114 protein-coding genes and 1 pseudogene (2 of these 115 running past the window's edge) are annotated in these 112,922 nt (G+C 56.1%); 68 read left to right on the top strand and 47 right to left on the bottom strand.

What is annotated here, in order from left to right; translation table 11 throughout:
- From BLS30_RS09920 to BLS30_RS09790, 27 genes are all read left to right on the top strand, one after another.
- On the top strand, positions 1-64 hold the 3' portion of the coding sequence (locus BLS30_RS09920; RefSeq protein WP_139165326.1) for a hypothetical protein. 392 nt of this gene lie to the left of the window's left edge; 64 of the gene's 456 nt are visible here — the last part of the coding sequence; its start codon lies off the left edge, out of view; its stop codon occupies positions 62-64.
- A gap of 229 nt (positions 65-293) precedes the next feature.
- A complete protein-coding gene (flgB, locus tag BLS30_RS09915; protein ID WP_090228406.1) occupies positions 294-674 on the top strand; it encodes a flagellar basal body rod protein FlgB in 381 nt (126 codons plus the stop codon).
- Positions 675-678: 4 nt separating this feature from the next.
- Entirely contained in the window at positions 679-1,095 is a 417-nt protein-coding gene (flgC, locus tag BLS30_RS09910; RefSeq protein WP_046479316.1) for a flagellar basal body rod protein FlgC, read from the top strand.
- Complete coding sequence (gene fliE, locus BLS30_RS09905) at positions 1,095-1,457, top strand: flagellar hook-basal body complex protein FliE (protein WP_090228403.1); 363 nt, start codon at positions 1,095-1,097, stop codon at positions 1,455-1,457. The genes flgC and fliE overlap by 1 nt, the downstream gene beginning before the upstream one ends.
- A 12-nt stretch (positions 1,458-1,469) precedes the next feature.
- Entirely contained in the window at positions 1,470-2,258 is a 789-nt protein-coding gene (gene flgG / locus BLS30_RS09900; protein ID WP_046479318.1) for a flagellar basal-body rod protein FlgG, read from the top strand.
- A gap of 18 nt (positions 2,259-2,276) precedes the next feature.
- Positions 2,277-2,753 carry a flagellar basal body P-ring formation chaperone FlgA gene (flgA, locus tag BLS30_RS09895; RefSeq protein ID WP_090228401.1) on the top strand — a complete coding sequence of 159 codons (477 nt, stop codon included), beginning with the start codon at positions 2,277-2,279 and terminating at the stop codon, positions 2,751-2,753.
- A 35-nt stretch (positions 2,754-2,788) separates the two neighbouring features.
- Entirely contained in the window at positions 2,789-3,889 is a 1,101-nt protein-coding gene (locus BLS30_RS09890; RefSeq protein WP_244465081.1) for a flagellar basal body P-ring protein FlgI, read from the top strand.
- Between the two features lie 64 nt (positions 3,890-3,953).
- Positions 3,954-4,469, top strand: a complete 516-nt coding sequence (locus BLS30_RS09885) for a MotE family protein (protein ID WP_139165325.1) — start codon at positions 3,954-3,956, stop codon at positions 4,467-4,469.
- On the top strand, positions 4,466-5,194 hold the full coding sequence (gene flgH, locus BLS30_RS09880; protein WP_052744032.1) for a flagellar basal body L-ring protein FlgH: 729 nt from the start codon (positions 4,466-4,468) through the stop codon (positions 5,192-5,194). The genes BLS30_RS09885 and flgH overlap by 4 nt, the downstream gene beginning before the upstream one ends.
- Before the next feature lie 48 nt (positions 5,195-5,242).
- On the top strand, positions 5,243-5,797 hold the full coding sequence (locus BLS30_RS09875; protein WP_052744033.1) for a flagellar basal body-associated FliL family protein: 555 nt from the start codon (positions 5,243-5,245) through the stop codon (positions 5,795-5,797).
- Positions 5,794-6,540: a flagellar type III secretion system pore protein FliP gene (gene fliP / locus BLS30_RS09870; protein WP_090228394.1), complete on the top strand. Its 747-nt coding sequence runs from the start codon at positions 5,794-5,796 to the stop codon at positions 6,538-6,540. Before BLS30_RS09875 ends, fliP begins: the two co-directional genes overlap by 4 nt.
- A 171-nt stretch (positions 6,541-6,711) precedes the next feature.
- Positions 6,712-7,674 (top strand): flagellin N-terminal helical domain-containing protein, encoded by a 963-nt coding sequence (locus BLS30_RS09865; RefSeq protein WP_046479321.1) that lies wholly within the window; start codon positions 6,712-6,714, stop codon positions 7,672-7,674.
- A gap of 272 nt (positions 7,675-7,946) precedes the next feature.
- Positions 7,947-8,948: a flagellin N-terminal helical domain-containing protein gene (locus BLS30_RS09860; RefSeq protein WP_170832446.1), complete on the top strand. Its 1,002-nt coding sequence runs from the start codon at positions 7,947-7,949 to the stop codon at positions 8,946-8,948.
- Between the two features lie 147 nt (positions 8,949-9,095).
- Positions 9,096-10,703, top strand: a complete 1,608-nt coding sequence (gene fliF / locus BLS30_RS09855; RefSeq protein ID WP_244512407.1) for a flagellar basal-body MS-ring/collar protein FliF — start codon at positions 9,096-9,098, stop codon at positions 10,701-10,703.
- Positions 10,704-10,705: 2 nt separating this feature from the next.
- Positions 10,706-11,350, top strand: a complete 645-nt coding sequence (locus tag BLS30_RS09850) for a hypothetical protein (RefSeq protein ID WP_090228389.1) — start codon at positions 10,706-10,708, stop codon at positions 11,348-11,350.
- Positions 11,347-12,567, top strand: coding sequence for a MotB family protein (locus BLS30_RS09845; protein WP_090228386.1), 1,221 nt, complete (start codon positions 11,347-11,349; stop codon positions 12,565-12,567). The genes BLS30_RS09850 and BLS30_RS09845 overlap by 4 nt, the downstream gene beginning before the upstream one ends.
- Complete coding sequence (locus BLS30_RS09840; RefSeq protein WP_090228382.1) at positions 12,567-13,772, top strand: hypothetical protein; 1,206 nt, start codon at positions 12,567-12,569, stop codon at positions 13,770-13,772. Before BLS30_RS09845 ends, BLS30_RS09840 begins: the two co-directional genes overlap by 1 nt.
- Entirely contained in the window at positions 13,772-15,355 is a 1,584-nt protein-coding gene (locus tag BLS30_RS09835) for a flagellar hook-length control protein FliK (protein WP_090228380.1), read from the top strand. The genes BLS30_RS09840 and BLS30_RS09835 overlap by 1 nt, the downstream gene beginning before the upstream one ends.
- Positions 15,306-15,875: a lytic transglycosylase domain-containing protein gene (locus BLS30_RS09830; protein WP_076605350.1), complete on the top strand. Its 570-nt coding sequence runs from the start codon at positions 15,306-15,308 to the stop codon at positions 15,873-15,875. Before BLS30_RS09835 ends, BLS30_RS09830 begins: the two co-directional genes overlap by 50 nt.
- Before the next feature lie 281 nt (positions 15,876-16,156).
- Positions 16,157-16,543 carry a response regulator gene (locus BLS30_RS09825; protein WP_046479329.1) on the top strand — a complete coding sequence of 129 codons (387 nt, stop codon included), beginning with the start codon at positions 16,157-16,159 and terminating at the stop codon, positions 16,541-16,543.
- A gap of 146 nt (positions 16,544-16,689) precedes the next feature.
- Positions 16,690-17,682 carry a flagellar motor switch protein FliG gene (locus tag BLS30_RS09820; RefSeq protein ID WP_052744034.1) on the top strand — a complete coding sequence of 331 codons (993 nt, stop codon included), beginning with the start codon at positions 16,690-16,692 and terminating at the stop codon, positions 17,680-17,682.
- Positions 17,683-17,783: 101 nt separating this feature from the next.
- Positions 17,784-18,734, top strand: a complete 951-nt coding sequence (locus tag BLS30_RS09815; RefSeq protein WP_090228378.1) for a FliM/FliN family flagellar motor switch protein — start codon at positions 17,784-17,786, stop codon at positions 18,732-18,734.
- Between the two features lie 205 nt (positions 18,735-18,939).
- Positions 18,940-19,458 carry a hypothetical protein gene (locus tag BLS30_RS09810; RefSeq protein WP_046479332.1) on the top strand — a complete coding sequence of 173 codons (519 nt, stop codon included), beginning with the start codon at positions 18,940-18,942 and terminating at the stop codon, positions 19,456-19,458.
- A gap of 28 nt (positions 19,459-19,486) precedes the next feature.
- A complete protein-coding gene (locus BLS30_RS09805; RefSeq protein WP_090228375.1) occupies positions 19,487-22,087 on the top strand; it encodes a hybrid sensor histidine kinase/response regulator in 2,601 nt (866 codons plus the stop codon).
- 21 nt (positions 22,088-22,108) lie between these two features.
- A complete protein-coding gene (locus tag BLS30_RS09800) occupies positions 22,109-22,594 on the top strand; it encodes a chemotaxis protein CheW (RefSeq protein WP_082101186.1) in 486 nt (161 codons plus the stop codon).
- A gap of 61 nt (positions 22,595-22,655) precedes the next feature.
- Positions 22,656-23,060 carry a response regulator gene (locus BLS30_RS09795; RefSeq protein WP_046479334.1) on the top strand — a complete coding sequence of 135 codons (405 nt, stop codon included), beginning with the start codon at positions 22,656-22,658 and terminating at the stop codon, positions 23,058-23,060.
- A 96-nt stretch (positions 23,061-23,156) separates the two neighbouring features.
- On the top strand, positions 23,157-24,071 hold the full coding sequence (locus BLS30_RS09790) for a CheR family methyltransferase (RefSeq protein ID WP_046479335.1): 915 nt from the start codon (positions 23,157-23,159) through the stop codon (positions 24,069-24,071).
- Positions 24,072-24,198: 127 nt separating this feature from the next.
- On the opposite strand, the gene BLS30_RS09785 is transcribed toward BLS30_RS09790, so the two are convergent.
- From BLS30_RS09785 to BLS30_RS09775, 3 genes are all read right to left on the bottom strand, one after another.
- Positions 24,199-25,227, bottom strand: coding sequence for a protein-glutamate methylesterase/protein-glutamine glutaminase (locus BLS30_RS09785; protein WP_090228372.1), 1,029 nt, complete (start codon positions 25,225-25,227; stop codon positions 24,199-24,201).
- A gap of 269 nt (positions 25,228-25,496) precedes the next feature.
- Positions 25,497-26,042 carry a septal ring lytic transglycosylase RlpA family protein gene (locus BLS30_RS18430; protein ID WP_090228611.1) on the bottom strand — a complete coding sequence of 182 codons (546 nt, stop codon included), beginning with the start codon at positions 26,040-26,042 and terminating at the stop codon, positions 25,497-25,499.
- 353 nt (positions 26,043-26,395) lie between these two features.
- Complete coding sequence (locus BLS30_RS09775) at positions 26,396-27,316, bottom strand: glycosyltransferase family 2 protein (RefSeq protein WP_090228369.1); 921 nt, start codon at positions 27,314-27,316, stop codon at positions 26,396-26,398.
- Between the two features lie 356 nt (positions 27,317-27,672).
- Between BLS30_RS09775 and BLS30_RS09770 the strand changes: the two genes are divergently transcribed.
- Positions 27,673-28,566: a hypothetical protein gene (locus BLS30_RS09770; RefSeq protein WP_139165324.1), complete on the top strand. Its 894-nt coding sequence runs from the start codon at positions 27,673-27,675 to the stop codon at positions 28,564-28,566.
- 31 nt (positions 28,567-28,597) lie between these two features.
- Here BLS30_RS09770 and BLS30_RS09765 read toward each other — a convergent pair whose 3' ends face one another.
- The 6 genes and pseudogenes from BLS30_RS09765 to cysQ all read right to left on the bottom strand — a co-directional run bounded on the left by BLS30_RS09765 (position 28,598) and on the right by cysQ (position 34,571).
- Positions 28,598-30,028 carry a DUF2793 domain-containing protein gene (locus BLS30_RS09765; RefSeq protein WP_090228608.1) on the bottom strand — a complete coding sequence of 477 codons (1,431 nt, stop codon included), beginning with the start codon at positions 30,026-30,028 and terminating at the stop codon, positions 28,598-28,600.
- 79 nt (positions 30,029-30,107) lie between these two features.
- Entirely contained in the window at positions 30,108-31,262 is a 1,155-nt protein-coding gene (locus BLS30_RS09760; protein WP_090228364.1) for a glycosyltransferase family 9 protein, read from the bottom strand.
- Positions 31,259-32,275, bottom strand: a complete 1,017-nt coding sequence (locus BLS30_RS09755; RefSeq protein WP_170832445.1) for a GDP-mannose 4,6-dehydratase — start codon at positions 32,273-32,275, stop codon at positions 31,259-31,261. The genes BLS30_RS09760 and BLS30_RS09755 overlap by 4 nt, the downstream gene beginning before the upstream one ends.
- Positions 32,265-33,329 carry a class I SAM-dependent methyltransferase gene (locus BLS30_RS09750; protein WP_244464953.1) on the bottom strand — a complete coding sequence of 355 codons (1,065 nt, stop codon included), beginning with the start codon at positions 33,327-33,329 and terminating at the stop codon, positions 32,265-32,267. The genes BLS30_RS09755 and BLS30_RS09750 overlap by 11 nt, the downstream gene beginning before the upstream one ends.
- Positions 33,330-33,377: 48 nt before the next feature.
- Positions 33,378-33,593, bottom strand: a pseudogene (locus BLS30_RS18500) (class I SAM-dependent methyltransferase); the annotation flags it as partial.
- Positions 33,594-33,725: 132 nt separating this feature from the next.
- A complete protein-coding gene (cysQ, locus tag BLS30_RS09745) occupies positions 33,726-34,571 on the bottom strand; it encodes a 3'(2'),5'-bisphosphate nucleotidase CysQ (RefSeq protein WP_090228359.1) in 846 nt (281 codons plus the stop codon).
- 140 nt (positions 34,572-34,711) lie between these two features.
- On the opposite strand from cysQ, the gene BLS30_RS09740 reads away from it, so the two are divergent.
- On the top strand, positions 34,712-35,596 hold the full coding sequence (locus BLS30_RS09740) for a glycosyltransferase (RefSeq protein WP_090228356.1): 885 nt from the start codon (positions 34,712-34,714) through the stop codon (positions 35,594-35,596).
- A 72-nt stretch (positions 35,597-35,668) separates the two neighbouring features.
- On the opposite strand, the gene gmd is transcribed toward BLS30_RS09740, so the two are convergent.
- The 5 genes from gmd to BLS30_RS09715 all read right to left on the bottom strand — a co-directional run bounded on the left by gmd (position 35,669) and on the right by BLS30_RS09715 (position 42,150).
- Positions 35,669-36,742, bottom strand: coding sequence for a GDP-mannose 4,6-dehydratase (gmd, locus tag BLS30_RS09735; protein ID WP_090228353.1), 1,074 nt, complete (start codon positions 36,740-36,742; stop codon positions 35,669-35,671).
- Positions 36,743-36,882: 140 nt separating this feature from the next.
- Positions 36,883-40,029 (bottom strand): FkbM family methyltransferase, encoded by a 3,147-nt coding sequence (locus BLS30_RS09730; RefSeq protein WP_090228349.1) that lies wholly within the window; start codon positions 40,027-40,029, stop codon positions 36,883-36,885.
- 162 nt (positions 40,030-40,191) lie between these two features.
- A complete protein-coding gene (locus BLS30_RS09725; RefSeq protein WP_280136715.1) occupies positions 40,192-41,145 on the bottom strand; it encodes a GDP-L-fucose synthase family protein in 954 nt (317 codons plus the stop codon).
- Between the two features lie 156 nt (positions 41,146-41,301).
- Entirely contained in the window at positions 41,302-41,697 is a 396-nt protein-coding gene (locus BLS30_RS09720; protein WP_046479344.1) for a DUF6165 family protein, read from the bottom strand.
- 63 nt (positions 41,698-41,760) lie between these two features.
- The gene (locus tag BLS30_RS09715; protein WP_090228346.1) at positions 41,761-42,150 is read right to left on the bottom strand and encodes a RidA family protein; all 390 of its coding nucleotides are present in this window, start codon (positions 42,148-42,150) and stop codon (positions 41,761-41,763) included.
- Between the two features lie 186 nt (positions 42,151-42,336).
- Between BLS30_RS09715 and BLS30_RS09710 the strand changes: the two genes are divergently transcribed.
- Positions 42,337-43,314, top strand: a complete 978-nt coding sequence (locus BLS30_RS09710; RefSeq protein ID WP_052744039.1) for a hypothetical protein — start codon at positions 42,337-42,339, stop codon at positions 43,312-43,314.
- Positions 43,315-43,641: 327 nt separating this feature from the next.
- Here the strand turns inward: BLS30_RS09710 and BLS30_RS09705 are convergent, their stop codons facing one another.
- From BLS30_RS09705 to BLS30_RS09695, 3 genes are all read right to left on the bottom strand, one after another.
- The gene (locus tag BLS30_RS09705) at positions 43,642-45,216 is read right to left on the bottom strand and encodes a S8 family peptidase (protein ID WP_160298731.1); all 1,575 of its coding nucleotides are present in this window, start codon (positions 45,214-45,216) and stop codon (positions 43,642-43,644) included.
- 527 nt (positions 45,217-45,743) lie between these two features.
- On the bottom strand, positions 45,744-46,448 hold the full coding sequence (locus BLS30_RS09700) for an anti-sigma factor (protein ID WP_046479346.1): 705 nt from the start codon (positions 46,446-46,448) through the stop codon (positions 45,744-45,746).
- Positions 46,445-47,008 carry a sigma-70 family RNA polymerase sigma factor gene (locus tag BLS30_RS09695; protein WP_046479347.1) on the bottom strand — a complete coding sequence of 188 codons (564 nt, stop codon included), beginning with the start codon at positions 47,006-47,008 and terminating at the stop codon, positions 46,445-46,447. The genes BLS30_RS09700 and BLS30_RS09695 overlap by 4 nt, the downstream gene beginning before the upstream one ends.
- Before the next feature lie 268 nt (positions 47,009-47,276).
- On the opposite strand from BLS30_RS09695, the gene BLS30_RS09690 reads away from it, so the two are divergent.
- From BLS30_RS09690 to BLS30_RS09670, 5 genes are all read left to right on the top strand, one after another.
- Positions 47,277-47,774 (top strand): cupin domain-containing protein, encoded by a 498-nt coding sequence (locus BLS30_RS09690; RefSeq protein ID WP_090228344.1) that lies wholly within the window; start codon positions 47,277-47,279, stop codon positions 47,772-47,774.
- Positions 47,775-47,928: 154 nt separating this feature from the next.
- The gene (locus BLS30_RS18130) at positions 47,929-48,516 is read left to right on the top strand and encodes a hypothetical protein (RefSeq protein ID WP_170832444.1); all 588 of its coding nucleotides are present in this window, start codon (positions 47,929-47,931) and stop codon (positions 48,514-48,516) included.
- Between the two features lie 451 nt (positions 48,517-48,967).
- Positions 48,968-50,266 (top strand): NAD(P)/FAD-dependent oxidoreductase, encoded by a 1,299-nt coding sequence (locus tag BLS30_RS09680; RefSeq protein WP_046479349.1) that lies wholly within the window; start codon positions 48,968-48,970, stop codon positions 50,264-50,266.
- Between the two features lie 28 nt (positions 50,267-50,294).
- The gene (locus tag BLS30_RS09675; protein WP_090228341.1) at positions 50,295-52,076 is read left to right on the top strand and encodes a phosphate ABC transporter substrate-binding/OmpA family protein; all 1,782 of its coding nucleotides are present in this window, start codon (positions 50,295-50,297) and stop codon (positions 52,074-52,076) included.
- A 30-nt stretch (positions 52,077-52,106) separates the two neighbouring features.
- Positions 52,107-52,439 carry a c-type cytochrome gene (locus BLS30_RS09670; protein ID WP_052744041.1) on the top strand — a complete coding sequence of 111 codons (333 nt, stop codon included), beginning with the start codon at positions 52,107-52,109 and terminating at the stop codon, positions 52,437-52,439.
- Between the two features lie 44 nt (positions 52,440-52,483).
- Here BLS30_RS09670 and BLS30_RS09665 read toward each other — a convergent pair whose 3' ends face one another.
- Positions 52,484-53,158, bottom strand: a complete 675-nt coding sequence (locus tag BLS30_RS09665; protein ID WP_046479351.1) for a GntR family transcriptional regulator — start codon at positions 53,156-53,158, stop codon at positions 52,484-52,486.
- A gap of 13 nt (positions 53,159-53,171) precedes the next feature.
- Positions 53,172-56,117 carry an FAD-binding and (Fe-S)-binding domain-containing protein gene (locus tag BLS30_RS09660; RefSeq protein WP_090228605.1) on the bottom strand — a complete coding sequence of 982 codons (2,946 nt, stop codon included), beginning with the start codon at positions 56,115-56,117 and terminating at the stop codon, positions 53,172-53,174.
- Positions 56,118-56,282: 165 nt separating this feature from the next.
- Between BLS30_RS09660 and BLS30_RS09655 the strand changes: the two genes are divergently transcribed.
- The 7 genes from BLS30_RS09655 to BLS30_RS09625 all read left to right on the top strand — a co-directional run bounded on the left by BLS30_RS09655 (position 56,283) and on the right by BLS30_RS09625 (position 63,381).
- Positions 56,283-57,479, top strand: a complete 1,197-nt coding sequence (locus tag BLS30_RS09655; RefSeq protein ID WP_090228338.1) for a pyridoxal-phosphate-dependent aminotransferase family protein — start codon at positions 56,283-56,285, stop codon at positions 57,477-57,479.
- Positions 57,480-57,530: 51 nt separating this feature from the next.
- Positions 57,531-58,514: a TRAP transporter substrate-binding protein gene (locus tag BLS30_RS09650; RefSeq protein ID WP_046479354.1), complete on the top strand. Its 984-nt coding sequence runs from the start codon at positions 57,531-57,533 to the stop codon at positions 58,512-58,514.
- Between the two features lie 147 nt (positions 58,515-58,661).
- A complete protein-coding gene (locus BLS30_RS09645) occupies positions 58,662-59,204 on the top strand; it encodes a TRAP transporter small permease (RefSeq protein ID WP_046479355.1) in 543 nt (180 codons plus the stop codon).
- Between the two features lie 2 nt (positions 59,205-59,206).
- The gene (locus BLS30_RS09640) at positions 59,207-60,487 is read left to right on the top strand and encodes a TRAP transporter large permease (protein ID WP_046479356.1); all 1,281 of its coding nucleotides are present in this window, start codon (positions 59,207-59,209) and stop codon (positions 60,485-60,487) included.
- Between the two features lie 48 nt (positions 60,488-60,535).
- Positions 60,536-61,744 (top strand): CaiB/BaiF CoA transferase family protein, encoded by a 1,209-nt coding sequence (locus BLS30_RS09635; protein ID WP_090228336.1) that lies wholly within the window; start codon positions 60,536-60,538, stop codon positions 61,742-61,744.
- A complete protein-coding gene (locus BLS30_RS09630; RefSeq protein ID WP_046479358.1) occupies positions 61,741-62,175 on the top strand; it encodes a GlcG/HbpS family heme-binding protein in 435 nt (144 codons plus the stop codon). The genes BLS30_RS09635 and BLS30_RS09630 overlap by 4 nt, the downstream gene beginning before the upstream one ends.
- A 75-nt stretch (positions 62,176-62,250) precedes the next feature.
- A complete protein-coding gene (locus tag BLS30_RS09625) occupies positions 62,251-63,381 on the top strand; it encodes a DSD1 family PLP-dependent enzyme (RefSeq protein WP_046479359.1) in 1,131 nt (376 codons plus the stop codon).
- Between the two features lie 33 nt (positions 63,382-63,414).
- On the opposite strand, the gene BLS30_RS09620 is transcribed toward BLS30_RS09625, so the two are convergent.
- On the bottom strand, positions 63,415-64,380 hold the full coding sequence (locus BLS30_RS09620) for an MBL fold metallo-hydrolase (protein WP_090228333.1): 966 nt from the start codon (positions 64,378-64,380) through the stop codon (positions 63,415-63,417).
- Positions 64,381-64,586: 206 nt separating this feature from the next.
- Between BLS30_RS09620 and BLS30_RS09615 the strand changes: the two genes are divergently transcribed.
- Positions 64,587-66,095 (top strand): fused MFS/spermidine synthase, encoded by a 1,509-nt coding sequence (locus BLS30_RS09615; RefSeq protein ID WP_139165322.1) that lies wholly within the window; start codon positions 64,587-64,589, stop codon positions 66,093-66,095.
- 19 nt (positions 66,096-66,114) lie between these two features.
- On the opposite strand, the gene BLS30_RS09610 is transcribed toward BLS30_RS09615, so the two are convergent.
- The gene (locus BLS30_RS09610; RefSeq protein WP_046479361.1) at positions 66,115-66,459 is read right to left on the bottom strand and encodes an ArsR/SmtB family transcription factor; all 345 of its coding nucleotides are present in this window, start codon (positions 66,457-66,459) and stop codon (positions 66,115-66,117) included.
- Complete coding sequence (locus tag BLS30_RS09605; RefSeq protein WP_342027538.1) at positions 66,459-66,950, bottom strand: thioredoxin domain-containing protein; 492 nt, start codon at positions 66,948-66,950, stop codon at positions 66,459-66,461. Before BLS30_RS09605 ends, BLS30_RS09610 begins: the two co-directional genes overlap by 1 nt.
- 146 nt (positions 66,951-67,096) lie before the next feature.
- Here BLS30_RS09605 and soxY point away from each other — a divergent pair, with 146 nt between their 5' ends.
- The 7 genes from soxY to BLS30_RS09570 all read left to right on the top strand — a co-directional run bounded on the left by soxY (position 67,097) and on the right by BLS30_RS09570 (position 73,885).
- Entirely contained in the window at positions 67,097-67,552 is a 456-nt protein-coding gene (soxY, locus tag BLS30_RS09600) for a thiosulfate oxidation carrier protein SoxY (RefSeq protein WP_046479362.1), read from the top strand.
- Between the two features lie 51 nt (positions 67,553-67,603).
- The gene (gene soxZ, locus BLS30_RS09595; protein WP_046479363.1) at positions 67,604-67,936 is read left to right on the top strand and encodes a thiosulfate oxidation carrier complex protein SoxZ; all 333 of its coding nucleotides are present in this window, start codon (positions 67,604-67,606) and stop codon (positions 67,934-67,936) included.
- A gap of 160 nt (positions 67,937-68,096) precedes the next feature.
- Positions 68,097-69,791: a thiosulfohydrolase SoxB gene (gene soxB, locus BLS30_RS09590; RefSeq protein WP_046479364.1), complete on the top strand. Its 1,695-nt coding sequence runs from the start codon at positions 68,097-68,099 to the stop codon at positions 69,789-69,791.
- A 66-nt stretch (positions 69,792-69,857) separates the two neighbouring features.
- The gene (gene soxC / locus BLS30_RS09585) at positions 69,858-71,156 is read left to right on the top strand and encodes a sulfite dehydrogenase (protein WP_090228328.1); all 1,299 of its coding nucleotides are present in this window, start codon (positions 69,858-69,860) and stop codon (positions 71,154-71,156) included.
- On the top strand, positions 71,140-71,802 hold the full coding sequence (locus tag BLS30_RS09580; RefSeq protein ID WP_090228325.1) for a c-type cytochrome: 663 nt from the start codon (positions 71,140-71,142) through the stop codon (positions 71,800-71,802). Before soxC ends, BLS30_RS09580 begins: the two co-directional genes overlap by 17 nt.
- Before the next feature lie 339 nt (positions 71,803-72,141).
- The gene (locus BLS30_RS09575; protein WP_052744043.1) at positions 72,142-72,639 is read left to right on the top strand and encodes a hypothetical protein; all 498 of its coding nucleotides are present in this window, start codon (positions 72,142-72,144) and stop codon (positions 72,637-72,639) included.
- A gap of 124 nt (positions 72,640-72,763) precedes the next feature.
- Positions 72,764-73,885 carry an imelysin family protein gene (locus BLS30_RS09570; RefSeq protein WP_090228323.1) on the top strand — a complete coding sequence of 374 codons (1,122 nt, stop codon included), beginning with the start codon at positions 72,764-72,766 and terminating at the stop codon, positions 73,883-73,885.
- Positions 73,886-73,896: 11 nt separating this feature from the next.
- On the opposite strand, the gene BLS30_RS18300 is transcribed toward BLS30_RS09570, so the two are convergent.
- The 4 genes from BLS30_RS18300 to BLS30_RS09550 all read right to left on the bottom strand — a co-directional run bounded on the left by BLS30_RS18300 (position 73,897) and on the right by BLS30_RS09550 (position 76,308).
- A complete protein-coding gene (locus BLS30_RS18300) occupies positions 73,897-74,520 on the bottom strand; it encodes a hypothetical protein (protein WP_244512406.1) in 624 nt (207 codons plus the stop codon).
- 2 nt (positions 74,521-74,522) lie between these two features.
- Complete coding sequence (locus tag BLS30_RS09560) at positions 74,523-74,744, bottom strand: DUF2188 domain-containing protein (RefSeq protein ID WP_090228320.1); 222 nt, start codon at positions 74,742-74,744, stop codon at positions 74,523-74,525.
- A 196-nt stretch (positions 74,745-74,940) separates the two neighbouring features.
- Positions 74,941-75,429 (bottom strand): DUF6653 family protein, encoded by a 489-nt coding sequence (locus BLS30_RS09555; protein ID WP_046479370.1) that lies wholly within the window; start codon positions 75,427-75,429, stop codon positions 74,941-74,943.
- A 15-nt stretch (positions 75,430-75,444) separates the two neighbouring features.
- The gene (locus BLS30_RS09550) at positions 75,445-76,308 is read right to left on the bottom strand and encodes a lytic murein transglycosylase (protein ID WP_342027537.1); all 864 of its coding nucleotides are present in this window, start codon (positions 76,306-76,308) and stop codon (positions 75,445-75,447) included.
- A 232-nt stretch (positions 76,309-76,540) separates the two neighbouring features.
- Here BLS30_RS09550 and BLS30_RS09545 point away from each other — a divergent pair, with 232 nt between their 5' ends.
- Positions 76,541-77,746, top strand: coding sequence for a serine hydrolase domain-containing protein (locus tag BLS30_RS09545; RefSeq protein WP_090228318.1), 1,206 nt, complete (start codon positions 76,541-76,543; stop codon positions 77,744-77,746).
- Between the two features lie 96 nt (positions 77,747-77,842).
- Here the strand turns inward: BLS30_RS09545 and BLS30_RS09540 are convergent, their stop codons facing one another.
- Positions 77,843-78,751 (bottom strand): cation diffusion facilitator family transporter, encoded by a 909-nt coding sequence (locus tag BLS30_RS09540; RefSeq protein ID WP_090228315.1) that lies wholly within the window; start codon positions 78,749-78,751, stop codon positions 77,843-77,845.
- A 249-nt stretch (positions 78,752-79,000) separates the two neighbouring features.
- Between BLS30_RS09540 and BLS30_RS09535 the strand changes: the two genes are divergently transcribed.
- The gene (locus BLS30_RS09535; RefSeq protein WP_139165321.1) at positions 79,001-79,189 is read left to right on the top strand and encodes a hypothetical protein; all 189 of its coding nucleotides are present in this window, start codon (positions 79,001-79,003) and stop codon (positions 79,187-79,189) included.
- A gap of 118 nt (positions 79,190-79,307) precedes the next feature.
- On the opposite strand, the gene BLS30_RS09530 is transcribed toward BLS30_RS09535, so the two are convergent.
- Positions 79,308-79,718 (bottom strand): c-type cytochrome, encoded by a 411-nt coding sequence (locus BLS30_RS09530; RefSeq protein WP_090228312.1) that lies wholly within the window; start codon positions 79,716-79,718, stop codon positions 79,308-79,310.
- 313 nt (positions 79,719-80,031) lie between these two features.
- Between BLS30_RS09530 and BLS30_RS09525 the strand changes: the two genes are divergently transcribed.
- The 8 genes from BLS30_RS09525 (at position 80,032) to BLS30_RS18425 (ending at position 87,542) form a co-directional block, all read left to right on the top strand.
- Entirely contained in the window at positions 80,032-80,880 is an 849-nt protein-coding gene (locus BLS30_RS09525) for a CerR family C-terminal domain-containing protein (RefSeq protein ID WP_090228310.1), read from the top strand.
- Positions 80,877-81,899: a secretion protein HlyD gene (hlyD, locus tag BLS30_RS09520; RefSeq protein ID WP_090228307.1), complete on the top strand. Its 1,023-nt coding sequence runs from the start codon at positions 80,877-80,879 to the stop codon at positions 81,897-81,899. The genes BLS30_RS09525 and hlyD overlap by 4 nt, the downstream gene beginning before the upstream one ends.
- On the top strand, positions 81,896-83,644 hold the full coding sequence (locus BLS30_RS09515) for an ATP-binding cassette domain-containing protein (protein ID WP_046479375.1): 1,749 nt from the start codon (positions 81,896-81,898) through the stop codon (positions 83,642-83,644). The genes hlyD and BLS30_RS09515 overlap by 4 nt, the downstream gene beginning before the upstream one ends.
- Positions 83,641-84,804, top strand: coding sequence for an ABC transporter permease (locus tag BLS30_RS09510; RefSeq protein WP_090228304.1), 1,164 nt, complete (start codon positions 83,641-83,643; stop codon positions 84,802-84,804). The genes BLS30_RS09515 and BLS30_RS09510 overlap by 4 nt, the downstream gene beginning before the upstream one ends.
- Positions 84,805-84,806: 2 nt before the next feature.
- The gene (locus tag BLS30_RS09505) at positions 84,807-85,919 is read left to right on the top strand and encodes an ABC transporter permease (protein ID WP_046479377.1); all 1,113 of its coding nucleotides are present in this window, start codon (positions 84,807-84,809) and stop codon (positions 85,917-85,919) included.
- Between the two features lie 195 nt (positions 85,920-86,114).
- Complete coding sequence (locus tag BLS30_RS09500; protein WP_046479378.1) at positions 86,115-86,297, top strand: hypothetical protein; 183 nt, start codon at positions 86,115-86,117, stop codon at positions 86,295-86,297.
- A gap of 255 nt (positions 86,298-86,552) precedes the next feature.
- The gene (locus BLS30_RS09495; protein ID WP_139165319.1) at positions 86,553-86,939 is read left to right on the top strand and encodes a hypothetical protein; all 387 of its coding nucleotides are present in this window, start codon (positions 86,553-86,555) and stop codon (positions 86,937-86,939) included.
- A 480-nt stretch (positions 86,940-87,419) separates the two neighbouring features.
- Positions 87,420-87,542: a hypothetical protein gene (locus tag BLS30_RS18425; RefSeq protein WP_280140623.1), complete on the top strand. Its 123-nt coding sequence runs from the start codon at positions 87,420-87,422 to the stop codon at positions 87,540-87,542.
- A gap of 111 nt (positions 87,543-87,653) precedes the next feature.
- On the opposite strand, the gene BLS30_RS09490 is transcribed toward BLS30_RS18425, so the two are convergent.
- From BLS30_RS09490 to BLS30_RS09460, 7 genes are all read right to left on the bottom strand, one after another.
- Positions 87,654-88,796 carry a hypothetical protein gene (locus BLS30_RS09490; RefSeq protein WP_090228299.1) on the bottom strand — a complete coding sequence of 381 codons (1,143 nt, stop codon included), beginning with the start codon at positions 88,794-88,796 and terminating at the stop codon, positions 87,654-87,656.
- Positions 88,759-89,415: an ATP-binding protein gene (locus tag BLS30_RS09485; RefSeq protein ID WP_090228296.1), complete on the bottom strand. Its 657-nt coding sequence runs from the start codon at positions 89,413-89,415 to the stop codon at positions 88,759-88,761. The genes BLS30_RS09490 and BLS30_RS09485 overlap by 38 nt, the downstream gene beginning before the upstream one ends.
- Positions 89,416-89,623: 208 nt before the next feature.
- Positions 89,624-89,797, bottom strand: coding sequence for a hypothetical protein (locus BLS30_RS18125; protein ID WP_090228294.1), 174 nt, complete (start codon positions 89,795-89,797; stop codon positions 89,624-89,626).
- Between the two features lie 142 nt (positions 89,798-89,939).
- Positions 89,940-90,497 (bottom strand): lysozyme inhibitor LprI family protein, encoded by a 558-nt coding sequence (locus BLS30_RS09475; protein ID WP_090228291.1) that lies wholly within the window; start codon positions 90,495-90,497, stop codon positions 89,940-89,942.
- A 269-nt stretch (positions 90,498-90,766) separates the two neighbouring features.
- A complete protein-coding gene (locus BLS30_RS09470) occupies positions 90,767-91,330 on the bottom strand; it encodes a hypothetical protein (protein WP_090228288.1) in 564 nt (187 codons plus the stop codon).
- A gap of 141 nt (positions 91,331-91,471) precedes the next feature.
- The gene (locus tag BLS30_RS09465) at positions 91,472-92,335 is read right to left on the bottom strand and encodes a mechanosensitive ion channel family protein (RefSeq protein WP_052744048.1); all 864 of its coding nucleotides are present in this window, start codon (positions 92,333-92,335) and stop codon (positions 91,472-91,474) included.
- Between the two features lie 78 nt (positions 92,336-92,413).
- The gene (locus BLS30_RS09460) at positions 92,414-92,593 is read right to left on the bottom strand and encodes a hypothetical protein (protein ID WP_046479384.1); all 180 of its coding nucleotides are present in this window, start codon (positions 92,591-92,593) and stop codon (positions 92,414-92,416) included.
- A gap of 120 nt (positions 92,594-92,713) precedes the next feature.
- Here BLS30_RS09460 and BLS30_RS09455 point away from each other — a divergent pair, with 120 nt between their 5' ends.
- From BLS30_RS09455 to BLS30_RS09445, 3 genes are all read left to right on the top strand, one after another.
- Positions 92,714-93,070 (top strand): YbaN family protein, encoded by a 357-nt coding sequence (locus BLS30_RS09455; protein WP_090228285.1) that lies wholly within the window; start codon positions 92,714-92,716, stop codon positions 93,068-93,070.
- A gap of 219 nt (positions 93,071-93,289) precedes the next feature.
- On the top strand, positions 93,290-94,810 hold the full coding sequence (gene adh / locus BLS30_RS09450) for an aldehyde dehydrogenase (RefSeq protein ID WP_046479386.1): 1,521 nt from the start codon (positions 93,290-93,292) through the stop codon (positions 94,808-94,810).
- Positions 94,811-94,967: 157 nt separating this feature from the next.
- Complete coding sequence (locus tag BLS30_RS09445; RefSeq protein WP_046479387.1) at positions 94,968-95,342, top strand: DUF779 domain-containing protein; 375 nt, start codon at positions 94,968-94,970, stop codon at positions 95,340-95,342.
- 93 nt (positions 95,343-95,435) lie between these two features.
- On the opposite strand, the gene BLS30_RS09440 is transcribed toward BLS30_RS09445, so the two are convergent.
- Entirely contained in the window at positions 95,436-96,701 is a 1,266-nt protein-coding gene (locus tag BLS30_RS09440) for a multidrug effflux MFS transporter (RefSeq protein WP_052744049.1), read from the bottom strand.
- Between the two features lie 268 nt (positions 96,702-96,969).
- Positions 96,970-97,896, bottom strand: coding sequence for an alpha/beta hydrolase family protein (locus tag BLS30_RS09435; RefSeq protein WP_046479388.1), 927 nt, complete (start codon positions 97,894-97,896; stop codon positions 96,970-96,972).
- 90 nt (positions 97,897-97,986) lie between these two features.
- Between BLS30_RS09435 and BLS30_RS09430 the strand changes: the two genes are divergently transcribed.
- On the top strand, positions 97,987-98,580 hold the full coding sequence (locus tag BLS30_RS09430) for a TetR/AcrR family transcriptional regulator (RefSeq protein ID WP_090228283.1): 594 nt from the start codon (positions 97,987-97,989) through the stop codon (positions 98,578-98,580).
- 5 nt (positions 98,581-98,585) lie between these two features.
- Here the strand turns inward: BLS30_RS09430 and BLS30_RS09425 are convergent, their stop codons facing one another.
- The 4 genes from BLS30_RS09425 to BLS30_RS09410 all read right to left on the bottom strand — a co-directional run bounded on the left by BLS30_RS09425 (position 98,586) and on the right by BLS30_RS09410 (position 101,433).
- A complete protein-coding gene (locus tag BLS30_RS09425; protein WP_090228281.1) occupies positions 98,586-99,557 on the bottom strand; it encodes a DMT family transporter in 972 nt (323 codons plus the stop codon).
- A gap of 88 nt (positions 99,558-99,645) precedes the next feature.
- Positions 99,646-100,155, bottom strand: coding sequence for a hypothetical protein (locus BLS30_RS09420; RefSeq protein ID WP_046479390.1), 510 nt, complete (start codon positions 100,153-100,155; stop codon positions 99,646-99,648).
- A 53-nt stretch (positions 100,156-100,208) separates the two neighbouring features.
- Positions 100,209-100,688: a TspO/MBR family protein gene (locus BLS30_RS09415; protein ID WP_244512405.1), complete on the bottom strand. Its 480-nt coding sequence runs from the start codon at positions 100,686-100,688 to the stop codon at positions 100,209-100,211.
- 181 nt (positions 100,689-100,869) lie between these two features.
- Positions 100,870-101,433 carry an NADPH-dependent FMN reductase gene (locus BLS30_RS09410; RefSeq protein ID WP_090228279.1) on the bottom strand — a complete coding sequence of 188 codons (564 nt, stop codon included), beginning with the start codon at positions 101,431-101,433 and terminating at the stop codon, positions 100,870-100,872.
- A 128-nt stretch (positions 101,434-101,561) separates the two neighbouring features.
- On the opposite strand from BLS30_RS09410, the gene BLS30_RS09405 reads away from it, so the two are divergent.
- Positions 101,562-102,485, top strand: coding sequence for a LysR family transcriptional regulator (locus BLS30_RS09405; protein WP_244512404.1), 924 nt, complete (start codon positions 101,562-101,564; stop codon positions 102,483-102,485).
- 46 nt (positions 102,486-102,531) lie between these two features.
- Here BLS30_RS09405 and BLS30_RS09400 read toward each other — a convergent pair whose 3' ends face one another.
- The 6 genes from BLS30_RS09400 to BLS30_RS09375 all read right to left on the bottom strand — a co-directional run bounded on the left by BLS30_RS09400 (position 102,532) and on the right by BLS30_RS09375 (position 109,742).
- Complete coding sequence (locus BLS30_RS09400; RefSeq protein WP_046479393.1) at positions 102,532-103,083, bottom strand: BPSL1445 family SYLF domain-containing lipoprotein; 552 nt, start codon at positions 103,081-103,083, stop codon at positions 102,532-102,534.
- Between the two features lie 178 nt (positions 103,084-103,261).
- Positions 103,262-104,503, bottom strand: a complete 1,242-nt coding sequence (locus tag BLS30_RS09395; protein WP_090228275.1) for an AlbA family DNA-binding domain-containing protein — start codon at positions 104,501-104,503, stop codon at positions 103,262-103,264.
- Positions 104,504-104,832: 329 nt separating this feature from the next.
- Positions 104,833-105,459, bottom strand: a complete 627-nt coding sequence (locus tag BLS30_RS09390; protein ID WP_090228273.1) for a thioredoxin family protein — start codon at positions 105,457-105,459, stop codon at positions 104,833-104,835.
- A gap of 16 nt (positions 105,460-105,475) precedes the next feature.
- A complete protein-coding gene (locus BLS30_RS09385; protein WP_090228272.1) occupies positions 105,476-107,650 on the bottom strand; it encodes a protein-disulfide reductase DsbD family protein in 2,175 nt (724 codons plus the stop codon).
- Between the two features lie 529 nt (positions 107,651-108,179).
- On the bottom strand, positions 108,180-108,551 hold the full coding sequence (locus BLS30_RS09380) for a tRNA-binding protein (protein WP_046480749.1): 372 nt from the start codon (positions 108,549-108,551) through the stop codon (positions 108,180-108,182).
- Between the two features lie 99 nt (positions 108,552-108,650).
- Positions 108,651-109,742, bottom strand: coding sequence for an HPP family protein (locus BLS30_RS09375; protein ID WP_046479397.1), 1,092 nt, complete (start codon positions 109,740-109,742; stop codon positions 108,651-108,653).
- Between the two features lie 601 nt (positions 109,743-110,343).
- On the opposite strand from BLS30_RS09375, the gene BLS30_RS09370 reads away from it, so the two are divergent.
- The 3 genes from BLS30_RS09370 to BLS30_RS09360 form a co-directional block, all read left to right on the top strand.
- The gene (locus BLS30_RS09370) at positions 110,344-110,595 is read left to right on the top strand and encodes a hypothetical protein (protein ID WP_046479398.1); all 252 of its coding nucleotides are present in this window, start codon (positions 110,344-110,346) and stop codon (positions 110,593-110,595) included.
- A 230-nt stretch (positions 110,596-110,825) separates the two neighbouring features.
- On the top strand, positions 110,826-111,590 hold the full coding sequence (locus BLS30_RS09365) for a response regulator transcription factor (RefSeq protein ID WP_076605352.1): 765 nt from the start codon (positions 110,826-110,828) through the stop codon (positions 111,588-111,590).
- 686 nt (positions 111,591-112,276) lie between these two features.
- On the top strand, positions 112,277-112,922 hold the beginning of the coding sequence (locus BLS30_RS09360) for a DUF3300 domain-containing protein (RefSeq protein ID WP_244512403.1). Its footprint extends 731 nt past the window's final position; 646 of the gene's 1,377 nt are visible here — the first part of the coding sequence; the start codon lies at positions 112,277-112,279; the stop codon falls past the right edge of the window.

The following is a 112,922-nucleotide window of genomic DNA, read 5'->3' as shown; positions in this document are numbered from 1 at the left end:
GCTGCGATCAGCTTTGGCCTTTGCGAAGCTGCAGCCTGTCGCGCATCGCAGCATATTCAACTAGCATTTATTGAGCTTCCTTTCTTTTCCTGATGCCGCATTTATTTTTTTGAGCTCTTCTTAAAGAGCTGAACTTCTGCGTTTCAGGCGCTGCAAATGTAATCTAAGTGTGCCTGAGGCGCATCGAATAGACTTGATTTATATATTCTTTTGTTTCTCAAGCACGCTCCCATCAAGCCTCGGACAAGTTTGATCCGTTAGACGAAAAGGAGGTTGATAGGGACGAGGGGGCTATGGGGCCTGTACATCTATTCGAGCTTATCTCTCAGCGCAGTGAATGGCTTTCACTTAGGCAGTCGCTTGTTGCTGGTAATGTCGCGAACGCCAACACGCCGGGGTTTAAGTCGAAGGACGTGATTCCGTTTGAGGCGGTGCTAAATCGCGCGAATCTCGAGCAGACGATGACGCAGCAGGGCCATGTCAAAATCGGCATGGGCAATGTGGCCGATACGGAGGGCACCAAGAAGACGGACAGCATGGTGCTTCACTCCGGCAACAGTGTCAGCCTGGAAGGGGAGCTGCTGAAGGCGGGTGAAGCTTCTCGTGACCACCGGCTCGCGAGCACCGTCATGAAGTCATTCCATCGCATGCTTTTGTCGACGACGAGAGGGTAATTCCGTGGACGCACTGGCCGCAACTCTGAAGATCGCGTCGTCGGGCCTCACGGCCCAGTCGTCGCGTTTGCGCGTTGTTTCGCAGAACTTGGCGAACACGCAGTCAACGGGGAACACGGCAGGGGCCGACCCTTATCAGCGCAAGTTGATCAACTTTACGAGCCATCTCGACCGATCAGCGGGCGTGGATGTCGTTCAGGTCGACAAGGTAACGCGCGATGACGCGCCGTACCGCCTAGTCCATGAGCCTGGCCATCCGGCTGCTGACGAGAACGGCTACGTGAAGTATCCCAACGTCAATGTCCTGGTTGAGATGGCGGATCTGCGGGAGGCCAACCGCACGTATGAAGCCAACCTCCAGGTCATGAAGCAGGCCAATTCGATGATTGCCACAACGCTTGATCTGTTGAGGAGCAACTAATGTTTGAAGCTATTACGCCGACAGCTCCTGTATCTGCCGTATCGGGCAGCGAAGCTGCGACGATTGCGAGTCCTTCAGGAACTTCCGGTGTCAATGCGAGCGTGCTGGCTAAGGCTGGGAGCGCTGTTGTCGCAACGGGCGCCGAACAGGATTTTACGGCAGTGCTCGATAAGCTCATGACCGATGCGGTTGACACTCTGAAGACGGCCGAAGCGACGTCGTTGAAGGGCGTGAAGGGCGAAGCGTCAGTGCAAGAAGTCGTCGAGGCGGTGATGGCTGCGGAGCAGACATTGCAGGGCGGGATCGCGATCCGTGACAAGGTCGTGTCCGCCTATCTCGAAATCAGCCGCATGTCCATCTAAGGAACCGCACCTATGAGAGCTCTTGCGATTGCAGCGACCGGCATGGGGGCCCAGCAGCTCAATGTCGAAGTTATCGCCAACAATATCGCCAATATCAACACTACGGGCTTCAAGCGGGCCCGCGCCGAGTTTACCGACCTTCTCTATCAGGCTGAGCGGGCTGCCGGTGCTCCAGCGCGTGGCGGTGAAAATATTGTGCCGGAGGGCGCGCAGGTTGGCCTTGGCGTACGTACCGCAGCGATCCGAAATCTGCATATGCAGGGCGCTCTGGCCCATACGAACAATCGTCTCGACCTTGCATTGAATGGACATGGCTGGTTCCAGATCAACGGACCGGACAACGAGATCCTCTATACGCGCGCCGGCGCCTTCAACAAAAACGGTGACGGGCAGATCGTGACGATCGACGGCTACCTGGTGCAGCCGGAGATGACCGTTCCGGAGAATACCAGCGATATCATCGTGAACGCCGACGGCACAGTGTATGCGAAGATCGATGGCCAGGATGATCTGCAAGAGCTGGGACAGCTGACGCTTGCGAACTTCGTCAACGAAGTCGGGTTGGAACCGCTGGGCGGCAACCTGTATCGCGAGACTCCGGCGTCTGGCGCGCCGGTGGTCGGGATGCCAGGGGATGACGGGTTCGCCACTGTGCGGCAGGGCTACTTGGAAAGCTCCAACGTCGATCCGGTGAAAGAGATTACGGAGCTTATTTCCGCGCAGCGTTCTTATGAAATGAATTCCAAGGTGATTCAGGCTGCTGACGAAATGTTGGCGACGGTGGCCAAGGGTATACGCTGAACTTGAAAGGGTTGGCCAATGGGCAGGTTTTTGCTTGCGGCCATTTTATTGGCTTCATTCATGCTCGCGCTTCCGGTGGGGCCGTCTTCGGCCGCCGGCGGCGATGACGGAGTTTATCCCGTACCTCGCAAAACCCTCTACCCGGGTGATGTTATTACAAATGCGTCGCTTGAGCGGCGCAAATTCCGTTTTCGGAAGGGCGTCGTTATTCCTTACGTGCAGTCGGCCGACCAGTTGGTCGGGATGGTGGCGCGTCGCACCCTATTGCCGGGGCGTCCTATCGTTAAGAGTTCATTGCGTGAGCCTGAGCTCATTCAGCGTGGACAGACTGCAAGCATCGTCTTCCAATCCGGATCTCTGACGATCTCTGGATTTGCCAAGGCCCTGGAGCCGGGTGCCGTCGGCGACATCATAGCGCTCAGAAATGTCGACAGTGGGTCGATCGTTCGCGGGCAGATCCGCGCTGACGGCAGCGTTGTGCTAGGAGCAAACTAATGCGTTGCCTGTTGGCTGCCGTATTGTTCGTCCTGATGACTGCAAGCGCCATTGCTGATGGCGCTGTTGTGCATAGCGGGAGCCATGGGGTTCGCGTCAAGGATATCGTTTCCATACAGGGCGTACGGTCGAACCAACTTGTAGGCTACGGATTGGTCATCGGTCTTATGGGATCGGGTGACAGCTTGCGCAACTCGCCGTTCACGCAGCAATCCATCGCTGCGATGATGGAGCGTATGGGCGTAAATATCCGTAACGGTGACGCCCGAACGAAGAACGTTGCGGCTGTCATTGTTACGGCGGATCTTCCCGCCTTCTCCGGACATGGTTCGCGCATCGACGTCACGGTTTCGTCGTTAGGCGATGCGACGTCGCTTGCCGGTGGTTCGTTGATCCGTACGCCACTTTATGGTGCTGACAACCAGATCTATGCCGTTGCGCAGGGTTCGCTCGCTGTCGCCGGCTTTGATTCTCGGGGGCAGAATGAGTCGGTTACAAGGGGCGTGCCGACAACTGGCCGCATCGCCAACGGCGCGATCGTAGAACGCGAAGGGCCCGGACGATTTGTAGATCAGGAGGAGCTTCGCCTGGAGCTTAGAAACCCCGACTTCACCACGGCCGTGCGCGTAGCGGAGGCCATCAATGAATTTGGGAGCGAGCGCTTCGGAAAAATGGGAGTACGTATGGCTCTCGCGGAAGATCTGCGCATGGTGCGTGTATTTCGCCCACCGAATGTCCCATTAGCGATGTTCACCGCCATGATTGGTGAATTGTGGGTTCAGCCGGACTCGCCTGCGCGTGTCGTTATCGATGAGCGAACCGGTACGATTGTGATCGGTAGTGAGGTGCGCATTTCTACCGTGGCTGTGACGCACGGAAGTATCACCGTCCGGGTTACGGAGACGCCGGTTATCTCCCAACCGCTACCGTTCTCCGATGGCCGGACCGTTGTTGAATCGGACACGGAAGTGGATGTCATTGAGGAGCCCGGCAATTTCTCGATCGTAAACGGCAGCGATCTGCACACGTTGGTCAACGGATTGAACCGGATGGGGCTTAAGCCCCCAGGGATTATTGCCATTATTCAAGCTATGAAATCCGCGGGGGCGCTGCATGCTGAACTTATCGTTCAATAAATTTTCGCTGGCGGCCGTTGCAGTGGATGGATCCCATGCAACTGCAATGATGAGTGGCACCCGAGTGTCTCAGTTTGTCGCTTTGGGGCTGCTTGTTGCCGGATTGGCTGCTTTCCCGGCTCAGGCTGATGCGGAGCAGGTCGCGCGACCTGCTGATACCGTGACCGGGCGGACGATGGCCGAGCGGTATTGCGCCAATATCGGGGACGCGGCTCAGGATGCGCGCTTTGCCTGGCAGGCCAAGACGATTTCCGACATGGAGAAGGAGCTTGATAAGCGTATCGCGGCCATTGAGGAAAAAAGTGCTGAACTCAAGGACTGGGTCGAGAAGCGTGAAAAGTTTCTCGATATGGCCAATGATGGGCTTGTCGAGATCTATACCAAAATGCGCGCGGATGCGGCTGCGCTACAGCTCGCTGAAATGAATGAAGTGACTGCAGCTGCCATTGTGATGAAGTTGCCTCCGAAAATTGCCGGTGCCGTGTTGTCGGAAATGGAAGCGGAGAAGGCAGCGCGGATGACTGCGACCATTGCCGGTGCCGGACGTGCTGCGAAGCGGAACAAGGGCGGAGAGTCGTGATAACCACCCTACGCGCGCGCATTCTAATCTTATTCTGCGCTCTGCAATGTGCTGGATGCGCGGTTAATCCGCGCGATATGTGGCGTGAGCCGCATCTTACTCCAGTTGGAGCAGGGGTTATTCAGCCGGCCATCGACATTCCCGTCAGCGCAAAGCCCATCCGCACATCCTACCATGGCAATTCGTTCTGGCAGGACGAGAGCGCAGATATGTTTCGCGATCAGCGCGCCATGAACATCGGCGACGTCGTCACGGTGAAGATCTCCATCAAAGACCGAGCGACGATAGAAAACGATTCAGAGCGTTCTCGCGATGCAACGAACGACCTCAACGCGGGCTTTGACTATAGCGCTGCTACCCCGGGTTACACAGGAACCGCGTCAGGCGAGGTCGGAACGGCCATTGGCGCGAAATCAACACATAAAGGCAAGGGAGAGATCGATCGCTCGGAGCGAATCGATCTATTAGTTGCGGCCATCGTTACGGATCTGCTGCCGAACGGTAATTTGATTATTGCCGGATCGCAGGAAGTGCGTGTCAACTTCGAAGTTAGGGTTCTGAGCGTCACGGGGATCGTCCATCCGCGTGATATCGGAGCTGACAACATCGTATCATACGAGAGGATCGCTGAGGCGCGGATTTCTTATGGAGGGCGCGGTCGTCTAACCGAGGTGCAGCAACCGGCTTGGGGACAGCAACTGATCGACAACGTCAGTCCGTTCTGAGCCCCATCGTATACCGAGAATTTCTCACTTGCGCGGGCAGGCGCTAGCATGGCTAAGGCGAAAAATTCTGATAAGGCTTCCGGCGGAGAGGCCTCAGCGCTGGGATTTATCCTCGCGCTTGTCATGCTGACGCTTCTTGGTGGTGGTGCCGGTACGTTTTTTGGCATGCAGCTCGGCGGTGCGACCGCGTTTACGTCGTTTGGTGACGGTGGCTCCGTAGAAGCAGTGGATTCCTCGTCGACGGAAGCAAAGGATGGTCATGGGGGCAAAGTTGGCTCTTCTGACTCGGATGACGGCAGCCAAGATCAAAAGGGCCCCAAGCTTGTCGCGCTGGAGCCGATTTTTGCCAATCTGGCCGAACCCAAAAATGTTTGGATGCGTCTTGAAGCGGCTTTGTTGATCAAGCCAGGCCCGCAAAAGCGCGATGTTCTGATTTTGCAGGTTTCGCAGGATGTCATGCAATTTTTGCGAACGGTGAAATTGGCGCAACTTGAAGACGCGAGCGGATTGCAGTTCCTGCGCGATGACCTGAATGACATTGTTCGGACGCGCAGCGATGGCCAAGTCAGTGAGATTTTGGTCAAGGGGCTAATCGTAGAATGAGGCGCTTTGCGACTCTTCTGATCATTGCCGCGGCTTTCTATTTTGGGTCGGGAAGTGCCAATGCGCAGATTCCAGATCTGCGCGAGCTCATCCCTCAAGGCGACGCCAGTGTCTCTGGACGCATTGTACAAATGCTGGCCTTGCTCACCGTTCTCTCGGTGGCGCCGGGCTTCCTTATCATGGTGACGTGTTTCACGCGCTTCATCATCGCGTTGTCATTTTTGCGAGCTGGGCTCGGTTTGCAGACGACGCCTGCGAATCTCATTCTTATCAGCTTGGCGCTCTTTATGACCTTTTACGTCATGGCGCCGACTTTCGACAAAGCTTGGCAGAATGGGTTGCGACCGCTGATCGAGAATAAGATCACGGAAGAGCAAGCCTACACGGAGATTACGGCACCTTTCAAAGAATTCATGCTGGCCCACGTCCGTGAGAAAGACGTACAACTCTTCGCAAATCTTGCTGACGCAGAGGGGGGCAATATGCAACCCGGGCAAGAAGTGGAAATGCGGGTTCTGATCCCAGCTTTCATGATCTCTGAACTCAGAAGAGGGTTTGAGATTGGCTTTCTGATTATCCTGCCATTTCTCGTAATCGACATGATTGTTGCGACGCTGACGATGTCTATGGGCATGATGATGTTGCCGCCGACAATTATTTCCCTCCCCTTCAAGATCTTATTTTTTGTTCTAATTGACGGTTGGAACCTTCTGGTTGGCGGGCTCATACGTTCGTTCGGGTGATTCTGGAGCGGCGTTTAATCTCTCAGTAACTAAATTGGCTTAGGTGTGGAGGGATGGCAGATCGGGGAACAGATTTCCCCGAAGGTATGACGCCGTTTCTCGCCACCGCCAGCTTCAGGCTGGAATGTCCCATTGATCGAAATTGTCCAAGCGACAAGGGGCACCCTCTTTATGAATAGCATCAATACGAACTTCGCGGCGATGACCGCTCTGCAATCCCTCAATCAGACCAACAAGAACATGATCGAGACGCAGTCGCGCATCTCGACTGGCTATCGCGTTGGCGAAGCGTCGGATAACGCTGCGTACTGGTCCATGGCCACCACCATGCGCTCCGACAACAAGTCGCTGTCGGCCGTGTCTGACGCGCTGGGTCTTGGTGCAGCGACGGTCGACGTCGCTTATGTCGCCATGGAAAAATCCATCGACGTCATGACGGACCTGCAGAAGAAGCTGGTTCTTGCCCGTCAGCCAGGTGCTGATCGCGCGAAGATCCAGACGGAAATCGATGAGCTGCAGAACCAGCTCCGGTCGATCTCGACCTCGGCTTCGTTCACGGGTGAGAACTGGCTGAACGTCGACACCACCGCAGGCTCCGGCTACACGGCAAGCGAGGAAGTCGTTGCTTCCTTCTCGCGGAGTGGCAACACCGTCTCGGTCGGCACGATCTCTATCGACGTTTCATCGACCTTCCTGTTCAACCAGAACGGAGCTGCAACCGCCGACGCACGTGGCATCCTTGCTTCGAACCGCGTTGCTGCGACGGGTGCGATTGGCGTTGCGGGCACGATCGTTATCGCCAGCACAACCGGTGCGGGTGAGATGGATATCTCAGGTGCTGCGATCACGGAGACAAACATTGACGAGTTCATCGAGGCCGTCAATCAGGCTATCCAGGAGATGACGGATGCTGCAACGAACCTCGGTGCAGCCAAGAGCCGTATCGATCTGCAGTCTGAGTTCGTCTCGAACCTGAGCGACGCCATCGATCGTGGTATCTCGACGCTTGTCGATGCTGACATGAACGAAGAGTCCACGCGTATGCAGGCTCTGCAGGTTCAGCAGCAGCTTGGCATCCAGGCTTTGTCGCTGGCCAACCAGAACAGCCAGAACATCCTGTCGCTGTTCCGCTAATTGTAAATTAGTCACTCTGATTTCGACGGGCGCGCTCGGTAACGGGCGCGCCCGTTTTGCGTAATGTTCACATAAGCTTCGTTCGCAATGTTCCTGGCGTAAGGGTTTCTGCCGGCCGTTTGAGCTGGTGTGTTGTACGCGGTGTAGGCCCGTCATTGTAGGTAAGTGGATCGGCTTGATCGAGCCGAAGGCATGATGCCGCTCCACTGCTCCGGTCTGACCCCGGAATGTCCCAAACGCCAATCCCATTCTTGCGACCGAGGGGCATGATCATGAACAGCATCAATACCAACTTTGCGGCGATGACCGCGCTGCAGTCTCTTAATCAGACCAACAAGGATATGATTAAGACGCAGTCGCGTATTTCGACGGGCTATCGCGTGGGCCAAGCGTCCGACAATGCCGCCTACTGGTCCATGGCTACCACCATGCGCTCCGACAACAAATCGTTGTCGGCGGTTACTGACGCGCTTGGCCTTGGCGCAGCTACAGTCGATACGGCCTATACGGCGATGGACAAAGCCATCGACGTTATGACCGATATTCAACAGAAGCTTGTGCTGGCCCGTCAGCCGGGGGCTGACCGCGACAAGATCCAGACCGAAATCGACCAGCTCCAGGATCAGCTTCGCTCGATCGCGATTTCGACGTCTTTCACAGGTGAAAACTGGCTTGCCGTTGATAACGGTCAATCCGGGGGCGGCACCTATTCCTATACGGCTACGGAGGAAATCGTTGCTTCCTTCTCGCGCACTGGCGATACGGTTGCCGTGGGGACGATCTCGATCGATATTTCGACGACTTATCTGTTTAATTTTAATACGGACGGCGCTGGCGGTGCGATTGGTTCGGGAACCGCGACGGCCGACGAGCTTGGAATTTTGGGGTCGGCGCGTTTGGCTGCGACAGGTGAGATTGATGCCGCCGGCACGCTTACGCTCGTAAGCGTCGACGGAACGAGTGAAATGGATATTTCAGCGGCCACAGAAGCGCAGATCGACGAATTCCTGACCGCTGTCGATAAAGCCATCCAGGACATGACGGATGCTGCAACGAATCTCGGCGCGGCCAAGAGCCGGATCAATTTGCAGCAGGATTTCATCGCCAGTCTCGGCGATGCGATTGACCGCGGTGTCTCGACGCTCGTTGACGCTGACATGAATGAAGAATCGACGCGTATCCAGGCGTTGCAGGTTCAGCAACAGCTTGGCATCCAGGCACTCTCCATTGCCAACTCGAACAGCGAAAATATTCTGGCTCTGTTCCGCCAATAGAGTCTCTAAAGTCACACTAATTGAAACGGTCACGCAGAAGACTGCGTGGCCGTTTTGGCATCATTCTCGCGCAAGCTTAACGTCCGATCCTCCCGGTGGGAAATCAGAGAATTTCTAGGGACTTGAATGTTTGCGCGCGATCAACTGATGCAATTGGGTCAAAACCTGGCGGGTCTTGGGACTAAGCGCCTGGCGATGATGTCTGTTGTCGGCATTCTCGTCGTCGCCTTGGTGATAGGGTCGGCCTACTATCTGAGCCGTCCGCCAAAAGAAACTCTCTATACGGGATTAACGCAGCAGGATGTTGCCCGCATCGGCGGGGCGCTTAGCGATCTCAATATTCCGTTCGACGTCAATGAGCAGGGCGGAACCGTGATGGTTGGCTATGGAGAAGCCAGCCGCGCGAGGATGCTGCTTGCCGAGCAGGGTCTCCCAACCGCATCCAGCGGCGGGTATGAACTGTTCGATCAGTTGGGGTCAATGGGGCTCACCTCCTTTATGCAGGAGGTGACACGCGTTCGCGCTCTCGAAGGGGAGATGGCGCGCACTATTCAGACGATGAAGGGTGTTAAGGCAGCCCGTGTCCACATTGTGATGGCGGATGCGGGTTCGTTCCGCCGTCAGTCCCGTCCGGCCTCCGCGTCGGTTGTTATTCGCACCGACATGCCGGGCGAATTTCCAGGTGCCGCGGCGATACGACATCTCGTGGCAGCAGCTGTGCCAGAGCTGAACATCGATAATGTCAGCATTTTGAATACCAATGGTGCGGTTCTGGCAGCCGCGGGCGATCCCAACTCACAAGCGCCTGGAAAGATGCTCGGTCTTGAGCAGACTGTTTCGGAACGATTGCAGCAAAACGTGAGTATGACGCTGGCTCCGTATCTGGGAGTTGGCAATTTTCATGTGAGCGTCGCCGCCAACCTAAATACCGATAAGCGGCAGACACGCGAGACCACTTACGATCCTGACCGGCGCGTCGAGAGGTCGACACACGTTATCAGGCGAGCTGAAAGTACCGAGAATAAAACAGCGAATGGCGCGGTTGGCGTCGAACAGAATATTCCCGAAGAGGAGCCGACGGCTTCAGGCGCCGATCGCTCAGCGAGCAAGGATGAGCGCCGCGAAGAAGTTACGAACTTTGAGATCAGCTCCAAGACGATTTCGACAGTCAGCGAAGGTTATCGCATCGACAAGTTGACGGTTGCTGTCGTCGTCAATCGAGAGCAATTGCTCGATGACGGACAGGTGGCAACTCCGGCAACGCTTCAACCGAAACTCGATGAAATCGAGCGACTTGTTAGCGCTGCGACGGGTATTGATGCGAGCCGTGGTGATGTCGTGACCGTCAGCGCGGTCGACTTCCAAGGGCAAACGGCTGCATTGGCGCCTATGCCTGATGTCGGCGTTGTCGAACACATCATGCGCAATCTGGGCACGCTGATCAATGGTGCGGCAGCCGTTGTGATTGCTTGGCTACTTATCTGGTACGGCGTACGGCCGATGGCGACGGCGATGCGCGAAGTCGCTGAGGCTAATGCGCTGGAAGGCGGCAATCTCGTTGGTGCCGCGGCAGGAATTGGCAGCCTGGAAGCCGCTGATGAGCTTGAGGCTCTGACCTCAGCGGATTCAGCCATAGTTGAAGATTACCAGCGGCGTAATGAGAACTCTCCGCAAGCGCGGTTGCAGCGGATCATCGATATGGATGAGACGCAGGCGGCAGCCGTTCTTAAACAGTGGATGCATGACGGCTCGTAACAATGGCAGCACGACACGCGGTAAACTTCTTAGAAGAGTTGGACGGTGGCTTTGAGCCGGGAACCGACGACGGAGAGGTTATCGAGTTCGATAACCTCTTCGCTGTTCGTGCTTCCGAGGCCGTTGAAAGCAAGACAGAGACACTGGAGTTTGTAGAGGCCGCCGGATACAGCCGCGGTTTTTCAGAGGCACAAGCCAGCGTAGCGAATAAATACGAAGCGCTTCTGAAGGAGAAGACAGAGGCATTCGAAGCGCAACTTGCCGCTGAGCGGGCGCAATGGGCGGAGCGCAGCGCAGATCAAAGCGTGCATCTTATCAAGGAAGAGATTCAACGGTGCGAAACGGCTATTGGCGAGCAAGTTGCTCGGCTGCTGCTTCCGTTGATTGAAACGCAGCTGGCGGAACAGTCCGTTCGTGAAATTCGAGATCTCGTGCGGCGACTCCTTGCTGAAGCGCCGGAGGCTCATATGAAAATTTCCGGTCCCGGCGGCATGGTCGAAGCCATGCGTATGGCGCTTGGTGAGAACGGTCTACATGCCAGTGTCCAGGAAAGTGACGTCTTGGAGCTGAGGGTCGAGATTGATCAGGTCGTCATCGAGTCGCGCGTCAGCAAATGGGTTGAACGGCTTCGCGAGGCGATAGGATGAGCTTAGGTAAGGAAGATACGGCTGCGGCCCAGATTGTCGTTATAAGACGGCGTGCTGATGACCATGGTGAAGGACACCATGGTGGTGTCTGGAAGATCGCATACGCCGACTTCATGACCGCGATGATGGCCTTCTTCTTGGTTATGTGGCTCATAGCTTCCTCGGATCAGCTCACGCGCGAAGGTATCTCGAATTACTTTAATCCAATGCAACTTGCCGAGGATGAGCCTCAGGCCAAGGGGCTTTCGAATGCCGATAAACCCGTAGACCGGGATCCGAATTCCAAGAACATGAATGGCTCGCAGAAGATCAGTGCTTCGGGCGGGGCTGGAGAACTCAAGGTCCAGCAGACGCCGACGGGGCAGGATCTGTTCCAGGACCCTTACGACATTCTCGAGCGATTGGCGCAGCGGGCTTCCTCTGGGGATGAGACGAAAACAGAGCCACGGGCAGATCGCGGACCACAAACTACGGATGATCACGGAACTGCCATGGCCGACGGGCAGGCGTTTCGCGATCCGTTTGACCCGGCGTTCCGCAGCCAGCGACCACCGGCACGCCCCTCGGATGCCGTTGGGGTTGGCGGTGATTCCGTTGCAGATGGGGGCAACACGATGAAGGCCTCCGATCGCATAGCAATTTTGAATGAGGGGGCCGGCGCTCAGGCAGAAAAGGCGGCATCGGACAACGCAGAGTTGGCAATGACGGCTCAAGAAGCGAGCCGCGTGCGTGACGAGCTTGCGGCAGCACTCGGTCGCCATGTTTCCGATGAGAAGACTGGCGAGATCGATACGGATCCTGCATCCGGCGTGAAGGGACCCACGATCGAAGTTACGAGCGATGATCATGGTGTTTTGATCAGCCTTACAGACAACTCCAACTTCGGAATGTTCCCGATTGCGTCAGCGGAACCAGCCGTTGAGATGGTTTCGCTGATGGAAAAGGTTGCGGGTATTCTGAATGAGCGTAAAGGCAGCTTGGTCGTTCGAGGCCATACAGATGGGCGGCCTTTCCGATCGGGGACCAACGACAACTGGCGCCTTTCGATGGCGAGGGCGCACATCGCTTTCCATCTTCTTACGCGGACGGGTCTTGATGAGGCACGGGTCGAACGGATCGAGGGGTATGCGGATCGCCAGTTGAAAGTCGCGGATGATCCGCTGGCATCGGAGAATCGTCGAATCGAGATTTACTTGCGGCAGGAGGCTCCGAATTGATGACGCGGGTCAGATCCATGCTGCTCGGAGGCGCCCTGGCGATGAGCTGGGCGTGTCTCAGTTTTGGTGCGGCCGCGCAAGAGGCTGCCGGCCGGTTGCAAGTGTACGAACTGGTGCGTTCGCTGGTTGTTTTGCAGAACCAGGTCGTGCATGGCGATTTGCGGGCTCATGCATCACAACGCAAACTGCTTGATCATATTGCCGAGGTTATAAAAGGAATGCCCTCCGAGGAATGGGAGGACATTCGGAATGTGCGCGCTGTCATCAGCTTTATTCTGGGGGGCGGTGATCCAAGAGCAGTACGGCCTATTCTGGATAAGTTTGCTGCGCGGGGCGAGATAGGACGCGTGGCGGAGGCCTCTGTGCTTTATGCCGAAGGGAAACGGCGAGAGGCGCGCGAGGCATTCAAAGAGATCAAGCCAAGGAGCCTTGAGACGAGCCTTGCCGGCCATGTCGCGCTGGTTAAGGGGGTGTTGCTGGACGGCAGCGACCGTGAGAATGCGATCAAGAATCTAGACGATGCTCGTTTGCTGTCTCCGGGTACCATCGTGGAAGAAGCGGCGCTGCGTCGCGAAATTCCAATCGTTGCGCGGGCCGGCGATTTCGACAAATTTTCCTATCTGCTGGCCAGATACTACCGGCGCTTCGGAGCGTCAGTTTATGCGCAAGGGCTTGCTCCCGAGGTCGCAGCTGTCGTCGCGGTAAAACGCTTCGTTAAAACTCCGGAGCAGTTTGCTCAGCTAGAGCGTTCCATTGCCGTTAGCAGTCCAGAAGTCGCGCGCGACCTTTATCTCATGCTGGCGCAGTCGGGCGTTGCTGAGGGTTATGCCGACATGGTCCGATTTGCGTCGGAGCGAGCGTCTCAGCTTAGCCAACTCGATACCGTCGATGGAAATCGAGCCAAGCTCTATGGCGCAGCCGTCATGATTGTTTCAGACGATATGGACGAAGGGCTGTCTCGCTTGATGAGCGTGGAAAAGTCACGGCTTGAGCGCGCGGATGTTGAAATCGTGGACGCGGCATTCAACGTGGCGACGGCTGTCCGGCAGTGGCCGGAAACTCCAAAGGCTCCTCCTCTCGCTCTTCAACAGCGTGTGGATGATAAAGCGCTAGAGTCGTTTGCGGCCAATCAAACCAGTCAGTCTGTCCTTCGTGCACGCGATACGCTGGCCGCTGTCGATACTGTTTTGCAGGAGATCGATTGATGGCGGACGCGACTTTGTTTCTCGGTGATGCTGGACATGGTGCAAGTGCTGTCGGTGGCGCCAAGGGGCGGTCGGAGGCCGGCGGCGGCAAAGGGCATGCGGATATTGCGAACGACCAGGGCGAGGGGTTCGAACAAATCCTTGCCAAGGGAAATAAATCTCGCGATGGCGATGCGGAGACTAATGCCGACACGGCCACGTCGGGATCCCGCGTGCGTGGACTTTCAGTGCGGTGGCCGCAGGGTTCGGAGCCCACTGACGAGGATGGCGCGCGCGCCGACGCGACTGAGGATGGAACCTCCACGGGCTCTTTGCGGGAAGCTGATTTAGAATCTGAAGACGCATCTCAGGCTGATCGGACGACCAAGGCGGCCCAGGAGCCGGTGCCCGATGTGTCGTCTCACTTGGTTGGGGCGGCTCCAACAGGGGGGGGCGCAGGCGATGCCAGCTTAGGAGTTGGCTCTGCGAAGACGGCGGTGGGTAGAGGCGACGGCATTGGTAAGAACCTAATGTCAGGGTTGCCTGCCGATGATTTGCAGGGCGCAAGGCAAGCTCGCGACGCCAGTGCGATCGAGACTTCGAGACAAGCAAACCGTGTGGCAAATGATGTAGCGGTTCAAGCGAATCAGGCAGCTTCCCGAAATCCCGCCGGGCCGATTCTGCCGGGAGCGGTTCAGCCTGCGGTGGCTCAGCTCACCGCAGTTCTGTCGCAGGGCCGAGAGACCGGGAAGCGTGATGTTGCCGCGCAGCGCGGACCGATGGATGTTCCCGCAAAGATAAATGTATCTCTGGCGGAAACGCATTTCTCACCCGTTAAGCCGGACAGCGAACTAGAAGCTTACGATCTTGCACGACGCGCTGACGGGCGTGGTGCCCAAAAAGATCTTGGTAAATCAGCTCGCGACGTGTCGCGGATGCAAGCTGAAGTGCGATCCGATAAAGCTGGCCGAAGTTCTACGTTGACGCAAACCGATGTGCGGGCCGAACAGATTGCTCAAAGCGTGGCAAGGTCGGCCTCCGGTGACGTTAGTGGGCAGATCGGGACAAGAATTTTACAGGAACTCGAGCACGCTCGCCCCTTGAGTGAGACCCGGAGTTCCGGTCAGGTGCACGTAAAGCAATCCGATCCCGTGCTGAAGGTTCTGGAAATTAAGCTCGAGCCACGTGATTTGGGCAGTGTCGTGGTCCGTATGTCGCTCCGCAATGACGTCCTAAACGTCGAACTTGGGTTTGGCAGATCAGAGGCGGCTGCAACAATTGCGAAAAATACGGACCAACTTACCCATTATCTGCGGTCGTCCGGCTATGTCGTCGACGAAGTTGTGGTGCGCGTCGTTGAGGGTGACCACCGCGTACATTCTCAGATGACGACGACAGCGACCACGGGCGCTGATCCAACTCATGCTCAAGGTGAGGCGGGCAATTCAGCGACCTCGTCCGGTTTGACGGGGCAATCCTTCGGCGAGCAGGGCGAGCGGCGGCCGGCGGCTGGAGGGCAAAACCCGAGTTCGCAACACGGTGGTGAGGGGACACATGACCAGGACAATTCTCAGTCTCGCTCTCGCGGTGGCGTTTTCGTTTAGTTTGGCCGGGACGCTAAGTGCGGAGACCGCGAATGTCTGTGAGCGGGAAATGGCGCGTGCGGCAAAGTTGCACAATATCCCCCTCGGGATCCTTTATGCCGTCGGACTAACTGAGACCGGCCGCGGTGATGGGTTGCGTCCATATGCGCTCAATATCGACGGCGATGCCGTCTACGATTTAACACGGCGACAGGCTGCGGCCCGTGTTCAGGAATCACGCGCGCGCGGTATCAAGCTGATCGATATCGGATGCATGCAGATTAATCACTACTGGCACGCAGATAAGTTCCGCTCACTGGATGACATGCTCGATCCGGCACGGAATGTCGCTTACGCGGCCTTGTTCCTCAAGGAATTGCACGCCCGTGAAGGCAGTTGGGTCATGGCTGTCGCCCGCTATCATGCGGGGCCTAATAATGATGCAGCTCAGAAGCGTTATGTGTGTCGCGTGATCGATAACATGGTTGCGACAGGGTTTGCGGAGTGGACGAAAGCGGCGCGGCATTTCTGCGGCAGGTAGTTTTGTAAATGCTTATGCGCCCGGGGTTTCATGTGCTCCATTGTGAGCGAATCTGCTATTGGCGTTGATTACAAGATGCTTTTGCAAGCTGGCGTCGCCAGGCCGAGACAACGAGATGCGCTAGGTTGGCGAAAGCATTCGGCAGTAAGAGATTTTCAAGGGTTTATAGGCTCCAAATTGGGACGCGGCAGTCTTGGCGGATGCAACGACATGGGCGCCAGCTGGAGCTGAAAAAAATTAGGCTGGGCACAGAGTTGTCTCGGGCTTTGGAGGGATAGATCATGAATACGGATATCGCAGTACTTGTGGTGGATGATTACAGCACGATGGTGCGCATTATCCGGAAGCTGCTGAAGCAGGTTGGTTTCGAGAACGTGGACGAAGCCGCCAGCGGTGCGGAAGCCTTCGAAAAGCTCAAGCAGAAAAGCTACGGCCTCGTCATCTCCGATTGGAATATGGAGCCTATGACCGGTTATGATCTGCTGAAAGCTGTGCGTAGCGACGCCAACCTTAAGGACACGCCCTTCATCCTGGTGACGGCGGAATCCAAAACCGAAAATATCGAGGCGGCAAAGGCTGCCGGCGTTGACAGCTATCTGATTAAACCCTTCACAGCTCCAGTTCTGAAGGAAAAGATTGACGGCGTGTTTGCGAAATACGCTGCCTGAGTCAAGGCGGCGTATTGAGACGTTTCTGAGTTTGCGTTGGGCATGCGGAGGCGAGAGTGGTCGTTTGGCCAAGGGTTCCATGGAGCCCGGGAACTCGTTTTCCAAGAGGATTCTGACAAGCGACCGGCGAGGCGTTCTTGGAAAAAGTGACTGGCAAAACGCGGCTCCGTGGTGCTGAACGGACAGCGGCGCTCCTGCTGGCCATGGGCAAGGAAAATGCCGATCGCATCGTCAAGCATTTCGACGAAGAAGATCTCAAACATCTTGCACGTACCGCCTCGACTCTAGGTCGTGTGCCGCGCAAAGCCATAGAAAACCTGGTCGAAGAGCTCTCTGAAGCTATGTCGATCGGGGCCGATCTGATGGGCAACGACAACGTTGCCGAGCAGCTGATTTCGGGTTTCCTACCTGAAGATCAGGCTGCAGAGTTGATGTCGGATTTGCGTGGCGATGCGGGCAAGGTCGTTTGGCCCCGGCTAGCGAAGATGCCGGAGTCGGCCACAGTGCAGTATCTGACGAAAGAGCATCCGCAGGTTGCGGCCTATGTTCTGTCAAAGCTTGCGCCGGGCTTGGCTGCGAGCGTTATCAGTCAATTGCCACTGGAATTGCGCAAAGAACTGACGCGGCGCATGCTGACGATCAAGCCAGTGTTGGATGCCCCTGTGCGTATACTGGAAGACGTTCTGGCGCAGCACCTCATTACCAGGGTTGCCCGGTCCAACGGTCCGGATATTCATGCGCGCCTGGCTGATATCATCAACAAGCTTGACCGCGAGCAGATGGACGAAGTCCTTAACGGGCTTGAGGAATATCGGCCGAAAGAGGCTAAGATCGTGCGTGGCCTGTTGTTTACCTTCGACGATATCGTCAAGCTCAGCATCGAAGTTCGTACGCGCCTGTTCGATGAAGTGCCGCCTGAAACGGTTATGTTGGCTTTGAAGGGTGCAGACCGGCCGGTTACCGAAGCAGTTCTCGAATCTGTATCGACCCGTGCGCGGCGCATCATCGAGCAAGAGCTTGCCAGCGGCGCGGCTGGTGTCCGGAAGGACATTATGCAGGCTCGCAGGTCTATCGCTGATCTTGCCCTCGACATGGCCAATCGCGGCCTGATCGAGATCGGTGGCGAAGACGAGTACTAAGCTCACAAGCGTTTCAGTTGGGTGAAGACGGCTTCAGTTTCGCGAAGGGCTAATACTTTATTAATCTTCGCTTGAAGCCAAGTGCGCTGTAGGGAAGCGACATGAGCAATGGCAAGGCCGCTTCACTGGGTGGCAAGGATACCGTAGAGCGGCTGTTTCAACCGCCGAAGCTTTCGCTTGAACAATTACCTGGGCTTGCGGCTGTTTTTGAGTCAGTCGCCGGGACATGCACAGAGCAGTTGCGCGAATGGGTGACGACGCCTTTGTCGTTGCTTGTGAATGGCATCGAGCTTTCAAATGCCTGGGATGTCCTCGAAAGCTACGAGGATTGCGTTGCCTTCATCTATTATGCAACCGCGTGGGACGCGCGGATTGTCGTGGGGGTCGATAAGCGCCTTGTTTATTTTTTGCTCGAGGCGATTTTTGGCGGCGACGGATCAACTGCCCCTTTCGACGATCAACGACCCCTTTCCAATCTTGAAGTGCGTATAGCTAAAGAGATCTCGAGGATCTCGGTTGACGCAATGCGCCGAGAGTTTGGACGTATCTCGCCAACGGAATTCGAACTTGAGCGTTTTGAGCCGACTATCGAATTCACGATGATGGGGCAGAGCGACTTCCCGGTTTCAGTGAGCCAGGTGCTGTCTCAAGTGCTCGATCATGGTGGGCGTATGTTCATCATGATACCGCAGACGGCTCTGCACCAGATGCGCGCCAAACTGCAGCGCGGGACCGGCGAGGCGACTACGGTGGCCGACCCCGTATGGACGCAGCGCATGGGTGATGGAGTTGCGCGCACAGTGGCGCGTCTTGAAGCCCACCTAGAGGGGCCGACAATGACGATTGATCAGATTGCAAATCTGAAAGTCGGGCAGGTGCTCGAAGCCAATTCCGGTGACTTTGGCGGAGTCATTTTGGAGTGCGACGGCACCCCCCTGTTCGAATGCAAACTGGGGCAATCCCGGGGGCAGATTTCTCTGCGATTGGAACAAGCGCTCGACCCGAGCGAGCAGTTTCTTGGCGAAATGATTCTAAAATCCAAACGAGCGTAAAAATGGAGTTTGGTGCCGACAAAGGTGGCTTAGAGCTTCAGTAGACGCGTGATCTGGTGAAAATCCCGCAATTTCAAGTGTTTTTGGCTGTTTCGAGCCTAACAAATATTTTCGTAGTCGTTTGTTAAGTACTGGAAACTATACGAGGATATGATGCTCGGCCTAAATCCGTGAAAACACGGGCCACTGCAACGGGGAGCCAGTGATGCGCGAAGATTCAAATGTTGAAGCGGTACCATCGGATCTTGAAGAACGGGCGGCCGCGCTCGTCAATCCTGCCTCGGGAATTGCAAATGATTTTCTGAATCATTTCAACGAGGTGCTTCTTCTGATTGAAAATCTACCCGTGCTTTTGCCGGAAATGGTCGATGAGCTACTGGGTTGGGCGCCTCGGACGTACCGTGAGTACTTTACGCATTCGGAATTGCCGGGCAGCAAACTGACTTTAGAAATCTATGATTCGATCTGCGATGAATTGCGGACCGAATTTGAAGCGCGTGTCGATGCAGTCAATTTGATGTGTCTCGAAAGCATTGATGTCATCAAAAGCCGCCGTGACGGAAAGGGTGAAATCGAAGCCGAGGATGTCGAAGAGTATTGCGAGCAGATTTCGTTGAAACTACGTTCGGCGCTTTCTGATTTGGCGGATCTCGTCAACAACGGATACGCAGCGCCTGTCGAAGCTCCGCAATCGATGGCGGACCGAATGATACCTGCGAATTGAGCTTTGGGGGCCGGGGGGCACGGGATCTATGGATGAGCTACTTAGAGATTTTCTGGTAGAGACGACGGAGCATATCGAGGGCGCGGAAAACCAACTTGTTCAGTTCGAACGGGATCCGTCAGATGCATCGCTCATCGCCAGTATTTTTCGTCTCGTTCATACGATTAAAGGCACCTCCAGCTTCCTTGGCCTGAACCGACTTCAGGATGTTGCGCACGGTGCGGAGACGCTCATCAGCGAGCTGCGCGACGGTGCGCCACCTACAGAACACACGGTTACGTTGATCCTGGCGGCAATCGATCGCATTAAAGGGCTAATCGAGGAAATCGAGGAGCACGGCGGCGAACCGGAAGGTGATGATTCCGATCTTGTGAGTATGCTGGCGGATCACGCTGCCAATGCTCTCAAAGAAACGGAAGCGTCTGCACAGGTTGAGACCACCGAGGTATCTTCTGCGCAAACCGGGGCGGAAGAAGACGAGGCTGTGATGTCCGCGACAGAAGTCGCGTCCGCACCGCTTGCAGAAGCAAAAACCGATGAGAGCACCAACAAGGCTAATCCGGCGTCGAATGGCAACTCTAAGAAATCAGAGGGTGCCCATAGCCAAGAAACGATCCGCGTCACGGTCGATACCATCGAGCGGATTATGCAACTTGTTTCCGAGCTGGTGCTGACGCGAAACCAGCTGCTCGAACTGACACGCAATCGCGAGGAAGATACCGTCAAAGCGCCGTTACAGCGTTTGTCGACAGTGACGAGCGATCTGCAGGACGCTGTGATGCGGGCGCGTATGCAGCCGGTTGGTCGTCTTTATTCAAGCTTGCCTCGTCTTATCCGTGAGCTCTCATCCGAACTTGGCAAGAAGATCAATCTGGTTACGGAAGGCGCCGATACTGAGCTTGACCGTCAGCTCATAGATGTCATTCGCGATCCGATGACACACTTGATCCGCAACTGTGCGGATCACGGCATCGAACGTCCGGACGAGCGGGCGGCGGCTGGTAAGCCGGAAATGGGTACCATTCGGGTATCTGCTTCGCACGAGGCCGGCCAGATCACGATCGATATCGTGGATGATGGGCGTGGGCTGAATATCGATAAGATCAAGTCTAAGATCCTATCGAGCGGTATTGCCACGGAAGCTGGCTTGGCTGCGATGACGCAGCAGGAGATCTATCAGCAGATCTTCGAGCCTGGTTTTTCGACCGCAAGCAACATCACGAACGTTTCCGGCCGCGGTGTCGGCATGGACGTTGTGAAGTCGAACATTGAATCCATTGGCGGGTCGGTCTCCTTGTCGAGCGCGCCCGGAGCGGGTTCCCGCTTCTCGCTGCGTATTCCGCTGACTCTTGCTATCGCCCCGGCCCTCATTGTCGAAGTGGGCGATCAACGCTTCGCACTTCCTCAGCACGCCGTTGTCGAGGCGGTCGGCATCGGGGGGCAATCGCCGCATAAGATCGAGCGACTTCAAAACTCGCTGGTGCTCAAACTGCGTGAGCAGGTCATTCCCGTCGTCGCGTTGCGGTCGGTGCTTGGCATGACCGACAATGACAATGATCGTGATACGTTGGTTGTCATTATGCGCGTCGGTTCGCAGACGATCGGTGTGATTGTCGATGACGTCGCGGATGTCCAGGAAATCGTTGTGAAGCCGCTTAGTGCGACTATCGCGCACCTCAGCATCTTCACTGGCCATACGATCCTCGGTGATGGCTCCGTCGTTCTCATTATCGATCCGGCAGGCGTCGCGGTCGCTCTGGGTATCGAAAAATCTGCGGAACGTAAGTCCGAATCCGTACGTGAAGTTGCGGCGAGATCGGAAAGCTCGCGCTACGTTCTGTTCCGTGCTGGTGGCGGTGCACCTAAGATCCTTCCACTATCTCTGGTCGGGCGTATCGAGTCTGTGGAAGCTGATCGGATCGAAGAAGCCAACGGTCAGTATGTTGTGCAACATCAGGGTCGCTTGATGCCGATCGTTCCGGCGTCTCCAGCGGTTGATGTCTATGCACGACCCGTAAGTCCCGCGCTCATAATTTCCATCGGCTCCCGGACGATGGGACTGCTTGTCGATGAGATTATCGATATCTTCGAAGGCAAGCTCGACATTCAGATGGATAATCCAGGTTCCGATATCATCGGTACGACGGTGGTCAAGAATCACGCCGTGGAATTGGTCGATATTGCCTATCACCTGCGGGGCGCTTTCCCCGAGCCGGACCTTAAATCGCAGACAAATGGTACACGACTTCTTGTTGTCTCGCGGGATACGTACGCGACAGATGTTTTGTGTCCGACCTTGGCTGCGGCTGGGTTTAGCGTCAACGTGCGTGCAGATTCGCACGGTGCTAAGGCCCTGCTGCAGGAAAGCGGCGGCGAGTTCGATACGGTATTAATCGACCTTGAGGAGCCGGGCCTCAATCTCAAAGCCATCCAGGAGGCTTGTCAGGCGATTGGGCGGGGCAACATACCGATAATCGGTTTGGATGGAGAGGCGAGCGGGCACCGGATGAGTTTCCCGGCACAGGTATTGGCAGGGCGGATTGCCAAGTTTGACCGTAACGCGCTTCTTTCCATGCTTAGTGGGATTGTAGCGGAACGTCAGCAGGCATCTATGGCGCTTGCGAGCTGAGCTCAAAGCGGGGGGCAATTCATGCAGGCTCAAGATCAGGCTTTAGCCGTACTCGGCGATGGGGATGAGCGCATTCGCACAAGTGCGCAGAGCTATTTCACGATTTTTATTGGCGAAGAGATATTCGGTATTTCCGTACAAGATACCCAAACGATCTTTCGCGTGCAGAAGGTTACACCTATTCCGCACGCACCGAAGGATATCGTCGGGCTTGTCAATATTCGCGGTAAAATCGTTACTGCCGTTAGTCTTCGCCGGCGTTTGCGACTCGATGACGTCGAGAGTTTTGACAACGCTTTGGCGATCGGAATGGAACATAAGGGCGAGAATTTTGCACTTATGGTCGATCAGGTCGGAGATGTTCTATCTCTGGATGGATCCATGCGTATTCCGACACCGCCGCACTTCGATCCGATACGGGCGAGCCTTATGAGCGGGCTGTATCGGGTTAACGATTTCCTAATTCCCGTTTTGGATGTGGGTGCCGTTTTTGATTTCACAAAGTAGTAATCAATAGTGTGCACAGTTCACGGACAAATGTTCCTCCAGCGTATCAGGGGCCTTCAACATGACCACTGCTCTCGTCGTCGATGACTCGCGAGTCGTCCGAGGCTTCATCAGCAAAATCCTAGAATCAATAGGGTTCGTGGTTCAGCAGGCTGAAAACGGCGTGCTGGCCAAGGCGGCATGTGAAAAGTCCATGCCGGAAGTCATCATTGTTGACTGGAACATGCCAGAAATGAATGGCCTCGAATTTGTCGAGGCGCTTCGGGCTATGCCGAATGGCCATGAACCGAAAGTCGTTTTCTGTACGACCGAAAACGACATCAAGCACATTATGAAGGCGATCGAGAGCGGCGCTGATGAATACATCATGAAGCCCTTTGATCGCGCCATCCTGGAAACGAAACTCGATCAGGTAGGTATTCTTCCGCATTCTGTGGAGACCTCGGCGTTGGCTGCGATTGGGTAATTTCCTTCCGCGCCTACGTTACGGCGCTCCTCTCCAGATTAATTCCTCAACAAAAGCATTCTGCCCGCCAGCGGCATCTGTTCGGAGAAGCTGACTATGACCCCAAATACCGCCAAGGTATCCGGCGACCCTTATGAGGTGCTTTGCGCGTTCCTCAAGAAGGAATCGGGTCTCATAATCGATGCCCAAAAGCGGTATCTCGTTGAGAGCAAAATGCAGCCGATTATTCGGCGCGAGGGCCTAAACGGGTTCCATGGTCTGGTTGATATTCTGATCAACAACAAGTCGGCTCCGCTTGCGAAAGAGGTCGTCGAAACGATGACCATCAACGAGACATACTTCTTCCGCGACAAGGTGCCATTCGACAAGTTCTCGCAGGTGGTTCTACCGAAGCTGATCGAAACGCGGCCGGCCTACAAGACCATCCGAATCTGGAGTGCTGCGTGTTCGAGTGGTCAGGAGCCTTATTCTCTGGCCATGATCCTTGACCAGATGAAAGCTCAGCTTGGAGGGCGCAGGGTCGAGATTATTGCAACGGATCTGTCGGAAGCCATTCTGGCCAAGGCACGCGAAGGTCTCTATTCGCAGTTCGAAGTCCAGAGAGGCCTGCCAACGCCGTTCCTGTTGCGGTATTTCGACCAGAAGGGCGACAAGTGGCAGATCAAGGAGAGCCTTCGCTCACAGGTGCAGTTCCGTCGACTCAACTTGTTGGGTGACTACAATGCGATCGGCAACGTCGACGTTATTTTCTGCCGCAACGTTCTGATCTATTTCGATAACGCTGGTAAGCGCGAGGTCTTGGCGAAGATGCGCCGTAATCTGGCGAATGACGGTTTTCTCATGCTCGGCGCTTCCGAGAGCGTATTAGGCACTTCGACTGAGTTCGTTGCCGATCCTATGCACCGTATGGTCCTCTCGCCTGCGGACGCGAATTTAGGTGCGGCTCGTAGACCAGCTGTTGCAGCGCCGGCAACACCGGCGGCGCTAAGGGCTGCTATTCTCGCTGGGTAACTGGATTGCGCTGTACGACGCTGCCAGGCAGCGTCGTAAGGGCGTTGTTTTGGCGTGACCCACGTTATTATAGTGTGCCGCACGCAGATGTATGATGCATCGCTAAGCGTCGAGCTCGCTTCGCGCTTTATTTCCCTATTAGGTTGGCAATGCGCGCGCCGATCTGCTCGGGATCAAGTTGTTCGTCCGCAGCGTTGGCTTCAACGAGGGCGCGAGGCATTCCGTAGACAGCGCAGGTATCTTCGCTCTGAGCGATGTTAAATGCGCCGGCGTTGTGCATTTTCAAGAAAGCCTTAGTGCCGTCTGCTCCCATTCCCGTAAGCATCACGCCCAGAACGCGGCCGCCATAGGCTTGGAAAATACTATCGCCGAGCACGTCGATGCTTGGCTTATAGAGGCTTTCACCCTTATCCGCTGACACGCGGATCTGATTTTCCACGATGCGTGTTTGCATGCCTCCTGGCGCGATATAGATCGCTCCAGGGCTCAGGAAATCTCCGTCCTTCGCCTCAACGACATTGGGTCTGCAAATCTGGTTCAGGCGTTTGGCCAGAGCGTCGGTGAACTGCGCGGGCATATGCTGCGCGACAACGATTGGTACCTTCAGGCTGGCTGGGAGTTGTCCGAAGACCTGCTGTAGTGCCTGTGGGCCGCCGGTTGAACTTCCAATGAGGCATAATTTTGGTGGAGACGTGCGCAGGCTATGCGTTCGACTTGTTGCCGCCAGTTTCGGTGTTGCGACGCGTGTACGGGGCGCGATTGGTGCGGGACGCTGAAGTTTGGCCCGGGCGGCTGCAAGCAGCTTCTCGTGGATCATGTCGCCACTGTTCGATTTGGCGATAAAATCCACTGCGCCGATCTCAAGCGCTTCCATGGTGATGTTAGCCCCGGCTTTTGTGACCGAGCTTACCATCACGACGGGAGTGCGCGTTTGCGAGACGATTACCCGCAAGGCCTCTAGCCCGTTCATTACGGGCATTTCGACGTCGAGGGTGACGACATCCGGGCGCAGCTTCAGCGTTTTCTCGACGCCTTCACGGCCATCGGAAGCGGTATCAATCACGCGAAAGCGGCTATCCGTCTGGATGCGTCTCGTCAGAGCCCGCCGCATGACGCCTGAGTCGTCAACGACCAGAACGCTTATTTGCCCGGGCATTTGTCAGGGATCCTTGGATGCGCCAATTTTGCGACAAGACGCGGTCGTAGGCGCTTTTTGTTTTGTTTTCAGCCAGAGATTAGCGCTGATGGTTTTTACATCTATCACTAAAAGGCCAGCTCCTTTGTACAACGAGTTTATGCATAGTAGGCACTATGCGACTCATTCACTGTATCATTGATGAAGCCAAATCCCGGCGCGAACCTTGTCGCGCGGCGGTATTTTTACCGAATGGCTGAAGTTGTTTTGTCCAACGTTTGTAGGATGTCTTATAGAGGGGCGGGGCCAAGATACGTGACTCGTACTTTTGCAAGCCCTCTATTTGCAAAACCCAGATGATGTGCTGCAGATCGAGATAAGTCTATTACTCGATCATGAAGGAAGGGGCCGCGGTCATTCACGCGCACGACAATGGAGCGCCCATTCGTCATGTTCGTTACGCGAACGTTCGATGGTAGCGGCAACGTAGGATGTGCTGCGGTGAGGCGATTCTGATCGTAAATTTCGCCGTTGGCTGTTAGGCGTCCGTGGAAATCACTGCCATACCAAGACGCTATGCCAACTTTGTCGTAGTTTGGCTCGTGGCGTGGCACGTAGCGCTGTCCCCCGACATAGTAGGGGTTGCCGATCTTGTAGACACCGCGGCGTACTGGTGTGGTGCCTTCGCCGTAGTGTACCCGCGCGCTTGCCGGAGTACCGAATTTTGATGGCGTAAATCCCTGACTGATTGTGCTTCCGCCTGAAGCACATCCACTCACCAAAGTTGCGCAAACCGCAAGAGAAGCGGCTTTTGCTATCCAACCTGCCCCGTTCATTTTTACACCCGTTTCTTGGTCGTCGGGTGGAGAATGGCAAAGACTTCCTGTGACCATGCCAATTCGGCAGCGATAATTTGCTGAGAATTGTGTGCAAATTCATTCTGTTTTGTAGCTGATCTTCTTTTGGGTGTTTTGCGGAGATTGGCCGGTGGTGCATGTAATTGTAATTGCTTTTAAATTTTCTGACCCACGTAGTTTTATTGATTTTGTTGTTATGCCATTCATGATTACCGGTAAGGTTCGCGATGGCATCCCAAAACATCAATGATTACCTGTGCTTGAGCAAGGATAAACCACTGGCTAACCATCAACATAACGAGGACGGTAGGAGGTTAGATTTTTTGGGCCGACTATGGCGGCTCAAGTTTCTCGTCAAGTGGGTGCCACCATTTTTTAAGGTGAACGCATCTCCGCGGACGACGCAGAAAAGAACGTCCGAGAAACCAAATCGTACCCATGACGCGGCCTGCGTGATGATGGGCTGCTGCCCGCTCAATATCCAAGTACGCGCGTAGGGCCGTACGCATCTTTGCGGGAAGCGGGATGTCGGCGTTTGGATTTAGCCACTTTTGCTCAATTAGACCGCAAGCTTCGTGTATCTGAAGGGGAGTTGGCCGCTCGCCGATTTCGATTACGGCTCCTTTGATTGCAGCAACGCGCAGGCGACCGCCGGCAAGCCCGAATCGCATATACCAATCGAGATCCTCGAGCCGCCGCAGGCTCAAATCAAATGGTCCTGTTTTCTTGAGCGCGCGTTTGCTTATGAGCACGGTTGAGCCCGGCATAAACCAGCAGGCGCTCGCGAAGTCCTCTGCGTGAGAACTTTCGGCTGGCACTAAGCCGCGTTGCTTTCCGGTTCTACGCCTAATGGTTTGGTAGCCCGAAGAGTAACAAACGAGCGCACCTGGGTTTTCGGTGAAGTCTCGTTGCGCAAGGATTGCTTGCGCAGCGAGTTTTCCAGGCAGCCAGTAGTCGTCGGAGTCAAGAAAGGCAATCCAATCTCCCTTTGCGTGATGGCATCCAGCCTCGCGACTTGCCCCTGCGCCTACGTTGACTTCGTTGCGTATGATGCGAATGCGATTGTCGTTCTTGAGCTCGTCGGGCAACCTAAATGGAGGAGAGGAGGCGTCGTCAACGACAAGAACTTCGTGAACAGGGCCGTCCTGCAACAAGGCCGAGCGCAGCGCACGTTCGGCAGATTTCTGGCGTTGAGAGACGGGAATGACGACGCTTATCTTCATGGTCCCTTCGCGGCTGTTGTGGCTAGACATTCACCATTTCTGGTGACGAGCGTGTCGCGTGTGGGTGTATGTCATTCAATTGAGCTGTATACGGACAGCTGAGCAAAAAAGGACGGTGTTGCTGCAAAAGCGTACGGAATGAATGGTACAATTTAAAACGGTCAGACTACGTTGCATCATGATACGCTTTGTGTGCGTTTAGGAAGCCGGGTCGCCTCCGAAATGATCCGTTGTCTGTGGATAGTTCCGTTGCTCAGAGCCGCATGCAATCGTTGGTCCGGACGTTTGGCCGTATTTTGAGCGCTTCAATCGTTGCGGCTGTGGACTTGCATCGGGACGGAGATTATTTCATCCCCGCCCTGATTTTCGACCTAAGGGGAGCCACGATGCGCAAGCGGTTCTTTTTCGGAGGCAGGGCCCATGATGGGGGGGCTGCGCTCCCTTCCGTGGAATTTGATGATGGTGGTGAAAGGCGCGTGCTCTTCACGCTGCCACCAACGGACCGTTCTGATCTGCCGAGCGCTTTGGTTTTTGCGATGCCCAAGTCAGGATCGGTTCTGCTCGATGGCATTATGCGCAAGCTTTCCGCCAGCGCTGGTGTGACCTATGTCTCGATCATGCAGGAGTATTTCGCGATCGGTTTGCCGGATAAGAATATGCCGGCGGATACATCGGCGATTTTTCTGCCTCGGGGCTATTGTTATGGCGGCTTCCGCTATTTTCCCCGTCGTTTCGATATTCCGATCCTCAAACAGTCACGTCCTGTTCTTCTTGTGCGCGACCCGCGAGATATGCTCGTTTCGCACTACTTCTCGATGCGTGACAGCCATCCTGAACCCGGAAAGGTCTTGAAAAGCGTCAACGCCAACATGTCGATGCGCGACCTCGCCCGCGCCCTTGAGATTGACGACTACGTCAAGCGCGCAGCGGAAACATTCCGTGCGTTCCTTATGAATTACAGGATTTTGCTGTGCGGTGTTTGTGAGACACGGATGTATCGGTATGAAGACGTTATCTACCAAAAGCCCGATTGGGTTGCCGGTCTTGCTGCGCATTTTGGTTGGGACATCTCACGCGACGTAGTGGACGCTATTGCTGCGCAACACGATGTGATTCCATCCGACGAAGTGGATACACGCCATATCCGCCAAGTTCATCCTGGCAATTATATAAAAAAACTCCGCCCAGAGACGATCCGATGGTTGGATGACTATTTCAAAGAGGAAATGGCGTTCTTTGGCTATAAAGCCGACGTGCTCGCTCAAGGCGGAGGTCGGTAGGACGCCAACAACATGGTCGCGTGATGGTTGCCTAAATGTACTCGCCACCGGTTGTGACTGCTCCAGCTGAAGCTCCAGGAAGATGCGATGTGCCTGCGCCGTTGGTGTCGACAAGACCATTGCTCGACGCGAAATATCGCCTGCCGGTCGCTGTTCCCACGTAGGTGTTACCGATGACAACAAGTGCGCCCGTTCGTAGTCCGGCGGCAAAGGCTTGTGTTCCGATGGTTCCGAAGGCGGGTACGCCTGTCAGCGAGATTGTTCGACCGACGACCTGGACGTTGGCCGCCGAAACGAGCCAATGATAGGCGCTGTTTCCGGAAATCGTATAGTTCCCGTCCGCTTCGATATTCGCGCCGTTCTCGGCATACATATGGCTGTTTGTGCAAGTGCCGAAATCTAAATTTCCATAATAAATTTTGCTGGGGCCCATAGCCTTGATCGCGTACCCAGGCGTGCCTGTGGTTGCCAATTTCATCCCCCGCAGATGGTAGATTGCGTAGGTGTTGTCAGCGGTGAAGCAAGCGTTTGAGGCTACGTCGATGGTGACATTGGCCGGTGTTCCCTCATCGCCGACGATATAGCAACGTCCGGATCCGACGAGCGGCTTCAATATGTTCGTGGCTGTGTACGTACCAGATGTAATCTGGATTGTGACGTCGTAGATGCCCAAGTCCAGGCTTGCGACGATGTCGATGGCTTTCTGAATGGTGGCAAACGCATCGGGCGCAGAGAGGCCTGTATTCGTGTCCGAACCCGCGCCTCCGTCGACATAATATGTTCGCGGTGCCGCGAGCAATTCCCTTCCTCCGCCCGAGGGGAGGGCTGTATTCGGCAGCGTGACGGAGCCAGTGTCCTTATCGATGACAATAGCTTCATGCCATGCGGCCCCATCGGGGGATACCTTGAAGTGAAAATCGTCATCACCCATCAACCCCATCTCGGCGCGGGATGAAAAGGTTGTTTGATAAAGCGTGCTGGCCGTATCAGTCGGTGCGGCCTTGTTGATCTTAATCTGGTGGCTGCTGCCTTCGTGAGAGAAAAGGCTGGCCTGCGATGATACGCTCAAGCGGTTTGTTGCGTCGGCTGTTGCATTAATCCCGAACTCTGTGGGGGTACCTCCGCCACCAAAAGCTGTCCAAGCTACTCCATTCCATAGGAGTGTTTGCTCTTCGTTGGTGAGCCACGCGATCCAGCCTTCGCGTGGCGGATAGAACATCCAGGCTCCATCCTGAAAGGCGGCGATTTCATTTTCATGGCCGGCCCAATTGGCCGTGGCCGGGGCGGCAACGATGTAGCGTGCACCCTCTTCAGGATCTTCTGGTGATGTCGTGAGGGTTCGGTCCTGAATGGCGAGATACAGAATCGCGTCGAGCGCACGTATCGCTTCGTTGTGCGTTACATGCTTTTGAGCTTGAGCCGCCATGATGTAGGGCAGGCCGAGGTTAGGGGTGTGCTCCATCCCACGCTCCGTCGTGATGTCGTTCGGAACCAGAATAGACGGCGCGCGAGGATAGGGGATAAAGCTGTCGGCGTGCTTGTTACGCGGTCGCAATGGCGGCGTGGATGCGATCGATAATCTCGCGGCCGCGTGGAAACTGTGCGGAGGGATCCAACTCGAGAAACGGTAGCACGAGCGCCTTGCCGAAGCGGACTAGGTCTGAGCGAGGTCCATAGCGCTCTATCGTGACGGTTAAAGAGTTCGCTGCTTCGATGAACTGGCGGTTTTGCAGCAGCATTTGATCTATGAGTTCGCAGTACCAGCGGAAATCGAGCGATATCTCTTCGCCGAACTCTTTGTTGGCTTCTGCGATCCCGTGTTGGAGAGCTGCGAGGATTGTGCGGGCCAATCGATCAGTATTCGCGTGTGTTGTTTCCAAGAAGTGACTGTTCGGTTTCTCAAAGTACTCAAAATCGTGTTTGAACGAGGCGTAGACCGAGGTCGCGCGCTTGAGGATTTGGATGTTCGGGAGATTTGGTTTCGCTGCAGCGCTGGTGGCGACGACAGTCAACCCGCTGCCACAGCCGACAAAAAGATCGGCGTGATGCGTCAGGGCCGCTGTTTCGCGCATTGAGAGATCGCCACCCTGGATGATCTGCGGTCGATCCGATGCGATCGTTTCGTGCGTTGACAGGATAAAGGCGATGCGCGGGTTTTTGGTGAGTGCGGCGCGCGCGATTTCGACGGCCAATGCGGGCGTTACAAATGATTGCCCCGATTTCGAAGAGCATTCGAAAAGGACGACCTTTTCAAAGTCTGACAGCGCCTTATTCCGGACCCACTGGGCGACTGTCTCTTTTTCGGTATCGGTTAGTTCAATGATCGTTTCGACAGGGACAGTGATCGGCCGCGGGTAGTTCCGGAAAATCGATGGACGGATCGTACCGTCGTAGTTGCCGAAGTGGTTGGGGCAGATCTGCGTGAGGAAGGTGTGTTGGTATCGCCCACGGGCAAGCTCGCGGGCTGCCTCTGTCTCCAGTGCATTCCACGCTGCGTTCAGGTCGCCCCAGGACGCAACGGGAATTTCCCATACTTCGTCAACGTGCGGATTATTCTCGATCACCCGTTTACATAGCGAAGAGATCGCCCAGGTCAGTCGGCACTCCGGGAAATCGTGTTTGATCTGACGGGCGATTGTCGTTGCGTAGAGGCAATCACCATTCGAGCCAAGCTGTCCTAGGAGGATGTCGGTCACTTTGTGGAGACCCGTCGGGCTGGATGACGGCGGAGGTGTAGGCCGTGATTTTCTGCGAGGATCCAGAGCGCGACATCCAACGCATTCTTTTGTGGGCCATATCCGAGGACACTAACCATGCGAGAGATATCGGCGCCGAACGTGGCGGCATACGACGTATCGATGGGTTCTAAAACGGGGAGATGATTTCGCCAGTCGCGTTCCGCGAGAGAGAAAAGCTCTCGAACGAGTTCAAAACCGGTCCATGTCCTTCCTGTTGCCATCACGTAGTCCTGGTTCGGAGACACTTCCAGCAAACGTGTGCCAAGTTCGACGAACTCCGCGCTGCTCCCCCAGTCGCAAGAGAAGTTTAGCGAACGAAGCGGATCGCTCGGTTGCTCGCCGCTTAGTGCAGCCGCCAACATTTGCGTTATGCGCGGCAGTACATAATGGCTGGGACGTCTGGGGCTTTCGTGGTTGGCCAGAAAGAGCGTGGTGGCTCGAACATTGTGGTGATGCCGGTAGTAGCCGATCAGATCCGAGGCGGCATTTTTGGTGATGGAATAAAGACATGTCGAGTGACGTGGGAGCTCTTCGTGAACTCGGCCGGCAGGCTTTGCGTTAAAGGCTTTCACTGAACTGGCATAGAGAAGGCACGCTTCGGGGTTTGTGGTTCGGATGTATTCCAACACCTGATGAACGCTGCCGATATTGACCTGCAACGCGTCCTGTCCGCGTTCTTCATAAGCGAAGCCGGATGCGCCATGTACTGCTGCAAAATGATAGATGCGATCGGGACGGCTTCTAACAAGAAGATCGGGGAGTGTTTCGCGGTCACGGCTGAGATCAACAGGGACGTACGTATAGCCCGGTGTGGTGCCCGGAATGAAACGCGATTGCGCCTGACGGCCAAGGCCCACGACCCGGCAGCCACAGCGTAAAAGATGTTCGGCAAGATACGAGCCGTCCTGCCCGTTGGCTCCGATAACGAGTGAACGCAATCCGGTTGGAGGGGGAGGAGTCTCAGATGCCAAGAATTTCTTCAAGCCGATTTGGCGTCAGCTCGGCGCCCTCCAGGCTCGCCTCCAAGTTGGTCGCGTCGACAACTTCAATCGTTGGCAACGGGAATAGCATCTTGGTGCCGTTGCGGATCGTTTCGGCTTCTCGTTCGATGAATTCACGGCGGAAATGCCAAGGGAGTACGAGATAATAGTCCGGCTTCATCGCGCGTGATTTTTCCTCTGATATGATTTTGATATTCGTTCCGAGGGTTTGCGCGCCATTTTTTTGCGGGTTGCGGTCAGCGGCATATTCGATCTTGAAGGTATCGATATTATACCATTGCAACAGCACGTTGCCTTTGGTTGACGCGCCGTAGACGTGGACTGTTTCGCCGTTCGCCCGGATGCATCCCATGAGCTTATTCATGTCTTCGCGCAACCGTTCGATGCGCCCCTGAAACGCGCGATAGGGCTCGTCGGTGTCGAGCTGCATTTCAAATTCCATGAGCTGTAGGCGGCGAATGTAGCTATCGGCTTCTCGCGTGTCGTATTTGATGCAGCTTTCATGGCAGACGTAGCAGCGGATACTGCCGCCGTTGATCGCGTTGAGCTCGGCGCGGAAGATACGCAGACCCGCGGCGCGCGCAATGTAGTGCAGAACCTCGAGGCTGTAATACTCCAAGTGCTCATGACAAATCGTGTCGAATGAGTTCATCTTGAGCATGAGCGGCATGTACGACATTTCCAGAATCCAGATGCCGTCGTCCGCCAGTGATTGCTTTATGTTGGAAGCAAAATCGATCGGGTCTTCAAGGTCGTAGAACATGGCGATCGACGTAATGACGTCGAACTTACGGCCTGCGATTCGGGCGCGTCCCTGGGAGCTTGGAAAGGTGGTGCCGACGACTTGGACCCAATCCGTAATTTCCTGAGCAATATCGGATGGATCGAACCCCCACAGTTCGAAGTCCTTTGGATAGGTGGCAAGCAGCGTACCGTCGTTACAGCCGATATCTAGAACGCGTTTGTCGTTCGGCGCGACGATTGCCATCGCCGCGTGAACGATACCCTGGAGATGATCGCGCATCGTCCGGTTCGTGCCGGACCGGTACCAGTAGTTCGCATACAGTATTTCTGGGGGGATTGAATGCTGGAGCTGCAAAAGTCCGCAAGCGCCTTCTTCCGCAGATACGTCGCAGCGAACAAGAGACGTAGGGATTTTTCGCAAGGGCGGCGATAGTGTCCCAGCCTTGACGAATGAGCCTTGTAAATATTGCGGCTGTAGATCGATTACAGGTTTGAGCGAGGGGGATTTACAGACGCGGCAGGTCTTCTTGTGTCTGATGTGCATTGTTCCCCCGACCTATGCACGTCCGGCAGTCGTCGCGACCGCCTTTCTCAGTATGCAGTATATTTCGTAGTGAGTCACCTTTCAAGTAAAGGAGTTTGGGTTGGGTCTTGCCGCGATTGCGATGCGCTGGTGCTATCTCTTACCGTCTCGAACGCGCGAGAGCAGAGGATTGCCTTCGCTGTTCCAGACGATGAAGCTGGGATTCAAAAAGCCTTTTTCGAGCTTGCCGTACAGAAATGGTGATCCGTCTGTTTGCGTTACCATGCCGCCGGCGGCTGTCGCGATAGCGTGGCCTGCTGCGGTGTCCCATTCCATCGTTGGTCCGAAGCGCGGGTAGACGTCGGCCTTGCCTGCTGCGACCAAGCAGAATTTGAGTGAGGACCCGATATTGGCGCGGCCCGCGACGTCAACATCGGCCAGCCAATTTTCCAGAGCTTCAGACCCATGCGAGCGACTGGCGACGATTGTCATTCCGCTCTCAGCGTTGAGCGCGCTGGTCCGCATGCGATCGGCGTTAAGACCCTGCAGGGAGCATGTTTCGGCATCAGGATCGAGCGGGGCGGATATGGCATGATCATCAGCCAGCGTCAGATAGAGTTGCGATAGGGCTGGGGCAAAGATGATGCCGAATACGGGACGTTTGTCTCTGATCAGTCCTATGTTGATCGTGAATTCGTTACGCCGGTTGATGAACTCGCGTGTGCCATCAAGAGGGTCAACCAGAAAGAATGTATCTTCGAGGTTTGGCACCTTCCCCGCAGACATCGATTCCTCTGCCACGACAGGAACGCCGGGTGCAGCTCGACTTAGTCCTTCAAGCAGTATTTCTTCTGCCGCCTGATCGGCCAGTGTGACGGGCGAGCCATCAGCCTTGGTCTCGGTTTCGACGCCGGTGCGGAAGTAGTGCATTGTTTTTGCGCCGGCTGCGAGTACAGATGGCAAGAGAGCTTCGGCAAGCCCGACAAAGCTTTCAGACATGATTAGCTGTTCTTTGAAGTTGGTGGCCCGAGGTGGACCTATCCTTGGGCGTTTGGATTGAGAGACGAAAAGATAGTGTCTGTAGACATAATGGCTTAGCCCAACCTTACGCAAGCTGTTCCCGCGGACGAGAGACACGCATGCGACCTCAGATCAGTCTCGTTATGCCGACGCTAAATGCGGAGCGCTTTATTGCAAAGGCGCTGGATAGCGTGCCGAGAGCACTGGTCAATGTGAACTTTGAAGTGGTGATCGCGGACGGCGGTTCTGACGACGCGACGCGTTCAATTGCGGCGGATTATCCATTTGTACGTATCTTAGATGGGACCGATCGAGGACTTTACGACGGTCTCAACCGTGCGATTGGCGAAGCCAAGGCTGAATATGTTGCGCTTTTAAATTCGGATGATGTTCTGCATGGCTTCGGTTTGTCGAAGTTGTTTAATGCACTCGACCTTCACAAAAGTGCTGACATGATCATGGGGGGCGTATCGTGTGGCCCTGTGTTCGACGATTCCGGCATCATCTACTCACAAACGAAGTTGTCGCTTCCGGGACTAGCGTTTGGAATTCCGGCGATCAACGCGCGTTTGTTTCGGGCCTCCGTCTTCCACATGGTTGGTCCGTTCCGCACGGATCTTGGCGTTGGTGCGGATCGCGAATTTCTTGTTCGCGTCCTTCTAAAGGGGGTGAGGGGGATGGGTGTGAGAGTGCCCACCTATCACTATCGCACACATGCCGGGTCACTCACGCTCGCGGGGGATCGCGATGCGCGTGATCGGATATGGCGGTCGGATATCGAGGTGTTGGGGACTATCTTGAAGACGCCGGTTCTCAGCGCGCAACAACGCCGGACTGTGGCGCAGGCGTTGTCTCTATTACGCGCAAAGCAACTTCGTTCTGGGACGCGAAGCGGTAATGCCGGTCAACGAGACAAGCATACATTGTCCCTGGAGGATTGTGCCCGCTTGCCTATGGCGTTCGCGCGCTGGTTGCAGTGGCGCGGTAAGCTCGCGGGTTATTGATCCTTCGAAGCGCTGGAGGACCGATATGCCGGGGAAGTTGGCGCCCGTCTTGAGCGGGCTCCAATTCGTGTCTCAATGCTGTCCCTGAACCATTGATGGTGTGTAGTTGTCGGCGACCAGATCCGACTTGACCATCATCTCCACCAGTTCCTCAAATGAGGTCTGCGGTTCCCATCCCAGGACTTCCCGGGCCTTCGTCGCGTCGCCCAAAAGCAAGTCGACTTCCGTCGGGCGGTAGTAGCGCGGGTCGATAGAGATGAGTGTTTCGCCCGTCTTGCTATTCACGCCCGTCTCGTCGACGCCTTTGCCGCGCCACTCAATTTGGGTTCCGACAACGGCGAACGCCGCTTCCACGAATTCGCGCACGGAACGTGTTTCGCCTGTAGCCAGGACGAAATCGTCCGGCTTTTCGTGCTGCAGGATCATCCACATGCCTTCTACGTAATCGCGGGCAAAGCCCCAGTCGCGTTTGGCGTCGAGATTGCCAAGGTAAAGGCGATCCTGCCTGCCATTGGTGATCGCTGCGACGGCGCGCGTGATTTTGCGGGTTACGAACGTTTCACCGCGTGTCGGCCCTTCGTGATTGAACAGAATGCCGTTGCTTGCGAACATTCCGTAGGCTTCCCGATAGTTCACGGTCACCCAATAAGCGTAGAGCTTCGCTGCGGCATAAGGCGAGCGGGGATAGAAGGGGGTGGTTTCGCGTTGGGGGGTTTCAAGCACCTTGCCGTAGAGCTCGGAGGTGGAGGCCTGATAGAAGCGGCATTCGTTTTCCAGTTTGAGAATCCGAATAGCCTCGAGCAGCCTCAGTGTGCCAATCGCGTCAGAGTTGGCCGTGTATTCCGGAGTTTCGAAACTCACTGCGACATGGCTTTGCGCAGCGAGGTTGTAAATCTCGGTTGGTTGGGTTTCCTGGATCAATCGTATCAAATTGGAACTGTCGGTGAGGTCGCCGTAGTGCAGCCGGAACCGCCCGTCAGATACGTGTGGATCCTGGTAAAGATGGTCAACGCGTGAGGTGTTAATCAGCGAAGAGCGACGTTTCACGCCGTGTACTTCGTAGCCTTTGTCGAGCAGAAACTCGGCGAGATATGCGCCATCCTGGCCGGTGATACCGGTGATTAACGCAACACGACGTTCAGACATTAAGCCTAGCCCCTCTTTTGGTTGTCGCCGAGGTTGCGACACGACTTTTCGATCCCTCGCTCAGGTCATCAATCGAGTATCGAGCAAGGTTCATACCAACTGATGCCTTGCTCGATTTGTCTTTAAAACGCCGCTCAGGATCAGTTCCATATCGCGGTGTAGTCGTCGTAGACGGTGGACTCGGCACGATTTGAAACGGTTTGGAGTGCAAATGCGGCCACGTCGTATTTTCCGTATACAACGTGGGCGATTTCGGCGAGCTTGAGAAGCTCGGCGTCGCTTAGTTTTTCCGGATCATCCAGGTGGCGGACATATACACAATCTGCCCACAACAAACGGCCGGCGTGGAAAAAGCGGTCCTCCGTGACATCAAAGGCGTTGTAGCGCTGTCGGCCAAGGGTCGCGATGTCCATCAGAACGAAATCCAGCTCGCGCATATATCTGTCGATGTCGCTGAAAAGCGCTTCTCCCAAATAGATCTCTGTGAACTCAGCCTCCAAGTGGCAGATCAACGTTCGCGACAGAGTTTCTCGCGCGCCTTTTAAGACGGGTAGCGTTGCGCCTTGGACGTCGATCTTCACGAAATCAATCCAGCGATCAGAGATATTTTGTTCTGCAATGACATCATCAAGCCGGCGTGTTTCAACGGCTCGGCTTTCCACGATTTCTAATGCCTCGGCGAGTAAGGAAAACCGACGGGCAAGCGTAAGGTTTGGTTCAAGGAGCGAGGATGTTGGTTGCATGCGTGCAAGATTGCATGTTGCCGGATGACCGTCCCCGATGAAGTATGGCAACGTGCGAATTTCGCATCGTAGAGCTTCATCGTTTTCGCTTGTCTCTACCTTGGGAGCATCTTGGTCGGTTGGATCGAAACCGATAATCAGGGATGGTCGGTACTTGGGGAGCGCCGCATACACATGAGCCTCGAAGTCGAGCGGCTCGGCCCCGACATCAATAATTGTGAACTCGCCTCGTTGATGCTCGGTGGCGGACAATTCTGGCATCGCTACCGGCCGTGCAAGTAGTCGGCGGTTCGCGGTGAAGGTGACCTTTGATTGTTCAGAATAGCACTGGATGGCTACGGTTCGCAGAGCATCTTCAACGGTGTTGCCGTGCGCGAGATATGCCGCAATGGTTTGGCGCGATTGCAAATCGGCTGTCCGGTCGAACAGTAGCTTCGTGGCAAAATTGGCTATGCTTTCTGAGATTACCTCAGCGGTGGACTGCTCTTCGTCGGGTGACTTTGCGATCCGGTCATTCAATTCCAGGCACTGTTCCGACAATTCGGTACAGCGCAAGCGCAGTTGTGCGATCTCGGTTTCCAATTTGGCGCGTATCGCCCGGGCCTCTTGCGCATCGTGTTCCGCTTTGACCAGTAGCTCTCGGCTTCGGGTCCACTCTTTCAGACGGACGCGATTGATGAAGCTCACGCCGCTGAGGTCGTATCGGAGGGACTTCCGTTTTTCACGCAGATAATCCCTGAGCCGTGGCGGGATGCGATGGTTGATTGCGGCGCGCAGATTTTCCGGATGGCGGAGGCGCCACAATCGCTTGATCTGAGTTTTTACCGGCTCGGGTAAGCGATGTTGAATTGCGATGTGCAGTCTTTGTGGATCGCGCAACATCCAAATGCGTTGATACAAGCTAAGTGGAACGTGTGCTGGGCCGTGAATGGGGTCGAAATTGATCCAGTCTGGAATTTCGCCCTTCGGTAAGTCCCCTGAACTTTGTTGAAGCTGGGAGAGTGCGTCGTCGTGTTCAAGCAAGATGTTCTTGAGCTGATGGAGATACCGTTGTTCCGAGGTTGTCTTTTGGGCCTCATGTTCGCGGCTCCGCCCAATGGTGTCCGGGATGTGAGTGATGATCGCGCCAGCGAGCCCCATTCTTATCCAGAGCTCCCAGTCCATCGCCCAGTACAGGTGCTGTTTCAGGTAGCCGCCAGACCTGTGCCAGATGTCGGCGGTGAACAGAACTTCCGGCTGGTAGAAATAGTCGCCGCGCTCCCATGAGTTGGTCCACATGAAGTGCTCGAAGAAGCCGAGGGGGACTGCGCGTCCATAAGGTAAGGCTGGGTGATGGAGCGAGGTAACTTCGGCGCTGTTTTCGGTAATCCGCTCGCATCCACCGACGATCAGGTCGCACTGATTGTCTAGGAAAGCGAGCGCTGCGCGGCGCAGGGCGCCGGGGGCCAGCATGTCGTCGCTGTTGATCCACGTCAGGATATCGCCCGTTGCCACATCAAGCCCCTTGTTGAGGCCATGCGATTGGCCTTCGTCCGGCTCAATGATGAGGCGTGAAAGTTGGGGCGCGTAGCGCTGCAGGATTTCCTGGCTGCCATCGGACGAAGCGGCGTCGATGACGATGTATTCAAGGTTGGGATAGCCCTGGTCGAGAACAGACCGAAGGCAATCTTCAAGGTAGGGAGCCTGATTGTAACTGACTGTTACGACCGAAATTTTGGGCCAATTGGTTTCGTGCAGACGATCGTTGGGTATGAAGAGTGGATCGAGATAACGGGGCCCGGGATCCAGGAACATGACGTGTTGAGGCCATTCGATAATGCGGCCGTCCCAGTCCGATGCGAAGCCCTCGGCCACTTTGGAATAGCGTTCGGTGCAGACATATTGCCCAGGAAGCACGCGGTGTCGAATAAGGTTGAGATCTGTTGTGGTGGCGGTGGCGTCGAGAATATAGCCTGCGATATCAGCTCGTGCGGTTGTTGGCGTATCAGCAAACCATTGAGCTAAAGAACCGGCTTGCGGGCGGCTGCGGTCGGGGTGGCCCGATTCAACTGGTTGACGTTTTCCTTCTCCGGATAGAACGCCAACTATTTTAAAGTCGCGTTGTTTCAGCTGTGCGCACAAAGGAGTCTGGCTTGCCGTGCCACAGGTTAGATAAGTCGATCCTGTGATCGAGTTTGTTGTGAGCCAATCAACCACGCTTTGATCGCGGGGCGCCTTTTCCTGACGCGGGGGACTATTTTCTTGGAGTGGTTGCCAGGTGGCGGGGGAGGGCGCTTTTCCTTTCGTGATGGTCAGATCGAACGATGGGCGCGTCTTCGACTTTTCAATTTCGGCGTCGAATGTTCCGGATTTTTTTAAGTTGCGATCAAGCTGTTGACACCGTTCGGTCAGGGCGGAGACCTGGGAGGAAATGATACGCCGCGCCGTCACGATATCTGCGGCGGACGTCACTGCGATCTGGGTGCCCGCGTCTTTGTGCCAACCTTTGACTTCAAAGTACTGCAATCCGTTGTGAGGACGCATCTCGGCCGTGCCCCCCATCATGGTGGGTCGATGCTCCCCCGTCCGCTTGAAAGGGACGCGAAGAGCAAGAGACCGCGTCAGATGCTGACGTCGTATAAATCAGCCGTCTGAATGATCTGAGGAGAATGACCCTGCCAAGTTGTTGTGCTGGGCTCAAGATAGATAGGGCGTGTTCCACATATTTTATGACCGCACTTTGCCCAGATTCTGCAAATACCAGTCGTAGGTATCGCGCAGGCCAACATCCAATGATGTTTGGGCATGCCAGCCGAGGCTGTTGATGCGGCTAACGTCCATCAGCTTGCGCGGTGTGCCGTCGGGTTTCGTGGGGTCTGTTGCGAGTTCGCCTTCGAAGCCGACGACGTCGCAGATGAGTGTCGCCAGCTCCTTGATCGCTATGTCGCTGCCTACGCCGACGTTGATTGGGTCGGGGGCGTCATAATGCTCGGCAAGAAACACGAGCGCGTCGGCCAGATCGTCAACAAGCAGGAATTCGCGGCGGACTTGTCCTGTGCCCCATACGGAAAGTTTGTCTGAACCAGCGAGTTTCGCTTCATGCGCTTTACGCATGAGTGCCGGAATAACGTGCGCGCCTTCCAGATTGAAATTGTCACCGCGGCCGTAAAGGTTGGTCGGCATCACTGAAATGTAGTGCCGTCCGTATTGTTCGCGGTACGCCTGGGCCAGCTTTACGCCGGCAATCTTCGCGATCGCATACCATTGGTTTGTTGGTTCTAGAGGACCGGTGAGAAGACTGTCTTCGCTGATCGGTTGGGGAGCGTGTTTAGGATAGATGCAACTCGATCCGAGGAAGATCACTCGTTCGGTATCGTTGCGGTGGGCCGCATCGATCACGTTCGTTTCAATGACAAGATTGTCGTAAATGAATTCTGCTGGCCGCGTGGCATTGGCGAGAATTCCGCCCACAGTTGCAGCCGCTAGAAACACGACGTCAGGCTTATGAACTTCAAACCAATGGCGGACGTCGGCCTGGTTACGGAGATCGACCTCGTCTCGGCTTGTGGTCAGAGGCTCCATTCCGAGTTTACGCAATTGGCGCACCAGGGCCGCGCCGACCATTCCGCGATGGCCAGCAACGTAAATTCGCTTTCCGGCTAATTTGTATAGTTTTGTCAACGACCTTACCCCAGTCCGACCGATCCCTCGGCGCTGGTTCAATATCATAACTGCGATGCACCATATATGTCGCTGTCGCGTTAATGATAACGCGTGAAAGATCCCGCCACGTTTCACGGGATGGTGATGGCGCCGATGTGCTCGCTGTCGGGGGCGTCAGTAGTTCGCGTACGATTTTTCTTCCACGATCTGTGAGCCAAGGTGGAGATTTATTTCCTTTTTTATGGCGGCGCGCTCGTCGTTGGTGCGGTAGATCGCGCGAGCCGTTTCCAGGAACAGCTCGCCGAAATCCTTGTTACGTTCGCAATCCCGGATGGTGTCTTCCAGATTCCAAATGCGACCGTTTACGTTTTCGAGCCGCGTCTGCATCTCCATAACTTGTGGTAAGTTTGGGATATGCCGGTGTTGCTCGGCTCTTAATATCTCCAGCTCGCGGCGTACGTTCGTGAGCTTGTCGGAATCGCTTATGCGCTCCGATTTGATCTTCAGGATCGTGATCTTGTCGATCAACTCACCCGGAGCGACGGGGATCAGAATCACGTTGGCCGTCATGAAATCCCTCTGTGCGTTAGGCCAGGAATTGGCTGCTAACAGTTGCGGAGCCCTTTCAGTCACTTAGGATTGCGCGGCGCCGATCCGGGCCGTGACTTCGATCTCGACTTTCATCTCAGGCTTGATGAGACCGCAGATGACCATTGATGCTGCGGGTCTAATTTCGGAAAACTTGGGCCCAACCGCTGCAACAACGGCATCGACATGCGCGACGTCGGTTACGTAGTAGACCACGCGCACGACATCCGCGAGAGACGCTCCTGTGTCCGCAAGCGCTTTCGCTATTGTCTCCAGTGCATTTCTGGCCTGCTCCCCAGGGCAATCAGGCATCGTCATCGACGCGTAATCGTATCCGGTTGTGCCGGAGACATAGATCATGTCTCTGTCCTTGACGGCGCGAGAATAGCCAAACGTCTGTTCAAAAGGAGAGCCACTGGAAATGCGTTGAACCATGATGAGTTACCTGGTGATCCTTGTTGATGTTACCCGAGCGGGTGATGCATGTGATGCGTCGTTGTGTTGAGAGCCTTTGCCGTGGTCTTCCGACCTTATGACGACACACGATAAGAGGGGTATTCGTCCATTTTGCCAACTAGTGTGTAAGTGAATTTAGAGAGTGTGGGGGAGCATACGGGGGACATGTTCAGAAAGATTTTTCACGGCCTGACGGGGCGGCTTGACCATATCCTTGCCTCTCATGGTCATACGTTTGCTATGAGCAAAGAGCTGCTTGAGAGGTCTCTTTTCTTGAATGGGCAGATCGCTGCGATGCAGGTTCGCCAGCGCGAGCAGATCAAGACGCTTGCTGATGTTGAATTCCGCGTGACGTCTCAGTGGGGTGAGGACGGCATTATTGAATGGCTGTGCCACAAACTGCCCAATATCGACCGTTCGTTCGTTGAATTTGGTGTCGAGAATTTTGGAGAGGCCAATACGAGGTTCCTGTTGCAGAACCGTGGCTGGCGCGGGCTCGTCCTCGATGGCAATTCGGCCCACATGGATTATGTGCGTTCAGAAGCGATCCATTGGAAGCATGATCTTGTTGCTGAGAGCGCTTTTATCACGGCTGAAAATATCAACGACCTGATCACTCGTAACGGGTTCGCAGGCGAGCTTGGTATTTTGAGTGTCGATATTGATGGAAATGACTATTGGGTTTTGAAGGCGATCGCCTCCGTCAATCCGGCGATTCTGATCGCGGAGATCAACGGTGTGTTGGGTGATCATCATTCAATCACTATTCCGTACGATCCCTCGTTCCGACGTCTCTCCGCGCATCATTCGGGCCAATATTTTGGAGCTTCCATCAAAGCTATGATCTCGCTTGCAGAGGAGCGTGGCTATGCGTTCGTCGGCACCAACTCGACGGGTGTGAATGCGTTCTTTGTGCGCAGCGATCTTGCTGGACCCGTGCTTTCTTCGATCGAGACTATCAAGGCATGGCCTGCCCGGCATCGCGATTCACGCGACGTGAGTGGAGCGCTTACGTTTGCGCGTGGTCCGGCGAAGATCGATCTGATCAAAGATCTCCCAGTCTACGATTTGGAGCGGGACATAATCGTGCCGATTGAAAGTCTGTTGCCGCTTTATAGCGATGCGTGGGCACGCGAGATGTGAAGCGCTGGGGCTATATTGCTCGCAGATGGTGATGGTTCTGCCGTTGCTGTTGCGCGAAGGCCGATAAACAGGAGCACGAGCAACAGCAGACTGGCGAGGATGTGGGATAGGGTGCGATCCTTTTCTCGACAAAGTGGGGTTTCTTCCGAGCGGCGGCCGGCCCTCATGTAAATTCGTGGTGGCCGTTTCGATTGAGAGCTACGGCTGTGCCGCACTGATGGATGCATAACTCAACACTCCGTTCTCGTTAGCACTATCGGCAGGCGATTTTTTGCCGATAGTGTTTGGTCGATGGAACGGGTGAAAAGGTTCACACCCTTTTTATAATTAGTCGCTTCTGCTGCTGCGCGTGGCTTCCTGAAGCGCGGCGGCAGCGTCGATACGGCCGGCGCCATATTCCTCGTCGTAACCTTCAGGTCCGAGATCGTGTGCAGTCCTGCTCAGAATAGAGCGGATGCGATCGGGAGATATTGCCGGATTGCGCTGATAGAGGAGCGCGGCCAAGCCACTGGTGTGGGCGGCAGCCATCGATGTGCCCGACAGGAAATTCATCGACTGTTCCGGCGCCAGTACCAGGATGTCGACTCCTGGCGCGGCGGCGGTGATGTAGGACCCGCGGTTGGCATCCGCATAGATGCGGTCTGCCTGGTCGGTGGCGGTGATGGCTATTACACTGCGATAGGCGGCAGGGTAGGCCGGCGCCGCCTTGGGACCATCGTTACCAGCAGCGGCGATGAAAATCGCACCCTTTTTGTATCCTTCCGTCGTGAGTTCTTCCAGCGTTGGGTCATGTGGGCCTGTGAAGCTCATGTTGAAGATACGGGCACCTTGCGTAAAAGCCCAATCAACGCTCTTGGCGAGGATGAAGCTGCTGGCCTCGACCTCCTTGCTCTTTTCGTCGACGTAAAAGGCGCGCACATCTAGCAGGCGTGCATCTGGGGCAACGCCTCGCACAGTCTTATGAGCCGACACAATGCCGGCAATAGCGGTTCCGTGGTCGGGTTTTGCACCTTTGCGATCCCCAATGGCGTCGAAGCGGTCAGCGACAGCACCCTCTAGCTCGGGATGAGTCTCTTCGATGCCGGTGTCGATGACCGCGACCAGAGTATCGCGACCGCTGGCGAGATGGTTGGCGGCTGGGGCACTAATTTTCGACAACGCGTACTGTAATTCGTCGGTCGTGGCTGCCCCATTGGATGGTGGCGCACCGCTGGCGACGTTGTACTTGGTGTCTGTTTTGTCTGAAGCGGCGGGGTTTGAGTGGCTTTCGGCTATAGCCGGTTCCGGTTCAATCGCGTTTGGCCGTTGGGGGAGCGGGGGAGCTTCCGCTTTGTTGCCTGGCGTCTTATCGGGCAACGTCGGATCTTCCTTTGAGCCGTCACCGGGATCAGGGGCATTTTCGTTTTGATCGTTCTGACCAGGTGATCCGTCAATCGGCTTTGGATTGCGCATCCTGTAGAGCAGGTTGGGTTGCGCAGAGATGACGCGCGGGTCAGAGGCGATGTCGCCCGTTACTTCCGCAACGTCGCGGCCGTTAGTGATCGTCATCCGTTGGAGACGTTGGCCGGTCAGCTCAATCATCGTGCTTTCTACGGGATTAAGGCCGTAGTCGGATGCGAGAGAGTTGACGTCGTTGTCGGTGAGGTCGCGAGACAAAAATACGATGACTTCATCCGGCACGTGCGGCGCATCGAATAGCTCCGCTGGAAATTCGGGACCGGGACCCGGATTTGGTGCGGGCAGAGGAGGTAGCGCGACCTTTTGGATATTGCCGCCATTGCCTGATCCAGAGCCGCCGCTCACCTTCGGGCGATGGACATCGATGCGATCGCTTCCACTTGGGCGGTCACGATCGAGATCGGGGATTACGAGCACCTGCGGCTGGATAAGCGGCCGGGTCACGCACGTATACACGTTTCCTGAGACTCGACGGCGGACGGCGCCCGCGAGGCAGTAACAGTGGCCGTAGCGTATCACGCCCCTGCGGCAGATGACGGATCTTCCAGCATCAGATCCGCTGCCACTGCCTCTACCTCTGTCGCGATTGCCAGGACGGGTATCGCGACCATCCCGGTCGTTCAGACGTCGGCGCAAGGTTTCGGCAGGATCGAGGCGATTTGTGTTTGCGCCAGGAACGATAAGCTTTGGGGTTGCTCCGCGACGCCTACGTTCAAGGTCCAAGCGACGTGCCCGGTTTGGGCGATTCAAGCGCTGAGGTGTGGTCAGACGTTGCCTATTTATGTTGGGGCCCGGAATGTGTTTTTGAATATGGTTTGAGATGTTCGGAAAGCGTTTGTTGCTATTAAAGGATTGCGAGAATGCCGGATCGGACAAGCTGATCGAGCCAAGCGCTGTGAAAAAAGCGCCGACGATCATCGGAATGTACTCCCATGCCTTTGAACGTGTGGATTGTATCGTGGGCGTGCGCGTCATGGCTTTTTCGCTCCTGGCGCCTTTGCCGCAAAGCTAATCATTTTGTTGCTCGACTTAAAGCGCTCTATAAGGGCTATGGCATCTTTATCGCTCAGGTTTTCAGTCGATAGCCTAATACGGTAAATGCCGCCGGGCATGGGGCCTGCAACGATACTGGCGCCGAAAGTTTCCAGCAAAGATCCGATCTCGTTTATTGACGCTTCGGGTGTGAAACGCACCAGCGCGATAACGCCTGTGGCAGCTGGTTGCGCCTTGTCGCCAGAAGCTGTCTTGAACTGTGGCTGGGTGCCGTCGCCAACAAGTAAGACTCCAATCGTGACAGCCTGGATCGCTACGACGGTGGCGACTGCTGCAGCCGCCCATCTTAGTTTGGGAGCCGTCAGGTCATTGGCAAGGCTTTCCGTCCATGCCAACAGGCGCCGCGGGATGTTTGCTACGACGCGTTTCTTTTCGTAAGCGGCAACCTCTGCCAGTAAACGATCGAGAGAGCCGGCAGGTGCACCGGAAATTTCTTCGTTGCTGGTGATGCTGGCTTCCGCTTCATCTTCGATCAGTTTGAGCTGATGAGCCATATCGGGATGCGCGTTGAGATAGTCCTCGACGCGGCGCTGATCCTTCGGCGCGAGTTTGCCGCTGACGTACCAGGGTAACAGCATCTCGACTTCTTCGCGTTCGCTCATCTTTTCGTCATGTTCGGTCATGGCCAACCCCGGTCGACACCGGCCTCCGCCAATAGAACCGAGAGCCGCTTGCGAGCGTGAAACATGCGCGTTTTGACGGTATTCTCGGGAATGCCTACGATTGTGCTGACCTCGGCTATCGGCATCTCGTGGTAGTATACGAGGTCAATGATTTCGCGGTGTTCCGCACTGAGATGGTTCATGCAGGCGCGGATGACATCTGCTTTATTGCTCTTTTGAGCGGTTATGTCGGGCGTATCTGCGTCATCTGCCAAAGTGGTTGCCGCATCGTCGTCCATCGCGACCTCGCGGCGTCGGCGCATGACGCTGAAGGCTTTATTCCGTGCGATCGATAGGAGCCATGTCGACACAGCAGAGCGCGCTTCGAAGCGGCTCGCTTGCTTCCAGACGTCCATAAAGACTTCGTTGACCAGTTCTTCAGCCACGGCGTCGCTTCCCGTAATTCGTGAGATGAAACGGAAAACACGCACCTGATGGCGCGCGAACAGGGCCGCCAATGCGGTCTGATCGCCGGACGTAATTCGCTCGACCAACTCGCGGTCTGCAGCTGCCTGCTCCATCTGGCATCCTAAAAATCTCCCGATGCGTGTCGGATTAGTAGTCGCATCGGCGGCGGAAAAGGTTCAAAGCAAATTGCGTACAACCCATGAATGGGAGTTTTGCCGTCATAATGTCAGGTGACGGCCCGTAAAGAAAAAACGCGCTTAACGACATCCTATCAAAGCAAATCTAAAATTCGATGCGTGTTCCGTTACGTTCGGTGCCGGGCAGACCCATGGAGTCGCTGGGCCAAGCCTTTCTGTGACGCTGCAAATATGGAGGGTGGAAATGTCTGTGACTTCAAGAAATAGAGGTTGCCGCCTTCGCCGCAGCGCACATTTCGTAGCGGGTGTCGCTGCCGGGATCGGGCTGACGTTGTTAGTCGGAGCGTTTATGGGCGCTGGAATTGCCGATGCCCGAAAGTCTCTGCAGCCAAGCGTCGATACATTGATTTCAACTTCCGAAACGATCCTGGGCGAGCCGATCTCGTATCCCACCGGAACAGCGAGGGTTACGGCTGCCGTCATTACGGTGCCCGTTGGCGCATCGACAGGCTGGCACAGCCATGGGGTGCCTTTGTTCGCGTATATACTGGAGGGGGAGTTGACCGTGGACTACGGTGAGAACGGCGTGCGGACCTATCGTTCGGGCATCGGGTTCATGGAGGCCATCGATATCGCGCATGATGGGCGCAATGGCGGCGATAGCGATGTCCGCATCCTGGCGGTCTATATGGGAGCAGAAGGGAAGGCTCTTTCGCGGAAGGCTGGGCCGCCGTCCCAATAGTTTTGCATTTCGGCTGTCCTCTCGGTGACACCCTGCAAAGGAATTTTCAGGGCGCGTCGAATTGTGGGGGACAGATGCGCATGTTGCTTGGTGGACGTGTGGCTTTTGCGTAGGCTCGTTCCGATTTGGCCCAGTGATTCCTTGGACGATCGGAATGTCGACTCCTTCTCTGTGCTACAAAGATCTTCGTCCTCACGTCCGGTCAGGTGACCTGATTGCCTTTGAGAGTCACACTTTCTCCGGACGGATGGTTCGTGTCTGGAGCAGCAGCCGCTATGCCCACGTGGGTATCGCAATGTGGCTCAGTGCAGGAGGGGCCCGGCCGCGGCTCTTTCTATTAGAGGCCCGCAGTGGGCACGGGGTCGGGATGCGGCTTATGTCGAGTGCCGGTGCATGCTGGTACATCCCGACACGCATTAATTGGAACGCCGACGTCAATCGGTTCGTCTGGCCCCAACTCGGGACCACCGGGTACGACTGGATGTCCGTTTGGCGGCGTATCTTCTTCCTGCCTCCGCGTCGTGATGGCGTCTACTATTGCTCGGAGTTCGCTGGGGAGATCCTCTTGCGCGGCGGCTTCAAGCTTCCTGATGAGGCGCTCGTAGACCCAGGTGAACTCGTCTATGCCGTGCTACGAAACGGTCCGGGTCAGATTTTTTGGATGGATGCGCCTCCGAGGAAGGTAGAGGGACAGGCAAAAGCTATAACGCGCTCCCCTCGACAATCTGCAATTCCGCCTTAAAAAGGTTTCAGTGCTTAGCTCAATCTGAGCAGCTTATTCGCGAGGCCAAGCAGGTCCCCGTGAGAGCGGCCTTGTGCTTTTGCGTCCCAGGTGTTTGGGGGTCGGTGACTGTGTTGGGGGCTTCCGAGGCTTCTTTTCCGGCATGTCGTGGGTGGATTCTCCGGCGGCTTTGCCCGGCAGTGCGCGATCTTGCCCGCAATGCCTTTAGGAAGCGGGGGGCCTTGCCGCTTGTACAAAAGCTCTGGCTTTCTGGTGTGCAGCCAACCCACAGTCAGCCCTCCAGATCGCGTATCTGCGCGGGGCTTCTTTCTGTGAAGCTTCACAATGAGACAACTTTTGGCAGACGGTTTTGGGTGAGATCTCAGAACCGTGAGGATGGCTGTACGGATGCAGCGATATCTGCGACATCAGCCGACGGTGACAGAATGCAAGCTTTGAGAGGATGCCGGATATGACGCAATTGAGCCGAAGAAGGCTGGTGCAGGGGCTTGGTGCTCTCGCGGTGTCACCCGCTTTCAGCTCGTTTCCCAGTCCGGCTTACGCTCAGGGTGCTGCACGGATCGTTGTCGTTGGCGGAGGCGCGGGTGGGGCAACTCTTGCGAAGTACGTTAAGGTTGGTGCTCCCAATGCTAACGTGACTCTCGTTGAGCGCAGTCCGACCTATACGAGCTGCTTTTATTCCAATCTTTATTATGGCGGTTTCCGCACGCTCGAGTCTCTTACGCATTCCTACGACCAACTCCGCAGCATCGGTATCAATCTTATCCAGGATGTTGCCGTGGACGTGGATACCAGCGCACGCGTCGTGACGATGATGGGCGGCACACGCGTCTCTTATGACAAGTTGGTTCTTTCTCCAGGCATAGATATCGATCTGGAAGCAATCGAAGGGTACGACGCTGAGGCGACGCAGGTGATGCCGCATGCGTGGCGTGGTGGGGATCAAACACGGCTGCTGAAATCACAGCTCGAAGCGATGGAGGATGGCGGGGTTGTTGTGATAGCAGCGCCAGCCAATCCTTATCGGTGTCCGCCGGGCCCCTATGAGCGCATCTGCATGATTGCGCATTACCTCAAGACCAACAAACCTCGCTCTAAAATCGTGCTGTTGGACGCGAAGACGAGTTTTGCAAAGCAACCCGTTTTCCAAGAGGCTTTTGAGACCCACTACAAGGGCATGATCGAGGTCAATCTGACCGATCAGATCGACAGTTTTGAGGTCGTGAAGGTCGATCCTCGGACCAAGACCATGACAGTGAAGTCCGGACAGCAGTTCAAGGCCGACGTCGGCAATGTTATCCCGCCGCAACGCGCGGGCGGAATTGCCTGGCGTGCCGGTTGTGTCGAGGGGCGGTGGTGCCCTGTGTCTCCAGAAAGCTTTGCATCCACCAAGGTCAAGGACGTCTATGTGATCGGCGATTCTTCAAACGCCGCACAGATGCCGAAGTCAGCATTTTCCGCCAATAGCCAAGCAAAGTACGTCGCCAACACACTGGTGGCGGAACTCAACGGGTTGAAACCTCTGCCTTCGCGCCTGCGTAATACCTGCTGGTCTCTGTTGGCACAAAACGACAGCGTCAAGGTTGGAGCGAGTTATTCTGTTGGTGAGCTCGCCGGCGCTCCCGGCTTGGTGGCTGCGGGGCCGTTCGTATCAGAACCGGCGGAGCCGGCCAGCGTGCGGGCGCGGAACTTCAAGGAGTCCGAGGGCTGGTATTCGGCCATCACGATCGACATGTTCGCGGCGAGCTGATCGCACGAGGCTTTTGCAAGGGTTTGTCATGATGCCTTTCCGGATACCTGCAAGTATCGCTGCGTGCCTTTTGCTCGGCTTGTCCGCGCTGTCCGCCCATGCAGGATCGTTCCGTGCCACGCTGACATCAGGCGTGGAAGTGGTCGGCGATATCGTCGATTTCCACGATGGATATTACGACTTTCAGGTCGGCGAGACCTTAAAGCGGATCAAAGTTGAGGACGTCTCTGGGCTTAGTCTCGTCGAACTCACCGCAGCAAGAACTGGCGATCGTCCGAGTGGGGATAATGTCGTTCCGGCATTTACTTTGGAGAAGAGTTCCGGTCAGCCGGTAGCGGGACAGATCGTTCAATTCCAAGACGGATATTACACCGTGGCCACGGCGACAGGGACCGTTCAGGTTCCTGTCAGCGAAGTTACGAAGATCGCGTTAGCCTGGCAGGAAGCTTCCGAACCCAAGATTGCCGAGCCAAGCGTTGCGAAACTCAGCGGGACACTGCGAATTCGGGCGACTGCGGAGGGAGTGGAGCGCGTCGTGCCGGAGATCTTGCAGTTTTACGCTAAGGCGAGCGGTCAGACTGGGAAGTGGTCTCCACGTCAAGCGGATGGCTCGCGTATTTATAACGTCGGATTCTCGGGGGAACGAGAAGGTCTGCGTATCGAGCTACAGGCCGATGATCCGATTTCAGCCGTGGCAGCTGTGTTGGCTGGCAATTCCGATATTGCGGTTCTTCCAGCGGAGCTAACGACAGAAGAGCTGGCCGCGGTCGCTGCAAAGGTTCCTGAGGGCGTGATCCGTTCACGGCCTGCTGCTGTTGGTTCGCAGGAAGCGGCCCCCGCAAAAATTGCGATAGAGTTGACGCGCTTGGGACCGTCAGGCGCAGTCGTAATCGTCAATGCCGATAATCCCATTGAAAAGCTCTCGTACGATCAGGTCTCTGGAATTTTCAGCGGGAAGATTACCGACTGGTCACAACTGGGAGGTCAACATCGGCGTATTCGCGTGCACTCATTGGCTCAGCATTCCGGGCTCAAGAGCATAGCCAAACGCACCGTTTTGAAGGGCGGCGACTTGATGCTGTCTGCGTATCAGGTGGATACGCTGTCGGAATTGGCGGAAATCGTCAGCACCGATCCAACGGCGATAGGTCTTACGGAAGCTGCGAGCGTGGGTAATACGAAGGCGTTGAAGATCGTCGATCAGTGCGGGACGGCGCGCGCTCCCGATGAGTTCACCTTGAAGCTTCACTCTTATCCGTTATCGGACACGTATGCTGTTTATAGCCTGCCCGACGCAAACTCGCAGACGAAAGAGTTTCGGAATTTTTTAAAAGCCGACCTGACGCAAAGCTTTCTCAAGAGCCGTGGGCTGCCTAACGACCGCGTCGTTGCGGTACGCAGTCCCGGTTTGAGCATTAATACTGAGGTTGGTGCCGGGACTAGCGCAACAAACGCGGCGAACAAGCAAGATGCTATTGAGCGTGTCTCAACGGTCTTCGGTTTTGCAAGCGGTAGCGTCACGCCGATGGACGGTTCCGAGAAGAAGGTCGATGGGTTGAAGACTTTTCTCGATGACCGGGATGGGGAAAAACGCCGGATTGCTGTGGTTGGATTTTCGGATGCGATTGGAACTCTCGATCAGAATATCGCGGTTTCAAGCGCGCGAGCCCGGAGCATCCAGTCTCTCTTGTCGCAACATGGTATTAAGGCAGAGAAGATATTGGCTTTAGGGCCTATGTTTCCGATCGCATGCGAAGTAAACCCGGGCGGGGCGGAGCTTAATCGGCGTGTTGAGATCTGGCTGTATTAATCGGTGTTAGACTGCGGAAATGGGTGATCAATGATCCGCTCTTGCTTCATAGTTGGTTTGGTCGCGTTCGCGGCTTTTCTGCCGTTCGGCGTCCTCGCCGTCGATGGCTTGAGTGAGGCGGATCTCAAACGGTACGGGCATCAGCTTTCTCAGGAGTGTTTGACCTGCCATCGGCTGGACGGAAAAGACGTGGGTGTTCCTGCGATCGTTGATTTGTCCAGGGAGGAATTTGTCAAAGCCCTGCAACTGTACCGGACCGGGCTCCGCGCCAACCCAATCATGGTTTCGGTTGCGTCAACGCTGGATAATCAACAGATCGAGGCGTTGGCTGTTTATTTCAGTTCCCTGAAAGATAACAAGTAAGTCCTCGTTCAGTCTTTTCGTAAGGATGCCGGCGTCTAAGTGGGCTACTGTTGATCCCGGAGCAGCGCTTCGCGTAATGCGGCAAACTTATTTGCGATGTGAGTCTTGAGCAGGGGGCCGAGGCGTGAGGCGTCACGTTTGCTTAGAGCGGAGAGAATTGCTTCATGCTCTGCGACGGCTGCGGTCCAACGGTCCTTCGACAGATTTGCCATGTAGCGTGCGCGACGTATGCGTCCAGATGCATTCCGCATCATCTGAGCCAACGTTGTATTTCGAGACGCACGCACAATGAGACTGTGAACCGCTTCATTGACTTCGAAATAGCGATGTAGATCGCCCCTCTTGTAGCATTCAACCATTTCTGCTTGCAGGTCGCGAGCAGATTCAATTTCCTCGTCTGTGATGCTCTGGCAGGCCAGCTCGCCGGAAAGAGCTTCCAATGCGCCAATAATGGGAAATAGTTCTTCGAGGTCGTCGATGGTGAGTTCGGTGACTGAGGCTCCCCGATTGGGAGTCAGGAGAACCAGGCCTTCGGTCATAAGAATTTTCAACGCTTCGCGCAGCGGCGTGCGCGATACGGCGAACTGGTCGCAGAGAAGCTTTTCGGAGATCTTCTCTCCCGGTCGCAGATCCCCTTCGATGATCAGACGGCGCAGCTGGTCAGCCAGCTCCTCGTGAAGCGGGCGCCGTTCAATGGGAGCACCGAGAACCGTACTCATGAACCTTCTTCCTTCAAACGTTATTGGAGGCAGAATATAGGACTTGCGCGACGTGGACAGCTTCACGGCCCGTCATATCGACAATCTGATGACGACATGAGGTGCCATCTGCCACGACTATGGCGTCTGTTGGTGCTTCGCGAATGCGCGGCATCAAACTCAATTCGCCCATTGCGCGCGAAATCTCGTAGGTTTCGGCTTGATATCCGAAGGCCCCAGCCATGCCGCAGCAGGACGTTTGAATTAGTTCAACTTCGAGATCGGGGATAAGCTTAAGCGTTTGCTGAACCGGTGATACCACGTTGAATGCTTTTTGGTGGCAGTGGCCATGGAGAAGGGCACGCGACACCGGCAAGGAGGAGAGTTTCAGTTCGAAAGACCCCTCGGCGTGCTTGCGCGCGATGAATTCCTCAAACAGCAAGACCCGTGCTCCTAGTTCCTCATTCCACTCTGCGCCCAAAAGTGCTGGGGCTTCGTCGCGGAATGTGAGTAGGCAAGACGGTTCGAGGCCTACGACGTAGCCTCCCCGTTCAAGGATGGGTTTGATGACTTCGATCGTACGTCGCATTTCCTCTGCTGCTTGGTCCGTGAGGCCTGCCGATAGGAACGTCCGCCCGCAGCACAGCGGGCGTGAGCCTGTGAGCGGGGTCGCGTGCGCAACTTGAAACCCGGCACGTTTCAGGACGGCTTCGGCGGCGCGAAGATTGTCGGGCTCGAAGTATCGGTTGAAGGTGTCCGCGAAGAGCAGAACATCCGCGTCGGCCGGCGAGGTTTCATATTCGTCCGGCTCAAATACGTCCGTGCGCCATTGCGGTAAGGGTCGGGCGGCGCTCATGCCCACAACTCGCTCAGAGATCCAGGCGGCACCAGGGATACGATCGCGCAAGTTCAACAGGCCTGCTGCGCGAGATGCTTTCTGCGCATAGTGCGGCAGATACGCGACCATGCGGTCGCGGAGGGAAAGGCCATGCCGCTTTGCTCTTGCAGCGGACACGTCGATTTTCATCTTGGCCATGTCAACGCCCGTTGGGCATTCACGGCGGCAGGCCTTGCAGGAGACGCACAGCTTCATGGTTTCTGCCATGGCGTCGCTGGTGAGTGCGTTCGGACCAAGTTGGCCGGATATGGCCAAGCGGAGGGAATTGGCGCGTCCGCGCACGAGATCGCGTTCGTTGCGCGTTACGCGATAGGACGGACACATGACACCGTCTTTGAGTTTGCGACAGGCGCCATTGTTATTGCACATCTCCACCGCGCCCTGAAAACCGCGACCCGATCCGTAGTGGCCGGACCAAGTGAATGCGGATTGTATCTCCGGGACGTTGTATTCGGGAGCGTAGCGTAGAAGATTGCGATCATCCATGCGCGGTGGACGGACGATTTTTCCGGGGTTGAGAAGCCCGTCAGGGTCCATCCGATCCTTTACCCAATTGAAGTTCTCAACCATGCGTTCGCCGAACATGGTGCGGTGAAACTCAGAGCGAACGATCCCGTCACCGTGCTCGCCGGAGTGGGAGCCGCGATAGTTGCGGACAAGCTCGAATGCTTCCTCGGCGATGGCGCGCATTTGTTTGACGCCGGTGTCCAACTTGAGGTTCAGGACCGGGCGGACGTGAAGGGTGCCCACGGACGCGTGGGCATACCAGGTTCCGTCCGTGTCGTGTTTGCGGAAGATGCCGGTGAGGCGGTCGGTATACTCGGCTAGGTCTTTGAGTTCGACAGCGCAGTCTTCGACGAAGGAGACGGGTTTTCCTTCGCTCTTCATCGACATCATGATGTTGAGGCCCTGCTTGCGGACCTCAATAATTTGCTTTTGGAACTCGGGGTCGATAGCCCGGACAACACCGCCGTCCTTCTTGCCGGGATCACCCCAACGGAAGCCAAGATCCGCCATCAGATCTTCCAAGGCGTCCAGGCGTTTGAGGTTCTCGTTCTGATCCGGCTCCGCAAACTCCACGATGAGCAGCGCGGCGGGCTCTCCGCGCACGAAGGCATCAACGATTGGCTTGAACATCGCGATCTTGCGGCCAAGCTCGATCATATTGCTGTCCACCAACTCGACGGCAGTCGGATCGAGTTTGACCAGGTGCTGGGTCGCGTCCATTGCCTCGTAAAACGTCGGGAAATGGCAGACACCCAGAACCTTCGAGCTCAGGATGGGCGACAATTTCAACGTAATACGTTCGCTAAGGGCGAGCGTGCCTTCCGACCCGACGAGCAGGTGCGCGAGGTTATTGCCCTTCGCGTTGGGAAGGAGAGAATCGACGTTATAGCCACCGACGCGGCGAATAATGTCAGGAAAGCGGAGACGAATTTCTTCGGCTTCGCGCGAGCCAAGGGCCAACAAATCGCGGAAAAGCTCGCGGTTGGGGTCGGCTTCGTTGAGACCTTGCAGGTTTGTTTCGACCTGAGCGAAGCGGGCGCGACGGCCGTTGGCCAGGATGGCATCAATTGCCAAAACGTTGTCGCGTGACGTTCCGTAACGGATGGATCGCGCGCCACATGAATTATTTGCGGTCATGCCGCCGAGTGTGCAGCGTGAGGATGTCGAGACATCGACGGGATACCAGAGGCCATGCGGCTTCAGGTGATCGTTGAGTGTATCGAGAACGAGCCCGGGTTCGACGACGGCTGTGCGTGCTTCGGGATCGACTTCGATCAACTTGTTCAGGTGTTTCGAAAGATCGATGACGATTGCTTCATTGACCGTCTGACCGCTTTGGGAGGTGCCGCCGCCACGGGGAAGGACCGGTACACCGGCTTCTCGTGCAATCGCCAATGTCGCTTCAACGTCGGCAATCGTACGGGGGATGACGACCCCAAGCGGCATCATCTGGTAGATCGATGCGTCGGTCGCGTATCGGCCGCGGCTAAACTTGTCGAATAGGATCTCGCCCTCTATCGCCCGGCTCAGCTGCCGTTCAAGGCCTTCAGTATCGGGTTGATGCGTTCTCGACATGGCCACCGGCTTTGCTGCTGTTTGTGGGGGCGAAGACATTGCATAGTTGACAATGGCTCGCCGTTCAATTTTTGTATTCAAAATGCGAAATAAAAAATTCGCCAAGTGATCTGGGGGTAAGAATTTCCTTCAGGTGCAGAGGTGACGGGAGCGGAGGATATACAAATGTACAAATCGGGCCGGCATTTCCTCCAAATTCCTGGACCTTCGAATGTACCTGATCGTGTCCTTCGCGCGATGGATTTCCCGACAATGGACCACCGCGGGCCGGATTTTGCCGACATCGGCAAAAAGGCTCTTGAGGGAATGAAGTCCATCTTCAAGACCGAGCAGGATGTCGTGATTTTCCCGTCCTCCGGGACGGGGGCGTGGGAAGCCGCTCTGGTTAATACTTTGTCAGCTGGTGATCGCGTGCTGATGTATGAGACCGGACACTTCGCGACCCTGTGGCAGGCGCTCGCAAAGCGGCTTGGACTCCAGCCGGAATTCATTCCCAGCGATTGGCGCAGCGGTGCTGATCCGGAGAAAATCGAAGCGTATCTGCGGGCAGACAAGAACCACGAAATCAAGGCTGTCTGTGTCGTCCACAACGAGACATCGACCGGTTCGGTTACGCAGGTCAAAGAGGTCAGAGATGCCATAGATTCTGCGGGGCATCCGGCTTTGCTGATGGTCGACAGCATCTCGGGACTCGCGTCGATTGATTTTCAGTTTGATGCGTGGGGCGTCGACGTTGCGGTTTCCGGATCCCAGAAGGGCTTGATGCTTCCGCCGGGCCTTTCGTTCAATGCGATCAGCGCGAAGGCGCGCGCGGCAAGTGCCAAGGCAACGCTGCCGAAGTCTTATTGGGCTTGGGATGAAATGAAAGGCCCGAACGAGAAGGGGTATTTTCCATATACGCCGGCAACGAACCTTCTCTATGGCCTCAATGTTGCGATCGATATGCTGCATGAGGAAGGTTTGGACGCCGTATTTGCGCGACATGCCCGGCACGGCGAGGCTACGCGGCAGGCGGTGCGGACCTGGGGGCTCGACATCCTCTGCAGCGACCCAAGACATTACTCCAACGTGCTGACGACAGTCGTGATGCCCACAGGGAGCAGCGCTGACGCGTTCCGTAAGACAACGCTCGACAATTTCGACATGTCACTCGGGAGTGGATTATCAAAGGTTTCCGACCGTGTCTTTCGTATAGGCCATCTTGGCCATTTTAACGACTTGATGCTGATGGCAACGCTGTCTGGTGTCGAGATGGGACTGAAACTTGCGAGCGTTCCTCACAATCGGGGTGGCGCGCAAGCGGCAATGGACTATCTTACCAACTCAGAACGACCGACCGAGGCGATCGCCGCGGCCCAATAAGAATCAATAATTAAAAGCAACTGATAAAAACCTTCGGGAGGAGGAACCCAAATGAAACGAATGACGCTGTTGGCTGCGTCCGCGGCCGCTGTCCTGTTCGCCACTCCAGCAATGGCGGACAAGCTTGTGCTCAAATTCGGTCACGTCGGTGAACCCGGTTCGTTGTTTGAGGCGAGTGCCAATGCCTTTGCTGCATGCTCGAACAAAGCTCTTGGTGATAAGGCTGAAGTTCAGACCTTCGGATCTTCTCAGCTCGGCAAGGACAGTGAGCTGCTTCAGAAGTTGAAGCTTGGCCAAGTAACTTTCGCTCTACCTTCGTCGGTCATGTCGTCCGTTGCCAATGAGTTTGGCGTGTTCGAGATGCCCTACATCATTAAAAGCCGCGATCACATGCGGCGGGTGCAGAAGGCATTGATGGAGAGCACCTTCCAACCTGCGGTTAAGGCGAAGGGCTATCGTATCATCGGCTTGTTCGAAAATGGCTTCCGCCACATCACGAACAACGTCCGTCCGATCAAGGTGCCGGCAGATCTGTCCGGTATCAAGCTGCGTACGCCTAAGGGTGTTTGGCGGTTGAAGATGTTCAAGCTCTACGGCGCAAACCCGACGCCGATGGCATTCTCAGAGGTCTTTACGGCCTTGCAGACGAACGTCATTGACGGACAGGAAAATCCCTATGCGCAGATCGCGTCCGCGAAATTCCAGGAAGTTCAGAAGTACCTGACGATCACCAACCACGTTTACACACCAGGGTATGTTCTGGTGTCCGACAATCACTTCGGCAAGTTGCCGCAAGATGTTCAGGACGCACTCGTAAAGTGCGGTGCTGAAACCCAGGACTTCGTCTACAAGAAGGCGGCAGAGCTTGAAGTTGAGCTTCTGAAGGTCATTAAGGACGCTGGAGTGGAAGTGAACGAAGCGGACAACGCCGCATTCGTAGAGGCTTCTAAGCCGATCTATGACGAATACGCCGAAAGCTTCGATGGTGCGAGGAAGCTGGTTGAGACCGTGCAGTCTTTGGCGGACGGTTCGTAAACTCGCGCGAAGTTTCTGAGATTGGGCACGCTGCCGCGTGCCCAATCCGAAACTGTTCCTTCCAGGAGCGCCTTTGTCTCGTTCGCCGGACGCTCAACGGTACGTGCGGCACATCTTCCACGATTATCGCGAGAAGAGCATTCCACTATGATCAGTGCTGTACGACGAGGCCTTGAACTCGTCTTGGAATGGGCGACCATCCTTTTGATGGTGTCCTTGACCGTCGTCGTTATCGTCGGCGTTTCATTCCGTATCGTTGGCGACTCATTGTCCTGGTACGACGAGATCGCAGCAATCCTACTCGCATGGATTACCTATTACGGTGCGGCCCTCGCTGCGCTGAAACGGAGGCATATCGGTTTCGATACCGTGTTGCTTTTGATCCCCATGCCGTTGCGGATGGTGGCTTTGTTGGTGGCAGAAGTCACGGTCGTTGGCTTCTTTGCAATCCTTGCTCTCACAGGCATGCAGGTTCTTCAGGTTTTGGAGGGTGAAACCCTTATCTCCCTGACTTGGATGCCTGTTCAATTCACGCAGTCGATCATTCCCGTTGGTGCAGTGCTGTTCATCATCTGCGAGCTTCTTAGCCTGCCTGAATACTGGGGCTTGACCGCGGCAGGTAAGTCGCTGGAGCACGAAGAGATCGAAGAAGACGTCAAATCTGAGCTCGAGAAAGCGAAGGCGCGATAGGCATGCTTATTCTTGCAATTTTCATCGCGCTTGTTGCGTTGATCTTCATCAACGTGCCGATTGCGGTCGCACTCGCTGTCGGGGGCATTATCGGTCTTTTGGCGACCGAAGGCGTCAGCAGTCTTCCCACCGTCGCTCTCGATATGTACGACGGCTCAACGAAGTTTTCGCTGATTGCCATTCCGATGTTTGTTCTGGCTGGTGCCATTATGAACGCGGGCGGTGTTACTGACCGTCTCATTAACTTCGTGACTGCGTTGATTGGTTTCGTGCGCGGTGGCTTGGCGATGGTCAACATCGGCGTGTCCCTGTTCTTTGCGGAAATTTCGGGATCGGCCGTTGCGGACGTGGCCGCGCTCGGTTCCGTTCTCATTCCGCAAATGAAGAAGCGAGGTTATTCAGCTCCGCTTGCGGCGGCGGTTACATCGTCTTCGGCTTCGCTGGCCATTATCATTCCGCCGTCGATTCCGATGATCCTTTACGCGACGTCCGCCAACACATCTGTTGAACAGCTATTCGTTGCGGGTTTCGTGCCGGGGCTGCTTGGCGCTGCGGGGTTGATGTTCGTCGCCTACATGTTCGCGCTTCGGTACAATTTGCCGGTCGAAGAAGCGTTTAATATGCCGCGATTGCGCAAAACCTTTATCGACGCGCTTCCTGCCTTTTCGTTGCCCGTTATCATTCTGGGTGGCATCTTCGGCGGCTTCGTCACAGCTACTGAGGCGGCCGGACTTGCCGTGATCGCTGCGCTCCTCGTGGGGCTTTGGTATCGCGAGATGGATTTCAAGCATCTGAAGCGTGCGATGCTTGATGGCGGTATGCAGACGGCGATCGTTATGCTGCTGGTTGCAGCTTCGGTTTTGATGGGTGGCTTCCTGACCCGGGCTCGGGTCCCTCAGGAGATTGCGGCCGCGATACTGGATATGACGACCAACCAGTATCTGATCCTGCTGATCATGAACGTTTTCTTCCTGATTATCGGCTTCTTCCTTCACTCGGCCGCAGCGATCATTCTGGTCATCCCGATCGTGATTCCGCTCATACACGCAGCAGGTATCGATCCGGTGCACTTTGGGCTGGTTGTGACGCTCAATTTGGCAATCGGACAGCAAACGCCACCGGTAGCAAGCGTGCTCATAACTGCGTGTGCCGTGGCTCGGGCTAATATATGGGAAGTCTCGAAGGTCAACCTCCCGTTCGTGGCCGTGCTGTTGGCGGTTCTTCTTCTATGCACCTATGTGCCAGCTGTTCCGATGTTCTTGGTTGAATATCTCTACCGCTAACACTGCAACGTGCTCGCAAAGACAATAACCACAGGAGGCGAGTGAGACATGTCAGGACCGCTGCAGGGGTGTCGAGTTATCGAGTTGGCTCACATTATGGCGGGGCCTGTTGCCGGATTGATGCTGGCCGACATGGGAGCGGACGTCGTCAAGGTCGAGAAGGCTCAGGGTGACGATACCCGTCGCTTTGTGCCTCCGACAATCAATGGCGAGAGCGCCGCTTTCATGATGATGAATCGCAACAAGCGGGGCATCGTTCTCGATCTCAAATCTGCACAGGGTCTTGAGGTCCTGCGGCGACTTTTGCGTGATGCCGACGTTGTCATCGAAAACTATCGATTGGGAACGATGGAGAAACTTGGGCTGGGATACGAGGAGCTGCGTAAGCTCAATCCGGGTCTCATCTACGCTGAAATCTCGGGCTTTGGACGCACCGGCCCCTACGCCCATCGCGGAGGCTTTGATCTCATTGCCCAAGGCATGAGTGGCTTGATGTCGATTACCGGCGAGGGCGCGGGGCGGCCGCCGGTGAAGGTCGGAGCGCCCGTGTCGGACATCACGGCGGGCATTCTGCTCGCGATGGGCATCGCTGCTGCTTATTCGCACAAACTTAAGACGGGAGAAGGGCAGAAGGTTGATACATCGCTGTTCGAGGCGGCCATTACGCAGACCTACTGGCAGTCGGCCATAACGTTCGCGACGGGCTCCTCACCGGGGCCGATGGGCTCAGCTCACCCGATGAATGCGCCCTATCAGGCTTTCGAAACCGCGGATGGTTGGATCAATATTGGGGCAGCCAATCAGACGAACTGGGAACGGCTGGTGCATGTTCTTGGTGCGCCGGAGCTTAATGATGATCCGCGTTTTGCTTCCAATGCTGAGCGCATCGTCAACCGGGAGGCTCTAGAATACGTCTTGAGCGTCATTCTCAGGACGCGTTCGACAGCTGAGTGGCTCGAGGCTCTCGAAACATCCGGTATTCCTGCTGGGCCCGTTCTGAGCATCGATGAAATGCACAACGATCCGCAAACCCTGGCGCGAGATATGGTGCCGGAGGTTGCGCATCCGGTAGTTGGTGCCGTGCGCACACTCGGATTGCCGGTAAAGTTTTCGGAGACGCCGGGCGGTGTGCAGCGTGCTGCCCCCGTCCTTGGTCAGCACACGCGTGAAGTTTTGCTAGAAGCGGGCTATTCACAAGCGGAAGTCGAAGACATGATTAGAGCCGGAGCGGCACGCCAGGAGGAAAGTCTCGCATGAGTTTGGCGCTGACGCTTGAAAGGTCCAATCGTATCATCACGGTTGCATTGGAGAAGGCGGCGGAGTTGGGGCTCAAGCCGCTCACCGTTGCGGTGCTCGATGCAGGAGGTCACCTAAAGGCGCTGGCGCGTCAAGATGGAACGAGCACGCTCCGACCCGAGATGGCGCAAGGAAAAGCCCGTGGTGCTATTCATCTGGGTATCGGTTCGCGGGCGATCTTCGAGCGCGCGGAGAAACAACCTTTCTTCGTTCAGTCGGTCAATGCACTTGCTGGGGGCTCTCTGGTTCCTGTGCCTGGTGGTGTGCTTATCACGACAAGTGACGGTGAAATCATTGGTGCAGTCGGCATTACAGGTGATACATCCGACAATGATGAGACCTGTGCTGTGGCCGGCATAGAAGCGGCAGGTTTCGTCGCACGCATTTACTGATTTTCGAAAAGTTAGTCCTGTCACACGTTGACTCGGCCCGCTGTCTATTGCCGAGCATAGAGAGAGCGTTGGAAAATGCGCGCACCAGCACGGCTTGGTATTCCGCTTGCAGACGTCGATACCCCTGCTTTGATCCTCGATCTCGATGCGTTTGAGCGCAATCTCCAGACGATGGCGGATTGGGCCAAAAGCAAGAACGTGCGATTGCGCCCACATGCAAAATCTCACAAATGCCCCGCGATCGCGCATCGACAAATGGCGCTCGGAGCCGTCGGTGTCTGCTGCCAGAAGGTCTCGGAAGCCGAGGTGATGGTGGATGCTGGCATAACTAATGTGCTGATCAGCAACGAGGTCGTCGGGCGCACGAAACTAGAGGCGCTGGCGCAATTGGCGCTACGAGCGCGTATGGGTGTGTGTGTCGACGATATCCGGCAAATCAGAGATTTGTCTGAGGCGATGCATGCTGCTGGCGCAACAATAGATGTGCTTGTTGAAATCAATATCGGCGGGAACCGTTGCGGTGTTGAGCCGGGCGACCCTGCAGTTCGGCTGGGTGCAGCTGTTGCGCAGGCGGATGGCCTGCGTTTTGCGGGCTTACAGTCTTATGACGGAATTACGCAGCATGTCCGCGATCCGGATGAACGCAAGGCGCGTGCGGCGCGTGCGGGTGATGTTACCGCGCAGACCATTGCGGCGCTTCGCGATATTGGGCTTGAGTGCGAAACTGTCGGGGGCGCCGGAACGGGTTCCTTCGCATTCGACGGTATGAGCGGCGTGTGGAATGAGCTGCAACCGGGGTCCTACGCTTTTATGGATGCCGACTATGCTCGCAATACCCCGGCGGGTGGCGATGTTCCCAAATTTGAGCACGCCATGTTTGTTTGGGCGATCGTCATGAGCCGTACCAGCGTTGGTCAGGCTGTGGTGGATGCCGGGCATAAAGTGCTGCCTATCGACTCGGGTATGCCGGTCCCGTTTGATCGTCCGGGTGTTCGCTATGAGCGGCCTTCAGACGAGCACGGTTGCCTGGTTGCGGAACTGGACTCGGCCCTTCCTGACCTAGGTGAGAAAATTCTGATCGTGCCCAGTCATGTCGATCCAACGGCCAACCAGCACGACTTTTTTATCGGTGTGCGTGGGATGGCCGAGGGCGATGGCACAGTTCAAGAGATCTGGCCAGTTACGGCGCGAGGTTGTGTGTTCTAGCAGCACAACCTCTTTGCACCGCACGGTTGTTGCTCAGCTTTCGCTTACATATTTGTACGCGGTTCCGTCGCGTTCCACGCGACCGACGCCGGGATCGGGCAAGTGGTATCCGATAAGACGCGTTTTTTCGTTGGCCATTTTGTCCAATAGCTTCTGACGAGTTTTGATTGCCCGTTCCGGCTCGTGATCGTTTCCTGAAATCCAGTCTGGATGTTGGAACGAGACGATATGGTGGGTGAGCGCATCGCCGAGCACGATGAAGGACTCGTTGCCTTGGCTGATTTCAAGTGAGATGTGGCCGGGCGTGTGGCCGCCGGTTTCCAGAGTGGTTACACCGGTGACGACATCTGCCCCCGGTTTAAAGGTTTCCAGCTTGTCCTTGACCGCATCGATGTTGCGTTGCGCGCCGGTTGCAAACCCTTGACGATCTTCGGGCAATTTGGACAGGATGTCGTCGGCCATCCAGTAATTGTACTCTTCCTCGGAAATCAGATAGCGCGCGTTTGGAAAGACGAGTTCGTCAAAGTCATCCGTGGTTCCCCAAATGTGGTCGGGATGCGCGTGCGTGAAGACAACGGTTGTTATGGCTTCGCGGTCGATGCCGTTCGCATCGACATCGTCGATAAGCTTGCCGGCTGTGGCCATGAAGCGTGGTCCCGAGCCAACGTCGACCAGGATCTGCTCATCGCCGTTGCGAATAAGAGTTACGTTTAGTGGGCGGCGGATTTGATCCCCTTTGTGGCCCGCAGCGGCGAAGGCTGCGGCGCGTGCGCTTTCCTCAGCATTCGGGGCGAAAAGGCGTGCGGGTAGCATCAGGTGGCCGTCGCTCAGTGGCAGGATCTCGAACTCGCCGAACTTGATTGTTTCCGCGGCTGCGGTTGGGAAGGGAAACCCTGTGGCTGCGAGTGTGGTGACGGCGCCGGCTCCGATGACAAACTTCCGACGGTTGCATGCAAGCGTTTCCCCGGCATTTTCAGGCTTATTACGATCTCGGGACATCGTTGGGCTCCCTCATATTGCAAACGGCGACATGCTGCTGGATATTCGGTGACACTTACGGTTGACGCAATGTTCACCTGAACCGCGTTTGCCATTTAATGGGTCACGAGGGCGAATGCCAATCGTATGTTTGCAGCAGAGTTGGGGTGGATTCGCGTGATGCTCAATGCTTTGTCAGTCTTCGTCGCTTATATGGGCGAGCTGCCTTGAGTATACGCGCGCGGAGGTTCTTCTACCTCATTCTTGTGGGGTTAAGCGCAGCATGCGGTCTCGTTGTGGAGATCGTCGCGGGGCGCATGATCGCTCCTTATCTTGGAATGTCTCTTTACACCTGGACGGCGATTATCGCGGTCGTGCTGGCAGGCTTTTCAATCGGCCACTGGATTGGAGGGCAGATTGCTCAGCGCGCGGGGGGACGGGCGCAATCCGATGTCGCCTGGAGTCTCTTGCTCGCGGGTGGCAGTGCGCTTGTAAGTATTTTTTTGATCCGGATTATTACAGGCCCGGTGATCAACCTGAGCCTCCCGCCTGTCGCGACAATTCTGATTATTACGTTCGCGCTTTTTTTCCTTCCAAGCCTTTTTGTCGGGATCGCATCTCCGGTTCTGACGAAGCTCGCGATCGACGATGAGCCGACCAAGGCCGGCGCGATCCTGGGAGGTTTTTACGCCGTGGGTGCGGCGGGCAGCATTCTCGGAACACTGGCCGCAGGGTTCATTTTCATTTCGTGGCTTGGGACAGTTTGGACGCTACTTCTCGTTTCGGCCCTGTACTGCGTTATGGCGGCGTCTCTCTTCATCAGTAGGCGAGGAGGGGCGGCCAAGGAACGTCTAGTTTCGTTCGTCATACTTTTGGGTTGGGGTGCCGTTGCGTTTGCTGGTCAATGGACGGGAGTGTTTGCGCGCGTCTGCATCGTCGAAAGCGATTATTACTGCATCCGCGTTGAGAATGTTTCTGGCGAAATTGGTGTGCCAGCAAAGGTGCTTGTTCTCGACCATTTGGCGCACGGTATAAACCTGAGGGATTTTCCGGGCGGACTCGTTTCGCCCTATGCGGATCTGCAGGATACGCTCATGCGTATTCATGTCGGTGAGAGGTCACCGTTTCGCGCGTTCTTTATTGGCGGCGGCGCCTACACAATACCGCGGGCGTGGCTGGCTGCCCGGAGGGACGTGGAGATAACAGTGGCGGAAGTCGATCCTGCCGTTACCGAAGTTGCGATAACGCATCTTTGGCTCAAGCCTGATCCGAGATTGACAATTCGGCACGGTGATGCGCGGAGCGTGCTCGTAAGTATGCCGGCTGATCAGTTCGACGTTGTGGTTGGCGATGCTTTTCATGACATCACCGTCCCGCAGCATCTGGTGACGTCGGAATTTTTCGGACAAGTTCGGTCGCGTTTGCGCGATGGAGGCATCTATCTGATGAACGTCGTCGATCATCGGGAACATCCCCGTATGGCGCTGTCCGTTGTCGCTAGCCTTGCGGAGCACTTTCCGATCGTCGAGCTTTGGCGCTCCGATGAGGCTGGTGAGCGCGCCACGTTTGTGGTCGCGGGGCTAGCGAAGGCAACTCCGGCCGGAGATTTGCCAGCCCGGCATTCGGAAGGTGTGAATTTTGAACGGCTTGAGACATCGCAGATGTCTAGGATGCTTTCGCCCATTGTGCTGCGGGATGATTTCGCGCCCGTTGACCGGCTTATCGGTGTTCAGTGAGCTGATACCAGATCAGTTTTCAGGATGATCGATCTGCCTTCGCGCAGAAGAGATCATAGACCAGTTCGAGAACAGCGCGTGCGCGGCCATCGGCGAGCGAATAGTAGATCGTGCGGCCAACGCGGCGGGCTTCAATGATCCCTTCCTCACGCAGGCGTGCCAACTGCTGGGACACAGCCGGCTGGTTCTGCCCTAATAACTCTTCCAGTTCCGTAACGGTCTTTTCGCCACTGGAGATGTGGCAGAGGATCATGAGCCTGCCTTCATGGGCAAGCGCCTTCAGCAGAGCGGTCGCCTGTTTGGCGCTTTCCGCCATCTCGTCAAGCTGCTTGTCTGGAAGAACGTCTGGATCAGGAGACGACATTATTCTTTCATCCTCAAGTTCGCAGCGGCGGCGTCCTCAGTGGAGGGAAGGGACGACAGGATATCCTGAAGCATCGGCCAGAAGAAATCCTGACCTGGATACCCAACAATCCTTCCATATTCCTTGCCGTCTTGAAACACGATGAACGTGGGAGAAAACGTTACCGCGGTAATTTTGGCGAGATCGTCAGGGCGTTGATCATGGATGTCCACGCGGCGCAAAGGCGCGATGCGACCCTCCTCCGTATTCGGATATATGACGCCGATTTCGTTATTCCAGCGCGCGCACCAGCCGCAACCGTCTTCCTCGAACATCACGAGTTCAGCGGCTTTAGCCGGTCCAAGGGCAGCAAACGATAGCATCAGCGCCAAGGCGGCAGCCAAAAGCTTCAATTCAACCTCGCATAGTTCGGGAGTTCGAAGATAGTTCGTAAGTTGAGTTGGGCCGCGCACATTTTCAAGCAGGGATGGTGCGTTGCAATATATGCGCATATTTGAATTTATCTCTTGATTTGGTTTTGAGTAGCTGTTTAGTCTGCGTGCGTGGCAGTTGAGAGGACAAAATTGCTGTCACCGTAAGAGTCTGAAAAATCAATTCTCGCTTCCGAGAGTAGCGAAGCGCAGCGGAGGGGATGTCTATGGAGCTGAATAGACGCGAAATTCTGGCTCTGAGCGGTGGGTCGATAGCCTGCTTCGCTCTTGGCGTATCAGCCGTTTCGACTCCGGCTTTGGCGAGTGCTACCGATGAGCGCATTAAGGCCTTCGCCGGAGATGCAGAGCTTCGGGAAGGGCGGATTTCCCTTACGGCTCCCGAGATCGCTGAAAACGGAAATACCGTTCCGATTGAGGTCAAGGTCGAAAGCCCTATGACGAAGGACGATTACGTTTCCGAGGTTATGGTGCTGGCGGACGGCAACCCCATGCCTGGCGTCATTACGTTCCTCTTTTCGCCGATGAGTGGCGAGGCGACCGCAACAACACGCATTAGGCTTGCGACGACGCAAAATGTCATTGCCGTTGCGAAGATGAGCAATGGTTCGGTCTTCATGGAAAAGAAGAACGTGAAAGTTACGATTGGCGGTTGCGGCGGCTGATGTCTGCAACCCTTTGCGTTCAAACGAAATTTCTCTGAAGAGGATTGAGAGATGGCGACTGCGAAGCCCCGCGTGAAACTGCCTGACAAAGCGACGAAGGGTGAAGTGATTACTATCAAAACTCTGGTGAGCCACCCTATGGAGTCGGGTCAGCGCAAGGATCGGAAGACGGGTGAGAAAATCCCGCGGATGATCATCAATAAGTTCACTGCGACGTTCAACGGCCAACAGGTGTTCGGCGCCAATATCGAACCTGCCGTTTCGGCCAACCCGTATCTCGAATTCACGATGAAGGTGGAGGAGAGCGGCAAATTTGAGTTCGTTTGGGTCGACGATGCCGGAACGACCTACAAGACTGAAAAAGGTATCGAAGTCACCGGGTAACCGGTGACGGTGCGGTTTATTCCGCACCACGGTTGCTCTCGCACGACTTGCGACTTGGCTCAGGCTTGCAAAATATGCCTAGTCTGCGCGCGCTGCTGCTCGCCCTCATTTCCGAGAAGCAGCGGTTTGATCCAAGAGCAAACGAACTGGGCGAAAGCTAATGATATCACGACGCGAATTTCTTCAAGTTTCCGTAGCCACAGGCGCTTTGCTCGGGACGGCCGGCAGCGGTGCGTGGACGGCCCTTGCCGCACGGCAAGGCTTGATGAGCGAGGCGGAACTGTTGGCGTTTCCGGAATTCGGAAACGTGACGTTGGTGCATCTCACCGATATTCATGCGCAACTCAAGCCGATCTTTTTCCGTGAGCCGTCAATAAATATTGGCGTTGGCGAAGCTGCGGGGAAACCACCTCATGTGACCGGCAAGGAGTTTCTCGAGCTTTACAAAATCGAGCCCGGTAGTCCGGAAGCCTTTGCCCTGACCTACGAGGATTTCGCGGCGCTCGCGAAAACCTACGGACGCATGGGCGGGATCGACCGCATCGCGACGGTCTTGAAGTCGATCCGCGCAGATCGTGAAGGCCGGGTGTTATTTCTCGACGGCGGTGATACCTGGCAGGGCAGCTACACATCGCTGAAAACTCAAGGTGCCGACATGGTGGAGGTGATGAATCACCTCGAACCGGATGCCATGACGGCGCACTGGGAATTTACTTTTGGTATCGACCGAGTTCGGGAGATCGTCGACAATCTGCCGTTTGCCTTCCTGGGCCAAAACATTTTTGACAATGAGTGGGACGAGCCTGCCTTCGAAGCCTACAAAATGTTCGAACGTGGGGGCTCTAAGATCGCCGTCATCGGTCAGGCCTTCCCTTATTTGCCGATCGCAAATCCACGTTGGATGTTCCCCAAGCTGTCATTTGGCATCCGCGAGCAGAACGTACAGCAGAACGTCGATGCGGCGCGTGCAGCAGGTGCTGACGTCGTTGTCCTGCTGTCTCACAACGGCTTCGATGTCGATCGCAAGTTGGCAAGCCGTGTGACGGGTATCGACGTCATCCTGACCGGCCATACGCATGATGCCATTCCCGAGCCTGTCATCGTCGATAAAACCTTGCTGGTCGCAAGCGGCTCGCACGGAAAGTTCCTGTCGCGGCTGGATCTCGATGTGCGTGACGGTCAGGTCAAGGGCTACAAATACAAGCTCATTCCGATTTTCTCGGACGTCATCACCCCCGACAAATCGATGACTGAGCTTGTCGACAAAGTTCGTGCGCCCTATGAAGCCGAGCTCAAGACCGTAGTCGGAAAGGCGGATACGCTGCTTTATCGGCGCGGCAACTTCAACGGCACGTTTGATGATCTGATCTGTGATGCGCTGCTGTCGGAGCGCGAGGCGGACATTGCCCTATCTCCTGGGTTCCGTTGGGGAACGAGTGTGCTGCCCGGCCAGGACATCACCGTCGAGGATATCTACAACGCGACCGGTATGACGTACCCAGCTGCATATCGCTCGGAAATGACTGGGGCGCGGCTGAAGGAGATCCTGGAAGACGTCGCAGACAATCTGTTCAACCCAGACCCCTACTATCAGCAAGGGGGCGACATGGTTCGTGTCGGAGGAATGGGTTACGCGATCGACGTTTCGCAAACGATTGGCAATCGCATTTCTGACATGACGCTCCTGAAGAGCGGCGAGCCTATCGATCCGCAGAAGACTTACATCGTGGCTGGCTGGGCTTCCGTGGCGGAGGCTACCGAAGGGCCTCCGATCTGGGATGTCGTGACTTCATACATCAAACGTGTCGGAACGGTTCAGGGTAAGCCCAACCAGTCCGTTCTTGTGAAGGCGTAGGGAGCCGGTCCGGCTTCTTACACAAAAAGGCTTGTCCAGTTTGGATGGGGCATCGGGAGAAGAGAGATGAGCAAGCCGGACAACATACGTGGCCATAGCGGCGGCGTTTCGCGCCGTCACGTCTTGGGGGCGAGTGCTGCTGGAATGGCCTTCGCCGCGACGCGCGTCTACGCCAATCCCGCGGGTGATGCGCCGACTACTCCCGATAAGGCCATTACGGAATTGCAGGATTGGTCGCAGGCTCTTGGCGATGGCGTCGATGCCAAGCCTTATGGCGTTCCGTCGAAATACGAGGCCGGTGTCGTGCGGCGCAACGTCGAGTGGCTGACGGCGTCGCCGCAGTCCTCCGTCAATTTCACGCCACTGCACGATCTGGAGGGTATCATCACCCCGAACGGTCTTTGTTTCGAGCGGCACCATGGCGGGGTTGCGGAAATCAATCCGGCGAAGTTCCGCTTCATGATCAACGGTCTCGTTGAAAAGCCGATGGTGTTCACCATCGACGACCTGAAGCGTTTTCCCAGAGAGAACCGGATCTTCTTCCTCGAATGCGCAGCGAATTCGGGCATGGAGTGGCGCGGCGCTCAGCTCAATGGCTGCCAGTTCACGCACGGTATGATTCACAACGTCATGTATACGGGCGTGTCACTGAAGCGCGTGCTGGAGGAAGCCGGTCTCAAGACAAACGCCAAATGGGTCATGCCTGAGGGTGGCGATTCCGCCGCGATGAACCGTTCCATCCCGCTGTTCAAGGCGCTGGACGATTGCATGTTGGCATACGCCATGAACGGTGAGGCACTGCGCCCCGAGCAGGGCTATCCGCTGCGGCTCGTTGTTCCCGGCTGGGAAGGCAATATGTGGGTCAAGTGGATCCGGCGTATCGAAGTCGGTGACATGCCCTGGCACGCACGTGAAGAAACCTCGAAGTACACGGACCTTATGGAGAACGGCAATGCCCGCCGTTTCACCTGGGAGATGGACGCGAAGTCGGTCATCACCAATCCTTCGCCTCAGGCACCGATAAAGCACAAGAAGGGATTTACGGTGCTGTCGGGTGTTGCTTGGTCCGGGCGGGGCAAGGTTTCACGCGTGGATGTCACGATTGATGGCGGCAAGAACTGGCACACGGCGCGGCTTGACGGGCCGAGCTTCGATAAGTCCATGCACCGCTTCTACTACGAGTTCGATTGGAACGGTGAGCCGCTGCTCTTGCAGTCGCGGGCTATCGATTCAACCGGCTACGTGCAGCCGACCAAGGACGAACTGCGCCAGGTGCGTGGCTATAACTCCATCTACCACAACAACGCGATCCAGACGTGGCACGTGAAGGCGAACGGTGAGGTTGAGAATGTCGAAATCTCTTAAGGCGTTTGCGGTTGCCGGCGTGCTGCTGTTGAGCGTCTCTCCGGTATTGGCGGCAAAGCTGGGACTTGGACGTGAAGCGCTACCCGAAGAGGTTGCGGCTTGGGACATCGATGTACGCCCGGACGGCGTGGGGTTGCCTGCGGGCCGCGGAACGGTCGCGCAGGGTGAAGAGAAGTTCGCGGAACAATGCGCGATGTGTCATGGCGTTTTCGGAGAAGGTGCCGGACGTTGGCCGGTGCTGTCCGGTGGTCGGGACACTTTGAAGAGCGATAACCCGGTCAAAACAGTCGGGTCCTATTGGCCCTATCTCTCGACGGTTTTCGACTATGTTCATCGCGCGATGCCGTTTGGTTATGCGCAATCGTTGTCGAACAACGAAGTCTATGCGCTGACTGCCTACATCCTTTATCTGAACGACATCGTGACGGATGAAGATTTTGAGCTGTCGAAAGAGAACTTTCTCTCCATCCAGATGCCGAACGCCGAGCATTTTACCGAGGATCCGCGGCCGGATACGCCATTGGTCTCGGCGAAAGAGCCGTGCATGACCAACTGCAAGTCCAACGTCGACATCACTGGACGCGCGCGGATTTTGGATGTGACGCCGAAAGAGGGTGAGGACGCGCCGAAGCTTAGCGTCGATTGATCGAAGATCGCAGCTTTTTTGGAAGGGCCCGGAGCCAACGGCTTTCCGGGCCTTTTTTGTGTTTGGGGCAATCTGAGAGTCGGACGTCGCTGTAAGAGGTGATGCTCCTGTGCAGAGTAGCCACGCTTCTGCGTCTCAGTGTTGCGGGACGGAAACGCCCCTGGTCTGCAAACTCTATTATCTTGCTCAAGATTGAGGTTGTGGCGATTGCCGGCGTTCGACTTTCCTCGCTGATGCGTTCGCGCTCAGAAGCTTGCCTTCGGGGGTGGGGGAAACGGATAAGCGCTTTGGCTAGCGAGGTTGCGCCTTTTGGCGGCATCGTAGGTGAGGGTGGATGCGATGAAATTTCAAGGTGCTGCCGTGGCGCTCGTCGCTGCGCTGATGGTCGGGCTGAGCGGTTTGGATTCTCATAGCGCGCATAGTCAAGATGACTCTGCTTTTGCGCCATTGCTGGGGTGGTGGAAGGGGCAGGGGCGCCTTGGCTTCCAAGAAGGACAGACCGAAAATGTCACATGCCGGGCAACGTACGTGTTGGGGGACGTCCCCACCAAGCTCGAGCAGAACATTCGCTGTGCGACGTCGAGCGGGAAGGTCGAAATCGTAAGTCATGTCACGAACGACGACGGCGAGCTCTCTGGCACGTGGACCGAACGCATTTACAACCTTGTCGGTGATCTCAGCGGCGCCATAACAGAACGCGGGTACCGCGTGTCGGTCACCGGCGGCGATGTCGGGGCTGAGATGGAGATCATCGTGAAGGATGGAATGCAGGTCATCGAGATCAAGTTTAGCGGAAATACGCTGCGCGGACTGACACTTGTCTTGAAAAAGGGCTAAGAAAGATTGGGTCGGGCGCATCGTCGCCCTCTCGTATTATTGATTGTAACACTCAACTTATCTGCTTAGCTTGCGACGCAATTCGGATAGGACTGCCGGATTGAAATTTCAGGCGGAGCGCACGATGGCAGCGGTACGGTTTGTTCGGTCGGCATGGCACGTGGCGCTGGCCGCGACGGCGGTTTTATGGGCCGCCGGTCCGGCGGCCGCCTTTGACCATGCTGATGTGGCCCGACGGTCGCTCGAAGAGCACATCATTCCTTCGTACCAAGACTTTGCGAGCCGGACTCAGTCCTTGGCGGATGCCACGCGCTCTTTCTGCGACGCGCGATCAGAGGCTGGATTAGCGAAGGCCCGTTCGGCGTTCAAGGGCGCAGTCATTGCGTGGGGGCGGATCGGCCATATCCGCTTTGGGCCTGCGGTGACGGACAACCGTTACGACCGGATCCTGTTCTGGCCGGATCCTCGGCATGTGACGATGAAGCAAGTTGGGCGGCTGTTGCGGACGAAGCCTGAAGCCGCGCTAAAGCCGGAGAATGTTGCGACGGCCAGCGTGGCCACTGTTGGCCTGCGCGCATTGGAGATCGTTTTCTTCGGGCCAGGGTCAGACGATTTCGCGAGCGCGGATAAGGACAAGACACACTATCGGTGCGGGTTGGCGCTTGCGCTATCAGAAGACCTTCATCATACCGCTGCGGTTATCTTCGAGGACTGGACCTCGAGCGATAGGTTTCAGCAGCTGTGGCTTCATCCAGGTGCGGACAATTCGCGTTACCTGAAACCCTCCGAGACAACGCAGGCGCTGGTCCAAAGCTTCGCAGATCGGCTTAATCGCATGCTTGCGTTTGATATTCCATCCGAGGATGGTGAAGCGAGCAATGGCAATGGGACGATGCCGATCTTTGGCCCCAGTGGTGTTGCGATCGATTTTCTGAGCGCGAGCCTGGATGGCTTGGAAGCGTTACTCAAGGAAGGCGGCTTCCTCGATCAATCCGCAAGCGGCAGCGCGGAAGATACAGAGGACGTGCAGCAACGTCTCAACGTCGTGCTGACCGAGCTACGTTTTGCCCGACGAGCGTTGGGGCTTATCGCTCAATCAGAAGCGCGGGGTGACTTCAAGACCATACCTGTGGCGATGTGGAAATCGGTTCGTCTGCCGGTTGAGAACGCTCGCGAGATCGCTGACGAAACCTTGAAAGCGGAAGCGGGCTTGAGTTCCGGCTTCAATGCGTTGGACGGGGATTGAGGGCAGAACATCTACAAAGGTTGGCCTGCGTCCATCCATTCGTGCATCGCAACGATGAATTCGGTGGTTGGGTATTCCCTTATGTCATTTTCTGAGGAACCGGCAGCGAGTTCCCGCTTCCAATACCACCCCTGAAAGTCGGCGTACTTTCCCTGTATCCGTGACTGTCCGATCTTCTCTGCCCCGTGTGCGACGAGCCATGTCCTCACGTGGAGCATGGATTTCTCAAAGCTTCCGTTGTGAACTTTGATATCCCAGCCAGAGATGTCGGACAAAGTCTTTTGGTAATCATACTTCGCGTGCTCAAGGACCAAGATTACCTTGTCGGCCAGGCCGCCGGTGCCAAACTTTCGGCATGCATGATCCAAACCGAGCTCGAAGGGCATGTTCATTCGAGCGTACTGATCAGTGTCAGAAAACTTACAGCGACTCAGGTCGTGAATGCCGTACTTGGACCCTCGGATCAGTTCGATAATTCTATCGAGGCGCGCGGCTGAGTTGTCAGCATTCTCCGGAGCGAGGCGCGGGAAGAAGCCTAGGTAAACGACGCAAAACGCCATTGCTTGAAGCAAGGGTGCGAAGTCGTCGTCAAAAGGGCAGTTGATGAATACCGATCGGTCGAATGGTGGAGTCAATGTCAGCCCTTGGGATAAGGGGCTTCAGCATAAGAATTGCGTTCGCGAATTCGTCCGTCTGCACCGTGGATATAGACTTCGGTTTTCTGGTTTCGAGCAATTTCCGTAGCTGCACTGATCGCTTCAGCCTGGGTCGCGTGAATGCTGGTGGCTCTCGAAGATCCCGCTTTTTTCACACTCCATTTTCCCGCGGAGGGTATGACGTGCTGACCCTTTCGAGACATTAGCAAAAGCTCCTTAGTTGGACCGCATGAGCGTAACTCAGACCCAAGATTAATTCCATGCCGTCGCTGGCACCCATGCCGGTGAGCACTTCGCTGTCGTGCCTAGCTTGCCAGCTGACTTGAACCGGAACTTGGATCCCGGGGACAAGCCCCGGGATGACGACGAGGATACAAATTGTAAACGAGATGAGATCCCTTACTTGCCTTCGCTGTTGCGTGTTTCAGCATAGAGCCAAGCAAGCCGGTCGAGGAACCAGAGCTGGCCGAACAACATTCCCGCGACACCGAGAGCGATGGCCCAAGGGTCGAGCATGACCAACCCGATGGCGAGCGGGGCGATCGCGACGCAGCTGCCGAAAACGATCCAGAACGTTGCTGTCTTGTGATGTTCCGGAATCGGATTTTCTTTGCGGGCGAGCCAAAGCTGCTCGCCGCGTATGGCACGAGTCTCCCAACGTTCGTCTGTTGTCGCCTTCGAGAAGATGCGCGTGTTCAACCAGAGAAAAATTACGATGAGGCCAATCGGTATGAGGCACCACCATCCAATCCATACACGGGCATAGACCGCTAAAGCGAAAGCCGGGAGTGTGGCTAGTCTCGTCCAGACGCTCCATGGATTGGCATGACGCGCCCATGCCTCGTCGTCCATGGCCATCGCATTGTTTATGGACTGGTCAAGTCGCAATGTGCGGTGTTCCTATCAGCTCTGCAGGCGGTTCGCCATGACCGCGATGGTGCGGGCGTAGACGTCAGCGCGGTTCCAGGCCTTGATGACTTGATAATTGGCTGTGCCGGGATCCCAGGATGCCCCCTTCTGCCAGCCGTGGGCGCGAAGATAGTTGGCGGTCGAGGCAAGCAAGTCAGGAATGCTGTGCACGAGATCCCGGTGTCCGTTGCCGTCGAAGTCGACTGCATATTTGTCGTAAGAGCCGGGTAGAAATTGAACTTGTCCGATTTCGCCCGCCCAGCCGCCTCGCATGTCTTTCGGGCTCATGTCACCCTTCTGCACAATCCTGAGCGCGGCGAGTAGGTGGTCCGTGAAAAATTCAGAGCGACGGCAATCATAAGCCAGCGTCGCGATGGACCGGATGATGGAGTATTTGCCCGCGGTGTCTTTGCCGAAGTTCGTCTCCAAGCCCCAGATCGAGACTAGGATCTCGCCGGGGACGCCGTAGCGTTTTTCGATACTTGCCAGCAGGCCGGCATGACGTTTCAAGCGTGCCTGAGACTGCTTCATCAGGTAGCTGCCGACGCGCCTCTTGTAGAATTCTTCGAAACTCAGTTTGAATGATTTTTGCGAACGATCGCGCCTTATGACGTTGGGGTCATAGGTAACGCCGCTCAGTGCTCGATCAAGCGTGCGCTGCGTGATGCCATTGGCTTTGGCGCGCGCCTCGAAATCGTTCAGCCAGGAGGAGAAGCCGCCTGGGCCGTTGCCGCACTTCGCTGCCGTTGCGGATGGTGTCGCCGCGAAGGTGGCCGTGAGGACAACTCCCACGGCGATCGTGAGGTGGTGAAATAATCTGGCAGGCTTCAACGCACATACTCCGCTGACGATTTTCACGTCCGACTCTAACTATCCGATCGGATGCGTGATGACTAGGTATGAGCGCGGATGCGCGGATGCAGGCGCAGGAAATGATTGGCATCGGTCTCGCGCCGTTTCTTATCTTCAGCTTGTTCTGCCGGGTCTGGCGTGGGGCGAAGTAAAGAAGACTTAACGTTAGAGTGGCTGTTCTGTGCCGTGAGTGGGCTACGGATGCTACTTAGAGGCGTTCGTGCAAATCGGAGGTCTTATGCGCGCTGTTGTGACGTCGTTGGCGTTGATTGTGGCGTTTGCCGCAACGTTTCTATTCCCGCTTTCGTCCTTTGCCGACGATGGTGCTCTTACATCGCAACTTGAAAACCTCCGGGCGAAGTACACGCTGCCGTCGCTGGCGGCTGCAGTCACGAAGGGCGGCCGGATCGTTGCGAAGGGTGTGACGGGCAAACGTATGCTGGGTGGAGATACAGAGACCAAGATTGATGACCGGTTTCATTTGGGATCAGACACCAAAGCGATGACCGCGACAATTGCTGCCATGATGGTGGAAGATGGCAAGCTGAGTTGGACATCGACGATTGGTGATGTCCTAGGGGCTGACATGCCCGGTCTCACGCCCGCATTTTCAAGGATAACGCTCGAGCAGTTGCTATCTCATTCCAGCGGAATACCGACTGACGACGAAGAGATGATAAAGCTCTACTTCAGCGACAAGAGCTACGACTATTCACTCCATGATTATCGCAGGCGCATTATCGCTGAGTGGGGGAGCAAGAACGCGCCGAAGATACCTGAAGGCTCACCTTTCCAGTATGCGAATTTCGGCTATGTGATCGCGGGGGCAATGATCGAGGAGGTCTCGGGAGAGGCCTGGGAAAGCCTCATCACGACCCGGATATTCGAGCCGTTGGGATTGACGACAGCCGGGCTCGGTCCTCAGGCAACGTTCGGCCGTTATGATGCCGCTATCGGCCACAGAATCGACGACGACGGGAAGATCATTCCGATGCCATGGGGACCGGCCGCCGATGTTCCCACAGTCATGGGACCGGCAGGAAATGCGCACATGTCGATTTCCGATTTTGCAATTTGGGCGGATTGGAATGCGGGCGTTGGGCGGCGCGGACCAGCGTTGGTAAAACCTGAGACTGTTGAGCGTCTGCACACGGCTATTGTCACGACTCCGGAGATCAAAAACCCCAAACCCGGCACCCCAAAAACCGGCCAGTATGCGCTTGGTTGGGGATTGGCCAAAATGGATTGGACTTCACGGCCAGTTCTGACACACAATGGATCCAATTCGCTCAATCTGGCCACGATCCTCGTTGATTCTGATCACGATATTGGCATCGTCGTAACAACGAACTTTCCCGGCGAAAAGGCAGATGCGGCCGTTAGGGAGATGGTGGAATGGCTTTATCGGCGGTACGGTCCGAATGGCCAGACGCCGATCCAGTAACTCGGGTGACGTGATCTATTCGGCCGTCGAGGGTAACAGCCAAGTTCTGCGATTGGCCATTCGGTTTCCCGTTGGGCAATCGCGATACTCGGGTCTTTAACATCCCTTATGTCCATCAACGCATGTTTCGCGTTCGATCTCGACGGTGGCATGGGTGATCTTGAAGTGGGTCGCGAGCCGTTTTTTGATCGCGACAAGAACTGCGTCACTGTTGGCGGAGGGTTCAAGCCGAGCGTGGAGGGTGATCATCGGCCGCTCCTGCGTGATCGACCAGGCGTGAACATGATGGATGTCTGCGACGCCTGACACCGCGCTGGCCAAGTCAGTCTCGATTTCCCGGACATCGATGTGCGTGGGACTGCCCTCAAGCAAAATATGTGCACTTTCGCTAACGACGCGCCAAGCTGATCGCAAGATTATAAGTGCGACCAGGACCGATAGAATCGGGTCAATCGGCATCCAACCTGTGAAAATAATGATCAGAGCTGCCGCGATGGCAGCGACTGAACCGAGTAGGTCGCCCATGACGTGTAAAGCCGCAGCGCGAATGTTCAGGTTCTCCTTATCGCCGCTCTGGAGGATCAAAAATGAAAGGACATTGACGGCGAGGCCGGCGCAGGCGACCCAGAACATCAAGCCGCCCATGACTTCGACAGGTTGGCGCAAACGATGGATCGCTTCAAAGGTGATCCAGGCGGCTATGGCGAACAACGTCAGGCCGTTGACGAACGCGACGAGGATGGAGAAACGGTCGAACCCGTAGGTGCGCTTCCAATCGGCCGGCTTGCGTACGAGGCGAAAACCAAACCACGCGAGCGCCAGACTAGCGAAGTCTGTCAGCATGTGGCCGGCATCCGCGAGCAAGGCCAAAGATCCTGACAGAAGCCCGCCGACCACCTCGGCCATCATGAACCCGCCCGTCAGGAGTGCCGCTATTCCGACACTGCGTTCGTTAGCGCCATGGGTGTGGGAGTGCCCATGGTCGGAATGGTCATGACCGTGCACTTGGCTGGTACCTCGCTTGTCGTGTGATGGGTGTTTCACTCCTGTACATGAGAATTACCACATAGCGATGCGGTTGAAGCAATCGCCGTTGTTGGATGCGGGACAGAAGGCCGCTCTGCATATTTGATGAATTATATTTCCCATCTGCAACAATAGTTGATCGCGCATATTGTGGATTGCCGGGTGACCTCAGACGAGATCATGGCACACTAGTTTGTGGGGACGACGGGGGCCACAGAGGTGAATGGCATGCCGTACCCAACGATTGATTTGAATACGAAGAAGGTCATTCTTCTGAGCGGCTACCAATGGTCCGACAACTCGACGGACGAAGAGGTGCAAGTCGTAGCGCTTGAGAAGCTGCAAACCGAAATGGAGCGCCATACGGACGCGGTAGCCTTTTGCTACGTTTCTGGCAAATGGGTGCCGGCAGCGTAGATCGGGGTCGCGTCCGTTAGTACTTTCCGGGAGGCACGTAACGGCTTTCTGGTGACGGTATCGTCGTCATCAGGGAGCCGCTGACGCTGAAATCTATTTAGCTTTTATCTTGGTGCAGTTATTTTGAGATCGATTGGGGAATCTTCATTGTTTTGGCGGTTGCCTCCGAAAGGGCTTTTGAACCCGCTGACAGACCATTACGCTGAAGTATATACGCGGTGATGGCTAGCACTTCATCCTTGGGCAAAGAGCCTGGGTTCGTGGCCGGCATCTTTTCATGCTCGAATTGAAAGAGTGCTTCGACAGGCTGTCCTCCCCAGTGTTGCAGGAAAGGTTTGCCGATTAAGGCTGGACCCATCGCGCCCGTAAGATCGGGACGGTGACATTCGGCGCAGTGATTGTTGAACAGCGTATGACCCTTGCTGGCCTGATCTGCCGTGTACCAGCTTGTTTCGGAAAGTGCTGGCAAGGAACTTAGTAAAATCAATGCGCACACTGAGATCGCATTCGCAATTATGGCCTTTAGCATCTCATTTCCTTTCAAAGAAACTATACATCCGTAACACGGATCAATGAGATGCCGTTCCGGTTCGCAGGCGTACTCTTAGGGTTTTCTCGCGAACGTGAAGTGTTGTTTTTAGTCCGTGATTTTCAGATGAACCCAACGTGCAAATCGGATGCTGAGTTCAAGTGACTTACGCTTTCAGATGGCCGTGGGCTCACGCCTTGTTAGGCTGCACGGTTCTATTTGGCCACTGCCCGACATTGTTGACCTTTGGGGCCCATCATAAATTCAATCAATCGATTGAATTTATGATGGGCGTTGCCTATGTTGGCGTATTATGGATACGTCAAGAGAGCGTCATGGTGGCCGAACGCGCCCCAAGGTCAAAGCAACCGCTCCGCGGAGCAAGGCGCGCAAGGTCGCGTCCGCTGGGACGGGTAAAGCTGGCGGTAAACCTGCAAAATCTAGGGTGCGACAAGCTAAGGGGGCAGTATCTCGCGCGGCTGTTGAAGCCAACGACGAGACGCAAAACAAATTACTGCTCGCATCTATCGAAGTGTTTGGGACGCACGGTTTCGAATCTGCGTCGACGCGGTTATTGGCAAGGCATGCTGGCGTGAACCTGCAAGCGATCCCCTATTACTTCGGAAGCAAGGAAGGGCTTTATCTGGCGGTGGCTGAGCACATCGCGAGCCGTATTCGTGCGCATATGGAGCCGCTTGCGGAAAAGATACGCAGCCGTTTGGATCTCGATGAAAACGGTAAAGCCAGATACCTACCTTCGCCAGATGAGGCACGCGGGCTCTTGGTAGATATGCTGACGACGTTCGCGCACCTGCTCGTCAGCGACGAGACAGCATCTTGGGCGAGCTTCATCATTCGTGAGCAGCAACACCCAAGCGCGGCTTTTGATCGGCTTTATGACGGTGGGATGGGTCGGTACATAGGAACGGCAACACAACTTGTTGCAGCGATAGTTGGCCAGCCACCGCAGTCGAAAACTGTGCAGGTTCAAGCTATCGGGCTGATCGGACAAATTCTGATATTTCGGTCCGGTCGCGCAGCTGTGTTGCGGGCGCTCGGCTGGCGGAACATCGGCACATCTGAATTTTCAGAAATTGCCCAGGTGATCGGGCGTAACGTTTCTGCTTTGCAGGCGTCGGCCGCCGGGAGGTTGGCGCCATGAGCAAAAGATTATTCATTGTATTTGCTGTCTTGATAGGAGTTGGTGCCACTGCTTGGTGGTTCAACATTCCTGCGCTCTTGGGCTTTGTTTCAAAGGCGAGTGAGGGTCTGACGCTTTACGGCAATGTCGATATCCGGCAGGTGCAACTGGGATTTCGCGTGAGTGGCCGCGTAGCCGAGATGTCTTTCGAAGAGGGGGATAGCGTCAAAGCGGGTGATGTGCTCGCGCGACTTGATGACCAACCTTACAAAGACCGGGTGAACGCTGCCGAAGCTCAGCTGGCAAGTCAACAGGCCAATCTTGCGAAGCTTGAAGCTGGCCCGAGAGAAGCTGAGATTGCGCAGGCGCGTGCTGTTCTGGCGGAACGCGTGGCAGATGTCGCTAATGCGGAGCCTGCCTTCGAACGGATGCTGAAACTGACGCCAGCAGGCGCTGCGTCCAAGGCCGCACTCGATCAGGCGCAAGCCAACAAAGATATGGCCGTCGCGCGGGAGAAGGCTGCGCGGGAGGCGTTGCGGCTTCTGGAGGAGGGAACTCGCCCGGAAGATTTGGCAGTTGCACGCGCGCAGTCGCACAATGCCGAAGCGGAACTCGCTATGGCGAAAACCTTAGTTGAGGATACGCAACTGCGTGCGCCATCCGATGGCATCATCCTCTCTCGTGTTCGTGAGGTGGGCGCAATCGTGTCTCCTGGAGAACCAATCTACGTCCTATCGCTTACAAAACCGGTTTGGGTGCGGACGTATATCGGAGAAACGCGTCTTGGTCAGATCCATCCCGGTATGGCCGTGGGCGTTACCTCTGACAGTGATCCAAAGCGCGTCTATCTCGGACAGATCGGGTTCATCTCGCCTGTGGCTGAGTTCACTCCTAAGACGGTTGAAACGCCCGAGTTGCGGACGAGCCTTGTCTATCGTTTGCGCGTCGTAATTGACGATCCTGATAATGGATTGCGTCAGGGGATGCCGGTCACGGTGCGTTTGCCGTCTAAGTCTGCAAGCCTTCAGGCTGGTTCATGATGTCTTCCACGCGCGAGAGCGGCGCCGCGCCTTACGTCACTCTTTCTCGAGTTACGAAAAGCTTTGGCGCGTCCTCGCCGGCCCTTGACGATGTCTCTGGAATTATACGCGGTGGTGAGATCACCGGGCTCATTGGGCCAGATGGCGCGGGCAAGACAACGCTCATCCGTTTGATGACCGGACTGCTCGTACCTGACGAAGGCTCGCTTTCGGTACTCGGTTTCGACAGCCGGTCGGAGGCCGCGCGTATCCATGATGCAATTGGATATATGCCGCAGCGGTTTGGGCTCTACGAAGACCTTTCGGTACAAGAGAACCTCAATCTTTATGCGGATCTTAGAGGTTTGCCCCTCCACGAGCGTTCTGGCGTTTTTGAGGAACTTTTGCGCTTCACGGATCTCAAGAATTTTACGCGTCGATTGGCTGGTAAGCTTTCTGGAGGAATGAAGCAAAAGCTGGGTCTCGCGTGTGCGTTGCTGCAAAAGCCGCGGTTGCTGCTTCTTGATGAGCCAGGAGTTGGTGTCGATCCGATTTCGCGTCGTGAACTTTGGAAGATGGTGGAGAACCTCACGGCCGAAGGCGTCGGTGTCGTGTGGTCGACAGCCTATCTCGATGAGGCTGAGGCTTGTGACCGCGTGCTTCTCCTCAATCAGGGCAAACTGCTGTTCTCGGGACCGCCGTCAGACCTCACGGAGAGAATGGGAGGCCGGGTCTTCAAGGTCACCGGTATTTCGGGGAGACGCCGAGAGTTCTTGGCCAAGGTGTTGGACCGGCCTGGTGTGATAGATGGCGTTATTCAGGGTGATGCCGTCCGGCTTGTCATGAGGTCCGATGCGAAGGGGGAGCCTCTCCTCGAAGGGGCCGGTGTTGAGGTCGCACCGACGCAACCTCGTTTTGAAGATGCCTTTGTTGACCTGTTGGGCGGTGGTCCGGGCGGGACGTCTCAGCTCGCGGAAGCCGTTAAGGCACTTCCCGCTCAAGATGCCGCGCCCGTTATCGAGGCGCGTGGCTTGACCAAACGCTTCGGTGATTTCACGGCCGCTCAGGACATTACCTTCTCGATTCCGCGCGGGCAGATTTTCGGACTATTGGGGCCGAATGGTGCAGGTAAATCGACGACATTCAAAATGCTCTGCGGGCTACTCAAACCGACCGCAGGACAAGGGCGAGTTGCGGGCTTCGATTTGCGTCGCGACACAGCGGAGGCGCGCAATCGCTTGGGCTACATGGCCCAGAAATTTTCGCTTTATGGAGATCTGACGGTTGGTCAGAACCTCGAATTTTTCGCAGGTGTTTATGGGTTGCGAGGCAAAGGCAAGTCGCAACGCATCGCGCTGATGAACGATATCTTTGATTTCGGTCCGCATGCCAAAATGTCAGCTAAGGATCTGCCGCTCGGTCTCAAGCAGCGGCTCGCCTTGGCGTGTGCGGTCATGCATGAGCCGGAAGTATTGTTTCTCGACGAGCCGACGTCGGGGGTTGATCCCATTTCCCGGCGAGAGTTCTGGACGCACATCAACGGTCTCGTGGAGAAGGGTGTGACGGTTCTGGTGACGACGCACTTCATGGAGGAGGCTGAGTATTGTGATCGCATCTCACTCATCTACCGCGGCCAATCCATTGCGTTGGGTTCGCCTGATGAACTGAAAGTGCGTGTGGCGAGCGCAGAAAATCCCGACCCGACGATGGAAGATGCCTTCATCGCATTGGTGGAGCAGTCTCAAGCGGAGGCTGTTGCGGCATGAGCAATGCGGGTCAGAGTGTGTCGCTTGGCGCTGCGCGGAATAGGCAACTTAGAACCCGCCGTTTTCTAGCTCTGGTCAGAAAGGAAACATTTCAGATTCTTCGCGATCCGAGCAGCATTTTGATCGCCTTTGTTCTGCCGCTGATCCTGCTGTTTCTGTTCGGTTATGGCGTTTCGCTTGATGCGACCCGTACGCGGATTGGGCTTGTGGTCGAATCCGCGACACCGGTGACACAGGATCTCGCTGCGAGCTTCCAGGGATCGCGCTATTTCAGGGTCATCAATGGGCACGATCGGCGTGAATTTGAAGAGGATCTCATTCGCGGCCGCATCCGCGGGATCGTCGTAATTCCGGCGAACTTTGCAGGCGATTTCGCGAGTGGCAACGCCGCACCAATTCAAGTTCTCGTCGATGGCTCCGATCCGAATACAGCAAACTTTGTTCAAAACTACGCGCAGGGCGTCGTCGCGAACTGGGCGCGAATGCGGAGTGCTGAGGTTGGGTCCAGGTTGCCCGTGATCAAACCGGAGCAGCGGTTCTGGTTTAATCCGGAACTGGCCAGCCGCAACTTCCTCGTTCCGGGTTCCGTCGCCATCGTCATGGCGTTGGTGGGGACGCTGCTGACTTCGCTTGTCGTTGCGCGCGAATGGGAGCGCGGGACGATGGAAGCGATGATGGCGACGCCGGTGACGGCGGCTGAACTTCTTGCCGGAAAGGTGCTGCCGTATTTCGTGCTCGGGCTTATTTCGATGACGCTGTGTGTGCTCGTTGCGGTGTTCCTATTTGGCGTTCCGTTTCGCGGTTCACTGTTTGCGCTTTACACAATCTCGGCGGCGTTTTTGTTGCCTGCGCTCGGCCAGGGATTGCTGATTTCGGCGACGACAAAAAATCAGTTCCTGGCATCGCAACTGGCGTTGATGAGCGGGTTCTTGCCGGCGTTTTTGCTGTCCGGATTTTTATTTGAGATCGAGTCGATGCCTGTCGTCATCCAATGGATCACGATGATCGTGCCGGCGCGGTATGTAATCCCGAGCTTACAGACCGTCTTCCTTGCCGGAGATATCTGGCCGCTGTTCCTGCGCAACATCGCCATCCTGCTTGTGATGGGAACGGTTTTGTTTGTGCTGGCGGCGCGCAGCACGCGCAAAAGGATCGGTTGATTATGTGGTGGGTGCGGTTAAGAGCGTTGATCTTGAAGGAGTTGCTGGCGGTTCTGCGCGATCCTAAGGGGCGCTTCATTCTCATCGGTCCGCCGATCATCCAGCTTCTGGTGTTTTCGTACGCGGCGACTCTTGAAGTCAAAAACGTCGATATCCTCATTCTCAACCAGGATTCCGGTGTGGCGGGATACGAACTGGTGCAGCGGATTTCCGGTGCCCCGTCCTTCCGGCATGTGCTGCGGACCGAAGATCCGGCCGAGATCAGGGACGCGATCAACATGCAGCGTGTGATGGCCGCTGTCCGCATTGACGCAACGTTTTCAAGGGATATCGCGGCGGGACGACCCGCGCCGGTTCAGATCATTCTGGATGGCCGTCGCTCCAACGCTTCGCAGATCGTGTCGGGGTATCTGACGCAGATCATCAACGGGCTGGCTGCGGATGCCGCGAAAGCCAATGGCCGGCTTGCTGCACCGGTGAGTGTTGAGCCACGCAACTGGTTCAATCCGAATCTCGATTTCCTCTGGTTCATGGTGCCGAACCTGGTGGCGAGCATTGCGCTATTGATTGGGCTCGTAGTGACGGCGCTGTCGGTGGCGCGGGAACGCGAACTCGGCACGTTTGATCAGCTTATGGTCTCTCCGCTCAGGCCGCATGAAATTCTCATCGGCAAGCTCGTTCCGCCGATGCTCATCGGAATGTTTCACATCACGATCTTCATTCTTGCAGCGGTCTTCGTGTTCGGCATTCCGCTGCGTGGCTCCGTGGTGCTTCTCTATGCCAGCGGCTTCTTCTTTCTGGCCTCGGTTGTCGGCATCGGTCTTTTCATTTCGTCGCTATCGATGACGCAGCAGCAGGCGATCCTGGGTGCGTTTCTGTTCCTGGTGCCTGCGATGCTGCTTTCGGGGTTCGCGACGCCGATCGAGAACATGCCTGAGTGGCTACAACCGATCTCGTACATGGATCCTTTGAGCTACTTCCTCGTTATCGTGAAGGGAGTGTTCCTCAAAGACCTTGGACCGTGGGACGTCGCGCTCAACACAGCGCCCCTCGCGGTCATCGCCATTGTGACGTTGAGTTCAGCCGCCTGGTTGTTCCGGCGGCGCATGGAGTGAGGGGGATCACAACCGCTTGAGCCAGGCGTTGCCTAGGGTTTGGCCGTGCTTCTTATCGGAAAACCGCTTTCTGATTTTCTGGAAGCTCACCAAGCGTCAATAAATGTTGATTAAAATGCCTGGATATTGTCACACGGGCTCCACTTGAGGCTGGCAGAAGGATGCCACTGAGGGAGGCCAATAGAGGATCATGACATGTCGTTCCCTACGATCGACCTGCAAGATAAGAAAGTCATTCTACTCAGCGGGTTTTTGAAGCACCAAGGCAGCGCGGCGGTGACCGTGGTCGCCAAGGACAAACTGGAAGCGGCCGCCACCCGCTATAACGATGCCATCGCATTCGGCTTCGTGTCGGGCAAATGGCGCCCCGCAGCATAACCCCCTTACGCGGCCGCACGCCGCCTGACGCGTGCGCCTGAAGCTAAGCCGATTCACCGGCTTATGAACCTCGCGGACGCAACTGGTCCGCGAGGTTTTTTCGTGTCTGCACGGGATGTTCTCATCTTTTGTTCAAGCGCCTCGTTTCGCCATCGATTTGCCACGGACTTATCCGGAATGGCGGACGGCGGAACTCTTCGGGCCAAACCGTTATCCGGTTGGCCGAGGGAAGTCGTATCAAACATGGAGACATTGATGTTCAGGACCTTTGCAACGGTTGCTGGAGCTTCGCTCCTGCTCGTCGGCATGAGTGCGGTGCAAGCTCAGGCGTGGGAGCGCCTGGGGACGCGAATGGTTTCCGACAAGATGGAAACGGATTCGGTGAGCGGGGTTGGCGAGGGCCGCTTCTCGCAGATCCGGCTGTGTGTCGCGCGCCGTGCGGTGCACTTCCGCGATGTTGACGTCGTGTTCGGCAACGGCGGCAAGCAGGATGTGAAGGTCCGTAAGCGGATCGGTCCAGGCGCGTGCACGCGTGCCATCGACCTGAAGGGGAATAAGCGCCGCGTTCGCCGCGTTGTGATGCGTTACAAAACGATCCGGACCAAAGGCCCGCAAGCGGTCGTTACGGTTTTCGCGCGGTAATCCTCCGGGCATTCCATCGATGCCATGACGCTATGCCTCGTGGGCCTTTGGCCCCGAGGCTTTTCTTTTGTCTGCGCGTTATAGGATTGGCGAGGTTCACCCGACGTGAGACCGCCGGCTTCGAGGCGCGGACGCTTTAGTGTGTGGCGCACTGAACAGGGCCAAGAGGGGAGCCCCGAAGCATCCGCGTTTCGAAACCGGCCGGCGCGATTGTCTTGAGCGTGTGGGGCGCGGTTGAGAGGAGCTTAGGGCTGCGGAGCCAGGGCGGGGATAAGTTTTTGGGTGGGGACCGGGCGGCTGTTGGCCCGATCCGGTCTTATGGGCCATCGAGAGCTCAAGGTGCTGCGGTCTCTTCGGCTTACATAACAACATGATCACAGGTCTGCGAGGTGTGTAACGCTTCTCGGCTTGAGAGCGAAATCAATGACGTGTGGGCAGTCATTCCCACACGCGATGAGTTCTCAACAAAGGAAGATGATCATGAGCCGTATTCTCGCTTCGCTTTTCGTTGTTCTCGCACTTGCCACCGGCGTTTCGGCCGCGCAAGCGAACACGCTGACCCTGCAAAACCACTGCGACGACCCGGTTTTTCAGGGTGATTGAGGTACTACCTCGGCCGTGGGGGAATTTGCCCTGCGGCTGATTTTTTGTGGGGGGAGTCTGGTTAGTCCGCCGTTTCCGGGGAGTGCACATGTCCCCGCTACGAGCGATTTATCAGAGTGCATGCTTTGAATTTTCTACGAGCCACGAAACTTCGTAGCGTGCGCGGCTAATGAGGTCAGCGTAAGACCAGACTGCGAGATTTGGAGCATCATTCTGACGCTTGGCTGACCCAACCCGTTTTCCGCCGATCATCATTATTTTGATATGTTTGCTAGGTAAATGCTCACTGAGTTCATCAGCGTAGGTCTGTGCCTGAGCTTCGTCTTCCCTCGATATCGAGTGGCTTGGTCGCTTAAACTCGATGAGCAAGTAATGATCACCTGGATCTGTGTTTAGCAGGAGGTCAGGGCGTTTTGCCGATTGTCTACCCTTAAATTTCTTGTCGGTGAACTCTTTGACGATACGGCTTAATGTCTGGTTTGAAGCCATTAAGTGAAAGGGTGCCCCGAGTACCCATAAGCTTCGCTCCATGGCCACGTGCATCTGCGCTTCTGTGGTTCTGGGATTTGCTGCAAGTTCGTCCAGATAGCTCAAATATTGCAAGCGTCCATGAGCACGCTCACTCATTAGAGTCATGTCTACCAAACCGAATTGCCTAAGTGCCTCTGCGAAGTTCACGACATCGCCGTGGCGCGCTACGTCCACCTGCTGCAACACAAACCAATATTCGTCGCGTTCCATAGCATCCAATACGACGGATGCGACCGTGTCGATCCGATCTGGATGCTCACCATAGAATTTCGCTAGTACTTTCCCCAAAGCTGCTTCAGCAAAATGTCGTCGATGTTCTGGCAATTTTTCCAGGCGCTTGGCAAACTGCCGTTCCAGTCGCATCTTGTGCTGTCGCATTTCACGACCATAGGTTGACTGGAGTGCAGCAGTTACGTGGACTAGCACAAGTGCCTTTAGCTCCTCGTACGCCTTACTGTTTTCAACTATTGCGTCCCAATCGTTCGTGACAACGTTTTCCATTCCCTCGACTTCAACTTCTCCGTACAGTCGTTTTCTCAGTTTCTCCGGAATATCCTGGGATTCATTCAATCCGAACCACCGAGGTTCCCCGACAACCTTTCCGCCTACGCGCAGAACCAACCCGCCGTGTTTTGGGATCTTGCCTTTCGCAATCGTGAAACGAAGGTTCACTTCGCCGGCATGTTTAAGCTTGTCCTGCTTGGTAGTGGTCTCCCCCGGCAAAATCCTCTACGTCCAAAGCCCGACCATTGACGAGAATTGTGATAGAGGGTTCTCGCCCATATTCGTATAGCAGTAGTGCTCGCAGCCGTTCCGCGCTTGGGAAGTTTAACGCTTGATCTAGATCTCTTAATGTAATGGTGGTGCCGGATTCCGCGGCTGGTGCGGGTCTCTCTTCCATCGGTAATGGTATGTGCTCCAAGTTTTCTGGAGCATTGAGGATAGCGTCTTTATCAATGCTAACCTGCGAACAAATTCCATCACGAACCGTTACTAGTTCCATTGTTCGGGCAGCTGCTAAGCCCGCGAACTTGCCGATTCCTTTTCGCCCCTTAACTCGCCGGTCTCCATTTGGTGTGTATTTTCCCTTGATGGACCGCCGATCCCGCGCGATGTCCAGATATTCTGTTTCGACCTCGCCTGGTCCCATGCCATGCCCGTCGTCGCGAATTATGATCGGATCGCTTGTCATCGGTTGGGGCAAGGTTACCCACACGTGTCCCGCGTCGGCGTCCCACGCATTGTCGACAAGTTCCTTAAGTGCAGCCTCGGTTTGACGGTAATTCTCGCCGAGTAAAGCCGTTAGGCGCGGGGAAACCGTGAAGTAAACTGTGCGACTCATATCCAGTTATCCGACGGCAAAGCGCAAGTAATGTCGATGTTGCCATCCGGCAGGGCTTCGCCTTAATGCGCAGCATAGCAGATATGGCCGTGTGCGGAACGTCTGAACCACGCATGGTGAGCGAAAGCTCGTAAGCCCTTAGCCGAACGTTAGATCCCGGTAACGAGTGCCGGGATGACTTTGTGCGATAAATGGGGAGCTAAATATTTTAACTCGGTTTCACTTTGCGGACGCCTTTGAAAGGTTTGTCGTCCGCTTTTTGATCCATAAATTTTTTGTCTGGACCTCGCTTAGTCCAAGTGTCGTTCTTCGGGTTATATACCTGATCACGATCTTTTACCGCGCCTTTGCGGCCTGGGCCTTTTGGAGGATTGGTTGCCATTGCGATGTTCCTCATAAAATTACTAGTTGATATGAAACCGTAGAAGAATACATGAGCCATTTCCCGCTTCATGAGACGTGGGACGTTATCCCCAGCAATGAATCCCGGGATGACGGTCGAGCTTGGTGTAGCGGCTCGTGCTTTATCTCACGCGATACACAAACCGGCAGCGGTCGTGGGCGAAGGTGCCGCCGGGGGCTTTGATGCCGACGACGCTGAAGGTGGCGTCGGTGCCGTTTCGGATGTGCGCGCGGACGGGGTCGTGCGTGGGGCTTGAGCCGATGTCCATATCGTAAACGAAGGCGTGCGGCGCGCTTTGAGCGTCGCGCACGGCGAGGCCCAGGTTGTCGATATCCTCATTCTCCCGCACGAGCTGACCGACGATCTCCATCGGCGTGTCGCCGGTGGTGCCGCTGTCGACGCCGGGAACGGGCGGGATGACGGTTTCCAACGTCGGCACGCCGGGCATTTCCAGGTCGCCGAGTGCTGCCGCTCCGGGCTGGAGGGGGTGGAGTGCCGTCAGGCGGGCGCGTAGTGCGATGGTCAGACATTGGGTCTCACCGCGGCAGGCATCGCGGACATTTTTCATCCATAGTCGCTGATCGTCGTCGAAGCATTTGACGCCGTCATAGAGGGCGGGGCGGGCGCCCGCGACGTAGCGGTCGAGATGGTCCTGGAGCTTGGCCAATTCGTCGGCCACTGCGCGATGGCGCGGCGCAGAAAAGGATCGCGGTGAGTGCAGTCGCGGCCGCGTGGAAAGGCGACTCGAGCGTCCGCGTGCGATTGTGTCTGCGGGTCATGTGTGTGTGGGCTCCCCAGCGTTCGGCGTCGGGGAGCATAGCAACATTTGGGATGCGTCAGGAGGATGTTGCGGAGTGCCGTGGGGGAATGCGGACGACGTGGACGGTGGTGTCGGCTAAGATGCTTGAGTGGTGGGGAAGCAGGCCGGGCTCGTTCTGAGACATTGGCTCACGGGCCAAAGGTGATTTCGATGCTGGCGTTGGCGAGGCCGAAGGGGCCGGAGCTGAGGCTGCCGCCGAGCTTCCATGCCTGCGGTGTGAGTAGGCTGCACAGCAAATTCCAGAGCTGCGTCGAGATGCGTTTGATCCAGCTTGTGATGAGTTGAATCCAGTTGAGTGCGTGCGCCGTAACGGTCTGCGTCAGAGATTTTGTTGTGCTGTCGAGGTTGAGACTGATGGTGGCGATGAGCGATTGCAGCCGTTCGCTTACGGCGTAGAGCTGGGATAACTCACTGAGGGCTTCGGGAATTTCTTTGTCTAATCCCATTTCAGAGAGCGATCCTGAGCCGCGGACGTCCCTCAGCCGGAGCAAATTGGATAATCGGGATTTCACCTTTTCCAGGAGGAGGCTTATTCGCTCGCGGATATCGCCGAGCTGCTTGGCGTAGCCATTTTCCGCCATGATTTGTGGAAGGCCTGTTTCGCTTTCTTTCGAAAGCTCGCGATTAATTTCATTTTCTAGATCATTCAGATCTTTAAGAATTGTATCGATCGCAAAACTGACATGAGGCATGGAAGTTATCTCCACGAGCCGGCTTCTGAGATAACTGTATCAAATAGCTAGGGTTGCGTCATCCTGCCGCATGTCCGAATAGCGGACAATCTGGCGGCAGGACGCAGTTTCCGCTGTCAGATTGTTTGTATGGACGGCAATTTAAGCGGAAGGTGGGTTCTCTGGCGGTGCACTGTTGTAAATGTGGATATCCCGTTGCGGGAATGGGATGCTGAGGCCTGCATTTTCGAGGGCGCGCTTGCCTTCCTCGTTCAGCGCGCGAACGGTGGGCCAGTAGTCCGTATTTTGGACCCACGCCCGCAGTGAGAGTTCAACAGCGCTGTCGCCGAGCGTGGAGACGAAGACGATCGGAGCGGGGTCAGCGTGGATGCGGGCATCAGCTTCCGCCAGCGCCAATAACGTCGCCTTTCCGGTTTCAATGTCGTCGTCATAGGCGATGCCATACTTCACCTGGACCATGCGTGTCGGCAGGCGGCTGTAGTTGATGAGCTGCTTATTCCATAGCTGAGAATTGGGGACGAACTGATAGACGCCATCCCAGGAATGAAGTTCGGACGCGAACAGGCCGACTTCCTTGACGGTGCCGGCGACATCGCCGGCGTCAATGTAGTCGCCGGTGCGGAAGGGGCGCAGCCAAAGCAGCATCATGCCTGCGGCGATATTCGATAACGTGCCTTGGAGGGCGAGGCCGATGGCCAGGCCCGCAGCACCGAGGGCGGCGAGGATGCTCGTTGTCTGGATGCCGAGTTGGCCGAGCACGGCGATGAAGAAGATGACGACGATGGTGTAGCGCACGAGCGAGGTAAGCACGCCTTTGAGCGTTGGGTCGAAGCGACGCTCGCGGTCGGCGATGCGCCCGACGGTGCGTGCAGCCCATCCTGCGAACCAGAGGCCGAACAGCATCAACGCGAGAGCGGCGAGTAGATTTGGCAAAGCCTGGGCGGCCCAGGCAATCAGGGCTTCGAGAAAGGTTGTCGCTTCGGCGAGTGTATCTTGGGGCGGCATGGGAAACCTCCTTCTTGTTCGGTCGTGCTCGTCCGTCCAGGGAACGCGATGGGGTTTTCCGTTCTAAGGCGCAGTGCTTCAGAACGCGATCTGTGATCCGACAGCAATCGATTGGAAGTTCTTAAGGCCGGGTGTGGCTATGACATAGCCGGCAGCGTCGACCACATCGAAGTCGCAGTCATCGTGACGGGTCGTCAATGTAAAGCTGGGAGCGCTGATGTCTACCGGCGCAAAGGTGTTGCTGGTGGAGATCCGCAATTCTGCGTCTGTTGGACCAGTTCTTTTGCGTAGGGTTGTCCACGTGCCGCAGCCTTTTAGGATCGGTTTGTCGTATACTTTGCGGAGTTGTGGCCATGAGATGCGGCGGAAGCGATTGACATGAAACGGGTCGGCTTTTTGGCGCTTGGCTATTTTTTCGTCGGGCTTGGGTTTGTCGGGGCGTTTTTGCCTGTGCTGCCGACGGTGCCTTTCCTCATTTTGGCGGTGGCGTGCTTTGCCCGTTCGTCACCGCGGCTTGAGATGCGGCTGATGACGCATCCTCGTTTTGGTCCGCCTCTGATGCGCTGGCGTGAGCGGGGCGCCATTCCGCGGCGGACGAAAATTGTGGCCTGCAGCTGTATGGCTGCGAGTTATGCGGTGTTTTGGTTTGGCGCTCGACCGAGCCCGTTGATCGCCGGGCTGGTGGCGGCGCTGATGTTGACCGGTGCGGCTTATGTTGTTTCGCGTCCGGAGTAAGATCACGAAAAGCGAAAGCTGCGGATCCAGAAATTATAAATGGGACGCCTTGTCCAACATCTCGACACCCTCAGAGGCGCTCTCCGAAAAGTGTCGTACTTTTGGGCAATTTCATTCTTGCCTAACCCAATATAGCCCATAAATTGTACTTTATCGGATCGGACTAGGCGCCCCGAGAAGGTGAGCTGGGCGGTCCTATATTCCCAAGGAGATAAGCCAATGATCGAGAAAACTCTCGCTGAACTCGGCCAACAAGTGCGCATTCGCCCGCGGTACGATAACTTCATTGGCGGACAATGGGTTGCTCCTGTCGAGGGGCAATATTTCACCAATCTGACACCTGTTAGCGGCAAGCCTCTGTGCGAGGTTGCCCGGTCAACAGCTGCTGATATCGAATTGGCACTCGATGCTGCCCACAAGGCGAAAGACGCATGGGGGAAGACTTCGCCAGCAGAGCGCTCAGCTGTTCTTCTGAAAATTGCCGATCGTATCGAAGCCAATCTCAAGCTGATCGCCACGGTTGAGACGCTGGATAACGGTAAGCCGATCCGCGAAACCATGGCGGCAGACATTCCGCTTGGTATTGATCACTTCCGTTATTTCGCAGCGGCGATCCGTATGCAGGAAGGTTCGATTTCCGAAATCGATCACGACACCGTTGCGTATCATTTCCATGAGCCGCTCGGAGTTGTCGGTCAGATCATTCCGTGGAACTTCCCGATCCTCATGGCCATCTGGAAGCTTGCGCCAGCATTGGCTGCCGGCAACTGCGTCGTGCTTAAGCCAGCTGAACAGACTCCGATGGGTATCATGGTTCTCATGGACATCATCGGCGATCTTATCCCGCCGGGCGTCGTGAACGTGGTCAACGGCTTTGGTGTGGAAGCCGGTAAGCCGCTGGCGCAGAACAAGCGCATTTCCAAGGTGGCGTTTACAGGTGAGACGACGACGGGCCGTCTCATCATGCAGTATGCAAGTGAAAACATTATCCCGGTCACGTTGGAACTCGGCGGCAAATCTCCGAACATATTCTTCGCAGATGTCGCTGACGCCGATGATGACTTTTTCGATAAAGCGCTTGAAGGCTTCACGATGTTCGCCCTCAATCAGGGCGAGGTTTGCACGTGTCCGTCACGCGCGCTTGTTCATGAAAGCATCTATGACCGCTTTATCGAGCGGGCAATTGCACGTGTTGAAAAGATCCAGACTGGCCACCCGCTCGAGGCTAGCACCATGATTGGCGCGCAGGCTTCGAACGATCAGCTGGAGAAGATCCTTGCCTACATCCAGATCGGTAAGGATGAGGGCGCGAAGGTCCTCACCGGTGGCGGACGCAATGAGCTCGATGGCGAATTGGCCTCAGGGTACTACGTCAAGCCTACGGTCCTCGAAGGACATAACAAGATGCGTGTGTTCCAAGAGGAGATTTTCGGACCGGTCCTCGCCGTGACGAAGTTCAAGGATGACGAAGAAGCGCTCTCGATCGCCAATGACACCCTCTATGGTCTTGGCGCCGGCATATGGACCCGGAACGGAACGCGTGCGTATCGGTTTGGGCGTGCGATCCAGGCTGGTCGCGTGTGGACCAACTGCTATCACCTGTATCCGGCGCACGCAGCGTTCGGCGGCTACAAGCAGTCGGGCATCGGGCGCGAGAACCATAAGATGATGCTGGATCACTATCAGCAAACCAAAAACATGCTGGTCAGCTACAGTCCGAAGGCCCTTGGCTTCTTCTGAGGCCGTTGAGGAGGGATTCCGGAAGAGCCCGGGAGCTTTCCTCCACCGGGCATGAGCTACTTCCGGTGATATTGCCGCGGCGCTGGCGCAAACACCTGACGCCGCGGCATTTTTGCAAGTGCAGGGATGTATGACGAGATCCTTATGAGGTGCGATCATGACAGAGCGTGTAAGTGCGATGCCTGAGGCTCTGGAACTCATTGCCTCTCTAAAAAGTCGTCACGGACCGTTGATTTTTCATCAATCCGGTGGCTGCTGTGATGGGAGTTCGCCGATGTGTTTCCCTGCCGGCGATTTTCGCGTCGGCGGCCAGGATGTTTTGCTCGGAGAGATTGGTGGCGTTCCATTTTATATGAGCCGTTCCCAGTTCGAGTACTGGCAGCACACACACTTGATTATCGATGTTGTCCCGGGCCGTGGTAGCGGCTTTTCGCTGGAGGCGCCGGAAGGGGTCCGGTTTCTGACTCGCAGCCGCGTGTTCACGGATGACGAGTTCGCGTCGCTGGCTCCGGTAACCGTTGCGGGTGAGTAGCCGACGACGCTTTCAGAGAGCACGCATCATATTTTCGTAGAGGCGCCCTCCTTTGGGAGGGCGCCTCTATGCATTTAAGGGAAATGTGCGCCGTTAGTTGGGTCGATTGCGCCCGAACAATCCGGCTGGGCCCTCGGCCCAGAGCACAATCAGGAACGCGATCAGACTGCACCCGGCAAAGCCCAGGCTCAGGGGCAGAACGGAGCCGTCGAACGCGTGACCGATAAGGCCGCCGGCAACAGCGCCAATCGAAGTGCTGAGCGAACCGACGACGGATGAAGCCATTCCGGCATTGTGTCCCTGATTTTCCATCGCCAATGCATTGAAGTTTGGTGCAACGAGGCCGAACAGAAAGAACGTCGTGGCTATGAGGATGACGAACACCGGGAGCGTGGCGACGCCGAGTTCCGATGCCACGGCTAAACACAGTGATGCGATGAGAAAGCCCACCAAGGCTATGTGGGAAACGCAGCGCATGCCGAGGCGCCCCACGAGACGTGCGTTCGTGAACGATGCGATTGCTATGGTTGAGGCTACCGCTCCGAACAGGAGCGGAAACATTGTGCCCATGTGAAAGACGTCGACGAAGAGCTGTTGCGCGCTGGCGATGTATGACACAAGACATCCGAACATGAAGCCAATCGCGATGCCATAGGCGGCGGTCTGCGGATCCAGAATGGCCATTTTGAATGATTGGCCAAGCGCCAGAGGCTCCTCGCTACCGCGTGCGCTGGCCGCTGTTTCTGGCAATCGCCAACCGGCCCAGACGGTCAGGCCCAGGCCGATGGCTAGCAAAGCGTAAAACGTCCAGTACCAGTCGCCGATGTGAATAAGGCCCTGGCCGATCGATGGCGCGAACACCGGGATGATAATGAACACCATCATGGTGAACGACATGACGCGTGCCATCTGGCGGCCGCTGTAAAGATCGCGGACGATGGCCATGGCAATAACGCGTGGCGAGGCTGCTCCGAGGCCCTGCACAATCCGGGCGGCAAGGAGCCAGTAGAATGATTGTGAGACCAGGGCTGCGACCGTACCGGCGACAAATATACCGAGGCCTGCCAGCAGGACCGGGCGTCGTCCAAATCGGTCGGAGAGAGGGCCATAGATCAGCTGTCCAGCTGCGAAACCCGCCATATACAAAATGACGACGAGCTGGCGATCGTTCTGGTTATCAACGCCGAGCGCGGAGCCGATCTCTGGCAGTGCCGGCAGCATGATATCGATCGACAATGCTGTTAGCGCCATCAAGGCAGCCGTGAGCCCGACGAATTCAACGAATGACAGCGGTATTGAAAGCGCTGGAAGATCCGGCCGTGCAGTGACGATATCTTCGGCCTGTTCGAATTTATTCATGGTGCGTCCTTGGACGGAATCCTGTCTGCCTGCGTAGCGGTGACATACATTCCGGATTGGGAGCGGGATGTGACGTCCCTAAGATGAACCCAACGGGAAATTCTTCACTGGCCGTTGGGATGGCCATATTTCCGGTTGAGAGAATGGTGTGAGCGCTGCCCGGCTGCTTGTTCCGGTTCCCCTACTATATGGCCCGTGGGGTGCAAAGTTCCGACGGGAATGCCTTTAGCCAAAAACTGTGACAGAACCGCAGTTTTCGGGGCCTACCTCAGCCTTCACAATGTTGTGCAAGATGATTGTGTGGCCAGGGATTCGTGCCCTGACGCAGCCAATTCAGGGTATCGCGCCAGAAGCCGGACGCGTGCCTATCATGAAACAAATCGAAGTGGCCGATTGTTTCAAAGCCGACGTCCTGTGGGGAAAGCAGTACCTGGCTACGGCGTGCGTTGGGATAGTAGGATAGCGCGCGTCGGATACCGGTCACGGTTGCCAGTTCGTCATCGCTCATTGTTACTGCCAAAGTCGGTGCCGAGACAGAGGCGAAGCGCTCGAGGATCGCTTTTCTCTCTCTTCGCGGATAGCTCAGTTCCATGCGTGCGGGGCGAAAGCTCCACTCATTGGCGACACCGGCGGGAAGGTCTTCGAGCCAACCGAGCCTTTTGCCTGGGAAGTAGCCGATGAGCGCTGTTATCGCTGGCATGGCGACATGCCATTTCAGAAAGAGGCGCGCGCGATACGCTGGGGCGTAGTCCCACCAGTACGCATATTGCGCGCCGACGGTAAGGATACGGTCAATAGCAGGCGCATTCTCAGCAAAGCCCAGGAGAAAGCCACCGATACTATGCCCGACAACGAGTAAGGGGAGAGAGGGTGTGCGTGCTTTGGCGAAACGCAGGACTGCGTCGAAGTCCAATTCTCCCCAGTCGCGCCAGCGGTAGCCACAGCCACGTAGATGCTTGGGGCGGGAGAGGCCGATCCCGCGATAGTCGTAGGTGATAACGTCAAAGCCGTGTTCCGCCAGGAAGGTCGCGTAGCGATGATAATAACGTGCTGCGACGCCTGTGGCAGGATTTACGATGACTGTGCCTGCGAGCTGCTCCTGTGATGTTTCCCAAAGATGGCCATGGAGCGTTACGTCGTCACGGCAGACGATCGAGATCTTTTGCGCTTCCAGTGCCACCCCTATCTTCGTCATCTCAGCGTCTCTCGCGTGCCTATTGCGTCGGGAGACGATCCTTGATGAAAAGCCGATGATTTTACACTCACTAGTTAGTATACAAAGCGCATGGGACCGACGACGCCTTCAACGCGCGAGCGCATCATCGCAGCAGCCTCAAAACTCTTTTACAGTGAGGGGGTGAGGGCTGTTAGCGTTGATGCCGTGGCGGACAAAGCGGGCGTGACGAAGCGGACGCTCTATTATCATTTCAAAAGCAAAGATGATCTGGTTGCGGCATATCTAGAAGGGCGCGATCAACCCAACCTTGCTCTATTTCGACGCTGGTTTAGCGAAGCGGACGGGAGCGTTGCGGACAAGGTGCGGAGTATTTTCCATCACCTCGCGGTGTCCGCGCGCCATCCCAAATGGAAGGGATGTGGCTTCCTGCGGACGTCCGCTGAATTGGCCAACATGCCGGGGCATCCGGCGATAAAGATCGGTGCGGCCCATAAGAAGCGGTTTGAGGGTTGGCTGAGTGAGATGTTTGAAAGTGAAGGCATCGCCTCAGCCGAACCCTTAGCACGCCAAGTTGTCCTGCTGATGGACGGGGCGTTTGCGGCTGGGCTCCTACAACGGGATGCGTCCTATATGGAGACGGCCGGAGACGCGGCCTTCGCATTGGTCAACGCGGCGGTGCCGACGAAGACGCGACGGCGCTAGTCCTTTCAGGGCCCGCGCACTGGCGTGTCTGGGCGATCTCTGTTGATCAGCCAGAGTGCGACGCATATGAGGAAGCCGCCTGTTGCTTGCAGCACTGACAATGTCGTTCCCAGTATGATGAAGGATAAAATCACTGCGAAAAGCGGTGTGAGGAAAAGGTACCCGCTCGTTCGCGTCGCGCCGCCTTTGCGCAAGGCCACGAACCACAGGCCGAACGATCCGGTGGTGGCCGGGATCGCGAGCCAAAAGAACCAGGCCCATTGTTCGAATGATACGTTTTCCGGCCAGTGCTCGCCAGATGCGTAGGCGATAACGAGGAGTCCCAGAGAGCCGACAAATAGTTGCCAGAAACTTATCGCCCAGCCGCCAAAAGGTAATTTTGCGCGCTTATTGATGATTGTCGCCGCGGCCCAGCAGAATGCAGAGCATAATCCGAAAATTTCGCCGAGGATCGTGTCGGGGTGGAGTGAAAGCTCGGGGCCTACCCCGATGGCAAAGACGATCCCGATTAAGCCGAGCACCAATCCAATGGTGCGCCATTTGTGGAGTGTCTCGTCCAGAAACACGATGCCCAGCATTGCGACCCAGATGGGGTTTGTGAAAAGCATGATAGCGCTGGCCGACGCTGAGATGTACTGCATGGACAGGAACAAGAAGCCCATGACACCTGTCGTCTGAAGGAGGCCGATGAGTATCATCAGGGCTGCGTCGCGTAAGCCAAGCTGTGGCGGGGCGAGCGCTTGGCCATAGGGCCCGTCGAACCGGACGAGCGGTGCTGCGGCTATGGCTGCAACAAAGCAACGCCATCCCACCAGCACCAATGGACTGAAGCCGTCTTGCAGAAGGATTTTTCCTGAGATGAAGCTTGAGCCCATGAGGAACGTCGACGCGAGCAGCGTAATCAGGAAGATGTTCTGTTCGGAAACGATTGGCTCGGACGTGCGCGTTGTGTCTTCCTGACGGTGGCAGGTGCTCATGTTCCGTGTCCGACGTTTTTTTGATTGTTTCGTGCGAGCTTAGATCGACCGGCCTTTGCCTGTCGCCGGGCAAAGTCGCGTTTCCTCGTTAGAACTTTCGGCTGTCATAAGCCCAGTGAAGGAGGGCTTGCCGTTGCCTTCGTCTACAGAAGATATCGCCCGGCTCGCAATTGCGGCGGATCTGGGCGATGTGGCGCCTCATTGCTTTCCAGCGGCCGATTTGGCGCTGATCCTCATCCTCAATCCGGCGACCCTGATAGTAGCGGCAGTACCATTGGAACCACCCGCGCGGGTCATCGGGATGGATCCAGCCTTTCTTGCGCCAGACCGAAAGTGGTTGGCTTGCGTCAACGCCAAAGTAGTTAAGGGATGGGTCGCTGCCTTTGGGTGAGAGCTTGGCATTCGTGAACCAGCTTTTGGGGAATTCAGCTCGCGTATCGGTCATGTACTTTCCGCCGAATACACCCAGTTCCAACATGCCCTTGGGCGTGAGGTCGGGTTCGAACTCGGGGGCGAAATCCTGGCCCGCTGGAGCTGTGAGTTCGTAGCGATAGCCCTGCTGCATGGTGTCGTTCACTTCGATGATCTTGCGCTTCATTGAGCCTTCCTGCGGTTCGCTCCAACCATTCAAGCTGCGACCGGTCGCGCCGACTAATTGAGGCGATATATTTCCCAATTCAGCAGGGCCGCAAATGTAGCCCATCCGATGTAGGGCACCAGGAGCAGTGCGGCGAGGCGGTCCATCTTCCAGAAAGCCGCCGTGGTGCCGATGATCAGTACGAGTAACAAGAGGATAACGACGAAGCCGCCCGCAGGGTTCTGACCTTCAAAAAAGACCCAGGACCACAAGGCATTTACGGAAATCTGCAGACCAAACCAGATGATTGCCGCCGCACGGCCGGGCGCGTGTGATTGCAGCACGCGGAAGAAGGCGTAGGCCATCAAGACGTATAGCGTGGTCCAGGCCGGCCCGAACACCCAGTTGGGCGGTGTGAAGGCGGGCTTTTCCAGTCCGGCGTACCATGTCGGAATGTTCGGGATGGTCGCGAGGTTGCCAAGGATGCCGGCGGCCAGAACGGGGGCGATTGCGATCAGCACATTGCGTACCGTTCTCATTACAGAACCATCCATCGCGTTTCTTCTCACCCGCGGCTTGATCCGAACTCGCACATGAGAACTATTGCTAGTGCAGAGACAAGCGGAGCACCAGTCATCATGCGCATACCTCCATTTGCAAAATGCAAAGCGGCCGACGGTTTTGAACCGCCAGCCGCTGCGCTGGGCAGTGGGGAGAAACGCGGTGTGCCTGTGTTTAAGCCGCTTTTCGGGCCGGTTGGGCGCTCTCGGTGATCAGGTCGTTCACGCCAGCAATGAGGAAGTCGAGGCTGGCTGTATCGGCCAGACGGCCGTTTTGCAATTTGTTGTGAACTTCGGCGATAACCGTCTGAGGACGCACTATAAGTCTTGCTCCGATGGCCAGAAGCGTCTCGTTGAGCTGGGCCTGAGCGCGTACGCCGCCGGTGAATGCGGGAGAGGATGAGAAGGTCAAGACGGGTTTGCCGATTAACGCGGCTTTTCCGTAGGGACGGGACGCCCAGTCGAGCGCGTTTTTCAATACGCCGGGGATGCCATAGTTGAACTCAGGCGTTGCGATGACGACGCCGTCGGCTTCCGCAATGGCGTCGCGCAATGCTGCGACGCCCGGGATTGCCGGGGCGACGTCGAGATCCTGATTATACAGCGGGACTTCATTCAGCCGGAACACATCGAAATCGGTGCGGTCCGCGATGACTTGCTTGATGGATTCAAGGATTTGGGTGTTGAAGGAGTCCCGGCGGAGGCTGCCGGAGATGCCAAGAAGCTTAGGACGATGCATAGCCGTTCTCCTGTTTCTTTATCTGGCTCCGGTCTCGGTGGCCGGGGGCATGCGTCCTATTTATTGCTTTCAGGCATTCCAAAAAATGGGTAGACGTTCGAACGTCTCTATCTACTAAGTTGATAGTTATGAACGGTCAGGCTCTGGAATATGTCCGTCTTTTCGTGGCGGTGGTCGACAACGGTGGCTTTGCTCCCGCAGCTCGCAAGCTGGATCGCGCGCAATCCGTCGTGACGTATGGGGTCCAGAAGCTGGAAGAGCAGCTTGGCCTCGATCTGTTCGACCGGTCAGGTTATCGGCCGGTCCTTACGCTGGCGGGACAAGCGTTGTTGCCGCGGGCGCGGCGATTGCTTGAAGAGACGAATGCGTTCGATGTGATGGCCCGCGGCATTGCTGGTGGGCTTGAAGCGGAAGTGGCGCTGGTTGTGGACCCGCTATTTCCGATGGCGCCTCTCGTTATGCAGCTACGCGATTTCGAGCAGCTCTATCCTTCGGTGCAGGCGCGCGTATTCGTTGAGTCCCTGGGTGCGGCGACCAGCATGGTGTTGGAGGGTCAGGTCGATCTTGGGTTGCTGATTTATTTGGATGCGCGGGCGGTGGAACTGGAACAGTCGCACCTCGTGCCGATTGAGCTGCTGCTCGTTGCGGCGCCGTCTCATCCGCTGGCTCAGATCGCGGCACCGATCCCATTAGAACGTGCGCGGGAGGAGCTGCAATTGGTGCTTAGTGACCGCTCTGATTTCAGTCGCGGTGTCGATCGTGGGGTGCTGTCCACGCGTACGTGGCGGCTGTCGGATCTAGGCGCCAAGCACGCTTTGCTGCGCGCTGGGCTCGGTTGGGGAAGCATGCCCCGCCACATGGTGCAGGACGATCTGGATCGCGGGAATCTCGTCCAGTTGCCCCTGGACTATTGGGAGGGCGACGGATCGCTGCCGCGCGTGCCGACAGTCGCGGCGCATCGCAAGGATCGCGCCTTGGGGCCGGCGGCACGCTGGCTGTTGGAACGGCTTAAACGGCAGGTGCCCCAGTGCGCGGAGGCGGGGCACATCTAGGGGGGGCGTGCTTCTTCCCGAAGCACACAAGCCAGTGCCTTCTCGATCAGCGTGAGATGCGCGTGATCTTCGAGCCTTCGAGGGTGAGGTTATACATCAGCCCCTTGGGATCGACGACAAAGCCAACGACGGGGCTTGTGATCTTGTTGGTGTCGATGGAGCCGCCGACGCCGACCGTGATGATGGCGACGGAGCCGTCCACGCCCACTTTCCAGCCGGCCGTTCTTCTGAACTGATCGAGCGCGGATTCGGTCATGAACATGATGATCACCGCGCGCTCCTGGATGCCAAGCTGGAAGCCCACGGAGGCCGAGAGCGTGTTGTAGTAATCGACGGTGCGTCCGCCGATCAAAAGCGCGCCTTCGCCATATTCGCCGCCGAAGCCGAAGCCGGCTTTGACCACGGATGGGAAGACGAGAATGCCGACGGACTTGTTGGCGAGATCGCGCGCGCCTCTCACCTGATAGAAGAACTTATCGAGCGTGGCATGTACGCCTGCATCGATTTCAGGGCCAGAGGCGGCCTTGCTGGCAGGTGCCGATTGAATGATGGCGGCGAACGAAAACAGGGCCAGACAGACGGCCTTCCACGACGACATTGATGGTTCTCTCTCTCCAAAGGGCTCCCCAGCGGAGACTATTGAACGCGATTCGTGGCGGAATTCTGAGGGGTAGGGGGGAGATGTGGGAGTAGGTGAGGTAGCTTGGCTCCAAAAGCACCTAGTAAGTGTTGTCTTCTTCTCAGACTCTGGTTGATCTTGCGTTGGACCGATATTGCTACATGAAGTCTTTTTTTATATTCTCCATAAGCTCAGTGAAATTAAACGATATGCCATCATTACTGTCCATTCCTGCCAGGTTGTGTAGATCTGTTTCGAAAATCTTTGTTAAATCCCCATATGTATTGCTTTCCGAAATCGGATATCGCCCTAGCCTAGCATTGCCGGCTTCAAAAAATCCGGAGGGTTGTCCATAGTCTTTTCCCCAGTATGGAATTCGCTGCAAGCGTTCCGCTAAGGTGATGTGTACGTCAGCGGCGTACTCCACGGTTTGCTTAGCTGTCATGCGTAAACGTTCGATTGCGAGTAGCAGATTTCCGAAAATCGCAACAGGCCAATTCATGGCTAGCCCTTTTCGGTTGTCTGGGGTCGGACCAGCAAGTCGCCAGTCGAACAAGATCGAACCATCCTCAAGAAGAACGATAGACGTCACTGAACCGTTGTGATGCTGCTCTTTGATTGATGTGCCGCGAACAATAGGTTTCCAGTTCAAACCTTCAGCCCACATCTCGCATGGGTACGATTGATCGCCGTGGTATGCATGAATTCTTTCTAGGCGTGGCTTTGCAAGTTTGTTCCGATGAATTTGTGGAATAAGAAAGGGACCCGTCGGGCGGGCCACAGCCCTGATGCACCACCCGGTGGATACATCTGTTGGTCTCTGATCGTCGAACCACTTTTCGATTCGGTCGAAACGCTGGCTCAACTCTAATGTGCGTCGTTGAATTTCGTCCATCGTCATGGGCATGGAGTCATCGTTTCTTCTGATGTAACATTCCTTGTCGCAGCGAGATCGATGCGGACCATAAGGGCTTTCAGGAATTTTCAAAACTACGACTCCGGAACCTGTATTTTCCGTAGGTATGCCAACTACCTCAAGTCCAAATACTGAAGGTTCTATGTTATCTCTGCAGGTTCGTTTAAGCCGTTCGGCCAATTCTATGACATCTCGAATCGGAGATACCAATGAAGCCCGGGGTGGTTTTTCTTCACTTTCTGCAATGCCTAAAATTACCGTCCCACCTTGCGCGTTGGCAAATGCTACTAGCTCTTTTACGATAGCCGTTATCGCTGGGCGATTTATTTTGCCGCTGCCTAGCTCCCAAGAATCTGGCGTATTTCTTTCTCCCGCAAGCTCTCTTTTATATTCAATGCTTTGACTTTCTGCAATTTCAGCGCTGATCAGCCAACTTACATCTTCGGCTGTTAGTTGCTCTATTGGCTTGTCGAAAAAATTCATATCTCGTCCCTGGGCTTTTTTGTCTAGATTTATGAATGTGTGGTATTTTCTCCGCGCTGCTTGTGTTTGGTTAATTTCATTACTTTGCTTGCTTGTGTGTGCTTTACGAAAATTTCGCAAGGTCGTTTGGAGGGATTAGAAGGGATGACGCGTCCGCGACAATACGAATCGCGTCAATCAATATGATAACTGATCGCTGTCTTGAATGGTTCGCTGTTGGGTATGGCTTTAGGCGCCGTTAGCGGATATTTTGAGTAATAAAACAACGGGCCAGAGCATCACGCTCCGGCCCGCAATTATTTCTAGCCTCGCTCCAAGTCCCGCTGGCGTCAGGATGTTTTGTATTTGATCGAGCAGCCGTAGGCGCGGGTGACGGCGGGGTCGACCGGTTTACCGGCGGCAATCTGCTCCAGCGCTTCGCGGACATAGTTCCGCGCGCCTTCGATGTCGGACTGGTTCGCTGTCGGCTTGTCGTCGATTGCGCCCTTGTAGGCGAGATTGCCATCCGGCGTGATGATGTACATGTGCGGCGTGGTCTGTGCGCCGTACGTGCGGCCGATTGTGCCCTCTTCATCGATGATGACGGCGGACGGTGCGGCATCACGCTTCTGCATCAGTGCATCGTGGTCGGCCGGCGGGAGATTGCCCTGAGTGCCGGGTGCGGAAGAGACGACGGTGAGCCAGACGATTCCGTCGGCCGTTGTGTCCTTCTGGAGCTTCTGCATGTTGCCGCTGCCGTAGTGCTTCTGGACGTAGGGGCAGCCGTCGTTGGACCATTCCAGAATGACGGTCTTGCCGCGCAGCTCCTTCAGCGTGTGGGTTTTGCCATGGGTGTCGACTCCGGTGAAGTCGGGTGCGGGCTTGCCAACCTCAGGTGCGGCTGCGGCGCTGGCGGCTCCAAGTACGAAGGCCAGGCACGCGGCGGCGGCGAACTTGGCTGTGGTGTGGAACGTCATGGTCTCTGTCCTCCTCTCAACGAATGGCAGCTTGTGTGCGGTTAAGTTCGGCGAAGTGGCGCACGACAATCGCCTCGGTCAAAAGCTGGGGAAGCACGATGGCTTCTTTTTGCGGGTCCGCGGGGTAGAGCAGGTAGAGCGGAACGCCCGCGCGTCCGTAAGCCTTCAGTACGCGGGAAATGCGCTCATCCTGATTGGTCCAATCGCCTTTCAAGTAGGCGACGTTGTGATCGGTCAGCGCCTTGCGGAAGCCGTCTGTACGCAAGGCGACCTGCTCGTTGACCTTGCAGGAGATGCACCACGCGGCGGTGAAATTGACGAAGACCGGGCGGCCCGAAGCACGAAGCTCGGCGACGCGTTCTTCGGAGAAGGGCTCGCCGGCGGTGATGTCGCCTTTGTCGGCTGAGGTGGTGGGGACCTCAGCGCTCGTGATCCAGGGAACCGTGAAGGCAAGAGCAGCACCGACGACGGCGACTGCCAAAGCGCCCCTGAGAGCCGGTTGGCCTGTGCGGTTCCCCAGCAGCCATGCAGCGAAGCCGACGGCGATCAACGTGACGCCCGCGCTAAGGACGCCATCACTGCCGGCCTGTAGCGAAAGCACCCAAACGAGCCAGACAACCGTGGCATAGAGCGGGAAAGCCAGGACTTGCTTGAACGTGTCCATCCAGGGGCCGGGCTTCGGAATAATGCGACGGGCGGCTGGAGATAACGAAATCAGGAGAATAGGGAGCGCGAAGCCGACACCCATGGCCTGGAGAACGAGCGCCATGTCGAGGGCGGGCCGCGTCAGCGCGTAGCCGATCGCGGCGCCCATGAACGGCGCGGTGCAGGGTGTTGCCGCGACGGTCGCTAGCACACCGGTAAAGAAGGAGCCTGTCAGACCCGATTTGCGGGTCAATCCTTCCCCAAGGCCGACAGCGCCGCCGCCGATGTCAAAGACGCCGGAGAGCGACAGGCCGAGCGCCAGGAATAGAGCGGTCATGGCGAGTACGAAGACCGGCGACTGGAACTGGAAGCCCCAGCCGAAGGCGAGGCCGGCGCTGCGCAGGGCAACAAGCACGCCAGTAAGTATAGCAAAACTTGCGAGAACGCCGGCGAGATAGGCGAGCCCCGATCGTCTGGCTTCGCTTCCGCCGCTTCCACTGTGTTTGGCGAGGGACAGCGTTTTAAGCGAAAGGATCGGGAGCACGCACGGCATCAGGTTCAAGATAATCCCGCCCAGGAGCGCGAAGAGCATTGCTTGCCAGATGGTGATTTGTGTGCCGGTGTTGTCGCCCTCTCCGGACGGGGTGCCGATGGCTTGCAAGGGTGTGGCTGCGCCCGTTGCGGCGATATCCTGAGTTCCGGTTGGTTTCGCGCTTATGGTGAAGCCGTGCCGAGCCTGCTGCGTGTTACCGATCTGTTCGGTCAGAACCAAAACGCCGTTTAGTTCTTTTATGCCGTTGCTGGCGAGTTCCCCCGACTTCAAGCTGAGGGTGACGCCGTCGTCCGTCCAGGAGACTTTCTGAGCGCCGGCATGATCAACCAGGCCCCAAGTATCGGGGAAGAATTCAACTTTCGTGACGCGATTGGGATCGAGTTCGGGGGCGGCGACTTTCAGGGTGACAGTGTCAGAGGATTGCTCGACCGTGGCAGGCCAATCGGCCGGTGTCGGGATGCTGCGTTCGGTCTCTGCGAAATGGTCGGCGTGCTCGCTTGGGGTTGGCGGTTCGCCTGCTGAGGCGACGGGGAGGATCAGTTTGAGTTCCGCCGATTCAGGGATGCAGATCTGCTCGCAAACCAGCCAATTGGCTTTCGCGGTCAGCTCAACGGATTGGGTGTCGAGCGTTTCGGGCGGTGTAATGGTGACGGGGAGCAGGACGGTGTCGGAGTAGCCGTAATTCACCAACGGTCCGACAGGGATGGCGTCGGGAACAGGCCAACGAATCTCAGACGCTTTAAAGCCATCCGGCAGAGACCATTCAATGCGTGTGGGCTCGCCCGAGTCACCGGGATTCTTCCAATAGGTGTGCCAGTGTGGCGTAATGCGCTGGCTCAGGCCGACGGTGAAGGGAACTCCGGGCTGGATATGATCTACCGCCGAAATGAGATCGGCTTGAACTTTAGGCTGTTGGGCGACGGCGAGGTTGGGCCCTATTAGCGCAACGATAGTCGCCCAGAGGATCGTAGTGGCAGTGTACCGAATTGCCATTCTTTGTCTCGGCCCCTCTCACATCGCTTTTGCAGCGCAAGGACTATCCGTGTGCTTTGAACGATGCCGCTGCACACGTTCCGTCGTCCCGCCATATGGTTGGCTGGTGGACGCTTTGCAAAGCCAATAGTGGTTGCCTCAACTAATAGTGTTTGTCGGTGATGTGGGCGGTTAGAACAGCTTTTTTTCCGCTGGGTGTTCCGCCTGCATCCTCGGTGCAATGATGTTTGTGACTTCGTAGGGCTGACATCCGAAGGTGTTTCTGACGCAAGGGGGCCGCAACGGTCGGCGTCGGGCCACGTTCGCAAAGTGGGGGCGGGCTGCTGTAACTTTGCGGTTTCATTGCCTGGTGTGGATCGAGATGCGGCTGAAGCTTTGGTGGCTGCCACGCACCAAGTCTGCCTCACAGCAATGCGACAGGTAAAAACTTTGCCGTGAATTTGAGTGTTCTGTGAGGCCAAAACCGAGCAGAAATTTGCATCCCTGGACAGGGTGTATTCGGTGGACGTTCCAATCGGCCGTATGCGTTTCAGAACAGCCGGCTTCCATTCGGAACGGGATGGTCGGGCTTGAACAGGACGACCTCACCTTCTTCATCCGCGAAGCCAAGTGTCAGAACTTCCGACATGAACTTTCCGATTTGCCGCGGCGGAAAATTGACAACGGCCGCGACCTGGCGGCCTTCGAGATCTTCCGGTGTGTAATGGTGGGTAATCTGTGCGCTTGATTTCTTCAGCCCAATAGCTGGACCGAAATCGATCACCAGCTTGAGGGCTGGCTTTCGAGCTTCTGGGAACGGCTCGATCGATGTGATCGTTCCGATGCGGATGTCGACCGCGAGGAACTGATCAAATGAGATTTCCGGCGCTGCCGAAGCGTCGAGAGTGTGATTGGCATGCATCTGGAAGTCCTGCCGGGATGTTTCGATGCGCATTCTTATCGCTTGCAGCCGTGGTCGCAATCCTGCCTTTTGGCGCTGGGTAGTGGCGCCGCTGCAAACTCATGAGACGGCGCGCGCGACGGCGGCGAGTAGGTCTGTTTGCGTGATCAACCCCAGTACACGTTCATCGGTGTCGGTGATAATGACTGCGTGCATCCGGCCGTTGGTCAAAATCGGCACGAGGCCCATCACGGGAGCCGTTGGAGAAGACACGGCCGCGCGTGACATCACCTCATCAACCACACCTGTGGCTCCGGCCAGCTCGCGGAGTCCAACGGTTCCCACCAACCGGTCTTCACCGTCTAGTACGGGCAATGTGCGAATGTTGTGCTTTAGAAGAAGCACCTGAGCAGCGTCGGCGGATTCTCCGAGGTGCGTTTTGATGACGTCTCGGGACATGATGTCCTCGCATCTAAGGTCACCCCGGGAGCGGGAAATTGTCTGCAGTTCGACTTCACGCAGCAAACGGGTCAGGCTATGGCGGTCGATGTCAAAGGTTTCGTCCAAAGCCGATAGGGCTGCATCGACGTCCTCTTGCTTGAAGCCTGCTCGCGAGAGGGTTGGCGGATCACTGGTTCCGTAATCATTGATATCGTTCCGAGCCGCGTAGTTTGGATACGGTCGCCCCGACAACTTGTGAAAGCCTATTCCGAGCAATACGAGTATCAGGGCGTTAAGTGCGACGGGAATGAACGGATACCAAATGCCCGTTTCGGTGATCGCCGGTCCCCCGATGATCGCGGTCATCGCGACAGCAGCGCCAGGCGGATGCAAGCATCGAGCTAGGGACATAATGGCAATTGCCAGACTGACGGCGATGGCGACTGCTAAGACCTGATCTTGGATCAGGAAGTGCACTGCTAATCCCACGAAAGCTGAAATTGTACTCCCGCCGATGATCGGCCAGGGTTGTGCGAGTGGGCTCGTTGGAATAGCGAAAAGTATGACGGCGGACGCTCCCATGGGGGCGACGATCAACGGCAGATGGCTTCCTGGCCCAATAATTCTCTCACAGATCAGGAACGTCAGACCGATGCCCAGGGCAGCGCCAACACAGGCAATAATACGTTCTCGTACCGTAGCGCCGGGGAGTATCGGTGCGAAAATGCGAAAATCGAGCCTGAATGGCGAGCGCTGTTCAGGGTGCGTCATTTGTTTCAAAGGTATTGCTGCCTTGTTCAGTACGGTGGCTCATGAAACCACACACAACTTTATAGTTCTTTCGGATCGAGGCTGTCTCGCGAAGACGCTCTGGTTCAACGGACAGTGCTAGGGTGACGCATTTGGTCTGGCGGTGAGCGACTCGTGCTGCGCCGATCGCGTCTCGCTGAAAAGCTCCTAGCCAGGGTGCTCATTCCAGCGTGCACTATGATGCATGAGTTTTATTCTACGTTTCATTTCGTTCCCCTACCGCATTTTGCGGCCGGTGCATTCGTGCACGGTTTCTTGCTCCATCGTGGCCTGTCGGTTCGTAATCCGTATGTTCGAGAATGGACACCATTCGGGGGGTATTTCCAACATACAAAGAAAAAAATGTCTTCCTACCCATAGCGGCTTGAGGCCGCGGTTGGGGATTGAAGTTGGCTAATGAACGGCAGATTGGCTCTATCGGCGAATAGTACCGGAGCTGAAATGGATCTCCTTCCTGTTTCGGTGGGAACAGCGGCTAAGGATCGCTTCTCGCATTGTTAGCTCACCGCCTACTCCGATGATCATGGGAAGCGCGGGCTACGCAGAAGTAAGGAGATTGTAAATGAAGACGACTGTTATGGCGCTTGCGCTAACCGGATCTGTTGCTATCGCGGCCCTAATGGGGGGCGCCACCGGCGCAGAAGCTGGCGGCAAGCATGGCTTCAAGCATCATCACTGGAAGCATAATTTTCACCACTTTCATCACCACAACTTCCATCGCCCTCGCGGCTGCGGCTTCTACAAGGCGAAGTGGTATGCGACCGGAAAATTCTATTGGAAGAAGCGTTATTTTATCTGCAAGGGTTGGTGGTGACTTTCACGCCTTAAATTTTGAATTACATGCTCCCTCTAGCGCGTTGGTGCTGGAGGGAATTTTTTACTACGCATTGAATGGCTTGCGCCCGTAACCAAGTTCTATGCTCACGGATCCCTTTGATTTCGGGTTGCTGCTATTCTTTGTTTGGGAGAGGAGGAGCCTACAAGTCCTTTGCTATGGGACGGTGGGTAATGTGATTCTGACGGGAGGCGTTTATCGAATGCCGAATGCCCGTGAGTAAGGAAGTTTCAAAACTCGGCTCTGACATGTTGCGGTTTATTACCAGCATTGAAGAGCTAGAAACACCTGATCAGGTTCTGGATAACCTGCACGGCGTGACGGCCAAGGCGTGTAAGATGAACGTTCTTATGGCCGGCCTCATGCCAATACGCTGGTGCGATTGGAGCGGCGTCGAAAAAGGTAAGACGGTGTTCTTGCACAAAAGTGTGCCAGAGGGCTGGTGGGAAGACTATTTCGAACGCACGCAAAAGCACCCAGGCCCTGGCCTTTCGCTGGCTCAGCTTTCCATTGCCCCGTTCACGATGTCTGAAATGATGCGCATGCTCGAGCCATTGGGCGTAGATCAGTGGCCCTTCGAGCTCGCGATGAAGTACAGTATGCGTGATTATTTCACGTGCCCGGTTGGCGGGCGTTGGACTGTGACCTACTGGTCGCGTAACGTTCTTTCAAATCGGTTCACCCCGGAAGATCGCACCATCATCTTCATGGGAGCGACGTTCGCTGCTATTCGCCTCCAGAAGCTTATAGGACTCCAAACCGACCGCATCGGTTCGGCGGCCGCGTTGACGGCGCGTGAGCTTGCCGTGTTGCGGCTTGCGTCGCTCGGTCACCAAATGAGGGAAATTGCCGAACTCCTTGGTCTCGGCGAAGAGACAATCCGGAGCCATCTTAAGAAGGTACAAGTGAAACTTGGGGCACGGAACCGTGTGCAAGCTGTGGCGCAGGCTATACGGCTTAATCTCATCCCATAAGGCCTCCCCCAAATCGGGGATGACGTATACAGGCGACTTCCAATACACCAGCATCGGTGACCGCCGCAGGGAATCGGGGGAAGGTTTCCTTACGGACTGTTTAGTCCCGGGGGACTGCACGAGCGAAGGGGAGAAAAACCCCTTCGCTCCTTGCGCGATGTAGCCAAGCTTGCTGCAGCTTTTCGAAACCGGACGCCCAAACCTACGAACCGGTCCAGCCCCGGGACCGGGAGCCGCGTCAGTCGCGCCGCCCGCTGGCGACTTCGAGCGGCCCCGGTCCCGGGGCTTGCTTCGTTCGGGTAAGACTTTTTACGCGTGTTATGCAGCGGCTTTACATCGCCGATTAACCAGCCTTCCAATTCATTCTCTTATGTCATCCAGATTTGCCGCAGTCTGACTGCGGAGCGTCGTTTCCGTTGACAGCCGATTTCATTTTTCCGTCTGTTTCGGCCTGGAACGGAACGCGGCGCATCCGACTTAGATCGTTGACGATGTTGAACAGGCTCCATCCGTTGTTTTCGGATTTACTCGCTGCATGTTTTGCCGGGTAGGAGAAGCCGATATGAAAAAAAGATCACAAGGTATAGGGCAATCCATTGGCTCGCTTGGCGTCGGCGCGCCTTCTAACTCAACTGGTATTCGAAATGACGTCCTAGTAGCGATGAGAGGCGGTGAGGATTTTATCCATGAGCGCCTATAAATTGATGAAGTGTCTTGCCGCGGCTGTGATCTTGCTGGCAGGCACGTTGCCGCGAACACTGCAGGCTCAGGATGCTGATCAAGCGCCGCTGTTCAAGAAGGAGGAACTGGCGCAGCTGCTGGCTCCGATTGCGCTCTATCCCGACGACCTTCTGTCCAACGTGTTGATGGCATCAACCTATCCGCTTGAAGTCGTACAGGCTGCGCGATGGCGGAAAGATCCTGAGAACGCGAAGCTTGAAGGTGAGGACCTCACAAAGGCTCTGGATGCCAAGGATTGGGATCCGAGCGTCAAAGCGCTTACGCTCGTTCCTGACGTGCTGCAGATGATGAGCGAGAAGTTGGAATGGACGCAGAAGCTTGGCGATGCGTTCCTCGCCCAAGAAGATGACGTCATGAATCAGATCCAGGCGCTTCGTATGAAGGCCGAGGATGCTGGTTCGCTCAAGAGCAATGAGCAGCAGAAAGTGAGCCGGAAGCAAGATGATGGATCCAGTGAGATCATCATTCAGCAGACGAGTCCTGATGTCGTCTACGTTCCAATTTATGAGCCTGCGGTTGTGTACGGGTCATGGTGGTATCCAGACTATCCGCCCTACTATTGGTATGGGGGATATCCGACGTCAGCATTTG

Origin of the sequence: Filomicrobium insigne, from assembly GCF_900104305.1 — a bacterium.
Classification (GTDB): Bacteria; Pseudomonadota; Alphaproteobacteria; order Rhizobiales; family Hyphomicrobiaceae; genus Filomicrobium; species Filomicrobium insigne.
Note: the sequence above shows the minus strand (reverse complement) of the source record. Positions and strands in the feature narration are given on the sequence as shown.

What these genes read in the sequence shown, in the direction of transcription:
- flgB (WP_090228406.1), top strand. Translation starts at nt 294, where the DNA reads ATGGGGCCTGTACATCTATTCGAGCTTATCTCTCAGCGCAGTGAATGG.
- fliE (WP_090228403.1), top strand. Translation starts at nt 1,095, where the DNA reads ATGTTTGAAGCTATTACGCCGACAGCTCCTGTATCTGCCGTATCGGGC.
- flgG (WP_046479318.1), top strand. Translation starts at nt 1,470, where the DNA reads ATGAGAGCTCTTGCGATTGCAGCGACCGGCATGGGGGCCCAGCAGCTC.
- flgA (WP_090228401.1), top strand. Translation starts at nt 2,277, where the DNA reads ATGGGCAGGTTTTTGCTTGCGGCCATTTTATTGGCTTCATTCATGCTC.
- BLS30_RS09890 (WP_244465081.1), top strand. Translation starts at nt 2,789, where the DNA reads ATGACTGCAAGCGCCATTGCTGATGGCGCTGTTGTGCATAGCGGGAGC.
- BLS30_RS09875 (WP_052744033.1), top strand. Translation starts at nt 5,243, where the DNA reads ATGGCTAAGGCGAAAAATTCTGATAAGGCTTCCGGCGGAGAGGCCTCA.
- fliP (WP_090228394.1), top strand. Translation starts at nt 5,794, where the DNA reads ATGAGGCGCTTTGCGACTCTTCTGATCATTGCCGCGGCTTTCTATTTT.
- BLS30_RS09865 (WP_046479321.1), top strand. Translation starts at nt 6,712, where the DNA reads ATGAATAGCATCAATACGAACTTCGCGGCGATGACCGCTCTGCAATCC.
- BLS30_RS09860 (WP_170832446.1), top strand. Translation starts at nt 7,947, where the DNA reads ATGAACAGCATCAATACCAACTTTGCGGCGATGACCGCGCTGCAGTCT.
- fliF (WP_244512407.1), top strand. Translation starts at nt 9,096, where the DNA reads ATGCAATTGGGTCAAAACCTGGCGGGTCTTGGGACTAAGCGCCTGGCG.
- BLS30_RS09850 (WP_090228389.1), top strand. Translation starts at nt 10,706, where the DNA reads ATGGCAGCACGACACGCGGTAAACTTCTTAGAAGAGTTGGACGGTGGC.
- BLS30_RS09845 (WP_090228386.1), top strand. Translation starts at nt 11,347, where the DNA reads ATGAGCTTAGGTAAGGAAGATACGGCTGCGGCCCAGATTGTCGTTATA.
- BLS30_RS09840 (WP_090228382.1), top strand. Translation starts at nt 12,567, where the DNA reads ATGACGCGGGTCAGATCCATGCTGCTCGGAGGCGCCCTGGCGATGAGC.
- BLS30_RS09835 (WP_090228380.1), top strand. Translation starts at nt 13,772, where the DNA reads ATGGCGGACGCGACTTTGTTTCTCGGTGATGCTGGACATGGTGCAAGT.
- BLS30_RS09830 (WP_076605350.1), top strand. Translation starts at nt 15,306, where the DNA reads ATGACCAGGACAATTCTCAGTCTCGCTCTCGCGGTGGCGTTTTCGTTT.
- BLS30_RS09825 (WP_046479329.1), top strand. Translation starts at nt 16,157, where the DNA reads ATGAATACGGATATCGCAGTACTTGTGGTGGATGATTACAGCACGATG.
- BLS30_RS09815 (WP_090228378.1), top strand. Translation starts at nt 17,784, where the DNA reads ATGAGCAATGGCAAGGCCGCTTCACTGGGTGGCAAGGATACCGTAGAG.
- BLS30_RS09810 (WP_046479332.1), top strand. Translation starts at nt 18,940, where the DNA reads ATGCGCGAAGATTCAAATGTTGAAGCGGTACCATCGGATCTTGAAGAA.
- BLS30_RS09805 (WP_090228375.1), top strand. Translation starts at nt 19,487, where the DNA reads ATGGATGAGCTACTTAGAGATTTTCTGGTAGAGACGACGGAGCATATC.
- BLS30_RS09800 (WP_082101186.1), top strand. Translation starts at nt 22,109, where the DNA reads ATGCAGGCTCAAGATCAGGCTTTAGCCGTACTCGGCGATGGGGATGAG.
- BLS30_RS09795 (WP_046479334.1), top strand. Translation starts at nt 22,656, where the DNA reads ATGACCACTGCTCTCGTCGTCGATGACTCGCGAGTCGTCCGAGGCTTC.
- BLS30_RS09790 (WP_046479335.1), top strand. Translation starts at nt 23,157, where the DNA reads ATGACCCCAAATACCGCCAAGGTATCCGGCGACCCTTATGAGGTGCTT.
- BLS30_RS09785 (WP_090228372.1), bottom strand. Translation starts at nt 25,227, where the DNA reads ATGCCCGGGCAAATAAGCGTTCTGGTCGTTGACGACTCAGGCGTCATG.
- BLS30_RS18430 (WP_090228611.1), bottom strand. Translation starts at nt 26,042, where the DNA reads ATGAACGGGGCAGGTTGGATAGCAAAAGCCGCTTCTCTTGCGGTTTGC.
- BLS30_RS09775 (WP_090228369.1), bottom strand. Translation starts at nt 27,316, where the DNA reads ATGTCTAGCCACAACAGCCGCGAAGGGACCATGAAGATAAGCGTCGTC.
- BLS30_RS09770 (WP_139165324.1), top strand. Translation starts at nt 27,673, where the DNA reads ATGCGCAAGCGGTTCTTTTTCGGAGGCAGGGCCCATGATGGGGGGGCT.
- BLS30_RS09765 (WP_090228608.1), bottom strand. Translation starts at nt 30,028, where the DNA reads ATGGAGCACACCCCTAACCTCGGCCTGCCCTACATCATGGCGGCTCAA.
- BLS30_RS09750 (WP_244464953.1), bottom strand. Translation starts at nt 33,329, where the DNA reads ATGCGCGATCATCTCCAGGGTATCGTTCACGCGGCGATGGCAATCGTC.
- cysQ (WP_090228359.1), bottom strand. Translation starts at nt 34,571, where the DNA reads ATGTCTGAAAGCTTTGTCGGGCTTGCCGAAGCTCTCTTGCCATCTGTA.
- BLS30_RS09740 (WP_090228356.1), top strand. Translation starts at nt 34,712, where the DNA reads ATGCGACCTCAGATCAGTCTCGTTATGCCGACGCTAAATGCGGAGCGC.
- gmd (WP_090228353.1), bottom strand. Translation starts at nt 36,742, where the DNA reads ATGTCTGAACGTCGTGTTGCGTTAATCACCGGTATCACCGGCCAGGAT.
- BLS30_RS09730 (WP_090228349.1), bottom strand. Translation starts at nt 40,029, where the DNA reads ATGATGGGGGGCACGGCCGAGATGCGTCCTCACAACGGATTGCAGTAC.
- BLS30_RS09720 (WP_046479344.1), bottom strand. Translation starts at nt 41,697, where the DNA reads ATGACGGCCAACGTGATTCTGATCCCCGTCGCTCCGGGTGAGTTGATC.
- BLS30_RS09715 (WP_090228346.1), bottom strand. Translation starts at nt 42,150, where the DNA reads ATGGTTCAACGCATTTCCAGTGGCTCTCCTTTTGAACAGACGTTTGGC.
- BLS30_RS09710 (WP_052744039.1), top strand. Translation starts at nt 42,337, where the DNA reads ATGTTCAGAAAGATTTTTCACGGCCTGACGGGGCGGCTTGACCATATC.
- BLS30_RS09700 (WP_046479346.1), bottom strand. Translation starts at nt 46,448, where the DNA reads ATGACCGAACATGACGAAAAGATGAGCGAACGCGAAGAAGTCGAGATG.
- BLS30_RS09695 (WP_046479347.1), bottom strand. Translation starts at nt 47,008, where the DNA reads ATGGAGCAGGCAGCTGCAGACCGCGAGTTGGTCGAGCGAATTACGTCC.
- BLS30_RS09690 (WP_090228344.1), top strand. Translation starts at nt 47,277, where the DNA reads ATGTCTGTGACTTCAAGAAATAGAGGTTGCCGCCTTCGCCGCAGCGCA.
- BLS30_RS18130 (WP_170832444.1), top strand. Translation starts at nt 47,929, where the DNA reads ATGTCGACTCCTTCTCTGTGCTACAAAGATCTTCGTCCTCACGTCCGG.
- BLS30_RS09680 (WP_046479349.1), top strand. Translation starts at nt 48,968, where the DNA reads ATGACGCAATTGAGCCGAAGAAGGCTGGTGCAGGGGCTTGGTGCTCTC.
- BLS30_RS09675 (WP_090228341.1), top strand. Translation starts at nt 50,295, where the DNA reads ATGATGCCTTTCCGGATACCTGCAAGTATCGCTGCGTGCCTTTTGCTC.
- BLS30_RS09670 (WP_052744041.1), top strand. Translation starts at nt 52,107, where the DNA reads ATGATCCGCTCTTGCTTCATAGTTGGTTTGGTCGCGTTCGCGGCTTTT.
- BLS30_RS09665 (WP_046479351.1), bottom strand. Translation starts at nt 53,158, where the DNA reads ATGAGTACGGTTCTCGGTGCTCCCATTGAACGGCGCCCGCTTCACGAG.
- BLS30_RS09660 (WP_090228605.1), bottom strand. Translation starts at nt 56,117, where the DNA reads ATGTCGAGAACGCATCAACCCGATACTGAAGGCCTTGAACGGCAGCTG.
- BLS30_RS09655 (WP_090228338.1), top strand. Translation starts at nt 56,283, where the DNA reads ATGTACAAATCGGGCCGGCATTTCCTCCAAATTCCTGGACCTTCGAAT.
- BLS30_RS09650 (WP_046479354.1), top strand. Translation starts at nt 57,531, where the DNA reads ATGAAACGAATGACGCTGTTGGCTGCGTCCGCGGCCGCTGTCCTGTTC.
- BLS30_RS09645 (WP_046479355.1), top strand. Translation starts at nt 58,662, where the DNA reads ATGATCAGTGCTGTACGACGAGGCCTTGAACTCGTCTTGGAATGGGCG.
- BLS30_RS09640 (WP_046479356.1), top strand. Translation starts at nt 59,207, where the DNA reads ATGCTTATTCTTGCAATTTTCATCGCGCTTGTTGCGTTGATCTTCATC.
- BLS30_RS09635 (WP_090228336.1), top strand. Translation starts at nt 60,536, where the DNA reads ATGTCAGGACCGCTGCAGGGGTGTCGAGTTATCGAGTTGGCTCACATT.
- BLS30_RS09630 (WP_046479358.1), top strand. Translation starts at nt 61,741, where the DNA reads ATGAGTTTGGCGCTGACGCTTGAAAGGTCCAATCGTATCATCACGGTT.
- BLS30_RS09625 (WP_046479359.1), top strand. Translation starts at nt 62,251, where the DNA reads ATGCGCGCACCAGCACGGCTTGGTATTCCGCTTGCAGACGTCGATACC.
- BLS30_RS09620 (WP_090228333.1), bottom strand. Translation starts at nt 64,380, where the DNA reads ATGTCCCGAGATCGTAATAAGCCTGAAAATGCCGGGGAAACGCTTGCA.
- BLS30_RS09610 (WP_046479361.1), bottom strand. Translation starts at nt 66,459, where the DNA reads ATGTCGTCTCCTGATCCAGACGTTCTTCCAGACAAGCAGCTTGACGAG.
- BLS30_RS09605 (WP_342027538.1), bottom strand. Translation starts at nt 66,950, where the DNA reads ATGCGCATATATTGCAACGCACCATCCCTGCTTGAAAATGTGCGCGGC.
- soxY (WP_046479362.1), top strand. Translation starts at nt 67,097, where the DNA reads ATGGAGCTGAATAGACGCGAAATTCTGGCTCTGAGCGGTGGGTCGATA.
- soxZ (WP_046479363.1), top strand. Translation starts at nt 67,604, where the DNA reads ATGGCGACTGCGAAGCCCCGCGTGAAACTGCCTGACAAAGCGACGAAG.
- soxB (WP_046479364.1), top strand. Translation starts at nt 68,097, where the DNA reads ATGATATCACGACGCGAATTTCTTCAAGTTTCCGTAGCCACAGGCGCT.
- soxC (WP_090228328.1), top strand. Translation starts at nt 69,858, where the DNA reads ATGAGCAAGCCGGACAACATACGTGGCCATAGCGGCGGCGTTTCGCGC.
- BLS30_RS09580 (WP_090228325.1), top strand. Translation starts at nt 71,140, where the DNA reads ATGTCGAAATCTCTTAAGGCGTTTGCGGTTGCCGGCGTGCTGCTGTTG.
- BLS30_RS09575 (WP_052744043.1), top strand. Translation starts at nt 72,142, where the DNA reads ATGAAATTTCAAGGTGCTGCCGTGGCGCTCGTCGCTGCGCTGATGGTC.
- BLS30_RS09570 (WP_090228323.1), top strand. Translation starts at nt 72,764, where the DNA reads ATGGCAGCGGTACGGTTTGTTCGGTCGGCATGGCACGTGGCGCTGGCC.
- BLS30_RS09560 (WP_090228320.1), bottom strand. Translation starts at nt 74,744, where the DNA reads ATGTCTCGAAAGGGTCAGCACGTCATACCCTCCGCGGGAAAATGGAGT.
- BLS30_RS09545 (WP_090228318.1), top strand. Translation starts at nt 76,541, where the DNA reads ATGCGCGCTGTTGTGACGTCGTTGGCGTTGATTGTGGCGTTTGCCGCA.
- BLS30_RS09535 (WP_139165321.1), top strand. Translation starts at nt 79,001, where the DNA reads ATGCCGTACCCAACGATTGATTTGAATACGAAGAAGGTCATTCTTCTG.
- BLS30_RS09530 (WP_090228312.1), bottom strand. Translation starts at nt 79,718, where the DNA reads ATGCTAAAGGCCATAATTGCGAATGCGATCTCAGTGTGCGCATTGATT.
- BLS30_RS09525 (WP_090228310.1), top strand. Translation starts at nt 80,032, where the DNA reads ATGGATACGTCAAGAGAGCGTCATGGTGGCCGAACGCGCCCCAAGGTC.
- hlyD (WP_090228307.1), top strand. Translation starts at nt 80,877, where the DNA reads ATGAGCAAAAGATTATTCATTGTATTTGCTGTCTTGATAGGAGTTGGT.
- BLS30_RS09515 (WP_046479375.1), top strand. Translation starts at nt 81,896, where the DNA reads ATGATGTCTTCCACGCGCGAGAGCGGCGCCGCGCCTTACGTCACTCTT.
- BLS30_RS09510 (WP_090228304.1), top strand. Translation starts at nt 83,641, where the DNA reads ATGAGCAATGCGGGTCAGAGTGTGTCGCTTGGCGCTGCGCGGAATAGG.
- BLS30_RS09505 (WP_046479377.1), top strand. Translation starts at nt 84,807, where the DNA reads ATGTGGTGGGTGCGGTTAAGAGCGTTGATCTTGAAGGAGTTGCTGGCG.
- BLS30_RS09500 (WP_046479378.1), top strand. Translation starts at nt 86,115, where the DNA reads ATGTCGTTCCCTACGATCGACCTGCAAGATAAGAAAGTCATTCTACTC.
- BLS30_RS09495 (WP_139165319.1), top strand. Translation starts at nt 86,553, where the DNA reads ATGTTCAGGACCTTTGCAACGGTTGCTGGAGCTTCGCTCCTGCTCGTC.
- BLS30_RS18425 (WP_280140623.1), top strand. Translation starts at nt 87,420, where the DNA reads ATGAGCCGTATTCTCGCTTCGCTTTTCGTTGTTCTCGCACTTGCCACC.
- BLS30_RS09485 (WP_090228296.1), bottom strand. Translation starts at nt 89,415, where the DNA reads ATGAGTCGCACAGTTTACTTCACGGTTTCCCCGCGCCTAACGGCTTTA.
- BLS30_RS18125 (WP_090228294.1), bottom strand. Translation starts at nt 89,797, where the DNA reads ATGGCAACCAATCCTCCAAAAGGCCCAGGCCGCAAAGGCGCGGTAAAA.
- BLS30_RS09470 (WP_090228288.1), bottom strand. Translation starts at nt 91,330, where the DNA reads ATGCCTCATGTCAGTTTTGCGATCGATACAATTCTTAAAGATCTGAAT.
- BLS30_RS09465 (WP_052744048.1), bottom strand. Translation starts at nt 92,335, where the DNA reads ATGCCGCCCCAAGATACACTCGCCGAAGCGACAACCTTTCTCGAAGCC.
- BLS30_RS09455 (WP_090228285.1), top strand. Translation starts at nt 92,714, where the DNA reads ATGAAACGGGTCGGCTTTTTGGCGCTTGGCTATTTTTTCGTCGGGCTT.
- adh (WP_046479386.1), top strand. Translation starts at nt 93,290, where the DNA reads ATGATCGAGAAAACTCTCGCTGAACTCGGCCAACAAGTGCGCATTCGC.
- BLS30_RS09445 (WP_046479387.1), top strand. Translation starts at nt 94,968, where the DNA reads ATGACAGAGCGTGTAAGTGCGATGCCTGAGGCTCTGGAACTCATTGCC.
- BLS30_RS09440 (WP_052744049.1), bottom strand. Translation starts at nt 96,701, where the DNA reads ATGAATAAATTCGAACAGGCCGAAGATATCGTCACTGCACGGCCGGAT.
- BLS30_RS09435 (WP_046479388.1), bottom strand. Translation starts at nt 97,896, where the DNA reads ATGACGAAGATAGGGGTGGCACTGGAAGCGCAAAAGATCTCGATCGTC.
- BLS30_RS09430 (WP_090228283.1), top strand. Translation starts at nt 97,987, where the DNA reads ATGGGACCGACGACGCCTTCAACGCGCGAGCGCATCATCGCAGCAGCC.
- BLS30_RS09425 (WP_090228281.1), bottom strand. Translation starts at nt 99,557, where the DNA reads ATGAGCACCTGCCACCGTCAGGAAGACACAACGCGCACGTCCGAGCCA.
- BLS30_RS09420 (WP_046479390.1), bottom strand. Translation starts at nt 100,155, where the DNA reads ATGAAGCGCAAGATCATCGAAGTGAACGACACCATGCAGCAGGGCTAT.
- BLS30_RS09415 (WP_244512405.1), bottom strand. Translation starts at nt 100,688, where the DNA reads ATGGATGGTTCTGTAATGAGAACGGTACGCAATGTGCTGATCGCAATC.
- BLS30_RS09410 (WP_090228279.1), bottom strand. Translation starts at nt 101,433, where the DNA reads ATGCATCGTCCTAAGCTTCTTGGCATCTCCGGCAGCCTCCGCCGGGAC.
- BLS30_RS09405 (WP_244512404.1), top strand. Translation starts at nt 101,562, where the DNA reads ATGAACGGTCAGGCTCTGGAATATGTCCGTCTTTTCGTGGCGGTGGTC.
- BLS30_RS09400 (WP_046479393.1), bottom strand. Translation starts at nt 103,083, where the DNA reads ATGTCGTCGTGGAAGGCCGTCTGTCTGGCCCTGTTTTCGTTCGCCGCC.
- BLS30_RS09395 (WP_090228275.1), bottom strand. Translation starts at nt 104,503, where the DNA reads ATGAATTTTTTCGACAAGCCAATAGAGCAACTAACAGCCGAAGATGTA.
- BLS30_RS09390 (WP_090228273.1), bottom strand. Translation starts at nt 105,459, where the DNA reads ATGACGTTCCACACCACAGCCAAGTTCGCCGCCGCCGCGTGCCTGGCC.
- BLS30_RS09385 (WP_090228272.1), bottom strand. Translation starts at nt 107,650, where the DNA reads ATGGCAATTCGGTACACTGCCACTACGATCCTCTGGGCGACTATCGTT.
- BLS30_RS09380 (WP_046480749.1), bottom strand. Translation starts at nt 108,551, where the DNA reads ATGCATGCCAATCACACTCTCGACGCTTCGGCAGCGCCGGAAATCTCA.
- BLS30_RS09375 (WP_046479397.1), bottom strand. Translation starts at nt 109,742, where the DNA reads ATGACGCACCCTGAACAGCGCTCGCCATTCAGGCTCGATTTTCGCATT.
- BLS30_RS09370 (WP_046479398.1), top strand. Translation starts at nt 110,344, where the DNA reads ATGAAGACGACTGTTATGGCGCTTGCGCTAACCGGATCTGTTGCTATC.
- BLS30_RS09365 (WP_076605352.1), top strand. Translation starts at nt 110,826, where the DNA reads ATGCCCGTGAGTAAGGAAGTTTCAAAACTCGGCTCTGACATGTTGCGG.